This is a genomic window from Maribacter dokdonensis DSW-8 (genome assembly GCF_001447995.1).
In the GTDB taxonomy this organism is placed as follows: Bacteria; Bacteroidota; Bacteroidia; order Flavobacteriales; family Flavobacteriaceae; genus Maribacter; species Maribacter dokdonensis.
The window spans coordinates 692,058-807,400 of sequence record NZ_LDPE01000001.1; the positions used below are offsets into that span (position 1 = coordinate 692,058).

The following is a 115,343-nucleotide window of genomic DNA, read 5'->3' on the forward strand; positions in this document are numbered from 1 at the left end:
ACGCTCCCTGAAAAGCAAAAATTGGTGTTCAATATGAAATATTTTCAAGAATTGAAATATGAAGAAATTTCAGAAATTTTAAACACCTCCGTTGGCGGATTAAAAGCATCGTATCACCTAGCAGTAAAAAAATTAGAACAGTATTTAAAAGAAGATTAAACCTTTTATACAATTGATTGTCAAACGTATATCATGAACAAAAAAAATAACATTCCGTTTAAAACTCCCAAAGGCTACTTTGATAGCTTTGAAGAAAGATTGATGGATAAATTGTCTCAACCAGAAAGTACTTTTCCAGAAAAAAGTGCATTCAAGGTGCCCGATAATTATTTTGAAACGTTCAATGACAGGTTACAAAACAAGCTTGAGACAGAGACGAAGGTAATTCCTCTTTTCCCATACAAGAAAATTTTTGCCATAGCAGCATCTATAGCCGCAATTGCCATTATAGCTTTAGGATACGATTGGGACAGTAGCCAAGAACTAAGTTTCAATGATTTGGCAAATACCGATATTGAAGCCTATTTTGAAAATAATGATTTTGAATTATCTCCTTATGAGATAGCTGAAGTACTACCGGTAACCGATACCGAGTTTTCAGATTTTTTAAGCTCTCCTATTGAGAGTGATAACCTTCTAGATTACTTAAATGAAAATGTAAGTGATTTTGACGAATTAAATTTTTACGAAAATGAATAGACTTGTACTTATTATATTTCTGTTTATCACCACGCTTTCTTTTGGACAAAGAAACCAAAATTGGGAAAAAATAAACACGCTTAAAGTTGCCTTTATTACCGAAAAACTCTCTTTAAGCAGTAAGGAAGCACAAGATTTCTGGCCCGTTTACAACGAGTACCAAGAGAAAAGAAATGCCTTAAGGAAAAAGAATCACGACCAAATAAGAGGTAAAATAAAGGATGCCGATGCGCTTACCGAAAAAGAGGCGGAAAGTCTTTTAGCACTTCACATTAAAATTGAAGAAGAAGAGGAAGCATTAGACACTAAATTCTTAAAAGATGTCAGTAAGGTAATTACGGCAAAAAAAACACTGTTATTACTACGATCAGAAGAAGAATTCAAACGTCAATTAATGAAGCAGTATCGTCAAAACAAAGGTGGCAGATAACTACTTGAACACTAGTTTTGCTATGCGATTTTTACCCGCTGCATAAGCAACCGAATCGTTTTGAAAGCGCACGGTATAGAAAGATTCATTGGATAATTTTTTCCAACTTTCTCCCATATCAGAAGAGTAAGATATGCCCGTAAAACCTACGGCAACGATTTCTTTACCTTCCCTTCCCGGCACAAACTGTACACAACTTTTGTATCCTGGCTGTTTACCATCTGCCAGTAATTTCCAAGTTTTGCCCCCATCTTTTGTGATTGCTTTGTTCGCAGTTGAATTTTCTGGCTTGGTGTAATCACCCCCAAAGGCTATTCCTAAATTTTTGTCATAAAAATCTATAGAATATATACCGTGTGTTGGTTCTGTATGTTGTATGGGTGTCTGATAAACTTCCCAAGATTTTCCTTTATCCGAAGAAAATAGAACCCTACCAGTTGTCGTCGCCATCCAAACCTTATCTCCAATTGATTTAATATTGGTATTGCTTGCCGCAAAGGCACCCTCACCAATAATTCCTTCGGGCAATTGACTACAAGGAACTTTAGTCCAGGTATTACCACCATCTTTAGTTACAATAACACTTAAGCAATCACCAACTATATCACCTATTGCAATACCATCCATATCATTTAAAAAAGTCATGGCATCATAAAAAACATCCTCACCTTCCTCTTTATAAACTAATTCCATTCGTCCGTTATCACCTGTTTTATAAAGTAAGGCAGGAGATTCAACTGACAACATGAAAAAATCTGTTGACGTATGGGCCACAGACCTAAAAGCAGGTATTCCCGTATGATATTTTTGAACGTTTGCCCTGATTTTACCAGAGATTAAATCTACTGTACCAAAGGTGCCCTTATTAGCAGCAAAAGCCACATTATCCCCCATAAGCTCAATTGCCCTGATACTTATAGAATCTGAATAAATAGTCTCAATTTTAACAGAATTAAAAGGCTCATGTTCCACACTTTCTGAACATGAAACCATTAAAATTACCAGAAGAATGACATAACGCATGTAAATAGGGTATAAAGTTTATCAAAAATAAATGGAATCGCTTCTAAAACAATACCTTTGCAGCCATAATTTTTTGGAGGACAAAAGCCTATATCAATAACATTGAATTCATTAACGGCTTCAAATCTTCTGACTTGTAACAATAACACTTCTAATGAAATTACACAGAAATTTGGTGTTTGCCGTAATAGACGCCTTAAACCTAATATTTAACGAAAACGAATATGCCGACAAGGTTGTTCAAAAAGTACTAAAGTTTGATAAACGCTGGGGTTCTCGTGACCGTGGTTTTATTGCTGAAACAACTTATGAAATGGTTCGTTACAAACGTCTTTATACTGAAATAGCTGAAGTTAAAGCACCTTTCAGCAGACCAGACCTATTTCGCATGTGGGCAGTTTGGGCCGTATTAAAAGGTATAAAGTTGCCAGATTGGAAACAAATAGAACCTACACCGGAAAGAAGGATTAAAGGAAAATTCGATGAACTTTCTCAAATAAGAAAATTTAGAGAGGCTGTTCCAGATTGGATTGACGAACTTGGAGAAAAAGCTCTTGGTGATAAATTATGGACAGAAGAACTTGCTAAACTAAACGAGCCGGCAGAAGTAATTTTGCGCACCAATACGCTGAAAACTGACAAAGAGACTTTACGAAAAGCGTTATTAGATGAAAATATAGTTGCAGAACCAATAAAAGGTTACCCTTCTGCGCTAAAATTAGTAGAAAGAGCTAATGTTTTTGTGACCCAAGCTTTTAAGAACGGAATGTTCGAAGTACAAGACGCATCTTCTCAACTGGTATCTGACTTTTTAGATATTGAACCAGGACAACGCGTGGTAGATACTTGTGCGGGTGCAGGTGGAAAATCATTACACTTAGCCGCTTTAATGGAAAACAAAGGGCAGCTAATATCTATGGATATTTACGGAAGTAAATTGAAAGAACTTAAAAGAAGAGCAAGAAGAAACGGCGCGCACAATATTGAAGTACGTGAAATAGATTCTACAAAGGTTTACAAGAAACTTCACGGAAGTGCAGATAGGGTTTTGATCGACGCACCTTGTACAGGATTGGGAGTGCTTAGAAGAAACCCAGATTCAAAATGGAAAATGCAACCAGAGTTTTTAGACAAGATTGTTAAAACTCAACACGAAATTATTAGAAACTACAGTAAAATTGTAAAACCCGGTGGTAAAATGGTGTATGCAACTTGCTCTATTTTACCGCAAGAAAACAGTCACCAAGTCCAGTCTTTCTTAAAATCTGAAGAAGGGAAAGATTTTACTTTGGTAAAGGACAAGAAAATCTATGCCTCTAAAAGTGGCTATGATGGTTTTTACATGGCTTTATTGGAGAAAAGCATATAAATCAATTATTAAAAAAGGCTTTCTATTTAAGAATAGAAAGCCTTTTTTTTTAATTAGACATTTGATAACCTATTCCTTTAACGTTGGGTATTCAACACCTAGCTGTTCCAAATATGTATCGTATTTGGTTTCGTCGTAATAATATTTTTCCAAAGCCGGTCTAAATTGGTCCTGCTTGTCTTTATTTAAGTAAATAGGCGGCATATCACTTTCTGATATCATCGGCTGATATTTGGTTTCTTTTTGCTGTTCATTATTAAAATAATCCCATGCGCCTTTCATAAGTTCCGGCTTCAGTAAAAAGTCGATAATGGTCATAGCCTCTACCTTGGCTCCAGCAACCACTCCCTTATGTGCAATTGGCGTAGCCATGGCAATAGCATTACTCCAATGATGCCCCTGCAATCCGGGTATATTTGAAGGATACCTTAAAGTTACCGTTGGTACTTTCCATGAGATATCCCCAATATCATCAGAACCTCCGCTTATTGGATCAACTACCGGCAACCCTAAATCATCCAATTTAGTGGGCAATCCCTCTATTTTTTCAGAGTTCACTTCTGTCTGCACCGCTTTAGCCAATTTTTGGTCAGCTGCAGACCATTGCGGCAGACCAACTTCTTTTATATTATCATACATGGTTTCGGCAATTACCTTATTATAATGCCTTGGCCATGCCGTACCCAACACTTTAGACGTCATGGTCGTACCTGTCATCAACGCCGCACCCTTGGCCATATCATTGGCCATAGCATACATTTCCATGATTCCTTCATACTTAATATCCCTAAAATAAAACCATATAGAAGCTTTTGATGGCACAACGTTTGGCTGATCTCCCGAATCCGTAAATATAGAGTGAGAACGTTTTAGTGGATGCAAATGCTCTCTCTTATAATTCCAGGCAATGTTCATAAGCTCCGCAGCATCTAAAGCACTTTTCCCTCTCCATGGTGAACCGGCTGAATGTGCTGCTTCCCCATCAAAACTATATTCAACAGAAATTAAACCTGTACCTCTAGTAGGACCGTAAGAAACTCCTAGATTGTTACCCACATGGGTGAAAATACACATATCAATATCATCAAAAAGACCGTCTCTTACGTACCATGCTTTAGCGGCGACCAATTCCTCTGCAATTCCCGGCCATACCAATAATGTTCCGCCAATATTTTCACGCTCCATAATTTTCTTGACCGCCAGGGCAGATGATATATTCATGGGTATTCCAGAATTGTGACCCTCCCCATGCCCAGGAGCTCCTTCTACTATAGGTTTATGATATGCCACACCAGGATATTGAGACGCTTTTGGTATACAATCTACATCACTGCCCAAAGCAATTACCGGTCCGTCTCCATTGCTCCACGTTGCAAACCAAGCCGTAGGTATACCTGAAATGGAATGCTCAATTTCAAATCCGTTCTCAGCGAGTATTCCCGTTAAATATTTAGAAGATTCAACTTCTTGAAACCCGAGCTCAGAAAAACTAAAAATTTTATCGACCATAACTTGCGATAATTTTTTGTTCTCCTCCACTAATACTGCAGCTTCAGATTTTAACTTTTCAATCTGTTTATTAGATCTTTTCTTTTGTGCATATGTCCCCATTAAAGTAAACAAACAGCACATAAATGTACATAAGGTAGTTTTTTGTTTCATTTTAGTTTGAATTAGTTACTAAAAGGTACACAAATTCATTGGCACAAAATGCACTAGCCTTTATTTTTATCTAATTGAAAACTTATTTACCTTATTTTGAAGAAATAGGAATTTTACCCCAATTGAAATGATGTTATCAGAAAGTAGTGTAAAATTGGCTAAAAAAGGGGTAGTTGTTGATTTTGTGGCACTTCAACCACCTCAACTTTCTCTTTTGTTTGTTTTTGCCCCCATTTGGTCATTGCTTGAACTACAGGCAAAAGTGATTTTCCCAAAGGTGTTAACGTATACTCTACACGAGGAGGAATTTCCCCGTAAAGTGTACGATCAAGAATACCAGACCTTTCCAATGATTTTAATTGCTTACTTAGCATTTGTCTATTTATACCCTCAATTTCATTAAAAAGTTTATTAAAACGATTGGTTCCTTTAGAAACATGATATAGAATAATAGGCTTCCACTTTCCACCTAACATATCCATACAATATTCAAGAGCCTTCGTTTCTATATTTTCTTTTGCCATGCTTTTTACTATAACTTCTACTTAATACAACGCTAAATCAGAATATTCTACATGAGTCTAAAAATCAAACTTAAATATATTTAAAAACGTTAATCTAAATTTTAGACTTAAAAGTAATACTTGAATAGGTGTTTTATTTTGATGGATAAAGATAAAACAATATCTCATTATTTTCATTAACAATCAGTGTTTAAAAGTGTTTTAAATTCCCGTAAATAGTAGCGGGTAAAACCTTAATTTTGTACTTTAAAAATCAATACCAGACACACGAAAATGATTCACTTTTTTGGGGAACCTACGAACAAGGTTTTTGCGGTACAGGCCGCTAAGGAGCTTTCATCAGAAGAAACAAATAAATTGATATGGTTGTTTGGCAACCAACCTAAAATAAATGCGGCGTCTCTAGACGCCTTTTTTGTTGGTCCTAGAGCCGCTATGATTACTCCTTGGAGTACCAATGCTACTGAAATTACCCAAAATATGGGTATTAGTGGTATTATCCGCATTGAGGAATTCAATAGTGTAAAGGAAGATTTTATAGGATTTGACCCTATGATTTCTCAAAAATATAAGGTACTTGACCAAGAAATCTTTACTATAAATGTTGAGCCAAAACCTATATTGAACATAGAGGACATTAGCGCCTTTAACCAACAGGAAGGATTGGCTCTTAATGATGAAGAAGTTGCTTACTTAGACCATCTTAGTAAAAAACTAGGTAGAAAATTAACTGATTCTGAAGTATTCGGTTTTAGCCAAGTGAACTCTGAACACTGTAGACACAAAATTTTCAACGGTACTTTTGTTATTGATGGTCAAGAGATGCCTACTTCTTTATTCAAATTAATTAAGAAGACATCACAGGAATTTCCTAACGATATCGTTTCGGCATACAAGGACAACGTGGCATTCGTTAAGGGACCTAAAGTGGTACAATTTGCCCCTAAAAGTGCAGATAAACCCGATTTTTACCAAGAAAAAGAGTTCGACTCCGTTATTTCCCTGAAAGCGGAAACACATAACTTCCCTACTACGGTAGAGCCATTTAATGGTGCCGCTACAGGTGCCGGTGGCGAAATTAGGGATAGATTGGCCGGTGGTAAAGGTTCATTGCCATTAGCTGGTACTGCAGTGTACATGACCGCATATAGCCGACTGGAAAAAAATCGTACTTGGGAGCAAGGCATGACAGAAAGAGATTGGCTGTACCAAACCCCAATGGACATATTGATAAAAGCCTCTAACGGTGCATCCGATTTTGGAAATAAATTTGGTCAGCCATTAATTTCCGGTTCGGTGCTCACTTTTGAGTATGATGAAAATTCCACTCCTTTTAATTCATCCGAAGAAAACAACACATCAGCTTCAACAAGTAAACGAAGATTAGGCTTTGATAAAGTAATAATGCAAGCCGGTGGTATTGGTTATGGCAAAGTGGAACAAGCTATTAAGGCTGAGCCTGAAACCGGTAATAAAATTGTAATTCTAGGTGGTGACAACTACCGTATTGGTATGGGCGGTGCCGCAGTATCTAGTGCAGATACGGGAGAATTTAGTTCTGCCATAGAATTGAACGCCGTTCAACGTTCTAACCCAGAAATGCAAAAAAGAGCAGCAAATGCTATTCGTGGTATGGTGGAAAGCGATGAAAATACCATTGTCTCCATTCATGATCACGGAGCTGGTGGCCACCTTAACTGTCTTTCTGAACTTGTTGAGGAAACAGGTGGAAAAATAGATTTGGATAAATTACCAGTGGGAGACCCTACCCTATCTGCCAAAGAAATTATTGGTAACGAATCCCAAGAACGTATGGGTCTTGTCATCGGTAAAAAAGATATCGATTTACTAAAACGTATTGCGGATCGCGAGCGCTCACCAATGTATGAAGTAGGTGATGTAACCGGTGATGACCGTTTTACTTTTGAATCGAACACCAATGGTGCCAAACCTATGGATTTGGAATTATCGGATATGTTCGGTAGCTCCCCTAAAACCGTAATGACAGATCATACGGTTGAACGCAATTACGCCAATGCCAATTATTCATTAGAGTTTTTTCATGATTACCTTGACGCCGTTCTACAACTAGAAGCCGTTGCCAGCAAAGATTGGCTAACGAACAAGGTTGACCGTTGTGTAGGTGGCCGTGTGGCAAAACAGCAATGTGTAGGTCCATTACAATTACCTTTGAACAATTGTGGTGTAATGGCTTTGGATTTTAAAGGTAAAGAAGGGATAGCCACTAGTATTGGCCACTCCCCCATTTCTGCACTGATAGACCCGTCTGCGGGTAGTAAAAATAGTATCGCGGAATCTTTGACCAATCTTATTTGGGCTCCTTTAAAGGACGGATTGGCTTCTGTTTCTTTATCTGCCAATTGGATGTGGCCATGTAAAAATGAAGGGGAAGATGCCCGTTTATATAAGGCGGTACAAGCGGTTTCTGATTTTGCTATTGAACTAGGTATTAACGTACCTACCGGAAAGGATTCGCTGTCCATGAAACAAAAATATAAGGATGGTGATGTCATTTCCCCAGGTACCGTTGTCATTTCCGCTGCCGGAAATTGTAATGATATTACCAAAGTAATAGAACCGGTATTACAAAAAGATGCAGGATCTATCTACTACATCAACCTTTCTAAAGATGCTTTTAAATTAGGTGGATCTTCGTTCTCACAAACCCGAAATAGTATTGGTAACGAAACGCCTACTATTACAGACTCCGCTTACTTTAAAACTGTGTTCAATACGGTTCAATCTTTAATTAAAGATGATAAAATTGTTGCTGGACATGATGTTGCCTCTGGCGGATTGATCACCACCTTACTTGAACTGTGCTTTGCAGATACCAATTTAGGAGCAAACCTTGACCTTACCGCTTTGGGTGAGACCGATACTATAAAAGTATTGTTCTCAGAAAATGCAGGTATTGTGCTACAAGCAAAAGATGATAGCATTGAATCTGTTTTTGAATCGAATGCGATAGATGCCGTTAAACTAGGAACCGTTTCTAATGAAGCCATCCTTACTATTAAAAATAACGGGATGGAAATGGGACTTAACATTGAGACTTTACGCGATACATGGTTTAAAACATCTTATCTATTGGACAATCAGCAAACCGCAAATGGTTTAGCAAAAGATAGATTTGAAAATTATAAAGTACAACCGTTACAATATACTTTTCCGACTTCAACTCCATTAACCCTTCCTAGCCGTGCGCTTAACACTGGCGAAAGTAGACCAAAAGCAGCTATTCTGCGTGAAAAAGGAAGTAACTCTGAACGTGAAATGGCAAACGCCATGTATTTAGCCGGTTTTGAAGTTAAAGATGTTCACATGACCGACCTTATCTCTGGTCGTGAAAATCTAGAGGATATTCAATTCTTAGGAGCCGTTGGGGGTTTCTCCAACTCAGACGTTTTAGGTAGCGCAAAAGGATGGGCAGGCGCCATTAAATACAACGAAAAGGCAAATACGGTTATAAAGAACTTCTTTGCTAGACCAGATACCTTATCAGTTGGAATTTGTAATGGATGTCAATTGTTCATGGAATTGGATCTGATTAATCCGGAGCATGAAACCCATGGCAAAATGACGTACAATGATTCTCACAAACATGAGAGCAACTTTACATCAGTAGAAATACAAAAGAACAACTCCGTTATGCTTTCATCATTAGAAGGCAGTAAACTTGGGGTATGGATTTCTCATGGCGAAGGTAAATTCTCTTTACCACTCTCTGAGGACAATTATGATATCGTTGCTAAATACGGTTATGAAGGTTACCCGGCAAACCCTAATGGTAGTGATTTTAACACAGCAATGCTTTGTGATAAAACCGGTAGACACCTTGTAACCATGCCACATATAGAACGTTCTATTTTCCCTTGGAACTGGGCACATTACCCTGAAGACAGAAATGATGAAGTTTCACCCTGGGTCAGTGCTTTTGTAAATGCCAAGGAATGGATCATAAATCAGAAATAATTACAACCTTATAAAACCACAAAAGCTGTGTACTACCAATAGATGGGTACACAGCTTTTTTTTACAACCAAAACATATTATCTCACCAACAACCTTCCGCTCCATGTTTTTTCTTTGGAGTTTTGAAGTTTGTATAGGTACAGGCCTGGGCCCAAATCTTTTCTTTCTACAATAATTTCATTTTGCCCGGCAATACTTTCACCTTCCATATGATGGCTGCCAATAAGCTTACCACTTAAAGAATATATATCCAACTCATAAGTATCTGCATTTTCCTCATAAAAATAAAGGCTGGCACTTTCGATCATAGGATTAGGATACACTACCGATTTATTTAAATCTGTGTCTACAAATTCTTGTCCTGGCTCTCTATTGTGGAAATCAACATTTTGCAACTCTAAAGATTTTTCTTCAGCATAACCATTCTCTGCAACCAAATTAAAGGACAACACTTTTATATCGGAAAAATCAGTTTCTTCACCTGCATCATTCTTAAAATCAGTTTCAGACAAGGTGTACACTTTAAGTTCATTCTCTAAACCAACGTTGGTCTTATAGATGGTACCGTCACCTTTTATCAATTGCACATCCATATTGGCAGTACCCTTTGCTTCAAAACTAATTTTGGAATAATCACTTAAATCTACCGCCGTAAACCTTGGATTCAGAGCCCTGTACACTCCAACGTAATTACTAGTTGTTCCTGATAATTTAATATTACGTTCTATAGGGTAACCATCACCAACATATGGACCTTCTGCCGGCAACACCTCATAGGTAGATACCGTAGTTGCATCTGCAGAATCATCTAAGCCCCATGGAGCATCTGCCACAAATAAATCATCTGGCGTTGCACCTGATCCAGAACTAATTCTAAAACCTAGATCAAATAAAGTACCTGTTTTTAAGGCAACAGAATCTAAATACCCATCTATTTCCGCAGATACGCCCAAAACTTCAGTAACACTGGTTTCCGTAAGTTTTAAACCGCCTTCAAGGTCAATGCTTTCAGAATTATTATTGTTTACGATATTCAACAATACTTCTCCATTCTTATAACTGGCCGATTTTACAAAAACAGGCGGTGGTGTAGACCCGGTATATTCAGATATTTCTGAATTGACTTCCAACAAATCAAGAATCTCGTCTGCCAACAACAATAGGTCATCTACTGAATTAGACCAGATTTGAAAATTATAGTAAGCGGTATCACTGGTATAAGCATCTATATTCCAATGCGATTCTATTATAAAGTTACCTTCTGCGTTTACTCTGGCAGAAAATGTCAAGGCGAATTCCAAACTACCATCTGGCTGCTTAATAATAGACTTTATAAAATCTTTTTCTCTTAACTGAATATTACTTACCGATAGCAATTGTGCTCCTAGAAAACGGTCACAAATAAATTTACTATGCTCATAAACGGTGTTATCTGTTTTGATCACCATTAAAGAACCTAAGTTTGTTGAACCATTTAAATAATCTACGGAATAAATATCCGATGCATTGGTCAAATCCAACAAATCACTTGGTGAAGATTCAATGGTACTGGTTTCTCCAACTACACCCAAAGGAACAAGAGAATTTAAAGGAATGTTATTTACGTCGTTCTTTGAACTTAATCCGTACAGCGCACTTTTAACCAACTTTTTTGCTTTGGTTTTATCAAAGATATAGTTGGATTTAGCTCGGTTAAAATTTCTTTTGCTGATTAAGTTAGCCAATCTATCATTGCTTTCCAACCCTCCCTTATTTGCACTAGACGTAGTAACTATCACAGGACAGGAAGCAACACCTGAACAAGATGGGTCATCGCAATCCACAAGACCATCACCATCGTCATCAATACCATTTAAACAATCTTCTTGAGGCACAGGTGCCGTGGGGCAACGTGCACCGTCATTACTAGAAGCTGCAGGACCAAATGCAAATATGTTAGACTGTATTATACCTAAGGTAATATCTTGAACATTATCAATTTTATAAACAGAACCGGTTTGGTTGGCAGAAATGTAGAAATTACCATCTACATCAAAATAAACGGCGCCAAAAGTATACTTTAAACCATCAAGAATTGGAACGGCTCCCAAGTTATAGACCGTACCTGTAGCAGGGTCTATTTTATATAACAATCTTGTACTTCCCTCTACAGTATACAACATACCATCGGCAGCATTAAAAGCCCAGTCTGCAATATTTAAACTCTGACTTAGTTCAAAAGCACCTAAATATTGTAGATATGTATCTGAATCTGGATTAATATCGACTTTATAATATGAAGAGCCACCTGCCTTAAAGTAGTAAATACCATCGGGCGAAATATCACCTACATATTTATTTCCGGTAGGTAATTCCGGAATGGTATATTGATCAACAGAATAATCTTTACCTATTCTTACAATGGTGCTTGAAGGTGTTTTTAAATAGCCCCATAAATAACCATCCGTAGGGTTATAACCTACACCATTTACATTACCGGGAGTAATATTTTCAGCAACTAAATAAGAACTACCAGAAGCTAGGTCCAATGCATAAATATCATTATATTGAAATAAATAGGCATTGTAATCACAATTGAAAGGTTCTGATTGCGCTATAGCCTTCGCTCCTATTAATAATGCAAAGACGGTTATAAATTTGAAAAAATAAGCTGTTATGTAGTTTTTTTTCATGTTTTCTACGATTTGGGTAACATTTATTGAAACAAACTTAACTATATTTGATAAGGAAAATTCCTACAAAAAGTTAGGTTGATTACATAACACGCTCAAATACAATTTATTGTAGACAAATGGTTAAAATCGATATATTCCCACATAAAAGGCTAGAATTAAGAATATTGTAATGAGAAGCTGATTTATTTAATAATACAATTTTAAAATATGGAGTTCTTTCACTATTTTGCAATTCTTATTAGAAATTAAGTATGCAAAAAGTTACCCGTCTTTTTGACTTCCCATATTATCAGCTAGAAAAGCATGCCTTAGATAAGGCCTTGGTGTCAAAAAAAAATGGAAAGTGGATTAGTACATCTACGCAAGAGTATATCAACAAAGCAAATGCCATTAGTCGTGGGTTATTACGATTAGGCGTGCAGCCCAACGATAAAATCGCCGTTATTTCACTTACCAATAGAACCGAATGGAATATTATGGATATTGGCATTCTTCAACTTGGTGCACAGAACGTACCGGTGTACCCCACCATATCCGAAGAAGATTATGCCTATGTGCTAAACCATTCTGAGGCAAAATATTGTTTTGTTTCCTGTGGTGAAGTATATGAAAAAGTAGCAGCGATCAAAGATCAGGTGCCTAGTTTAAAAAATATCTATTCATTTGATGACCTATCGGATTGTGAAAGTTGGGAAAAAGTATTGGAACTAGGTGAAGACACCACTAACCAAAAGGAAGTCGATAAACTAAAAGATGAGGTTTCTCCAGATAATCTGGCAACGTTAATTTATACTTCTGGTACTACGGGAAGACCTAAAGGTGTAATGCTTTCACACAACAATTTGGTTAGTAATGCCATTGAAAGCTCTAAACGTTTTCCTATTGTTGATGGTGAAACTAAGGCGTTAAGCTTTTTACCTCTGTGCCATGTTTACGAGCGCATGCTAATTTACCTATACCAATTTAGAGGCGTAACCATTTATTATGCTGAATCATTGGATAAAATAAGTGACAACCTAAAAGAAACCAGTCCGCATGTTATGACAGCGGTACCACGACTTTTAGAAAAAGTATATGATAAAATTTACGCCAAGGGTACAGAACTTACCGGCATAAAAAAGAAATTGTTCTTCTGGGCCGTGGAGCTCGGATTAAAATATGAACCATACGGTAAAAATGGTTGGTGGTATGAAACACAACTTTCTATAGCTAGAAAACTAATTTTTAGTAAATGGAAAGAAGGACTGGGAGGCAATCTTAGTTTGATCGCCTCGGGTAGCGCAGCCCTACAACCAAGATTATCTCGAATTTTCAACGCTGCCGAATTTGGATTAATGGAGGGCTATGGTTTATCTGAAACTTCTCCGGTGATTTCAGTGAACGATATGCGTGTTGGTGGTTTTAAAATTGGAACTGTTGGTAAACCTATAGACCGTACAGAAGTAAAGATTGCAGCAGACGGTGAAATTTGCATAAAAGGTCCTCAGGTAATGATGGGGTATTACAAAGACCCTGAAAAAACCAAAGAGGTTATTGTTGATGGCTATTTCTTAACCGGTGATATAGGTGAGCTTGATAGCGAGGGGTTCCTAAAAATAACCGATCGTAAAAAGGAAATGTTCAAAACCTCTGGAGGTAAATATGTAGCACCGCAATTATTGGAGAACCGCTTTAAGCAGTCTAGATTCATTGAGCAAATAATGGTAGTAGGCGAAGGCGAAAAAATGCCGGCTGCACTTATTCAGCCAGATTTTGAATTTTTAAAAGAATGGGCGGCAATACACAAAATTGATATTAACACGAATTCAGATATTATTAAGAACGAGCAAGTATTAGCAAGGTATCAGCAAGAAATTGACGAGGCCAACGAAAAGTTCGCAAAATGGGAAAAGGTAAAACAGTTTAGACTTACCCCGGATATTTGGAGCATTGACGGTGGACACTTAACTCCCACCATGAAGTTGAAGAGAAAAGTTATAAAGGAAAAATACATTTCTCTGTATAATGATATTTATGAGCATTAACAGATAAGAAACCATTTTACATTATAACAATGACACCCAACTGAATCAACATAATTTTTTTAGTTGGGTGTCTTGCTTTTAATTTATTAGCCCGCATACCTGATAAGAATACGCACAACTTTAACTAACTATATAGCAACAGTTAAATTATACTAGCTTAAATAACTTTGGTAACGCCCAATTAAATAAAATATAATAAAATTTATTATGCATGCATAATAAATTTTATTATATTTGGGAACCAACTAAAGGAGTATGAAAGAAGCAACGATAGATTATGCGTTGAGAGCTACATGGCAAGCTGTAGCAAGAATGTATAATGAGGAAGCAAAGAAATTTGATTCTACTATGGCCGTTGGCTTTACTTTATTGAGCATTGACCCAAAAGCAGGTACACCTTCAACTTCCCTAGGACCAAAAATGGGAATGGAAGCTACCAGCCTCTCCAGAATTTTAAAAAGTATGGAGCAAAAAGGTCTAATTATAAGAAAACCAAATCCTAAAGATGGTAGAGGTGTTCTTATTTATTTGACAGAATTTGGATTGGAAAAAAGAAACGATTCAAAAAACACTGTCATTAGATTTAATGAAGTAGTTAAAGATGAAGTTACCGATGAAAAGCTTGCCCATTTTTTTGAAGTTACAGAAGCCATAAACAAGCTTATCGCAGACAAAAAATTATTTTAATTCAACTTATCAATTAATACAGCATAAAGTACATGAACAAGCACATTAAAAAAGTAGCAGTAATTGGCTCAGGGATAATGGGTAGTGGTATTGCCTGCCATTTTGCAAATATTGGCGTAGAGGTTTTATTGCTAGATATTGTTCCTCGTGAACTAAATGATAAAGAAAAAGCCAAAGGCTTAACATTAGAAGACAAAGTAGTACGCAATAGAATGGTGAACGATTCTTTGACGGCAGCGTTGAAATCAAAACCATCTCCTATTTATCATCAGAAATTTGCAAATCGTATTACAACTGGAAACTTAGAAGATGATATCGCAAAAGTATCTAAGGTAGATTGGATCATTGAAGTAGTTGTTGAACGCTTAGATATTAAAAAACAAGTATTTGAAAATTTAGAAAAGTACCGTACACCTGGTACGCTAATTACTTCCAACACTTCTGGTATTCCGATCAAGTTTATGTCGGAAGGTAGAAGTGAAGATTTCCAAAAGCACTTTTGTGGCACTCACTTTTTTAACCCAGCACGTTACCTAAAGCTTTTTGAAATTATTCCAGGTCCCAAAACTTCGCCTGAGGTATTAGAGTTTTTAAACGGTTACGGAGAAAAATTCTTAGGAAAAACTTCAGTTGTTGCTAAAGATACTCCTGCATTTATAGGTAATAGAATAGGAATATTCAGCATCCAGAGCCTTTTCCATATGGTTAAGGAAATGGACATGACCGTTGAAGAAGTAGACAAACTTACAGGTCCGGTTATTGGTAGACCAAAATCGGCCACCTTTAGAACAGTTGATGTAGTTGGCTTAGACACCCTTGTTCATGTTGCTAATGGTATATACGATAACTGTACCGATGATGAGCGCCACGACCTGTTTAAATTACCTGATTTCATCAGCACCATGATGGAGAATAAATGGTTGGGCAGTAAAACCGGACAAGGATTCTATAAAAAGTCTAAAGATGATAAGGGCAAGACCGAAATTTTGACCCTTGATTTGGATTCGATGGAGTATCGCTCTAAAAAGAGCGCAAAATTCGGCACATTAGAGTTGACCAAAACTATTGATAAAGTTGTTGATCGTTTTGCTGTACTCGTTGGTGGAAAAGACAAGGCAGGAGAATTTTACAGAAAAAGTTTTGGACAATTATTTGCCTATGTATCGCACAGAATTCCTGAAATTACCGATGAGCTTTATAAGATTGACGATGCAATGAAAGCTGGTTTTGGTTGGGAACATGGTCCTTTCCAAATTTGGGATGCCGTTGGCGTTGACAAAGGATTGGAGTTCATCAAAGCAGAAGGTCTAGAAGCTGCTGCTTGGGTACATGAAATGAAAGCTTCTGGTAATAATTCTTTCTATGCAGTTAAAGATGGGGCTACCTATTACTATGATATCCCTAAAAAATCCGTAGAAAAAATACCGGGACAAGATTCCTTTATTATTCTTGATAATATTAGAAAATCCAAAGAAGTTTTCAAAAACAGCGGTGTTGTTGTTGAAGACTTAGGAGACGGAATCCTAAATGTGGAGTTCCAATCTAAAATGAATACCATTGGTGGTGATGTTTTAGCCGGACTAAATAAAGCCATTGATATGGCCGAAAAAGATTTTCAAGGTTTAGTCGTTGGTAACCAAGCTGCAAACTTCTCTGTTGGAGCCAATATTGGTATGATTTTTATGATGGCGGTGGAGCAAGAATATGATGAGCTGAATATGGCCATTAAAATGTTCCAAGACACCATGATGCGTATGCGCTATTCCGCTATTCCAACAATATCCGCCCCTCATGGTATGACCTTAGGTGGTGGTTGCGAGCTTTCTTTACATGCAGACATGGTAGTCGCAGCAGCTGAAACCTATATAGGACTTGTTGAGTTTGGTGTTGGGGTTATTCCTGGCGGTGGTGGCTCTAAAGAATTTGCTGTTAGAGCACAAGACACTTTTAAAAAGAACGATGTAGAATTAAATGTTCTTCAAGAATACTTTTTAACTATTGGTATGGCAAAGGTTTCCACTTCTGCATATGAAGCTTACGACCTAGGAATACTGCAACATGGCAAAGATATAATTGTAGTAAATAAGGACAGGCAAATTGCAACTGCTAAGGCATATGCAAAACTAATGGCGGAGCAAGGTTATACGCAACCTGTAAAACGTTCAGATATCAAAGTCTTAGGAAAACAGGCATTAGGTATGTTCTTAGTAGGAACAGATTCTATGGAGGCTAGCCATTATATCAGTGAACATGATAAGAAAATTGCGAATAAGCTTGCGTATGTAATGGCAGGTGGCGATTTATCTGAACCTACTTTGGTAAACGAGCAGTACCTGTTAGATTTAGAAAGAGAAGCTTTCCTTTCACTGTGTACCGAAAGAAAAACGTTAGAGAGAATTCAGCACATGTTGAAAACCGGAAAACCGTTACGTAATTAATTTACGCAGCTATATGCCATTAGCTTATGGTTATTGGCAATCTTATTTAACAACAAATAATGCTATGAGTGTAAAACTGATAGCTAAAAGCAAGAGTAAAAAATGAAAACAGCATATATAGTTAAAGGTTATAGAACAGCGGTAGGTAAAGCACCTAAGGGAGTTTTTCGCTTTAAACGTACCGATGAATTGGCAGCGGAAACCATCGAGTATATGATGAAAGAATTGCCAAATTTAGATAAAAAACGAATTGATGACGTCATCGTTGGTAATGCTATGCCAGAAGGTTCCCAAGGTTTAAACATGGCACGTTTAATCTCACTTATGGGATTGGACATTGTTGATGTTCCTGGAGTTACCGTCAACAGATTTTGTTCATCTGGTATTGAAACTATTGGTATAGCAACTGCAAAAATTCAATCTGGAATGGCAGATTGCATTATTGCAGGTGGTGCTGAAAGTATGAGTTCAGTACCTATGACCGGTTACAAAACAGAATTAAATTATGACGTTGTAAAAGCAGGTCATGAGGATTACTACTGGGGAATGGGAAATACCGCTGAGGCAGTTGCCAACGAGTATAAAGTATCTCGTGAGGATCAAGATGAATTTGCCTATAATTCTCATATGAAAGCCCTTCGTGCTCAAGCGGAAGACCGCTTTCAAGACCAAATAGTGCCTATTGAGGTAGAAGAAACCTATGTAGGTGCCGATGGTAAAAAAGCGACCAAAAAATATACCGTAACAAAAGATGAAGGGCCAAGAGCGGGTACATCAACTGCCGTATTGAATAAGCTTAGACCAGTATTTGCAGCCGGTGGTAGTGTTACAGCTGGTAACTCTTCTCAAATGAGTGATGGTGCTGCTTTTGTAATGGTGATGAGCGAAGAAATGGTAAAAGAATTAAATCTTGAGCCTATTGCCCGTCTTGTTAATTATGCCGCTGCTGGTGTACCACCAAGAATTATGGGTATTGGTCCTGTAGCCGCGGTGCCAAAAGCACTTAAACAAGCCGGTCTAAAACAAGATGATATAAAACTGATTGAATTGAATGAAGCTTTTGCATCTCAATCCCTTGCAGTTATTAGAGAACTAGGCTTAAATCAAGATATTGTAAATGTTAATGGTGGCGCAATTGCTTTAGGCCATCCGTTAGGTTGTACAGGAGCTAAATTATCGGTTCAGCTTTTTGATGAAATGCGTAAAAGAAATATGCAAGGACAGTACGGTATGGTTACTATGTGCGTAGGTACTGGACAAGGTGCCGCAGGCATATTCGAATTTTTAAAATAACAAACTTATTTTTTGGAATAGGGTATTCACTTAATACTTATTACCAAATACTTTATACTAAATACAATTAACAACATGAGTACAGAAACAACGGATAAAGACATTCTTAGAGGAGGACAATTCCTTGTCAAAGAAACCAACTGTGATGATATTTTCACTTTAGAGGATTTGAACGAAGAACAAAAAATGATGCGTGAAAGCACCAAAGAATTCGTTGATAGAGAATTATGGGCACACTGGGAACGTTTTGAGAAAAAAGATTACGCATATACCGAAGAAACCATGCGTAAAGCCGGTGAACTAGGTTTACTGAGCGTAGCAGTACCAGAATCATACGGTGGTATGGGTATGGGGTTTGTTTCTACAATGCTAGTCTGTGATTATATTTCTGGTGCAACCGGATCCTTTAGTACTGCATTCGGAGCGCATACTGGTATTGGTACTATGCCAATAACTTTATACGGTACTGAGGAACAAAAACAAAAGTATGTACCTAAACTAGCCTCAGGCGAGTGGTTTGGAGCGTATTGCCTTACCGAACCAGGTGCTGGATCAGATGCAAATTCGGGTAAAACAAAGGCCGTTTTATCAGAAGATGGTAAAACTTATAGTATTACCGGTCAAAAAATGTGGATCTCAAATGCTGGTTTCTGTAACTTGTTTATCGTATTCGCACGTATTGAAGATGACAAAAATATTACCGGGTTTATCGTAGAAAATGACCCTAGTAATGGTATTACCTTAGGTGATGAGGAAAAGAAATTAGGTATTCACTCCTCTTCTACTCGCCAAGTATTCTTTAATGAAACAAAAGTTGCTGTTGAAAATATGCTTTCCACCAGAGGAAACGGTTTTAAAATTGCAATGAATGCCCTAAACGTTGGTCGTATTAAATTAGCCGCTGCTTGTTTAGAGGCACAAAGAAGGGTGATCAACGAGGCTGTTAATTATGCGAACGAAAGAATTCAGTTCAAAACTCCAATCGTTAACTTTGGTGCCATAAAAGCAAAATTAGCCGATATGACCACAAATGCTTATGTTGGTGAATCTGCTTGTTACCGTGCTGCAAAGAACATTGAAGATAGAATTGCAATACGTGAAAGCGAAGGCAATACTCACCAAGAAGCTGAATTAAAAGGTGTTGAAGAGTATGCTATAGAATGTTCTATTTTAAAAGTGGCGGTTTCGGAAGATGTACAGCATACAGCAGATGAAGGTGTGCAGATTTTTGGAGGTATGGGCTTCAGCGCAGATACACCAATGGAATCCGCTTGGAGAGATGCAAGAATTGCACGTATATACGAAGGAACCAATGAAATCAACAGAATGTTAGCTGTAGGTATGCTTGTTAAAAAGGCTATGAAAGGTCATGTAGACCTTTTAGGACCTGCAACCGCAGTTGGCGAAGAGCTCATGGGAATTCCTTCTTTTGATACTCCTGATTTTTCTGAACTGTTTGCAGAAGAAAAGGATATTTTAAAAAGACTAAAGAAAGTGTTCTTAATGGTCGCTGGATCTGCAGTTCAAAAATTTGGTCCAGAATTGGAAAAGCACCAACAATTGATGTTAGCTGCTTCTGACATTCTTATTGAAGTTTATATGGCAGAATCTGCATTATTACGTACAGAGAAAAACGCAAAACGTTTTGGAGAAGAGGCGCAGGCCACCCAAATTGCGATGTCTAAGTTATATTTGTACAATGCAACCGAAACTATCATTAAAAAAGGTAAGGAAGCCATTATATCTTTCGCTGAAGGTGATGAACAAAGAATGATGTTAATGGGACTTAAACGTTTTACAAAATATACAAATTACCCTAATGTAGTAGCTTTACGCACACAAATTGCCGATAAGGTAGCTGCAGATAACGGGTATACCTTTGACTAATTCAGATTACTTTTGTTGTTTGGTAACTTGAATGTTAAACCGTCCCAATTGGGGCGGTTTTTTTGTTTGGTATAAATCGTTATTGCGACTACTTTTGAGCCATGCATAAAAAATTACTCCAACAAGTGTATTCATCCTCTGACTTTAACACCAACGGGCACGCACTTATAGACCAGTTGACCGCTCATTTAGAGGATAAATTAAATGGAAAATCCCCAAATGCCATTCATTGGAACGACCCTGAGGATGAACTCCAGTTTTGGAAGGATTTTCTATATCACGGAAATAGCAAGAATTTGTTCCAGGAAATCAACAAACGTACCACGCACATTCACCATCCACATTACCTTGGTCATCAGGTGAGTCCTCCAGCCCCAATTACCGCACTCACAGGATTATTGAGTTCGCTATTAAATAACGGTACTGCGGTATATGAAATGGGCATGTCTTCCAATGCTATTGAACGCATTATCATTGAAGTGATTTGTAATAAAATTGGCTTTAATAATAATGCTGGAGGTTTTTTAACATCTGGTGGTACACTTGCCAATCTTACCGCATTATTAAGTGCTAGAAAAGCGATTACCAAAAAGGATATTTGGAATGATGGCAATCAAAATCAACTAGGTATAATGGTCAGTGAAGAAGCGCATTACTGTGTAGACCGTGCGGCAAGAATTATGGGTTTAGGGGATCAAGGCATAATTAAAGTACCCGTTACCAAAGATTTTGCAATGGACATCCATGTTTTAGAAGCTAAATATAAGGAAGCGCAAGAAAGCGAAATTGAGGTCTTTGCCATAATCGGTAGTGCTCCATCTACTGCTACAGGTATTTTTGATAATCTTGAGTGCATTTCTGAATTTGCCCAAGAACATAATATATGGTTTCATGTTGATGGTGCACATGGTGGTGCCGGTATTTTTTCTGAAAAATACAAGCATACGCTAAAAGGCATTGCTCAAGCAGATTCAGTAGTTATTGATGGTCACAAAATGATGATGATGCCAGCATTGACCACCGCCCTACTCTTTAAGGATGAAAAAAATGCCAAGGCTACATTTAGTCAAAAAGCGGATTACTTATTGACCGACTCAGAACATGAAGATTGGTACAATTCCGGCAAGCGTACCTTTGAATGCACAAAAAATATGATGGCCATACATTGGTTTACACTTCTAAAACTCTATGGTGAAGAAGTTTTTGATGCCAATGTTACCCTATTATATGATTTGGGTTCCTTATTTGCCGACATTATAGAGGCTGAACCTAATTTTGAACTGGCATTACGCCCAATGTCAAATATTGTATGTTTTAGATATGTAAACCCTAATTTCAATTTTGAAGAGCAAAACAATTTAAACATAAAAATTCGCCAGTATCTTTTAGAAGATGGCGAATTTTATATTGTACAGACCAAATTAAAAAATGTTCATTTCTTACGAGTAACCGTTATGAATCCGTTTTCAACGGAAGAACACTTTAAAGCCCTAATCCATAAAATTAAGGCTTATGTTATGAGGTAATTATTCTCTCAAAGTTTCTAACATTTGATCCTCACTTTCTTTCTTAGAAAAGTTGATGGCACATTCTATCAACGCTAAATGTGAATATGCCTGAGGGAAGTTTCCTAGTAACCTTTTAGTCTTAAAGTCAATATCTTCACTAAATAGACCTAAATGATTACTATAACCTAATAATCTCTCAAAATACTCCAACGCCTTCTTCTCTTCCCCTATTTTAAATAAACTATTAATGTACCAGAATGTACAAACCGTAAATGAAGAAGATGGCAAACCAAAATCATCTTCATTCTTATATCTATACAACAATCCATCATTACTTAATTCGTCTCCAATGGCATTAACGGTTTTAATATATCTTTCATCTTTTGCATCAACACATCCGTAAGATTCCATTAATAAGACAGAAGCATCCAAATCTTTGGAACCATAAGATTGGGTATAAGCCCCAACTTCATCGTTCCAGGCATTATCATAGATATCTTGCCAAATTTCCGCCCTTATTGGTTCCCATTTATCAATTTTATGCTGCTTGCCCAGCATTTCAGCAACTTTTATGGCACGATCCAAGGCTGTCCAGCATAATACTTTAGAAAATGTAAAATGTCTATCCTCTGTACGGAACTCCCAAATTCCTTTATCGGCATCCTTCCAATTATTGCTTACGATCCAAACAATACCTTTGGTAATGGCCCATAAGTCCTCACCATTTTCTATGTCTATGCTGAATTTCACCATTTGTTCATAAATCACATCCATCAGAATACCATAAATATCATTCTGCTTTTGGTGATATGCCGCATTACCAATACGCACCGGTTTAGAACCTTTGTAACCAGCCAAGTGCTCCAAGGTTTCTTCGGTCAGTTTTTTCTCTTTATTGATCCCGTACATGATCTGTAACTTCTCTGCCTTATCGGGTATCAAATCTATAATGAACTGTAAATATCGTCTTGCCACGTTCTTATGTCCCAATTCAGATACTACTTTAATCACCATTGATGCATCCCTTATCCAACAGAAACGATAATCCCAATTACGTACTTCACCAATGGTTTCTGGTAAAGAGGTGGTAGCTGCAGCCAAAACAGCTCCGGTCTTATCATAGCTCAATAATTTTAATGTCAAGGCACTTCTTGAAATTTCATCGTTAAATTTCTTGTAAGTTGGGGTTAAATCTGTCCAGTTTAACCAGTAAACCTTGGTGTTCTGTAAATCAAGATAAGCCCTTTCTGTGGTTGGCAACAACAATTTTTCATTGTAGCCCATAAGCATGTACTCATCTTGAAGAAGTTCTACTTCAACACTATTGACTATAGATTCTTGATCAAAGGAAGTGTATAGAAATACGGTATCGAACTTAACATCGTAAGTGAGACTGGCTATAAAATCCTTTTTAATAAAAGTTTCGGTTTTCCCCATGGCATATTCCAATCTTGGATCATACAAAACAGAAAAACTTGGCTTACCTGAAATTAATTTAAAATACCTGATCAACTCTGGTGGCGCATGGTGACTACCATCCAACTTACGATATCTGGGCATGAAGTCATGAATTTCAAAGTGATCTTCGCCAGATTTAAAAGAGGTAATCAATATATTGGTGTACCTCTCATATTTCTGAGTAATCTCATAGCTGTCATCAACCCTTATTTCAAAACTTCCACCTATATTTTCATCCAGTAATTTGGCAAATACAGACGGACTATCAAATTCTGGCAAACAGCACCAATCTATGCTTCCTGTCTTTGAAATTAATGCTGCACTTCTGCAATTCCCTATTATTCCGTAGTCTAAATTATCCATTCAATAAAATTCTTGATTCATTTGAGGTTTCAATTGGTATTGCCCTCCTTTTTCCCGAAATTTAGAGAAATAATTATCAAGAAGAAGCAAAAAATTCTCTTTTATGGCGAAAACTATCATTATCTCAAATAGACTACCTGTACAATTACAAATTAGCAATGGCGACATTACTGCGGTACCAAGTGTAGGTGGACTGGCCACAGGAATGAAATCTGTACACTCCGGCGGTGATAGCCTTTGGATTGGTTGGAGCGGATTAACGGATGAAGAAATTCCCGAAGAATTGGTTCCTAAAATTGATAGCGCCTTAGCGGAGCATGGATCTTCAAAAGTTAATTTAACGGAGAAAGAGGTAGATGGTTTTTACTATGGATTTAGTAATAGAACCATATGGCCTTTATTTCATTACTTCTTAGAATATTCTGAATTTGAGCTGGATAGCTGGGAAACATACAAAGCGGTAAACCAAAAATTTGCCGATGCCATCCTTGAAAAAGCAAACAATGAAGACACTATTTGGATACATGACTATCAATTAATGTTGGTGCCCCAAATGGTAAGAGCAGAAAGACCGGATATTTCTATAGGCTTCTTTCTACATATTCCCTTTCCATCGTATGAGATTTTTAGAACCCTACCTTGGCGACGTGAAGTATTACAAGGGCTGCTGGGGTCTGATCTGATCGGTTTTCATACCTATGACTACGAACGCCACTTTTTAAGCTCTGTTAGAAGGCTACTAGGTTTAGAGGTAAGCTTTAACGATATCTATTTAGATGATAGGGTTATAAAAGTAGACTCTTTCCCTATGGGTATCGATTATAAGAAGTTTAGCGATGCAGCAAAAGAACACTCTCAACGTACCGAGGATCAAAAATCCGAATTGCAGAAACGACTGGATACTCATAAAAAATCTGCTCCCGATGCCAAATTTTTCCTTTCTATAGATCGTTTAGATTATACCAAGGGTATTGCAAAACGTTTAAATGCCTTTGAGTATTTTTTAAAGAAATATCCGCAGTATAAAGAGAAAGTAAGACTTATTATTCTAGCGGTTCCGTCTAGATCTAACGTACCTCAATACCAATTATTAAAACGGGAAGTTGATGAACTTGTAGGACGCATTAACGGGGAGTTGTCCACTGTTAGCTGGACGCCAATATGGTATTTCTATAGATCTATGCCATTTGAAAACCTTATTGACCTTTACACCTCTTCTGATATTGCTTGGCTAACGCCCATAAGAGATGGTATGAATTTGGTAGCTAAAGAATACATTGCCACTAGAACAGATAAGACAGGAGTGCTTATACTAAGTGAAATGGCAGGTTCTGCAAATGAAATGAACGAGTCATTATTAATTAATCCTAATAATTTTGAGCAAATTGCCGACTCTCTTTATGAAGCTATCAATATGCCCGAAGAAGAGCAGGTATCAAGAAATACATTGCTACAAAAAAGACTGGAACGCTATAATGTAGAAAAATGGGCCAACGATTTTATGAACTCCCTGGTGAGCCAGAAAGAAAAAGATCAGACTTACCGATCTAAAAAATTATCGGTTGACCTTATGAATACCGTAATGAGCAAATATAAAAACGCCAAAAGAAGATTGGTTTTTTTAGATTATGATGGTACATTGGCCGGTTTTCACAACGACCCGCAAAAAGCGTCACCAGATGAAGAGCTTTACGCATTATTGGATCAAATTTCATCTCAACCCAATACAGATATGTATTTAATTAGCGGAAGGGATAAAGAGACCTTTACCAAATGGTTTCTTCCTAAGAAATACAATATGATCGTTGAGCATGGTGTTTGGATCTCTCAAGGTGGTGAGGAATTTAGAATGCTAGAAACGGTGAAAAAAGATTGGATGGAGAAAATATTACCAGTTCTTGAATCTTTTGTAGATCGTACGCCAGGTAGTTTCGTGGAAGAGAAAAACTATTCATTGGCTTGGCATTACCGAAATACAGATCCAGATTTTGGTCAGAAGAGATCGGTTGAATTGAATACGGTATTAACCAGTCTTATTGCTAACGATGACCTCAGCGTACTCAATGGTAATAAGGTAATGGAAATCAAGAGCAGCAACGTAAATAAAGGAAGAGCGTCTATGCGTGTGTATACCGAGCATGACTACGATTTTGTTTTTGCTATAGGTGATGATTGGACAGATGAATTTATGTTCCAGGAACTGCCAGAAGATGCTGTTACCGTAAAGGTGGGCAGACAAAAAACCCAAGCAAGATACTTTGTTGACAATACTAAAAATGTACGTGCCATCTTAAAGAGGTTTGCAGAAAAACACTAATCTAAATCTCTTTTTATGTTCTCGAAATTGAAGTGCTTTATCCTTTTGCTAAGTGCTATATCTTGCATACAGCTACATGCACAACAGAGCACAGAAGTATATTTGACCAATTTAGGGTTGGAAAAAGATTCGATCAGTATTAATGGTGCAATAAATATATCTGAAAATGAAGGCTATGACAATCAGCCTTCATTTTTGGATAATGACAGGGTCCTATATGCTGCAACAAGAAATGGACAAACAGATATTGTGCTGTTTCATATAAAAGATAAAACCCTTTCATGGATTACAGATACCCCAAATGGCAGCGAATATTCACCATTAAAAATACCCGGAAAAAATGCTGTATCGGCAATTAGATTAGATGAGGATGGATTGCAAAGACTTTATGAATATAACTTAGATACCAATGAACAAAAACTTCTTCTAGAAGATTTAAAAGTTGGTTATCATGTTTGGTATACTGAAGATATTATAATCTGTACAGTTCTTCGCGAAAATAAAATGGACCTCGTAATAGCTAACTTAAAAGATCATACCAATATAACGGTTCAACAGAATGTTGGCAGATCGCTACATAACATACCAAATAGCGACCTGGTAAGCTACATTTCCAAATCGGATAATGGAAATATGGTAAAATCACTGCATCCAATATCATTAAAAACCGAGGATATAATTTCATTACCTAAAATCACCGATGACATTTCCTGGATGAACAATGGTCAATTAATTACTGCCATTGAATCAACCATTCTTTCCTTTGACCCCAAAGTAGATACAGAATGGAAAATAGCTCATGAAATTAATAACCCAGATGTCAATGGAATCTCTAGATTAGCAATTAGTCCAGATGGAAATTATCTAAGTTTCGTATCTAAAGATTCGCAAAAAAATATTGTGGACAAACAAGTAGAAACGTTTAACGCACGAGAATTACAAGCATTTGCTAACTGTTTTTCAAAAAATGTTGTGGTAAAAAACTACCCAAAAGACACCCTGTACATTGGGCGGGAAATTTTAAAGGAAAAATATCAGAGCTTTTATGACCGTACGCCAAATATTGATGTAAAAGTATCCTCTAGAATTCATTTGGGAAAGACCGTTATTGATCAAGAACAGATAGCCATTGGCGATAAACAATTTCAACAAGTTGCCATTTATGAGGTTGACGGACTTATAAATAGCATGACTTTCATAAAAGATAAGTCCATCAATGAAGATCCAGAAATACCTGTACAACAACAACTTGAAGGTTATAATGCTAAAGACATCAATGCCTTTTTAGGTCCATACGCCAAAAACGTGAAAGTTTATGGTGCTAACGGCGAACTAAGAACCGAGGGTATTAAAAATATGCGAAATGGCTATGATCGCTTTTTTAGTACTACCCCAAACCTTCATTGTGAAATCAAGAATAGGATTGTAATCGGTAATATAGTTATTGATGAAGAATTCATTACCGTCAACGGTGAATCTTATACTGCAATAGGTATTTATGAAATAGAAAATAATAAAATAGCCAAGGTTACTTTTTTACATTGATCTATTGAAGCAAAAGCTACATATTCTCCCCATAATAATTATTTCTCAGTTTGCCTGTACCTCTACATGGTTTGCAGGCAATGCCATCATAGAATCATTGACCAAAAAATTAGATTTTGGCGCAGATATTGTTAGTTACGTCATCTCTTCGGTACAATTCGGGTTCATCATAGGCACATTGATTTTTGGAATTCTAATGATTGCCGATAGGTTTTCACCTTCTAAAGTCTTTATGGTCTGTGCATGTTTAGCGGCCTTATCCAATTTAACCCTAATTGTTCCACAATTAAATGTGACCGGCTTGTTGATAGCTAGATTCGGGACCGGCTTTTTCCTCGCAGGGATCTATCCTGTAGGTATGAAAATAGCAGCAGATTATTATGAAAAAGGGTTAGGCAAAGCATTGGGCTTTTTGGTTGGCGCATTGGTTTTAGGCACTGCTTTTCCGTTTTTAATTAAAGGAACCTCATGGGCAAATGATTCAGATAGTGTTATTAAACTAACTTCTGGCATTACCGTTATGGGTGGTTTACTGTTGCTAGGACTTGTGCCTAACGGTCCCTATCGGGTAGCAAGCACGTCATTACAGTTCAACGCGGGACCACGACTTTTTAAGAATTATAATTTTAAGAAAGCAGCTTTTGGGTATTTTGGTCACATGTGGGAACTTTATGCCTTTTGGGCCTTTACCCCTATTGCCATACAATGGTTTGCCATTGAAACCGGTAGTGATATATCGGTATTTTTATGGACTGGGATCGTGATCGCATTTGGCGGATTGTCTTGTGCGCTAGGCGGTATTATTGCTCATAGCTTAGGAAGCAAAAAAGTAGCATTAACTGCCTTAATTATTTCTGGTGTGTTCTGTTTTATTTCTCCTGTTTTGTTCCTATTGCCCCAATATCTCTTTTTGGCAAGCTGGTGCCTATGGGGAATAGCCGTTACCGCAGATTCTCCTCAATTTTCCAATTTGGTGGCATCATCGGTAGCTCCGCAATTAAAAGGTACAGCATTAACCATTGTAAATTGTTTAGGTTATGCCATTACTATAATTAGCATTCAACTTCTAGGATTACTTCAAAATAGTATCCCGATAAATTTTTTATACATTCCACTAGGTCTAGGACCATTGCTGGGCGTTTATCACCTCATAAAAAAGAAAACGAAATAACCTGTATTAAACAATGCTACAAAACTTTTTAAATACAATCTGGTCAGCTATAGATTTGCACATCAAATTATGGTCGCCCCTATATTTTACTTAATTTTAGAAACCGATTACCCAAACTAACTTTACTCACTCAAAAAAATTGAAATGAAAAAATTTTTACTTCTCGCTTTATTCATCTCGGCTATTCACCTTTCAGCACAAACGGACCAACGTATTTATGATATTATTGATGCGGTTTCTGCCGAACGTATAGAAAACGACGTTACCAAACTCGCAAATTTTGGAACAAGACATACGTTAAGCGATACAGTTTCCAATACTAGGGGAATTGGTGCAGCAAGAAGATGGATCAAAAGTGAATTTGAAAAAACCTCTGCAGCTTGTAACAGTTGTCTTACTGTTTTTTTTCAAAAAGACTTAGTCAAAAAAGGTGCTAACAACCGTATTGTAAAAGATGTTGAAGTGGTAAATGTGCTTGCTATTCAAAAGGGAACAAAATACCCTAATCGTTACATTATTATGAGCGGTGATATTGACTCTCGCGTTAGTGACCCAACCAACTACACTGATGATTCGCCTGGTGCAAATGATAATGCAAGTGGCATGGCAGGTACGTTGGAAGCCGCTCGTGTACTTTCTAAATACACTTTTGAAAATAGTATTATCTACATGGGTCTTTCAGGTGAAGAACAAGGTCTTTTTGGCGGTGGCGGTATAGCACAATATGCCAAAGACCAAGGCTGGGAGGTTATTGGAATATTCAATAATGATATGATCGGTAATATAAAGGGAGTTGACGGCACTATCAGTAACGTTGATTTTAGAATATTCTCTGAACCCGTACCTCCTACAGAAACAGAGGAACAACGCAAAGCCAGAAGGTTTTACGGCGGTGAGGTGGATGGTGTTTCAAGACAACTGGCACGATACGTACACAAAAACGTAAAGCAATACATGCCAGAAATGAACCCAATGATGATCTATCGCTTAGATCGTTTTGGTCGTGGAGGTCATCATAGACCTTTTAATGATGCTGGTTTTCCTGGCATACGTATTATGGAAGCTCACGAAAACTATACGCAACAACACCAAGATATTCGTGTAGAGGATGGTATTGCCTATGGTGATGTGTTAGAGCATGTGAATTTTGAGTACGCCGCCAAATTGACCGCGGTAAACGCAATTAACCTGGCATCAATAGCATGGGCCCCACCTGCACCAAAAACAGTTAAAATTGGTGGTATTGTTGAACCTGCAGCTAAATTTCAATGGAGTAAGGTTGATGGTGCAAAAGGCTATAAAATTTACTGGAGAGACACCACATCCCCTACTTGGGATTATAGCAGATACGTTGGTGATGTAACCGAATTTGTTTTAGACGGCATCGTTATTGACAACTATTTTTTCGGAGTTTCAGCGGTTAGTGAAGACGGATTTGAGAGTCCGGTCGTTTTTCCAAACGGAGTATTCAGATAAAATCTATTCAAACCTTACATGAACAAATTCATACTTTTTCTTGCTTTGGGAACTTTGAGTTTCTCACAGGCACAGACTTTTACCAAACAAGATACGTTAAGAGGTAGTATTACCCCAGAACGTGAATGGTGGGATCTAAATTACTATCATTTGGATATTGCCGTTGACCCAGATGAGAAATTCATAAGTGGGAGCAACACAATTCGCTATAAGGTGCTAAAATCCCATCAAGTGCTACAAGTAGACCTTCAATCTCCTTTAAGCATTGAAAAGGTTACTCAAGACGGAAAAGAACTTACCGTAACCCATAATGTAAATGCACATTTTGTACAGTTGACCAAACCCCAAGTAAAAGGAGAGTTCAATGAAATTGTTGTTACCTATTCAGGACACCCAAAAGAAGCAGTCAATGCACCATGGGATGGCGGATTTTCTTGGAAAAAGGATAATAATGGTAAAGATTTTGTGGCAACCTCTTGTCAAGGCTTAGGGGCCAGTGTCTGGTGGCCCAACAAAGATCATATGTATGACGAGGTAGATAGTATGCTGATCAGTGTAAAGGCTCCAAAAGGACTTATGAATATTTCTAATGGTAGGTTACGAAGTGTACATAAAGAAACCAATACTTATAACTGGTTCGTGGGCAACCCAATCAATAATTATGGTGTAAATGTCAATATTGGTGATTACGTTCATTTTGATGAAGTATACCAAGGAGAGAAGGGTGCCTTGGATATGGATTATTATGTTTTAAAGGATAATCTAGAAAAGGCTAAGGAACATTTTAAAGATGCCCCAAAAATGATGAAGGCGTTTGAGCATTGGTTTGGTCCGTATCCATTTTATGAAGATTCGTTTAAACTGGTTGAAGTCCCTTATCTGGGCATGGAACATCAAAGTTCGGTCACTTATGGTAATCAATATTTAAAGGGTTATTTGGGTAGAGATCTTTCACAAACCGGCTGGGGCTTAAAGTTCGATTTTATCATTATCCATGAAGCTGGCCATGAATGGTTTGCAAACAATATCACCTATAAAGATGCTGCAGATATGTGGGTGCACGAAGGTTTTACGTGCTATTCTGAAAGTTTGTTTCTAGATTACCACTATGGTACAGAAGCTGCCAATGCCTACGTTCAAGGTATTAGAAACAATATTAGAAACGACAGACCCATTATTGGCATCTATAATGTAAATTATGAAGGCAGTGGAGATATGTATTATAAAGGTTCCAATATACTACATACGCTACGCCAAATAGTAAATGATGATAAAGAATGGAGAACAATTTTACGTGGACTTAATTCCGAATTCTATCATAAAACGGTTACTACCGCACAGATTGAAGAGTATATCGCAACTAAAATGAAACGTGATCTTGATCCTTTTTTTGACCAGTATTTACGAACTGTCAAAATACCCGTATTTGAATATACGATCAAGGGTAAAAAAATATCTTATCGTTTTACTAATACGGTCAAAGACTTTACAATTCCATTAAAAGTTTTTGTTGATGACCAACCTGTGTGGTTGAACCCGTCTACAACATGGCAAAGCAAAAAGATGAACGGCAACTTAGAATCCTTACGTGTAGATCCTAACTTTTACGTTGAAACAAAGAGTTGATATAACCACTTTGTCTACGTGAACTTTTAACGTTCATCAATTGTTATTTACGGTCAATTGTAGTGCTTTTAAACACCTATTTTTGCTCAGCACCTAGACCAACATGAAAAAGACCCTTGCCAGATATAGAAATAGCGCTTTTAGAAGCTTTATTAGAAAGCACACTAAGTATGCCCCTATTCTTTTCTTTATTGGTGGTTTTATTTTTGACACCCTAACCTTAGGTCGTATTGACCGTACCTATGATTTAACGGTTTTATGTTTGCATATGACATCGTTATCCATCACACTATACTTATATAATTTGGTAGACGATGGCAAATGGCAGGGCACCTTACTAGAACGATATGAAGAATATCTACCGCTGGCCATTCAGTTCTTTTTTGGGGGATTATCAAGTGCCTATGTCATCTATTTTTCAAGAAGTGTGTCTTTATCCAAAACGGCATCATTCTTTATTATACTTGTTTTATTACTAATTGCCAATGAGTTTCTAAAAAAACGAATCTCCAACAAATATTTACAATTTGGGGTGTACTACTTTATTAGCTTCACTTTTTTTACGTTCATGATTCCCGTATTTCTAAAAGAGCTCAATTCTACGATATTTTTAATATCCGGTGCAGTTAGCTTAGTAAGCACTTTAGTGTTGCTTACGTTCATTTATGGCAAAAGCCCAAGTACGCGTAAAGAAATAAAGCTAGGCAAAATGATCTTCATTATCATTGCCATATACGGTTTGATCAATCTTTTCTATTTTTTAAGATTGATACCACCGGTTCCCTTGGCGTTGGATAAAGGAATAGTAGCCCACAACGTTGTTCAAAAAAATGGCAACTATGAAGTAACCTATGAGTCTGAAGAATCACACATATTTTGGCGCAAACACAAACTAGATTTTAGTTATTCTTCAGACCAACGTGTGTATATATTTTCTTCCATTTTTGCTCCTACAGATTTAAAGAAGTCAATATTTCATCGATGGAGAAAATACAATGAACTTACCAATGAATGGGTAACGGTAGAAGATATTGGCTATGATATTACGGGTGGTAGAGATGGTGGTTTTAGAGGCTATACGTATAAATCAAATATTACTCCCGGTGAATGGGAAGTACAAGTACTGACCGAAGAAGAACAAGTGTTAGGCGTTATTGGTTTCAATATAGTCTTGAACACCCATCCAAAACCATTAAAACTTAAGACTTCAAAATTTTAATTATTTATTTATCAGCAATTTACATTCTTAAAATTACCATCTAACAATAGTTTATTTTTATGATTTTTGTATGAAAACTTAGACTACCTTCGCGCAACTTTTTAAACTACTTGTGAGTATATACCATAAAGTTCGAGCGGTAGACCGTATGTTCTACCAATTGGAAAAGGAGTTGGGCTCCTTTCAAAAATCCACAGGTTTAGGCTGCGTAGCCAATTGCGGAAATTGCTGCTTAAAACCGGATATTAATGCCACAGTGCTAGAATTTTTACCCCTAGCCTATCATCTTTTTAAACAAGGTGTAGCAGAAACTTGGTTGCAAGATCTTGAACAAAATACCTCAACCAAACTATGTCCCGTTTTAAACAAACTAATTGCCCCTGGTGCAAAAGGATTTTGTTCAGAATATGCCCATCGGGGTCTAATTTGCAGACTATTTGGTTTTTCTGCCATGTTGCATAAAAACAATACCCCTACTTTAGTAACCTGTAAACCTATAAAGGAACAAAAGCCGCAAGCCGTTGTAATGGCAGAAATTCATATTTCGTCCAAAAAGAACTATCCGCTTATTAGCAATTACTATATGCAATTACGTTCAATTGACGAATCATTGGGCGCCGAATTGTTTCCTATACGAATTGCCATAGCAAAAGCATTGCAAGTTGTTTTAGGTTACTACGCATACCGCAGACCACCGAGATATAGAAAAGTGGCTTAAAACAACATGTTATCTATATAGAAAAATGTACCTTTATAATGATAGTTTACTACTTCTTAATTTGAAGCAGTAATTTGTGCTATAAAAATCTATTTTTTGAAAGTATACGGTATTAGTGGTTTGGGTGCCGACAAAAGGGTTTTTGATTACTTAAATCTTAATTTTGAACTTATTACAATTGATTGGATAATACCCTTACCCAGTGAACCCATAGAATCTTACGCAAAAAGGCTTAGTTCTATTATTGATGATAGTACTGATTTTTGTATAATCGGGGTTAGTTTTGGAGGATTAATTGCCACTGAAATCAATAAGGTATTATCACCTAAAAAAGTAATTCTCATTTCATCTGTCCATACAAAAAATGAATTAAGATCTATCTACAGAAGAATTGGACAATTAAAAATCATAAGATCCATTCCTGTTAATTTGTTCAACCCCCCTAGGTTTATTGCTAAGTATATTATGGGAGCCAATAATGCAAAATTATTATATAAAATATTAGATGATACCGATTTATATTTTGTAAAATGGGCATTACATGAATTAACTACTTGGAAAAATATTGCTTATAAAAACAATGTGATTAAAATAAACGGGACAAGTGATAAATTGATTCCTCCGCGAGGAATTACAAAAATGCACTTGATTGAAAATGGTGAACATTTTATGATTGTTGATAGGGCTCAAGAGATAAGTGAATTGATTAATTTAGAGCTTCAATAAAAATTGAAAAAGTAAAATGGATAATTCAAAAGAAATTAAATCAACCATACAATCAGAACTCGAAAAAGACGCTCCTAATTGGGAGCTTCTACTTAAGGCAATCTTGAATCATTTTGATTGTTCTACGGGTACCTTACATTTTTTGGATGAAAACAAACTATTACAACTTCAATCTCAAGTTGGTATTCCTGAATTCTTAATACCTAAATTATCTACCATTCCTATTGGTAAAGGCATGGCCGGTATTGCTGCTGAAAGAAGAAAACCTGTTGAAATGTGTAACCTACAAACAGATGATTCCGGTGTTGCCAGACCGTCTGCAAAAGACACCAAAGTTGAAGGTTCCTTAGCCGCTCCACTAATTTATAATGAAACACTTTATGGCACTATAGGTATCGCAAAGCCGATTCCCTATGATTTTACACAAGATGAATCAGATTTGATTATGGAGATAGGAGAACTATTGGGCAAAAGATTGGTTTAGCTTGTGCTCTCCTAATATTATAACTAAAAAAAGCCCGCTATACAGCGGGCTTTTCATTTCAATTAAGTCATTTCTATTTAAATACTGCTCCGGTAAGTGCTACTTGTGCCAACTCTTTACCTTCTTCGCCATTAAAGGTTATATAGTATGGACCATCACCCGATACTTTACCTGTTATTGGTATTGTAATCATAGTACCTTGTGACCCTTGTTGTTGTGATGGCATTTGACCTTTGCCCAACAACGGACCATCAGGAGTGTTTTCATGTATTTCAAAATCAAAATACATGTTTGGTGCTTCTTGCCATCCGGCAGTTAAACTAACGGACTTTACTCCTTTTAATGACATGTTCTCCAACATGAACCAACCGGCAGCCTTATTGATCAACAATAGGTCCATTCCACCAAACTGCATTGCTTGCATACCGTCCAATTTCATTTGATCATTGAACTTTACCGTGCTGCTAGGTATTGCAATGGTCTTAGAACCGGTCAACGGAATAGTACCTTCTGCCCCAGCATCGGTATAACTAGCCGTTATCACTAACATGTTACCTGGTGCAGATGATTCTGCCGTAATTGTACCTTTTGCCGGTAACGACTTTTCTTTCTTTTCATCTCCGTTTAAGGATAGAATGTAAAGAGCAATTTGTCTAGATTCATCGGTTGTAATATTTGGGTGTGCCGGCATGGTCACTTCTCCCCAAACACCATTTCCACCAGTTTTGATTTTGCCTTGAATATACTTTAACGCATCTCTACGTTCTTTATATTTTGCGGCAACATCTTTGTAGTTTGGTCCAATGGATGCTTCTGCTTCTTTATGACATGTTTTACAATCCATCGCTTGGGTTAAGGCTTTACCAGTTACCGCTGCCGATACTTGTTGGTGTCCCATACTCATAGCAACCTTATCCATGCCTTCCAAATAATCCACACTTACAAAAATATTGTTTGGATCTATAGCTGTGCCATCTGGATCGGTAACCGAAACGTCGTATGAAATTTTCTGTCCCGGTAGATAAAAAGCTGGTGCGCCACCGTCTATAGCTATAGCAACTTCCGGTCTAGAATTACCCGCAATAATACCAGTGCTTTCACTTATAACTTCGGTTCCTTTATCGTCCGCAACAGTTACCTTTAGCTTGTAGGCTCCGGCATCCGTATAACTATAACTTACTTTTGGCTCGGTAGTTTCTTTGGTATCTCCGTTTCCAAAATCCCAGATGTACTTTATAGCGTCATTTTCACGATCACTTGCTTCAACAGTGGCATTTACCGTTAACGGCGTTTTACCAGCCGTTTCACTTACGGTAATATTATCTATTAACGGAGGTCTATTTCCGCCGTTAAATTGAATATAGCCTAAAGCCGAGTTCGCGTTTTGTGAAAACCAACCGCTACCATATTCCAAAAGGTAAATTTTACCATTTGGACCTACTTCCATATCAATTAAGTTGTTGACCTTAATATTTGGAGCAAACGGTTCCATTTTACTGAAATCCCCATTTTCATCTAAATGAACAGCGAACATCCAACCACGCATCCAATCGTAAATAATAACTTTTCCATCGTAATAGCTTGGCAGTTTTTCATCGCCTTGAAACATATCTGAATAATAGGTAGGTCCGGCCATGGCATTTCTACCTCCTGTTGCCGTTTGTGGAAAAGCTTGTGAATCATCATAAGGATAATAAACATAGGCTGGCATTGCCGGTGGCAATTCCGTTAATCCCGTATTGTTGCGTGAGGTATTCATTGGTTTGGCTGGATCATACTCCGGTCCGCTCTCACCTGTTTCGTAATTGTATTCATTATAGGCATAGTTATCGCCAATGAACATGGGCCAACCAAAATTCCCTGCCTTTTTGGCCTGGTTCATTTCGTCATATCCTCTAGGACCTCTTGTGCCTAAACTATCCGCTCTTGCATCTGGACCAACATCTCCCCAGTATACATAACCCCTTTTCATATCTACCGAAATTCTGTACGGGTTTCTATGTCCCATAGTATAGATTTCCGGTCTGGTCTTTTCCGTACCTACAGGAAACAAGTTTCCTTCTGGAATATCATAAGAACCATCTTCTTTTACTTTAATTCTTAAAATCTTACCACGTAGGTCATTGGTGTTACCTGATGAACGGCGAGCATCATACTGTTCATGACCTGGTATATCATTCATTGGTCCAAAACCACTATGAACATATTTAGCCCCTTTTTCGTTAAATGGCGTTGTATTATCACCTGTAGACAAATAAAGTAAACCATCTGGTCCAAACGCTATAGAACCACCTGTATGGCAGCAAATTTCTCTTTGACTATCTACATCTAAAATTACTTGCTCAGAGTCCGTATCAAACTTACCATCTACAAATTTAAAACGTGATAAACGGTTGACCCACTGATCACCTGTTGGTGCATAGTATAAATAGATCCAGTGATTGTTTGCATAATCCGGATCTTTCTGCAAGCCCATTAAGCCTTCTTCGGCATTTACACCGGGCGTATTCAATGTTTTACTGTACACATCTAACTTTAGAACCTCTGTAAGCTCTTGCGTTTGATCATTATACAGCATTACCTCTCCCCTACGTTGAGCCACTAAGACATCTCCGTTGGGCAATACTGCCATTTCGGTAGGTTCAAAAAACATACCTTCACTTAAAGTTACCTTAGTAAAACGATCTGCATCTGGTGGTATTTGCGAAGTAGTTTTTCCATAATCCAATACCAAGTTCTCACCAATGGCATACTGAATACCACCTAATAAATGTTTTAAGAACAGGTCTTCTGAATAACTGGCATCGGCATGTCCGCCACCCGTGTAAAATGCTCGTCCACCATCATAATCATGATACCAGGCTATGGGATGAAAATCTCCGTTTTGCCCACCTTCATAAGAAGATTCGTCCAAAGTCATTAATACGTTTACATCTGGATTGATGTTCTTGTAATTATACAATTCATCCGTTCTGTTCCACACAGAGTCGGTAAAAAACTGTGTAGCGACAAAATTCTTGTCCTTGATAATAAAATCCGCATTTGGCATTCCTCTTGGGTGACTCAAAAATTGAGCTCCTGCTAAGTCATTGTACCAACCCCAGTCATATTCAGTATCTGCCGCAGCATGCACACCTACATAACCGCCACCGGCTTGAATGTAGCGCTCAAAAGCCGCTTCTTGGTATTGGTCCAAGACATTACCCGTTGTACTTAAAAAGATAACAGCTGAATATTGCTTTAAATTTTCATCAGTAAACAGTTCTGCATTTTTGGTAGTATCTACGGCAAATCCATTTTCTAATCCTAGCTTTTGGATTGCTGCAACCCCCGCTGGTATAGATGCATGCTTAAAAGCCATTGTTTTAGAGAACACCAATACCTTTGGTTCTCCTTCTCGTTTATTGCCACCACATGAGACAATAATAAGCGCAAAGCCCAAAAGCAGCGCATTGAAGATTTTTTTCATACGTTATTCGTTGTTGTTTAGTTGATTTTAGAATGCATAAAAATAGGGCGTGCAGTTGTATTAACCAATAGTTTCTATATTAAACATTGTACATTTATGATAAATTAATACCCTTTTAATAGAATTATGTTAGAAATACCCGAACTATACTTTAAAAATGACACTGAATTCAAAAATTGGTTACATAATAATCATTTCGACTATAAAGGTATTCACCTGATCTTCTACTCCGTTGCCCACGAAAACGAAAGTATGCGCTGGGAAGAAGCTGTTAGGGTAGCACTTTGCTATGGATGGATTGACAGTACGGTAAAAAGTTTAGGTGACGGTAAGCGAAAACAATACTTCTGCCCAAGAAAACCCAAAAGCGTTTGGAGCAAGGTCAATAAAAATCATATTAAAGATTTAAAATCCAATGGCTTAATGCATGAAGCAGGATTAGCTTCGATTAAAATTGCAAAAGAAAATGGATCATGGACTTCTTTAGATGATGTTGAAAACGGAGTCATACCCGAAGCATTACAAATTGCTTTCGAAAAAAATAGCCAGGCACATACCAACTTCAAGAACTTTACCCATAGCCAACGCAAAAGCTACCTATATTGGTTAAACCAAGCTAAGCGAGAAGAAACCAAGGCGAAACGTATAAAGGAAATTATACAACATGCCCATGAGAATATCAAATATAGAAATGGCGGTGGTTGGCAGGCTATTAAAAAATGAAATTAACCAGAGTTTTTTAATCACTTTGGTAATAAATAATACATTCATTACCAATGTCTAAAATGCCATAGGATATAAGGCTTAAACTATAATGTACCGCATATTCTTTTTACCTTACCCTTGCAAAACCGCATATATATGATGAGCGTATTGAAAATGATGAAAGCTATTGCCTTGTGTTTACTCATAGCAATTGTAAGCTGTAATAAGGAGAAAGAGGTTACTTATGACACTTTGATCAAAAATGGTGCTGTCATCAATCTAGAAGACGGATCGGTCTCAACGGCACATATTTTAATTTCCAATAATAGGATTACCAAAATTACTAAAGACATTGATGCTGATCATCTAAAGGCCAATACGGTTATAGATGCCACAAATAAATTTATAATACCCGGTTTTTGGGATAATCACACCCATTTCAGGGGTGGAGATTCTTTAATTGATACCAATAAGAACTTTCTTAAGCTTTTTATGGCCAACGGAATTACCACGGTGCGTGATGCTGGCGGAGACCTAACCTCATCGGTTTTAAAATGGCGTAAGGCTATTGAAAACAAAGAACTTATTGGACCACGCATTTTTACATCTGGACCTAAAATTGACGGTCCAAAAGGTACATGGGCAGGTTCATTGGAAGTTGAAACCGAAGAAGATATTATCACTGCCTTAGATTCTTTACAAGCTATACCGTCTGACTTTGTAAAAATCTACGATAGCCGAATTTCTGGTGAAAATTATTTGAAGGTGATTCAGGAAAGCGAAAAACGTGGCTTAATTACTTCTGGACATATGCCCTTTACCGTTGAACTAGATGCTACCATTAATGCAGGTATAGATGCTGTAGAGCATTTATATTATATCATGAAAGGATGCTCAAGCAATGAAAAGGAAATCACCCAAAAACTGATAGACAAAGAAATCGGATTTTGGGATGCTATGCCCCTACTCCAGTCTTCATATGCCGACTCCACCGCTTTAACAACATTCGGCAAATTGAAAAGAGACAATGTATTTGTTGTTCCTACACTACACATTGGTAGGGTTCTTAGTTATTTGGATGAAGTTGACCATGCTGATGATGACTACTTAAAATATATGGGTCTTGGAATACAACAAACTTATAAAGGCAGAATTGACCGGGTAAAAAATGCTTCTGCAAAACAGGTTGCCGACCGAAAAGCACTAGATCAATTCTTTGGCGAACTGGCTTTTAACTTGAATAAAAACGGAGTATCACTTTTGGCGGGATCAGATAGTGGGGCTTACAATAGCTTTACCTACCCAGGCATATCATTACATAAAGAAATGGAAGCTATGGTTGCTACAGGAATTTCTCCGCTAGATGCCCTGAAATCATCAGCCTATAACGGAGCATTATTTTTAAAACAAGATGCGGACTATGGTTCTATTACCGAAGGTAAAATTGCCGATATTGTTTTACTCAACAGCAATCCGTTAGAAAATATTACAAACACACAAGATATTTATATGGTGCTATCCAACGGAAACCACCATTCCAAATCAGACCTGGACAGCCTTTTAACATCTGCTATTGTTCACTAAACCCACTATTGTTATGAAATCCTTTTTTATTGTCCTACTATTCTCTTGTTATCTTGGTTTTTCACAAACACTCTTAAAACCAGACCGAGTATTTGATGGTACGGAAATGCATGAAAATTGGGTGGTTTTAGTAGAGGAAAATCTAATAACATATGCCGGTAAATTATCTGGCATAGATCTACCTGACCATACAACTGAAATTGAATTAAAGGGAACTACTTTAATGCCCGGTATTATTGAAGGGCATTCCCATATTTTACTACACCCATACAACGAAACCGATTGGAACGACCAAGTTCTCAAAGAGTCTCCGGTTGAACGTGCCGTTAGGGCTACGGTACATGTAAAAAATTCTTTAATGGCAGGTGTAACCACCATGAGAGACCTTGGGGCCGAAGGTGCAGGTTATACAGATGTATACGTAAAGAAAACCATTGAAAACGGTATTATTGACGGACCGCGATTATTGGTTGCGGGACCTGCTATTGTAGCTACGGGCGCATACGGTCCAAAAGGTTTCCATGATGGCGTAACGGTACCCTTAGGTGCAGAAGCTACAAGTGGTGTTGACAATTGTATTACCACCGTTCGTAGGCAAATGGGTAACGGTGCAGATTTGATAAAAATTTATGCCGATTACCGATGGACACCGGGTGCCGATTCCAAACCTACATTTCTTCAGGAAGAAATAAATGCAATGGTGGCTACAGCTACTACTGCGGGCAAATATGTGGTTGCCCACGCCAGTACCCCAGAAGGCATGAAAAGAGCCATTCTTGGTGGTGTGGAAACCATTGAGCATGGCGACGGTGGTACAGCTGAAATTTTTGAATTGATGAAAGAAAAAGGTGTTGGCCTATGCCCTACCCTTGCCGCAGGTGATGCCATTACACAATATAGAGGTTGGAACAAAAGCACCGATCCTGAGCCGGAACGAATTCAACAGAAACGAAAATCATTTAAAATGGCGCTCGATTCTGGCGTGCAAATTGTTTTTGGTGGCGATGTAGGTGTTTTTCCTCATGGAGAAAATTATCGAGAGATGGAATTAATGGTAGATTATGGTATGAAACCCTTAGACGTTTTAATTTCCGCCACTTCTAACAATGCCAAAATGTTTCACTTAAATCAATTAGGAAACTTAAAAAAAGGCTTTCTAGCCGATATCATTGCCGTTGAAGGAAATCCTACCAAGGATATCTCCGTAATGAAGAATGTATCTTTTGTAATGAAAGATGGGGTGGTTTATAAGGAATAGTTGTCCGCTGCCCGTTCACTTCGGCTCCGCTCAGTGACCAAAAATCGTTTTTCGTTTTTCGTTGTTGGTTGTTCGCCATAACGAGCGCAACGCAGCTATTTCGAGACTATTAATCGTTGTACTTAATACTAATTACTTTGAACTTGATACTTTGTACTAAGTACTTAATACTATTTTCCCGCATCCTTGGTAATTCTCAACGCACTAGAAACTATAAATATGATGAAACAGGTTTCTATTATACGTTGTAAAATACCTCTATAGTCAGATTCCGGATTTGAGAATAGCGCGAATATGAAAATACCGCTGATGATTCCCGTAACAATCGCTATTTGAGATAAGCGATCGTAGTTCTCAGATTTCTTTAAACCCAACCCTATTCCCATCAAACAAATAGGAAAAAATATATACGTTAAAGATGCTACTGCATTATGTATAAGTTGAGCTAGGCTGGAGTCCATTACATCTGTTGGGCACCCGGCATCACATGGAAATAATCCTACCAAAGTAGTTCCCAATCCGTAGAAAAGTGCCAAACCAAAAAATCCCGCTACCACTAACTTTGAGCTTGGAAATTTTTTGGGAGCACTAAAACAATACATAGTTAGGAGAATTCCGCTTGGTACATAGCCGAAGTATTGCAAATACAATCCATATTCAGTATTAGATGCAAAAGATTCACTTATGTACTGACTTACTACGCTGTAATCTTCAATTAATAACGGACCAACAATAGCGGCAATCGCAAATAAACTAACTCCTAAAATACCTATATACGCTATTAGCTTATTGCTCATATTGAAAATTGAATTGGTTGGTTGTTTATATGACGATAATCATTCAGTATTGTTACAGCAATTACAATTCCGCATTCTTACTTTCTTCCCAATCCCTCCGCAAATCTGTAGAAAGAATACTAGTGCCATCATGTTTCCAGCCCGGTGGTTTTGTCAAGTATTTGAACCTATTTACCAATGAGGTTTTTGAAGTAAAGAAATCGGTCAACATTTTGTACCACTCTCCAAAAGCAATTTTTATAGGATTATACGTGTTTATGTTCGTTACCAAACCGTATACCGGTTTTTCTACCTCGGGCTCAAAGGTGCCGAACAATCTATCCCAAATAATAAAAATACCGGCATGGTTTCTATCTAAATATTGCGGATTGGTGGCATGGTGTACCCTGTGGTGACTGGGCGTATTAAAAACAGCTTCAAACCATTTGGGCAGTTTGGTAATATACTCGGTATGAATCCAATATTGATAAATAAGACTGACGGACATCTGTACCAAAACCATCACCGGATGAAAACCGATGAGTATGAGCGGAGTCCAAAAAATAAAGGTGTAAAATCCGCCTGACCAAGATTGTCTTAAAGCCGTGCTTAGATTGTAATTTTTAGAGGAATGATGTACCACATGGCTAGCCCAGAAAAACCGACTTACATGACTGGTCCTATGAAACCAATAATAGCAAAGGTCTTCGGCAAATAAAAGTATTAACCAAGACCACCACGCAAACGGAATTTCAAAAATATGATAGAAATTATACAGCAAATAAAAGAACCCTAATGCAATGCCCTTGGTTACCAAGCCAATGGCCACATTACCCAACCCCATTACAATTGAAGTACCCGCATCTTTAAACTCATAATCATGTAGCTTGATTTTTACCGACAGTATTACTTCTAAAATTACCGTGACCGTAAAAAACGGAATGGCATAGTGAATTAAATTAGGTATTTCGGGTATTTGCATGGCGGTTAATTATCTGTTTTAACCTTTCTAATTTACGAATCTATTTGGTCAACTACAATTGCTTAAAAAGACAACTTTTATCACTCATAAAAAATGATAGCAGTATAAGAAAATCATATGGGTTATGTAACATTTGTCACCCATAAACAGGGGCTTTATTCGTAATTTTACATCAAGAAATTAAAACAACATACTTATGGAATCTTTACATAAAAACGTGGGAATAGACCAAGATTACAAAATAGAGATCGGTGATAAATTAAACCTTCTTTTAGCTAATTATCAAGTTCATTATATGAATTTGAGAGGTATGCATTGGAATGTAAAAGGAAGCAATTTCTTTCTTCTACATGAAAAATTTGAAGAGTTATACACCGAAGCTACTGAAACCGTTGATGAGATCGCTGAACGTATTTTGACCCTAGATCAACAACCTTTACATACGTTTGAAGATTACTTGGACAACAAGACTATTAGAATCATCAAAGAAGTGTCTGACGGTGCTACAGGTATATCTTTATTGATAGATAACTTGAACGAGTTATTGATTCAAGAGCGAGAAATTTTGGAATTTTCATCTGACAACAATGATGAAGGTACCGCTACGTTGATTAGCGATTTAATATCCGGACAAGAAAAACTAATCTGGATGCTTAAGTCTACCTTACAATAGCACATAGTTTTACCTAAATAAAATGGCAAAAGTCTACTTAGAATTTTGCCATTTTTTATACTCCTTATTTACTTTAAAGATAGTACGATTACTTTGTATTTGTTGGGGAACGTTTTTCAATTTCCAAAGCGCGACTATAAAAGTTACGAAATTGGACTTTATTATATTTTGCGCGCATGGCGCTCAAAACATCAGATAAGCTTAGACTACACCAATCCCAAAGCATGGTATCAAAATTATAGACATACATTTGTTTTTTCACTTCGGCTCTTATGGCATCGATTTCAGTGGCGGTAAATCCGTTTTCCAGAAGTCTCTCCAACACCCGTTGCTCGTTCTCTTTGGTAAATTCCGTATCCAAGTATGGTTCTAGAAGCCAATCCCAATTCCAACTATAGGGTATCAATTTTAAATTATGAACTTTAGCGAAATGCGCTAGCTCCTTCTTCTTTTCAGCGGACACAAAAACAATATCATCTTTTACATATACTTTACACAAACCAAACTCTAAGGAAATAGCATCAATTTCATGGGCTTCTATGCTTGCTGAAGGATAGACGACCGAAGGTTCAAAAGGGTAATCCGAAATTTCAATACTGCTTTCTCCTATGCTAGATGTTCCAATACCACAGAGTAGCCTTTTAGCGGTTATGGCATTTCTAGAAATGGTAAAACCGGTGAGCCCGTTTAACTTGAACATGTTTTTTAAAAACTTCAGCACTATCTTCTTTGGTTTAAAATGGACCTATAATTAAGAAGCAGGTTCCAATAAATCCCATAGGTTGCCATATAGGTCTTTGAATACGGCTACCATACCATACGGCATCTTTTCTGGCTCTCTAACAAACTTTACACCTCTTTCTACCATGGCATAGTAATCTCGCCAAAAATCATCTGTATACAAAAATAGAAATACCCGTCCGCCTGTTTGGTTTCCTATCCTTGATTCCTGCGCTTCATTGTCCGCTTTTGCCAAAACCAAAGTGCATTGCCCATCACCTGGTGGTGTAACTGTGACCCAACGTTTTTCCCCTTCTAACGGGGTATCTTCCACCAGTAGGAAGTCTAATTTTTTAGTATAAAATTCAATGGCTTTATCGTAATCATCAACGACCAATGCTATACGTGCTATGGATTGCTTCAATATATTGTTTATTTTATCTGTTAGTTTCCTAAAATATGGGTTTCAAAACCATCTATACTTTTGGTATTCTTATTTTTCCAATATTCTTTGATCTTTTCCTCACCTTGCTTTTTAGACCAATCGTTTAAGGTAGTTCGTTCTTCTCTAAAATCCATGAACGGAACGGCGAATCCGCACGAGGTCTGAACCAAGTCCACTTGCATTTCTATAATTTGCCGGGACCCTGTATTTTCAGGAAAAAGGTTAATGTACTTTGAAAATTCTTGATCTCTTCTATGGTATATTTTAGCTACACCGTACAATCTCAAAATTATAGGTTTACCCTCAAAGGCACAGAACATTATGGTCATTCTATTATTTTTGATCAGGTGTGCAGCGGTTTCATTACCACTACCGGTTAGATTTAACCAAACAATTTTATTCTTGTTAATGACCCGAAAGGAGTCCGTTCCCTTTGGCGAGACATTTACATTGCCCTCTTCAGCCGCAGTACCCACAAAAAATATGTTCTGATGTTCTATGAATTCCTGTAATTGAGGTGTAATGGATTCCAATTTCTTTCCCATGGTTATTTGTTTGGTGGGTTTAGATTATATTTTATTTGACCAAAGTCAAACTATAATATTCTAAAACAATATTAGAGATAATTCAAATCTATAAACATCCAAGCATATAATAGCAACTTCAAGGTCATTACTACAGCGAAAGAAGCTAGTAAACTATATAAAAACTTCTTCCTGTGATTTTTAAATTTACGGTTTATATAGTACACTTGAACAGGAATGAACAGTAACAAAGCAACAATAGCCAAGCCTATAGCTGTATATAAATAGAACACCATAACCATGCCTTCAAGGATGTTAAATACTACATTGAGCGCTTCTAAAACATCGTCTACGGATTCAAATCCGCTACCGCCTGTAAAACCATCATTCGTAGTGAACAACACACTTACTTCAATAAAAAATAGCACTGCATTGAATAGTAGATAAAAAATGAACCAGGATAGCTTTTTTAGTATTTTTCTTATCATTGATTTTATCTAAAACCGACTAATATTTAAAGGAGGTTGTAGTACGATTTCGCCTTTAGATTTTATGAAACTAGAATAGTTCAATAAAAACTACATGTTATTCGTTTAACAACTTCTCTTCAATCATCATTTTCCTAGCCTTTTCAGTCTCATTCTGCCCATTACCCATTATACCTGGCAACATAATTATACGCTTTTTAATAGCCCCATCCTCTTCAAAAACAACTTCAAATCTAGACCGGGTAATTGCCAAAATCGCTTTCTTAAATTTTACACTTTTAATTTTATCTCTTTGGATAATTGGTGTGGCTGAATTATTTAGACTTTTAAAAATACCATATACCAAAAACAGACCAACTATGCTATACACCACGGCAATAGGTATCTCTCCTTTTTGAAAACTTTGAAATGCCGAAAACAATAAAAATGCAGCTATACCACCGTAAATAATTAAAACTCCCGTGATACTTTTACCAATAGTAGCATTTGCAACATTACCTTTAACCCCATCCCTAGTAAGCAAAATTCTGTCCGGTAAAATATGGCAAAATCCAGTTTTGGTTCTAAATACTTTTTCGTTTTCCATTAATTCTAACTAACGCTTATGATGACAAAATACATTTCATTGCTACTATTTTGCAATGAAGTTTATTGATGATTTAATGCGGTACTCCCTGTTCCCTCTTATTTGTAAAAAACAGAATGGTGATCAAGGTTGAAATCCCTATACCAATCCAATTGGATATTTGAATATCCAAACCCAACCCAACATTTGGGTCATAAAATATGTAAGAACCCACAACACTAGTAATAAAAAATGCGGGCACTAAGGCTATTAAATAATACGTCTTCTTTTGATATAAATAAACTGCTCCGATCCACAGGGCAATAGCAGCCGTAACTTGGTTTGCCCATGAAAAATACCTCCACAATAGCTGAAAGTCCATGTTGGTTAAAATGAACGAAATGATAAACAACGGAATTGCCACCATAAACCGATTCTTCAATACTTTTTGGTCTATCTTCAAATAATCGGCAATAATCATACGTGCAGCCCTGAACGAGGTATCTCCCGATGTTATGGGTAGCACTATAACGCCCAATACAGCTATGGTACCGCCAATGCTTCCTAATGAAATAATGGCAATTTTGTTTACCACGGCTGTAGGTCCTCCGTTTTGTAACAGCTCATTTAACTGGTCTCCATCTAAAATACTCATGGATGCCGCTGCCCACACCATTGCAATGGCTGCCTCAAGAATCATCATGCCATAAAATACTTTTCTACCGTCTTTCTCATTATTGATGGTGCGCGAAATAATGGGCGATTGCGTGGCATGGAAACCCGATAAAGCCCCACAGGATATCGTTAAAAAAATAACCGGAAAATAAGGAATGTTCTGGGGATGCATATTTTGAAACGTAAGCTCCGGAATAGGATTTCCAATAACGAACATACCTATGCAAATACCAATGGCACTTAATATGAGCAACAAACCCAGCACGGGATAAATTTTACCTATGATCTTATCTATGGGCAATAAGGTTGCGACTATGTAATAAAAAAATATAGCAAAAAGAACTATGGTCAAATAATTGGTTTCCGAACCAATAACATCATTGATCATATTTGCGGGTGCGGTAACAAAAACAGTGCCCACCAATATTAAAAGTAATAGAGCAAAGAAATTAACCACGTGACTAAATGATTTCCCTAAAAACCGCGATGCCAATGCCGGCAAGTGTGCACCGCCAAAACGTAAGGAAATCATACCGGTAAGGTAATCATGAACGGCACCTGCAAAGATGGATCCAAGCACAATCCAAATAAAGGCTATGGGACCGTACAAAGCACCCAATATGGGACCAAAAATAGGACCTACCCCTGCAATATTCAAAATTTGAATAAATGCATTTCTATTACTGTTCATGGGCACAAAGTCTACCCCGTCTTCCATAGTGTGTGCAGGAGTATCTTTGGTTTCATTGGGCTGAAAGGTTTTATCCACGAACTTGCCGTAGAACATATACCCCAATACCAATAAAATCATTGCCGTAATAAATGTAATCATGAGGTTGTTTTAGACTTGGTATAAAATGAATTGAATGTTTGCTTTAACTAGTGACCGGTATAGGAGTAAGAAGAATTTTCTAGCCTTAAGTCGAAGCAAATTTAATCCTATTTTTTTACCCTATCAATCCCAAACATTATAACCACAGACAAAATGGCCACAACAATTGCTTTTACCCAGTCAATTTCATCTTTTGCAAAGGCATCATAAATAATAAATCCGGTTGCGAAACCTAATACGAATTTTAAATTATGAAGGGTGAATAGTTTTTTCATTTTGTGTGGAATAGTTAAAACAATGATGTCAACAATTACAAGTGGATTGATATAAAATCGAATCCGCAATAGTTGCGTAATTACACTGTTATAGGTAGTTTTTTATTTCTTTAAATGCTTATACATAATATAGGTATCTACCAATCCTAATTTAGGGTGTCTAAATCCCTTAGGCGTAGTTCCAATGATTTCAAATCCATATTTTTTCCATAATTCAACTGCTCCTTTATTCGTACTTACTACGATATTGAATTGAATTCCTATAAATTGATTTTCCTTTGCTATTTCGAGAGAATGTTCACAAAGTTTTTTTCCAATGCCCTTTCCGTGAGAATTGGGATTTACCATATAACTGCAATTTGCAATATGGTTTCCTAAATCAATTTGATTGGGTTTAATAATATATGTACCAAGTATTTGTCCGTTCTCTTCAATAACATAAGTTTCCATATAATTAGCAAACCAATGCTTTTTCAAATCCTTTTTCGGTGTATTTGGATTGAAAACATAGGTATCTCCAGTTTCAATCACTTTTGAGAATATTTCCCATACTTGGGCAATATCAGTTTCTGTTGCTTTTCTAATTTTCAATTCAAGTGGTCGTTAAATTATTCAAAACGGTTAAGAACTAAGGTTTGCAAATCCGAGCGGATACCATCGTAGTCCAATTTGCTCTAGTTGCGTAATACGTTATTGGCAATAGTATTTTTTACTATTATCTCATTCAGTTTTTGAGTATCAGTTTCCTTAATTTCATTCAGGTCAAACGTAACTGTATCTCCATTGTTCTTTGTAATTATTAATGTATTCTGAATTAATTCGGTCTTATTAATTTGGTCAAAATTCAATGATTTTGAAATCCAAGAGTTTACTCGAACAACAGCTCCTTTTTTGTTCCATTGAACATAATTCTTATACCAAAACATTTTACTGAAATAAACCAGTTGTAGAAAAAATCCAATAGCACTTATTCTTTTGTTCAGTTTTGGATTTTCAAATTCAAATAATTCAAAAAGACCCACCAAAATAAAAATTAGAGAAAGAAATAGAATGAATATCCAAATCCAGCTTTTCATATGGTCAAAATGTATCTTTTTCTTTTCCATTTGCGTTCAAATGCTATTATTGCTAACGGCTTCGTAAGAAAAGCAAGGCAATTGTGAGTGTTACTTTTCTAATGAAACACAAGACAAATTACTACATTTTATTAGTTGTTCTGTTATTCAAGTCCAACAATTTTAATGCTTTGTGGTAGTTTTCTATTCTTGACAGTGCATTTCCGTCAATGAATAAAATGACCATTAACATGGAAAGAGTTGTAATACAGATTGCTCTCCAAGTTGGGGTATTCACATATAGTATTAATAATGCCGCAATGATGATTACTATTGGAACAATTTTAAATACCGCCACAAATTGCTTAATAGTGGATTCAGATCGTTTAATTTCGGACTGATAAAAGGCAATTTCATCGGAATTAAAATCCTTTTCAAATTGTTTAATTCTTTTATTATTGGCGTAGTTAGTGCCGCTACCAATTATTAAGAGTAAGATACCTACTACTAGCGTTGGAATGATATATGCCTTTGCTAAATCTGTTTTTCCCAATTGCCAAAATCCTACACTTGCGATAAAAAAGCCAATTGCAAAGAAAATAAAGAAACGTGTTGAGAATACTTCGGCTTTTGCCCATTCTATTGCTAGTTTTAATACGTCCATAATTTCATTTTTTAAATACAGATAATAGCTTGGCTAAACATTATATGAAGGTAAACAAACCTATTGTTTCCGTCTTCGTACAAATTATTTTTTCAATATTTCGTTGATGTATATGGAACGATATTTTTCTGGATATTCTACCTGTACTCCGTGTGTGCCATTCTCAAATAAAAACCATTTTTTTGAAGGCGCCCTAATGGAATCAAAATACATCTTTGCAACAGAGGTTTCGGTAAAATGGTCATTATCTCCTTGCAAAATATACACAGGTACTTTAAATTCTGGAATATCACGCATTAAATTCATATCTATTGCAGTGGGTTGTAAAATCTTAGCTGCAGGATAGTAAGTTTCTGGACTATTGATCATATCCGTAAATTTTTCACTAAACGTTAATCCATTATCCAAAAACATCCTTTTAATAAAATTGAAATCGGTTTCTAATTTTATCGGTGCATACTTCATAACAATTTGTCTTTCTATTTCAAAGGCTTCAGTTACTGAATTTTTTGAGTTTTCAATATACGGTGGCCTTCCAATTTGTTTTAATAGATTGACTGAAATAGTATCATTGTGCTTTTGTGATTCCGATAGTGCAAATTCATAGGACAATTCTTCCGAGAGTGATAGATTCGCCATTAGACCACTACCAATATAAGCGTGATATAATTCAGGCTGTTTTTGTACCATATAAGCTGCTACCGCTGTTCCCCATGATAAGCCTTCAATGTAAATCCTATCCTTTTTAAAAGTCTCTTTTAGATGTTCTGATAGTTGCAAACCATCTTCCACTATTTGGTTTAAGGTAATTGCTGAATCAGGTATGCTATCATTATAAGCTAGTCCAGACCCTCTTTGATCCCAATAACAAACCGTGAATATATCTTCTAAATCAATCCCAGTGAGTTTATAAATAACCGGTAAAATTGGTGCACCCGGTCCGCCGTGAACTATTAGTAGCACGGGATTATTTTTGTCTTTCCCCCTAATCGTAATTCGTTGTGGCACTCCGTTTATCGTCATGTCCTCGTGCATGGCAATACTATTTGGAAGCACATTACCTTGTTCATCTAAAAAAGGTTCTTCTTCTCCGGAACTATTGATTCGGATAACTAATAAAACAACTAAAATAAATGCAACTAGCGCTCCCAGTAAAACCAAAAACCACTTTCCTATTTTCTTTATTATTTTCATATGACCCTAATTCTTTTTATGGTTGTTCTTGCTATTTTAGCATTATATATCAGATAATTACGGATTAAATTAGCGATTATTCTCGGTTTATCAAGGGCGTAAGCAATTCCGAGTGGATTAGGACGAAGTCAAATCTGCCGTAATTGTGGTTATACATTTTTGTGGGTAGCTTTATTATATAATTTCAAATTAATATCTAAACCAATCTTCTAAGTCTAATCGATTTATCACTGTTAAACAGTTTTTTCATAAAGGAAAATTCGTTTTTTAATGAAATTCCGATTATAGAACTATAGTGATATTTTGTATAGTCTTAGTCTTTGGTTGATTTCAATCTTACTAACGATTAAAATAGCATGATTTTAAAAAGAATAATTGAAATATCTTTTTAAGCTAAATAATCAGTATTAGAATTAGGCATTATGAAATTTAAAATAGTATAAATTATAAGTCCTGAAGCTCCTAATAATGTTGCGATTAAGAAAATTGTTCTTACGTGGTAGGTTTTCCAATCAACATACTCAGCGATTCCAGAGCAAATTCCAGCTATCATTTTATCATTAGATTTTTTAAGTCTTTTGTTATTCATATTCTTATTTTAGGTTAGGTCATTTAGTTGCACACAACGGTCTCGCATAACCGTTAGTTACGGATTAAATTAGCGATTATTTTCGATTTATCAAGGGCATAAGCAATTCCGAGTGGATTAGCACAGCCTGTCCCAATCTTGTTTCGAGATAGTTGAATCTGTCTAAATTTCAATTACCTTGTTCTGTTGTCGTACTTTTTATTCCGATTTATGCACTTCGAGTTCTATTTCAACCATAAATTCAGGAAGTGCCAATCCTTTTACTTCTAGCCAAGAGCCAGTTGGAAATCCATTTTTATAAATTTCAGCACGATATGCTGATTTTTCCAACATTTGCGCCATATCAGTAGTAAAAACATCTTCTTTTACAACATCGTCAAATGTGCAACCAAAGTGTTTCAATATTTTTTCCAGATCAGCATAACAATTCTTCATCTGCTGTTCCATATCGCCAATAGCAGTTGGATTTCCCTCATCATCCATACTTACAGCACCAGAAATTTTAATGCTATTCCCAATTTTCACAGCGTGAGAATATCCATAAGCTTTTTCTACTTCTGGTCGCAATAGAAAATATTCAGGTTTCTCGGGTTCAACAATTACCCCTTCTTCCACTTCTCTAGTTTCCTCCTTTTGTTTTTGTTCACAACTTTGGAATACAAAAACCATTGCAAAAAGTGTTGCCATTAATGCTAATCGGTTAGTTCGTATTTTCATAATTCTGATTGTTTAGTGCCTACATTGGTCGGTTTTCGGCTTTCCCGTTTATATTATCCGTTTCGTTTTTCAGTATGAAGCACGTGGCCTGTGCTATGCGTAGTGGGGAAGTAAGGAAACTTTTCGTTTCCGCCTGCCTTCCGGCAGGTCTATGCATGGATGCTAAATGTTATTGTTTTGCTTTATTTTTTTTCTTATCTAAAGCTAAATCTATTCCCAATAGCTATCGGGATAGCGACTTTATAAATATACGCAGACTTTTGGATTTAGCCCTAAAGTCCGTATTACGTTTAGGTTCTGTTGGCGGTAGTTTTTTTATTTTTCCAAATCTTGATTTTCGATACCCATTTTGGATTGCTTTAATTCGTTTGAACAAATATTAAAGTCTAGAATCAAATGATTAGGTCGAAATCGGATTGAGCAAGAGTCAAGTTTTTTTCCCGTTCCTATATTCAGTCCATTTTTATAGATATAATAGGTTGTATATCTAGGTCCAGCAAAACCAATACAACTTTTATCTTGTACTTCATATTCGTTAATTTTGGCAATTATTTTGACGTCACATTCTTCTCCCGCAGCTTTTAGAAATTTGGTCAAAAGAAAATAGCCTCCTGCAACTATTAATGCAAAAACAGAAACAACAATAATTAAAATTCTTTTGAGTTTCATAATTCACTTTTTCCATTTAAAAGCAACCGTAAGTTTTTAGAAATTACCGCCAACTATTGTATATGAACACAATTGTACATATCCCTAAATATAAAAATATATGTACAATTGTAATTTACTCTTATGTACTAAATTCAGCGCTACTCCACCTCTTTCAGTAACACCTCAATTGACTTCTCTAGTTGCTGATCAATGCCGTTTGCAATAACACTGGGTTGGTTTTTAACAATGAATTCTGGATCGGTCTCGTTGTTTTCCATCCACTCGCCTGCTTTGTTTTTGGCACTTACGGGTACTACGCCCCAAACACCTCCATTGGGTAAACGTTCCCAACCGGCAAAGCTACAGGTACCCGGTACGGGCATTCCCACGGTCTTACCGATCTTTAGATCCACATAACCGCTCGCAAAGCAAGAACCATCACTATACATAGATTCATTGAACATGGCCAAGGTTGGTTTTGTCCACCTAGAGGTTGGCTCGCCACCTACTACCCTATCTTCAGTTTCGTAAGATAAAAATGGTATACCGGTAAAAAACATGGCCAGGTCTGCTACTAAATCGCCACCACCATTAAAACGGGTATCTATAATGACCGCTTTTTTATCATTGAACTTGCCCAACATTTCTTCATAAATGGTACGGTAAGGTCCGTCTGCCATGCCCGGTATATGCACATAGCCCAAGGTTCCGTTGCTTTTTTTCAATACTTCTTTTTCATTGGTTTTCACCCAACGATCATACAACAGACCTCCTTCTTCCCTTAGCGAAATAGGCTTTACGGTCAGCTGTTTCTTTTTGCCTTTTTCATCCACAATATCCAGCAGGGTAAAATCTCCGGCAATGCGGTTTAAATAGCGCGCCACATCCGTGCCTGCATCAATAGTTTCACCGTTTATTTTCTGTATGATCATGCCGGGTAAAATGTCAAAACCAGCCTTATCCAACGGACCACCCTTTATGACTTCGGTAATTTTTATTCCGTCGCCTTTATAATCATAATCCATAAAAATACCCAACGATGCGGTTTCATCACCATTTTCAATAGCACCGTAGAAGCGTCCGCCAGCGTGACTCACGTTCAGCTCTCCCAACATTTCCGATACCATTTCCATAAACTCAAAGTCATTGCCAATATGCGGCAGGTATTTTTCATATTCGGAGCGCATAGCTTGCCAATCAATTCCATGAAAGGTAGATGTATAAAATATGCCATTGGTCTTTAGCCAAATGTGATCGAACATAAATTTGCGTTCGGCATCGGCATCCAATACCATTTCGGCTTTCAGTTTTACCGGTTCTTTTTTACCGCCCGCAACATCTACTTTAGAAATGCTACCATCTGATAATAGAAATAAGTTTTCCTTCTTGGCATCCCACTGTAAACTTGCCGATTTTGCTCCTAGTGCCACCAACATTTTGGTGCTTTTGGTACGTATTTCGGTTTCCCAAAGATTATAGTCCTTTTCAAATTTGGTCAGGTAGTACAGTTTTTCCCCATCTTTAGAGAGTACGGCATCAGACAATTTAGAGGAGTGTATGGTTAATCGGGCTTTTCTTCGGTCTACATCCTCCAAATCGAATTTTAAGGTATTTATTTTAGGTTTCTCTTCCTTCTTACCCTTCTTCTTTTTATCGTCTTTATCCTCGCCTTCTTTTTCTTTTTTAGTCTCTTCTATCATTTTCAACAGATCATACTCTTCTTTGGTATTGTTGAATTTGTCCCAAGACTCTTGGGTCAAGAACATGGTATATACATCGGTCTCAAAAGAACCACTGGTGGCATAACTTTTTAGACCGTTACGGTTAGTGAAATACATGATCTGACTACCATCATTCACCCATTTTGGATAGTACTCATAGTAGCCACTTTGGGTCAGGTTTTTACGCTTTTTCCCATCCTTGGATATCAAAAGCACCTCCGTGTTGTTCAGTGAAACACTCCAGTCTACCAATAGCCATTTGCTATCCGGACTCCACTGATAATACTGGTCTCCGTCCCTCATATGTATGATTTCATCTGGAGTCAATAATGTGCTTACCTCTTTTGTTTTTAGATTCTTGACCTTTAAGGTCTTTCTATCTTCTATATATGCCACATAGGTACTATCCGGAGAAAACTCAGGCAAGTAAATATCATTTTTAGACGTTACCAAAGTATCTTCTTTGATCAGGGTAGCCGCAAAGAAATAAGGCTCTTCCGATCGCACCTTTGAAGATTTAAAAATGCTCCACTTGCCATTGCGTTCACTGCTGTACGCTACAGATGTGCCATCTGGCATAAACTTTACAAAGCGTTCCTGTTCCGGGGTGTTGGTGATACGCTTGGTCAAAGAACCATCTACAGAGGTCACAAATACTTCTCCCCTGCTTATGAAAGCAATTTCCTTGCCGTTAGGGGCTACATCCATTTCTTGCACACCACCGTTGACCGATTTATAGGTGATAGCATTACTATCTTCTTGCGTTCTTACTATTATTTCTACCTTCTTAGCACCTTCTCCGGCTTTTAGCGTATAAATTTCGCCATCATAACCAAATGCCAAGGTATTGTCCCCAATACTTAATGAGCGTACCGGGTGAGTCTTAAAACCGGTATGTGCAGTAATTTCAGATGCTCCCGTCAACGACATGGAATAGACATTAAAAGAGCCTTCTTGCTCGCTTAAATAGTAAATGGCACTACCGTCTTTTGAAAATACCGGATTACGGTCTTCCCCTTTAAAATTGGTTAATTTAGTATGTTTTCCCGTTGCTGGTTCATACGACCAAATATCTCTGGTAATAGCAGATGTGTGATGCTTTCTAAAGGCATCTTCATAGCCTTTTTTATCATGGTACACCATTTTAGAGCCATCGGCATTTACTTGTACATCTTCTGCTGGAACGGTCAACACCTGAACTACCCTGCCCCCATTTGCGGGAACACTGTACAGTTCTGGTTGCGATGCTGTTGGGTATTGCCGATGCTCGGCATCATCCAATCGCATGGCGCCAAATAAAACTGCGGTATCGTCAGCAGAAAAACTGAATGCCTTTTCATCGTTACTATGATAGGTCAATCTAGTTGACGGTCCGCCTTTGGCATCCATGACATACACATCAAAATTGCCGTATCTGTCCGAGGAGAAAGCAATTTTTTCTCCGTTCTTGCTCCAAACCGGGGCATAATCATTAGCAACATGGTATGTTAGTTGTTTGGCCACGCCACCATCTACAGGCACTGTAAAGAGGTTTCCTTTGTACGTAAACGCTATAGTTTCACCGTTGGGAGAAATGGCCGGGTAACGTGCCCATTGTGGATTTGTCTGTGCTGAACATACGTACGTTAAGCAAATTGCCATTACCGATAAAAAAGAGTATTTCATGTATTTAAGTAGTTGGTATTTAGTAGATACGAAAGATAGGTATTTGATTTATCTACGGCAATGAAACTATGATCAATGGTATTCAATTCTACATAGATGGTAGAAATTGGCTAATTCTGATTAAATTTACTGTACCGACAAATACTATATTATCTTGATAGAAGAAGAGCATTATTGGACAGAAAGGTATATGAACAAAGATATGGGTTGGGACATTGGCTACCCTTCTACGCCCATTAAAGAATATGCCGATCAATTAACCGATACATCGATTCAGATTTTAATTCCGGGTGCCGGAAATGCTTACGAAGCCGAATACCTTTGGAAACAAGGATTTACCAATGTCCATATTCTAGATATTTCCGAAATCCCATTAAAAGAATTTAAAAAAAGAAACCCCGATTTCCCGGATAAAAACATGCACCAATCTGATTTTTTTGAGTTCAAAGGCCAATACGATCTAATTTTAGAGCAAACCTTTTTCTGCTCCTTTGTACCTACCGATGCCAATAGAAATGCCTATGCCAAACAAATGGCAAGCCTATTGAAACCTAATGGGAAATTAGTGGGACTCTGGTTCACTTTTCCCCTTACCGGTGATATGGAAAAGCGCCCATTTGGCGGAAACAAAGATCTGTACATCAATTATTTATCACCCTATTTTAAAACGATCACTTTCGATCCTTGCTATAACTCCATTAAACCAAGACAGGGGAACGAGTTGTTCGGGATTTTTCAAGTTCTTTGATTGGTTGTTGGTTACTCGTGCTCGTTGCTCGTTGCTCGTTGCTCGTTGCTCGTTGCTCGTTGCTCGGTCACTTCGGCTACGCTCAGTGACCTTGGTTTAGGAGAAACGCATGGCTCAACTATTGGTGGAGACTGAAAACTGATACTGCCAACTGAACAAACTATCACTTCGGCTACGCTCAGTGACCTTATTTACAATGTGATAAAACAAGAATGAAAAACTCATAGCGAAACTGGTTTTTGAAAACTGATACTGTTAACTGAAAACTGATACTGCCTACTGAACAAACTATCACTTCGGCTACGCACAGTGACCTTAATCACTATTTGTCAGTTCGAGTGAATTTCGAGGAACGAGAAATTTGCTTGCCCGCCGAGAAGGAGGGTATCGAGAACCTTTACGTGTTCCAAAAATTCTAGATACCTGCCCGTCGTCAGGCAGGCAACTTTTCAGTTTCCGCTATGCTACAACTAAAAAGCCCCTCGAACTGACCATTCAGCAACGTAAACTACACTGTAACCACTGACTGAAAACTGATACTGCCTACTGAACACTGGACTGCAAAACTGTTAAAGGATTACGGATTCTTCAAAACTACATACTGTTAACATCCTTTTAAGAATACTTCCTTTTCTTTTCCGCTATTTTTAGAAACATAACTAACAAACCACTCAAATGACAAGAAGATTACTCTCCCTGTTGATGCTTTTCGCATCTATTTTCGTTTCTGCACAAGATTTTAAAATGGACCTGGTTCAAGACTTAAAGCCCCGTAATATTGGTCCCGGTGGTATGAGCGGTCGTGTAACCGCCATTGATGTTGTCAATGACAATCCGGATATTATGTATGTAGGTACCGCTTCTGGCGGATTATGGAAATCTACGTCCGGCGGCGTAAAATGGGAACCTATTTTTGATAAAGAAGTGACCGCATCTATTGGTGCGCTTGCTATTCAACAAAGTAATCCGTCCGTAATTTGGGCTGGTACTGGTGAAGGTAACCCAAGAAATAGCTTAAACGGTGGTTACGGAGTATACAAATCCCTTGATGGTGGAAAGACCTGGAAATCTATGGGTCTTGAAAAAACCAGACATATTCATAGAATCAAAATAGACCCCATGAACCCTAACACCGTTTATGTAGGTGCTATTGGATCTCCTTGGGGAGAACACCCAGAACGCGGCGTTTTTAAAACTACCGATGGTGGCGAGACTTGGGAAAAGGTGTTGTTCGTAAATAACAAAACAGGGGTTGCAGATCTTATTATGGATCCTACCAATCCTAATAAGCTGATCGCTGCCATGTGGGAACACAAGCGCGAACCTTGGTTCTTTAACTCCGGTGGTGCAGGTAGCGGACTTTACATGACCCACGATGGTGGTAAAAATTGGAAAAAATTAAGCGAGGAAGATGGCTTACCAGCTGGTGACCTGGGTAGAATTGGTGTAGCCATTGCTCCGGGAAAACCTGAGGTTATCTATGCCTTGGTTGAAGCTAAAAAGAACGCGTTGTACAAATCTGAAGATGGCGGCTTTAAATGGAAGAAAGTAAATGATAAGAGCGATATAGGCAACAGACCTTTCTATTACTCTGAAATTTATGTTGATCCTGAAAATGAAAACAGGGTATTCTCCGTATTCACCTATGTGAACGTTTCGCAAGATGGCGGTAAAAACTTTACGCAATTGATGCCTGCATACCGGGCGGATAATGGGGTACACCCCGATCATCACGCCTTTTGGATCCACCCAGAAAACGGACAGTTTATGATGGACGGTAATGATGGCGGACTTAATATTTCTAAAGATGGCGGAAAAACATGGCGATTTGTGGGCAACCTTCCCGTGGCGCAATTCTACCACATTGCAGTAGATAATGAATATCCATATAATGTCTACGGTGGTATGCAAGATAACGGTTCTTGGAGAGGACCTGCCTATGTTTGGAAATCACAGGGAATTCGTAATAGCTACTGGCAAGAAATTAGTTTTGGTGATGGTTTTGATGTTGTTCCCGATCCTGTAGATTCCAGATATGGGTATACCATGAGCCAACAAGGTAACGTACAACGTTTTGATCATGTAACCGGTGATAACTACATTGTACGCCCTACTCCACCAGATGCGGATACCGAATTACGTTTCAATTGGAACTCGGCCATTAGTCAAGATCCTTTTGATACCAGTACCGTTTATTTTGGTAGTCAGTTTGTACATAAGAGTACGGATAAAGCATTGACTTGGAAAGTGATTTCACCTGATTTGACAACGAACGATCCAGAAAAACAAAAGCAAAGTGAAAGCGGCGGTTTATCTATGGATGCGACTGGTGCCGAAAACCATACCACAATTTTGGTTATTGAACCCTCTGCAGTTGAAAGGGATATGCTTTGGGTAGGTTCTGATGACGGTCGAGTGCACTATACCCAAAACGGAGGTGGAACCTGGACAGAAGTAACCGCAAACATCAAAGGCTTACCTAAAGGAAGTTGGATTCCGCAAATAAAGGCATCTACCCGTAATAAGGGTGAAGCATTGTTGATCGCCAACGACTATAGAAGATTCAATTATACGCCATATGCGTACCGCACCAAAGACTATGGTAAAACTTGGACAAGAATTGTTGATGCCACAGATGTAGAAAGCTATACCCTATCTATTATTGAAGACCCTGAAAATCCTAATTTATTGTTCCTAGGTACCGATGACGGATTGTATGTTTCTTTCAATGCCGGAGAAAAATGGCAGAAATGGACCGAAGGTTTCCCAACGGTTTCTACCAAAGATTTAGCCATTCACCCAAGAGAGCAAGATTTGGTGATCGGTACATTTGGTCGTGCTGCGTGGGTATTAGATGATATTCGTCCGTTACGAGCTCTAGCCGCAGATGCTACCATTTTAAACAAGGAAATAGAATTATTTACTCCGCCAACGGCATATCAGGCATCCTACCAACAACCTACAGGCAGTCGTTTTGGTGCCGATGGTCTTTACCAAGGTGAAAACAGAAAGTCCGGTGCTATGATTACCTTTTATTTAAAGGAAGGTAAAAAATCTGCCAAAAAAGGCAAGGGCATGAAGGGTAGAAAAGAGGATTCATCCGAAGAAAAAACAGAAGAAGAAACAGATAGCGTTGCGTTGACCGGAGTTCAAAAGAAGGATTCCGTTCAGTTCGATTTTTACGATGGCGATAGACTGATTCGAACTTTAAAATACAAGACTCCAGAAAAAGCAGGATTTCACAGAATTTACTGGGGAATGGATGAAAAAGGCGCGGATAGACCTTCTAGAAAAGTACAGACCAAAAAGAAAGAGTCTGGCGGTTTAGACGTAAAACCAGGCACCTATACCATAAAAATGTTATACGGTGATCTGGAAGAAGAAACTACGATTACGGTAAAATCAGACCCACGTTTAGAAGTATCTCAAACAGGAATCAATGAAGCCTATGCAAACGGAAAAGAATTGGAATCATACATGCAGACAGCAGCAGATGCGGTACTGCAATTGGCAAAAAGTAAAGAGGTTGCAGAGAAGTTTCAAAAAGATCTGAAAAAAGAGGACGATAAAAAGTACAAAGAACAAATAGACGCCTCTAAAGATATCATTAAACAAATAGATTCTATCACCGCTATATATTTAGGTAAGGTCGATAAAAGACAAGGAATAACCCGTAGTAAAGAAATGACGGTAATGCAACGTATTCAAATTGCAAGGCGCTACGTAGGATCTAGAAAAACCGGTATGACGGCAACGGAAAAACAATTAATGCAATTTGCCAAAGATGATCTGCAGAGCGCGCTACAAAAAACAAATGCTTTCTTCGCCAAAGAATGGGTAGAATACCAAACTAATATGAAAAGCTTAGATATATCACCTTTTAAAGAAACAGAAGTTTTTAATTTGAATTAATATGTAAAAGTCTAACATTCTAAAAACCAATACTATGAAGTACCTAATGGCTTGCTTTGTGTTTACGCTTATGTTAAGCTGTAAAGAAGAACCTAAAAAACCTTCTATTGCAGAAACGATGAAGACCTATACCATCAAACAAATGATGGATAACGAAGCCATTGGTGGCGGTAGTTTTTCCCCTGATAATTCTAAATTACTTATCTCAAGTAATAGATCTGGTATTTACAACATGTACACAGTGCCTACAAGCGGCGGTGAATTGACTCCCGTTACTATGTCTGACAGTGCATCTGTATTCGCCATATCCTATTTTCCAAAAGATGAACGTATGTTGTTTAGAATGGATGGAAATGGTGATGAGATATTTCATATTTACGTCAGAGATCTAGACGGTACGCAGACCGACCTTACACCGGCAGAAGGTGCCCGTGCATCGTTCTACGGGTGGGCAGAAGATGATATGAGTTTTTACTATACTTCTAACGAGAGAAACCCTAGAAATGATGATATCTATGAAATGGACTTAGAAACTCTTGAGCCTACCCTGATCTATGAAAATACGGAAGGTTATAGCATTGACGGAATTTCCGAGGACAAGAAATATATAACCTTGGGCAAGCCCATCAATACCAATGATTCCGATTTGTTTATTTACACTTTATCGGATAAAAAGCTGACCAAAATCAATGAAAATCAAAGCGCCAACAGTAGCTCTGGATTTTCCAATGATGGTTCTTCTTTGTATTATACCACAGATGATGGAGAGGAATTCTCTTATTTAATGAAGTACGATATTGCCACTGGCAACAGAGAAAAGGTAATGCAAAAAAATTGGGATATATGGGGTACCTATTTTACGGAAAACGGTACCTATCAGGTAACCTATATTAACGAAGACGCCAAGAATGTCATTGAAATAAATAATGTTAGCACCGGTGAAAATGTTGCTCTTCCTTCTTTGGATGGTTTGGACGTAACCAGTGTAGATTTCTCAGATGATGAAAAACTAATGCGTTTTTATGCTGGTGGGTCACACACCCCTTCTAATTTGTTCGTTTATAATTTAGAAACCAAAGAACAGACCCAGTTAACCAATGTTTTAAATAACGAAATAAATGGTGAAGACTTGGTGAACGCAGAAGTAATACGTTACAAGTCTTTTGATGGGGTTGAAATTCCTGCCATTTATTACAAGCCCCACCAGGCAAGTGCGGACACCAAAGTACCTGCATTGGTTTGGGTTCATGGCGGACCGGGCGGACAAAGTAGACAGAACTTTAGCTCATTTATTCAATATTTGACCAATCATGGCTATGCCGTACTAGCCGTTAACAACAGAGGTAGTAGCGGCTATGGCAAAACTTTTTATCAAATGGATGATTTAAACCATGGCGATAAGGATTTAAAAGACTGTGTAGAAGGCAAAAATTGGCTTGCCCAACAGCCAGAAATAGATGCTAATAAAATTGGAATCATTGGCGGCTCTTACGGTGGTTATATGACTATGGCGGCATTGACCTATACCCCAGAAGAGTTTGCCGTTGGGGTAAATTTGTTTGGCGTAACCAATTGGGTACGAACATTAAAAAGTATACCGCCATGGTGGGAGTCTTTTAAAGATGCCTTATATAAAGAATTAGGAGACCCATACAGTGCAGATTCCGTTCGGTTAAAAGAGATTTCCCCTTTGTTTCATACCGATAAGGTGACCAAACCTTTAATTGTTTTACAAGGTTCGCAAGACCCTAGAGTATTACAAGTAGAATCTGACGAAATTGTTGCAGGTGTAAAAAAGAACGGTGTTCCCGTAGAATACGTGCTCTTTGAAGATGAAGGTCATGGTTTTGTAAAAAAAGAAAATCAGATTGAAGCGTATAGTAGGGTTTTAGATTTTTTAGATTTGTATTTGAAGAAGGATAAAGCAACACCCATTGAAGAAGGCGATAAGTAAAGCCAAAATTTTAAGTTTCATATTAAATTAAAGAATGAAGAAAGTTTTTACGTTACTAGTATTATTAGCAACTATTAATCAAATAAATGCTCAAAGTGATGGTACAGGAGAAGACGATTTTGGTAGTTGGTTCATGTATTTTGGAACCAATAAAATTGCCGATAAATGGAGTATACATACCGAAGCTCAATTTAGATATTATGAAATGGCATCGAACTTTAACCAGTTGCTTCTAAGAACTGGGGTGAATTATCATATTAACCCTGATGCTATCGCTACTTTAGGCTACGGGTTTATTGAAACCGACCCTACTTTTACGGAGTTTGATGAACTTGGTGTAAATACTTTAGTTGAAAACAATTCAATTTCCGAGCATCGTATATTTGAGCAGTTCATTCTTAAAAATAAAGTGTGGGAATTTAATTTTGAACATCGTTACCGCCTAGAGCAGCGCTTTGTACAAAACAATTTTACCGGTGAAAGCAACACATTGCACAGAGCTCGTTATAGAATTCAAATGACCTTACCCCTAACCGATATCTTTTTCTTGAATTTCTATGATGAGATTTTCATAAATCTACAAGACAGTGCATTCGGTCAAAACCGTGCCTATGCCGCACTTGGGGTTAATGTTACCGAAGATTTAAGCATGCAATTTGGCTACTTAAAAAATCACTTTACAGGGGCTAATTACGATCGTCTACAAATTGGTGTTTTTTATAACACCGATCTGCGTGGCATTTTTAAAAAGAAGAAGTAAATTTATACCATAAACAAACTACATTATTATGAAAAAAATAGCATTGACTTTCGCGAGTGCATTATTGATCATTTTCGCAAGTTGCAAGGACGCTAAAAAAAGTGAAGATTCTAAAAATGTTGAAGCCACAGCAGAAACTACTGATATGTACAGCTTGGTTCAAGACTCTACCAAGGTAAGTTTCACCGCATACAAAACAACTGATAAAGTGCCAGTTGGCGGTATGTTCAAAAAGATAAACTTTACCAACACAACAAGTGGAGCAACTGCCATGGAAGCTTTAAACGGAACTGAATTTAGTATTCCCGTAAGCAGTTTGTTTACCAATGACCCTACCGGTACTAGAGACCCAAAGCTTTTAGAATTCTTTTTTGGAGTATTAAAAGATACCGAGCTTATTTCTGGTGTGGTTAAGGTAGAAGGTGAAAATAGCTCTATAGACGTTACCTTAAATGGTGAAACCCAAAATATACCCCTTACCTACGAAATGGATGGCGACAACAAAATTACTTTTAGTGGTGTAATGGATTTGGAAAACTGGAACGCTTTAGATGCCGTTGCCTCTATAAACAAAGCTTGTGAAATTTTACATACCGGTAAAGATGGTGTGAGCAAAACTTGGAGCGAAGTTGCCGTTAAAGCCGAAGTGCTTTTGGATAAAAAATAATAACTATTATATATGTATAGATAAGGAGGAGCGTTAACGCTCCTCTTTTTTTATCACTAAAGATTAAAAGTATTGCTCTATGCACTTAACTACTTGATATTACATTATTTATTGGCTAATTTGTTGCTTCACACTAAAATAGATTAACATGAAAATATTAAAAGTTGAATTAGCACTGTTGGCACTATTGGCTGTCTTCAGTTGCAAAGAAGTAAAAAAAGAAGCATCAGAGGCTAAAGAGGAAATGGAAGAATTAATGGATGAGGCAGAAAATGAAATGACAGAACAAGATACTGTTGTAAAGTTTATGCTTGAACCAAAAAGTGATAGCAATGTTAAAGGTGAAGTCATTTTTACCGAAGATGATGGCGAAGTTGATATGGTGGCCATGTTATCTGGCTTGAGCGAAGGCGAACATGCCATACACATTCACCAAACGGCAGACTGTACTGCAGCCGATGGTTCTTCTGCTGGAGGACACTGGAACCCAACAAATGAGCCACATGGTAAATGGGGAGCAAGTGAAGGATATCATAAAGGTGATATAGGTAACTTTAACGCAGATGCCGAGGGTAACGCCAAAGTTGAGTTTTCAACAGACGAATGGTGTATTGGCTGTGATGATGAAAATAAGAACATTTTAGGAAAAGGGGTTATTGTACACCAAGGTGTTGATGATTACACTTCTCAACCTAGTGGTGATGCAGGTGCACGTGTTAGTTGTGCCGGTATTATTGAATAGGGTTAATAATATTTCGGATAAAAGCTGTTCTTAGAACAGCTTTTTCTATTTTTAACCGTTACAAAATATTTAATATGCAATTAGACCTATTGGTTGATCAATTTAAAAAGAAAGACCCTTTGGCTTTCGAAAAGCTATATGGCATGTATAGTGAAAATATCTGTGGTGTTATCAATACCATAGTAAAAAACGATGCCTTGGCCCAAGAAATCTGTCAAGACGTATTTATAAAGATTTGGAATAACTGTGAAAGTTATAATTCTTCTAAAGGTAGATTTTTCACATGGATCCTTAACATAGCCAGAAATGCAGCTATCGATGAAATACGCAGTAGGTCGTATAAAAATGATAAAAAGAATCTTTCCGCAGATTACTTCGTAGGTATTTTACAGCACAGGGAAGAAGAAGAAAGTTCATCTGTAGATACTAAAGGTCTAAGAAAACTTGTTAATAATTTAAAGGAAAAATGTGTTCAGATCATTGAACTGTTATACTTTAGGGGTTATACACAAAAAGATGCTGCAGAAGAATTGGAAATTCCCTTAGGCACTGTAAAAACAAGAAATAGAAGTTGCATTTCCCAATTAAGGGAGAATATGGAGGTAAGATAGTATGGATGTAGAAAAATACATAGCATCGGGAATTTTGGAGCTTTACGTAGCCGGTACACTCTCAGAGAAAGAAAATCTTGAGATTGCCAACTATGCCAAGGAGTATCCAGAAATAAAAAAGGAGATCGAGGAAATTGAGGCTTCAATATTAGAATTGTCCAGAAAAGCTTCACCAGGATATCATTATTCATTTAAAGCATTGATGAATAGAATTAATGGTGAGGTCAAGGTAGTTGATATGAATGAAAAACGTAGTACTCCATTCTTATCTTATATGGGTTGGGCTGCATCTATTTTATTGGCAGTAGGACTATTCTGGATGTATCAGCAAAATCAAGATTTGAAATCTAACATTGAAGTAGTAGAAAAGCAGAATTTAGATTTGGAGCAGCAAATTGCCGATACCGATTCTTCTTTACAACAGACCCAAGAATTATTGAATACACTTAGAGATAAGAATATTAGTGTTATCCCTTTAGGAGGGCAAGACGTTTCACCTACTTCATACGCCAAGGCGTATTGGAACAAACAAGAAGAAAAAGTATTTATAGATGCCAAAGGGCTGCCAGAACCGCCAGATGGTTTTGTTTACCAGGTTTGGTCTCTTAAACTTTCGCCGCTTACACCAACCAGTATGGGTCTTCTTGAAGATTTTGCAACAGATGAAAACAAAGTCTTTGCATTAAATAATCCTAATGAGTCAGAGGCATTTGGTATTACCTTAGAACCTGCTGGTGGTAGCGAATCACCAACCCTTGAACAATTGTATACCCTTGGGGTCGTCAATGCTTCATAAGAAGTAAAACACCTCCGGGCAAGCCCATGAGGCATATAAAGGAAACATACTTTTAAATTAGAGGCAAGCCTAGGGGTGTTATACCCTTTGGCGGTGCCAATAAAAAATCATGTATTAATGGGCAGTTTATAAAAACTGCCCATTTTTTTTATTATTTTTCCAACATGGATTTAAAGAAAATTTTTGGAACGGTGCTTACCTTATTAGGAATCGGTGGGCTGGTTTATACTGCAATATTATTCGCTAATAGCAGCGGAACAACAAAACAACTTATTGTCTATGGTGTCTTAGGTGCCATTTTCTTCTTTTCGGGTATAGGACTCATTAGAAATACCAGCCAAAATTAGCCCATAGAATCATCGGTCTGTATTAACCCTGTGTAGGGCAAGGCTCTTTACTAGCCATTTAGGTAAGGTCTTATTTGGATTTCTTTTCTTTAGGTTTAGATACAAACCTAGCGCTTTTAAGATAGGTACCTTATGGGTCTCTACCAATTCTATCAACGTGCCATCTGGATCTTCCATATAACTAAAATGACCGGCGGCATCGCCCATATCAAAACTGTTGGCACTGTCTACCGTAAAAGGAGAGTTGTTCTTGATCGCCTTTTCCCTTATCACAGCCATACCAGATACATCAAAACATAGGTGAATGTAACCCAAATCGCCCCATAGCCTATTTTTAAATATCTTGTTTGGCCTTTCATCTAGCAGCTGAACAAGTTCTAGTTGCGTAGGTCCCAAAAGGTCTCCAAAACCACCAACAGACGTACGTTCTTGCTGTAACACCACCCTTCTACACTTTTTCTTATCGGTGGATAAAACCGAATCTATTGCATCGTACACTACTTTAGTATACCCCAGCATAGTGGAGTAAAACCCCATAGATTTCGTAATATCACTAACCCCTATAACAGCACCTAGCACTCCCCCATTTAATGAAGACTGCTTAGAGAAGGAATACATATCTTCTACCAGCTGAACACGGTTTCCAAAGGGGTCGTTAAAATAGAAATTTGGCTTATGGGTATGGCTTATCTCCGATAAATTAAGCACCCCTAATTCTTTTAAGTACGTGTGCATTTTCATAAGATTACCACATCTTATCTTCATAGCGTATATACCTAAATCGCCGAATTTTATAGGATTTTCAGATGCTACGGGAATTCGGTCTTTAAATTGCCAAATTTCCAAACCACCACCACCGGTCATATTGAGCGATAGGTATGCTTCCCTTTTCTCAACCTTATTATTGGTATATTGAGACATCAATGACGCAACTGCCTCATCTTCAAATAATAAAATATCAAAACCTAAATGGTTTCTATACCAATTAAATACTTTTTTGACATCTGATACTCCAATGCCTATTTGTTGAATACCGTTAATTATTTCAACCATTATATGGGGTGCGTATCAATTTATTATGAAGCGATTTTAATTTATTTCCTGGATATCCCAACTTAAATAGTACCACTAAGATGAAATTGGACAAATTGACCCGTAAATACGAATTAGATTCATATTTACGTGCCGAAACTACCAAATCGTTCTTTATTATGGTGTAAGATATCCGCTCTTTCTTCATCCTTGCAAAAAATTCAAAATCTTCCATAAGCACCTGTTGCTCATTAAAACGGCCTAGCTGTTCAAATGCTTCTTTCCTAATGAATAGGCATTGATCACCGCCACCCGTAAACAAGCCGTCTTTAGCCGTAAAGGCTGCATTTATTCGTAGATACCATTTATCCTTATCAAATCGGTAAGAGAAAAATCCTGCATCATAGCCGTCTTCCAAACTTTGCAATATGTTATCTATAAATTCAGCAGGCGGTACTACATCTGCATGTAAAAAAACCAGTGTATGGCCTAATGCCAAACTAGCCGCTTCATTCATTTGAGAAGCCCTACCCTTATTCTTGCAACGCAGTATTTTTACCTTGCTACTACATTCCAGTAATTCAATATCATCAGAATTACCGGGTGATAAGGCTACAATTACTTCTACTAATTTATTATGCTCTAAAAAACATGCAATACCAAAAAGTCGCTGTAGATTATCATATTCATTATGGGCAGGTATAATTATACTGATCATATAACTGGTTGATTCGTAGAAATTTGGTTAATTACTATTGTTTTGATTGACACCAACTTTTGTTTATTTACGTAAGTTGGTCAAAATAGTTTTAATACTGGCTTTATAATTATAAAAAAGTTAACGTAATCAATTAAACATATACTCGACCAAGGTGAAACAAACCTTTCAAATACATTTACGTAAGTAAGGTGACCTAAAACTACATTATGAAATTAAGACTATATTTTTTAGCTGCTCTATTAGCATTATCATGTACGGCTAAAACCAATTTACAGGCACAAACGGAAGCTGGTGACAATAGCGTTGACTTCAATGAGCTATCAGAATCTTTCTTGCATAAAATAAAAGCCGAAGAAGATACTCAGGAAATACAAAATATTTTAGCAAATACCACCATTAAGGAATTGGATGCCGCTCTTGACACCAATGATAAACGTTTGGCGTTTTGGTTGAATATTTACAATGCTTATATACAGGTTATTTTGCAGAATAATCCTGAATTGTATGATGACCGTGGCAGTTTTTTTAAATTGGAGCAAATTAAGATTGCCGGTGAAATGGTTTCGTTTGCAAAAATTGAACATGGTCTTATTAGAAAATCTCAATGGGAATACGGATTGGGCTATATACGCAAATGGTTCCCTAACAAATTTGAACGAAAACTAAGAGTTGACAAACCTGTGTACAATATACATTTTGCGTTGAACTGTGGCGCCAAAGATTGTCCACCAGTAGCCATATATGAATGGGAACGCCTACCAGAACAGTTAGAAATAGGCACAAAAAAACATCTAGAAAAAACAAGTGAGTTCAATACAGAAACCAATGTAGTTAAGGTTACATCATTATTCAATTGGTTTAGGGGAGATTTTGGCGGAAAAAACGGTGTTAAAAAAATCTTGAAAGAAAACGATATCATACCTTCTACAAAAGATGTAGATATTGAATACACAAACTATGACTGGACCCTTTATTTGGACAATTTTATAGAATTGTAACCATAGTATGGTGTTTTGGGTTCTTTAGTTATTAATTACCCCAACATAAGAAATATTCTTATTTGGTTCTTAGTGCGTTGATTAGCTTATAGAGTGTTAAATTTGCACCCGAAATAGATTTATACTTTTCTATGAAGGTTGACTTTGGTTTCCTTAAAAAGTTTTTTGTTGTACTGTTCATACTACTAGGCGTATTGGCGGTCTCTAAATTGGATGAGCTCCAATTTTCATTCGATTTTAGTCAGTTTTTTCCTGAAGAAGATCCTGATTTGGCTTTTTATGATAAGTATGTTGAAGAATTTGGTACTGATGACAATTTTTTACTTATTGCCGTAAAGAACCCTACAGATGTATTTCAAGAAGACTTTCTAAAAAAGTTCCAGGCAATTTCCAAAGAAAGCAAGGATTTTGAATTTGTATTGGAAAGCAGCTCTATTACCTCGTTATCCTACCCTCTAAAGACATCTTTTGGTTATACCACGTTGCCCATTATCCATATCAACGACCCCAGTTTATATGAACAAGACTGGGACAAAATAAAATCTGATTCCTTATTTATTAATACGCTTATTGCTAAGGACAGAAAATCAATGGTACTGGCCTTACAAACCGTAGACAACCTCAATTACCAGCAGTCTAAACAACTTTTAAATCAAATTAGGGCATCTTTAAAAGCGAATAATCTGCCCAATTACCATATTCTTGGCAGGGCCTTCTTTTATGAAGCTATTGTAGAAATGCAAAAGAGCGAAGTATTGACAACCACTATAGTAGCTTCTATTTTGGTGTTTATTATTCTTCTATTGGTGTACAGAAGTATGCCCGTAGTTTTAATTTCGGTTTTCTCGATAGCCATGTCACTCTTATTGTTTATGGGGCTTTTGGGCTGGCTAGGCAAAGAACTGAACGCTATGGCAGCATTTTACCCTGTATTAATGCTCATTGTAGGTACTTCTGATGTTATACACCTAACCGATAGTTATATACGAAAACTACAAAGTAGTATTCCACGATATGCGGCCATAACCTCATCTTTAAAAGAAGTGGGTATGACTACCTTACTTACCTCTGTAACTACTGCCGTTGGTTTTGTGACGCTTTTATCATCTAGATTAGTGAGCATCCAAGAATTTGGAATCAATGCCGCCATTGGTGTTTTGGTAGCTTATATTACGGTAATATTCCTAACAGGATCATTGCTAATAAGTTTACCGGAAAAATCGTTGGTGGGGCGTAAAAGCATCTCAGAAAATTGGGTCAATTACTTATTAAAGATCAATACGTTCACCAAAAAATTTCCTAAAACCATTATTGCCGGTACTGTACTTTTTACCGCACTCTGTATTTTAGGTATATATATGGTGCAGACCAACCAAGAACTTAAACAGACCTTACCTTCTGAAAGTAAAATTGCCTTAGATTTTGAATATTTTCAGGACAATTATGCAGGATTTAGACCCTTGGAAATTGCTGTAATGGGTGTTAATGACCATAAGGTAACCGAATATGAAGTGGCTTTGGAAATTGAAAAATTGCTTACGTACCTTAAAACAATTGAAAGTATAGGGAGCTTACAATCTTCTAACCTTGCCTATAAAATATTGAACAAGGCCAATAACCTAAACAACTCGGCTTTCTTTAAGCTTCCACAAGACAAAAAAACGTTCTTAAAATATCAAAAAGATACGCGTAAACTTGCACGTAAACAGCTTGCAAAATTTGTAAATGCAGATGAATCTATTGCACGTATCAATGGCCGATTACAAGATATTGGAACAGACAACCTAAAAGTGGTTTATGAAAACATTGATGCTTTTGCCAATACCCAATTAGACACCTCTCTGGTTAAAATAAAAGTAACGGGTAAGAGTATTTTGTTGGATAAAAATTCCGAATACATAAGAAGTAGTCTTCTTGAAGGATTACTCTATGGTTTATTATTGATCGGGGTCATTATGGCTTTTGTTTTCAAGGATATTAAAATATTCTTGATTTCATTGGTGCCCAATATCCTACCTATTTTATTTGCAGGTGGCATGTTGGGTTTTCTGGGTATTCCGTTAGAAGCATCGTTATCTGTGGTATTCGCCATAGTATTTGGAATTGCGGTAGACGACACCATTCACTTTTTAGGAAAATACAAGTTAGGTATTACCCAAGGGCTGGAAAAAGAGGCGGCCATTGAAAAAACCTTTGCACAAACAGGTAGAGCCCTGGTCATTACAACCATTATATTGTTCTTCGGATTTATGGTAATGCTGTTTTCAATTCATCAGCCCAGTGTTACCATTGGGTTGATCATTAGTGTAACCTTGGTAACAGCGTTGATATTGGATTTACTATTATTACCGGTACTGCTAAGAAAATTGATTTAGATAGAGCTATTGGTACGATTTAATGTCTTTTGCAAAGACCTGTAGGCAACTATAGTTTTGCCGACCAATAAAATCATTAAGCTGATCCATAATGTAAAGAGTAGGTATTCCATAACACTAATTGGTTTACTTGGTTACTTTTAGTTCACATTTTAAAGTCGTGGGGCGCACATTAAAATGTATTTGGTCGATAAATATATGTATTTCATCTATGCGCCTGTTAAAAAAAACCAAAAATTCGACGAAATGCATAATAATAACAACGCCACGACTTTACATCGTGGCGTTGAAAAAAAAACAATCCAACCTAAAACAAACATGAAATGAAAATAATTGGGCTATCAATTACAGATCATGGACTTGCTTTTCCATACCAGGACCCAGTTCATAAATGGCTCCTATTAATTCTCCTTTAATTTTCTTAACTCTGTCTTCTTTTCCGTTTGCCTTGTATACCTCGGCAGCTTGGTAAAGCAGCGCAGGTTCAAATGTTTTTCCGTATACGTAGGTATCCATAATTTTCATAGCCTGTTCTTTGTCCCCATTTTTAAGGTGACTATAGCCCAGCCAACTATAAGATTCTGGTGTAGGCCTATTATCTACCTCCCTTTGTGCCAAAATCAAGGCACTGTCATATTGTTTGGTTTCACCAATGTACAAGCCCAGATTATAGGCATTATACATATCACCATATGCTTTATCTTTTACGCGGGTAAAGTACTCGTCCAAATTCTTTGTACGAATTAAGTCATCACCTGAATAGTCGGCAATTTCTGCTTTTAACAGAAAATAATCTGGTGCATCATAGGTTTTGGTAACGGAGTCCAAAATGCGAATGGCCTCTTTAGAGTTCTTATCATTGGAAAATACGATCCATGCAATACCTTTTTTAGCGTATGCATTGTTGTTGTCAATTTCCAGCGCTTTTAAATAATGATTGTATGAATCCTCAATTCTACCGGCATGCCCGTAGTAATCGCCCAAATTGGTGTAGCTCCATAACATTAAATCATTATTTTTAGACAATTCGGCCTTCGTTCTGGCCTTTTCCATAAAATTTATGGTCGTATCTAAATCTCCCTTGTAATCGTTCCATTTTGCCACACGGATCATGTATCCAAAATCTGACATGTTCTTTAAACTATCTAAATAGCTTTCTGCTACATCATAGTTTCCTAGTTCCATATGAACATCAAAGTACAAACTTTGGGTTTCTGTTTTATCACCACCTATTGCCGCTGCAGAATCTGCTAACTGAAGGGCTTCTTTAAAACGATGCTGGGAAATGTAATTTCTGGCCAGCGACCTGTAAAAACCGGGTTTACCTATATTGGCAATATCAACGGCTCTTTTTAAACTTTTTTCAGCCTTCTTTAAAAACGCTATATCACCAGTTTGTTGAAAATACCTGCTGTACTCCCCGCCTACTACACCAAAACTGGTTAGCTGCATACTGTCTGATCTAATTTTAGAATTCCAAAGATCAAAATATTTTGATGTGGTCTTGACCTCATTAGCTACTAAATATTTATCGTAATCTTTTTTGTTTGCAATTGCATCATGATTCTTAGTATTACAAGATGATACCAGTAACACTACTATTAAAAGCTTTATTAATTTCATAAGGTTGTTTTTTTGTGGATCGTTTAAAATAGGGAGGGCCTTTCAACCCTCCCTTCCCTTCTCTTTCATAAACAATTTAGGGATGTGCCAATCTTACCTACCGTTAACAATAAGTAAGGTTAAGGCAACTTCTTATTCTGGTGCTCCCAAATATGGGAACGTAGTACCTACAGTGGCCGTTAGCCCAACGCCATCTGAGGTTAATCTTGGTAAATCTGCCATACCATCATCATCGGTATCTTGACCACTAAATCTAATGCCATCAGATCCACCAAATAATAATATCAATGACACATCAATAACATCATCTTGAGGAGTTCTTCCTGTTAGACCAATTACTGCAGGGTCATTTAAAACATTACCATCCATATCAGCATCTTCTCCTGGTAAAAAGTATGTGGTAGGCAAGTTAGGAGCAACCTCTAAAACATCGGCAGCCAAGTAACCTGTTAATGTAGGTGCATCTAAACCTAATATGTTGTTTTCATAGTTTACATCTGCAGGATCAGCTCCTAAAATGTTAGCATACACATCATGATATGCCTCTAACCTTGCTTCAAAATCTGCTTGAAATGTTGCAGCCATTTCTGAAGGAATAGACATGTTATGAGCATCTTTAATATCACCATCTGCACTTAATACCGTATTGATACCTGGTCTACCCATAAAATCTACTTGGGCATAAGTACCTGTAAAGTCTGGCTCCATTGGCTCCATTGGTTCCATAGCTTCTTCACATGGGGTACATGTACCACCACAATCTACTCCGGTTTCATCACCGTTCATAATACCATCATCACATGTTGGTGTAACCACTACTGGTGTATTGTCATCATCATCACTACAAGAAGCTAATGCGGCTACTGCCAAAAGAGACAAAAACGTATATTTTATATTTTTAAATTTCATCTTACTATTTTTTTAAAAAGTTATTATTGCTTAACATTTGTAGTTACCCAAGTCTTATATACTTCTAGACCCAAAGCATTTTGACCCGTTGTAGTTCCTAAAAGACTATTAGGAATTTCAACAACTATGGCCATTGTATTGGCGCCATCAAAAGTATCGACTGCAGTTTCATCGTCATCATCTGTAGAATCTGGATCACCCGCTGGTTTAAAACCTAATGGGGCCGTACCACCAATTACTTCATTGAACTGAAAGAAGTCAAAGAAAAAAGCATCTTGTCTAGGACCTGCAAATAAAGAAACTCCACTATCCGTAGTTTCTACAATAGCAGTTTCAGCAGAAATGTCAACTGAACCTAATGGCGCATCTACCATTACTGAACCGTTCAAACCTGTTTCGCTTGGTGCAACCGGACCAAAAAAGTACATTTTACCATCTCTTGGTATAGCTTGTATTACCAAATCTTCTACCAAATCATTATCGGTATCAATATTTATTTCCAGTAATACATTTTCATCGAACGTACCATAAGCCAAATCTGGCAGTACATTAGATTGAAGATCTACCGCAAAAACGGTATTGTCTGAACCTTCTGTTGGTTCAAAAGCATAAAAATCGGCAATATCTGCCGTGGTTCCCATAGAGCTAGGCGCATCAATATGATCTGCCGCCACTAAAAGACCTCCTACTAGGGCCAAAGCCCCAAGTCCCATAAATAATTTTGATTTTTTCATTATCTCTTTTTTTAGATTAGAATCACCCTTACTTACGCAGTAAAAAAGAGAAGGTTCATTTTTTCTTAAAAAAAATTTAATTTTATTATAAATCCTTAAAATTCATATCATCAAAAAAACCATTTATAGTGTAGAAGTACTTATTTATAAAAAGGTTTGAATTAATAATTAGCTAACTTTGCTGTGTTAAATTATTAAGATTATGAACCCGTCTTCCTCTGGTTGGATCGAGAAATATGGTTCGTTGGTGCAAAAACACCAAGATGCATTCCCCACTTTTGAAGCGCTATACACTACCCTAAAGAAAAGCGGTTTTGTATACGGGCTAAATGCCAGCATACCAGATTTTATTGTATTGGAGCATACCCTTTCTGAAGATGAGAAGGCTAAAATCAACCTACTACATGCCTTGTATTTTACCTACCGTATTGAAGGTGGCGAAGATTATTCCATATTTATAGAACAGGTATTCAAATTTTATGAAATTTTAAAAATCAACAACGAGAGCTTTTTTGATAAGTGGTTTACCGGTAATAAAACTTCTGCCAAACTAGAAAAGTTGATGACCTCTAGAATATATATTGAGGATAATATTATCAGTAAAACTTTTAATAGTCTTATTACCAATTCATTACTGTTTATAGATGTACTACTTTTTAAGCATTTTTTAAACGACTACCCCGCTTTAAAGGAAAAGGCGGAAGAAATTGAATATTTGGCCATAAATATTAGCTACCATGCTTTAAGTTCTAAGGAACTGGACAGAAAAGACAATAAGCTTTCGCAATTATTGGCATCATCATTAACCTATATTAACTGTGCCGAAAATAATTTTGATGGTTCTTACAGGGAAAGGCTATTGAACAATAAGGATAATTGGGAAAACAGGTATTTACTTGATATGGCCTGTTTAACCGTTTGGGAAGACCATTCTTTAGATTATACGGAGTCCGATTTTATTTTTGGCATTGGTAAAGACCTTGGTTTTGACAATACTATTATCTCAACCTCCATTACCGACGTTACCGAATTTTTTAAACTTAATTTTGATACCATTCCTTATTTAAAGGAAAAGAATTTAGCCAAGCAATTTTACGACAGCATGGGTAAAATTGTCAAGAAACTTATTTTACGCAATAGCAAAAGATTACATAAAGAGCTTTCTCAAAGTGCAGAATTGGTAGCCCTTTTATCTAAATCTACCGTAAGAGATCTAAGTGATGAGGAAAAGAGGAAGGTTCAAAATCAACTGTTGGATATCTTTAAGAGCATACCTTCTTTAGCGATTTTTATATTACCGGGCGGGGCAATTCTGCTTCCTATATTTATTAAGTTAATCCCAAAGCTGTTACCATCGGCATTCGATGAAAACAGAATTGACGAAGAAGAAGACCTTTATCGCAAATAGTTCACTTTCAAATAATTGAAATTTCTATTCTAACCAAAGCTTAAAGTCCTTTACTTTTTCCCTGCTCACAATAATCTCATGGTCGTTATTGTTCTTTAGCTTGATCTGTAACCTAGAGTTCGTATAGGATACTATATCCTTAATATGGTCAATATTCACAAAGAACTTTCTACTTACCCTAAAGAATACCTGCGGTTTAAGTTCATCTTCCAACTGCTCTAAAGTGGTATCCAATAAATAATTACGACCATCTTTTGTTGCCGCATAAGTGCCTTTGTTCTCACTATAAAAACACTCTACATCTTCTGAATTTATAATCTTTAAATGCTGTCCTACCTTAGCCGTAAAACGTTTTTTATACTCGCGCTCTAGCGGATTTACCAATAACTTTTTAATATCCTCAAAATCTAAGGCAATTTTATTAGGCTCACTTTCTACCTTAAAGCGTTTTCTATATTTCTTGACCGCCTGCTCCAAATCTTCATCATCTATTGGTTTTAGCAAGTAGTCAATACTATTCAATTTAAAGGCCTTAAGCGCATACTCATCAAAAGCAGTGGTAAATATAATGGCACTGTGCACCTCAATAACATCAAAAATCTCAAATGAGAGTCCGTCAGATAGTTGAATGTCCAAGAATATCAAATCTGGATGTTCATTTTCTTGAAACCATTGTATAGCCTCATCAACAGAATGTAACATTGTAGAAACCTCAAGATCTAAACTTTCTAACATTCTGCCCAATCTACGCGCTGCAGGCTTTTCATCTTCTATTATAATGGTTCTCATAGGTAATTTGGTTTGGTGGGTATATGTAAGATAATTATAAATTATAATTCTTGGTTAATGGTCATTGCGCTTTAAAATTTCATTGATTCTTTCTTGCTCCCAATTTTTTAAAAATTTGGGTTTGAACACAGACCAATCTTTATACTTTAATACAAAAACATAAAGTGCATGAAAGGCTACAACAACACCCCAAATAATGGGTATACTGTAAATGTTCCACTCTAACCAGTACACAAACTTGGCGTCTAGATCCATATCACCTATAAATCTATCGAACACTTGAATTTTGAATAATAGCACTAGAAAATTCAACTTTAAAAATGTACCTAGGTGCTTATAAAAATTCTTGATTTCAAGAACTCTTTGCTTGGCATAAGCCAGATTATGGTTGTTTTCAATTCCTGTAGTTTCCATATTACCTGTATTTATCCGCTTCTTTTTCATCTTTTTCCATCAATTTCTTGATCTGTCTTTCTTCCCAATCCCTACTGAACAACATATTTTTGTTGTAAACCTTGGCGGCATGGAATGCCAAACCTATTCCCCAGAAGAATGGCGTGGAAAACGTGGCAAAATGAAAGAACGCTTCTGAAAAAGACTCTCCACCGGACATTCTTGCCGAAACCGTAATTATAATAATAAATATGTTGACCAATACGTACACCGTAGCATGTCTATAAAATGCCTTTATATCATTGACCTTTTTACGGGCCCTTGCCAATTTGTCCGCGTATTCAAATTCGTTGAGTTCCATTATTTCCATTTTTTTGCGTTTTCTTCTTCCCGTAGAAATTCTTCCATCTTTCTCTCTTCCCAATCGCGATCCATAAACGGATTCAAGTTAAAGATTTTATTTGCTTTAAAAAACAAGCTTATGCTTAAACCTAATACCACCCAAAGAAACCAGGCATACTCCCATTCGTTCAAATAATAATTAATGCTTGCTACTATGATAATTGTTCCTATGGCAGAGAGTACTTTATTGTAAAATTCCTTGATTTCCTCTACCCTATTTTTTGCTCTATTATATTTTGCGTTTTCCATGATCTTCAATTTGTTAGGTTACGATTTTTGCATAAACTCTTTGATCTTTCTCTCTTCCCAATCTTTGCTGAAAAGTGGGTTGTAGCCATAGGCATAAAGTCCGTTCATAACCAAGCCGAAACCCCAACCCAATGCTGGAAAAATTGCCCATGGGAAACTGGTGGTTGAATAATTGATATAGACCAAAATTGGAATGACAATACAGTATGCCATTAAATTTCCGTAAAAGCCCTTGATCGCTTGTACTTTCTCTTTAGCCTTTTGGTATTTGTAATTTTGGTCGTTTGTTATATTTGATTCCATCTTTAAAGGTTTTAGGTTAATCCTGTTTTAATTTCTATACTTCAAATTTCGGCAGATAACCCAGGTTTTTAAAAAATGAAATACCCAGTTGTAATTTTTGATGACTGAATTGTAGTTTAAGAAGATTTAAGATTGGACTAGGACTTTAAGCCGTACGATTTCCTGGCACTTTCTACTTGCTCTTGCTCCGTAGTTTCAGGATATAGCAAATATTTTGGGGCTATAATAGGCTTGGCACTATGAACATTAATTTTGGTAATGGTTGCAAACGGAAAGTTTACTTTGGTAAGTTCTAAAAGCACTTCTTCCATTTTAGCAAAAACTGGGTGGTCTCTCTGAATAATTTCAGCAGTTCCTTTAAGCTGAAAACCTTTCTGCTTTAAAATATCTATAAAACTGATACAAACATTCTTGTTCTGCCTAATATTCTTTACCGTTTGCGGAGATGCTATATTGGCAACGATGATAACATCATCTTTAAAAAAACTAAAAATCTCTTTTGGGGATACATTGGGTACCAGATCAATAGATGTTGTTGCCAACCAACATAAAACACTTTCATTCATAGAATCTTTTATGTGATCTGTAATCTTCATGATATGTTACTTTTGGTTGTATTAGAACCTATCATCTTCCATATACTGTTTAATTTTCCTTTCTTCCCAATCTTTACCCAGTATAGGGTTAATACCATAAGCCTTAAGCCCATGTACCAGTAGACCAATACCCCAACCTATGGCAGGAAAAATAAACCAGGTAAAACTGGTGGTCCTATAATTTATAAAGGCCAAGATCGGAATTACAATACAATACGAAGTAAGATTACCATAGAAGCCTTTAATTTCTTCTACCTGACGTTTAGCCTTCTCATATCGTTTTGCGCTTATATGCTCATCTTGTGTCTCTTTAAAAGATATGGTATTGGTCAACATAGGTAAACGTACCTTAAACTCGGTGCCCGACTTAAAGATCTGCATTTCTTTTTTGGTAAGAATAGCATACCGTTGGCGAATGTTCTGCAAGCCCACACCACTACTCTTTTTAACCACTTGCTTTTCTTGCAGGTTATTGGTAACGTACAAATAACCATCTTCCTCATAAATCTTAATATGCAATGGTTTGGCCGAAGTAACCACATTATGCTTTACCGCATTTTCTAACAACAGCTGAAGTGACAGCGGTACTATTTTAGCCTCTGGGTTTGTTGCCTCATCTGGAATTTCAAAAACGATACTATCTTCAAAACGCATTTTCAATAGACGTACATAGGTTCTGGCGAACTTAAGCTCTTCATCTACAGAAATTAAATTTTTGCTCTTTTGCTCCAGCACATAACGGTACACTTTTGATAACGAAGTAGTAAACTTTTGGGCCTGCATAGGGTCTTCTTCTATGAGACTGGTAAGTACGTTAAGACTATTAAAAAGAAAATGTGGATCTAGTTGATTCTTTAAAGCGTCGAACTTTGCCGATGCCGAGCCTGCAATAATTTTCTGCTCTTTTACTTTGGTATCCTGTAGCGCTTTGTAGAAGTAAAAAGCATGTAAGAATAAGGAAACCACAAGGGTAATGATCAACGCATAGATGTAATATTCTATTTTTTCACCACTTACAAACTGATCAAAGGTTTCCCCAAAAATGACCATTTCTGTGAAACACCTAACAACCCCAAATGCCAAGACCGTTAATACAATAGACCCAATAGCTCCATACCATAGTCGCTTTTTGGTCTGTTTTTCCCAACTGTAAATTTTTGATATAAAATCATTATAATATGCATTTACACAGGTAAGCACAAATGAATACAAAAAACTAATACCGGCAAACTGCAACTCTCTATATACCGTTATATTTTGCCAGTCTGAAAAAAGCAACCGTATTAGCACCATTACCATGGTTATAATAATACTTGCCCTTAGCACCTTAAAAAAATCGCCCATGCACCTTCGCTTTAATTTTCTTCAATTCTTTAAAATTAGGAATTTCTATGTAGAAGTCATTAGCATGCTATAGTTACCCTAATAGTGTACAAACATGAAACCTTTTCTACCCAATTAAAAGAAATAAGGATCCAATTGTAGATTTTTGGTACTGAACTGTTATGAAAACCAGTTATACATTTTGTATTAAACTATAATACAATATTATAAACAGTTATTTTTTGATAGATTTTTCTTTCCTTAATTGTTAAAATCTCCTAGATTTAGGCAATGATATATATGATATATGTGCAATTGTGCACATATACAATTGTTGGGTGTCATTAGGACAATACCTCAATAAAATTTAAACAAACAAAAATGAAAAAAATAATCCTTTTAACTTTTCTAGCTCTAACCTCATTACAAAATCTAATAGCTCAAGAAAAAAGCGAATTTGAATTAATAACATCTGGAAAATGGCATTTAGAATATGTTGAAATGGCTGGACAAAAAATGGAAATACCAGCTGAAATGCAGAAAATGAATTGGGTAATATTTCACGCGGACGGAAAACAAGAGGGAATGGAAGAAGGACAAAAATATGTTGGGAAATGGGAGTTTGATAAATCCAATAAAATTATACGAACTGACGATTTGGATGGAAAAGTTGACCAAAAACTAATTTCGGTGACCGAAAATAAACTGATTGTTTCTGTAAAAGAACAAGGAACCGAAATGATAATGGGAATGAAAAAATAACGCCACCCAACAATGTATCCTATGAAAAGCCCTAGTCCAGTTCTCTAAAGTTAATATTTTATTTTTTATTGGTCCATAATGTTGATTTTGGGGTGTTGGATTGTTGGCAACCCTTTCCAGCATAATGCTTGGTTGTCAATATTTCAACACCATATATAACTTGCTCCGCATCCTATATGTGGTCCGTGCTTTTGGGCATGGCCACCGGCATCTGTATGATCATAAGTTATAATAAGCCCGGTCACTTGCTAACCGATGTGGTTCCCGCCAGCGGCGGGACCACCTACATTGTTCTGTGATCCGGACTTTTCTACTTCTATTGTGAGCTCGGTTATCCTATTGTTTTACTTTCTCTATATTCTATTCCAATACCCCTATCTCATAAGGGGTCTCCGTCTTTATCACCGCCAATGTCCTGCTCAGTAGTTTCCTGGCCACCTTTACGATGACACTCTTCACATTTTTTCCGTGATGCTTGCGGTAATAGCCCTGCATCACGGGATCCGTTCGAATGGCCTGCCAAGAGGCCTCGATGAAATAACTGCGTATCAACCGGTGGGCACGCATGCTCACCCCCGTATGTCGGATGGTATCGCCACTTTGGTAAATGCCCGGTGCCAGACCTACATATCCGGCCAAATGTTTGATATTACCGAAACGGCGCAGGTCGCCCAATTCGCTCAAAATACCACTGGCCACTATGGGACCTATACCGGGAATGCTCCGTAAAAGCATATAATCTTTCTTAAAGTGTTTCTTGGTATACCGGCGCAATAAGGTAGAAACTTCCCGGAATTCCCGGTCGATGAACCGAAAACTGCGCATACGGCTACGCAGGACCTCATTGCCCGTATCGTACCCGAAATCCAGTTCATCGAGCCAATCCCTGAACTTATGGCTCCAATGGTCGTTATCGAATTCTTGGGGTATCCTTATACCGTAATACAGCAACTGCATCTTGATATAGCTCTTGATCTGGCGCATATCCTTGACCAGATCGTTCCTGCGACGGAAAAGGCTCCGCAGTTGTTCCCTGCACTTGTCCGGCACACAAATACCGCTCAACCTGCCGTCCTTGAGCTCCCGTGCTATGAGTTGGGCATCGATCCTGTCCGTCTTGGTATGGCGCTCCTTGCCCCGCCTGAATATATCGGCCGGATTGACCACCAAGCTGCGCCAGCCATAACCTACAAAGCACCGGTGTGCACGGTATCCGCAACAGCCCGCCTCATAAGCGGTGGACACTTCATAACCTGTATAATGCTTGGCTACATATTCATTGAGCAGTTCGGCATCGGGCGGCATGCTAAAAGTCTTTCCGGATGACAGATCCGTCGCACAGTGTACCTTCCAACTGCGTTTGTGTATGTCGATACCAATGAATAACTTAGGTGTAGCAGTAATTTGAGTGTTCATATCTTTGATTTTTAGTTCATCTTAAAGATACTCGACTTACTGCTTTTACATAGATGCTAAACGTAATGCGCGCTTAGGGCTAATTCTAAAGGTCTGTGTATATTTATGAAGTCGCTAAATCATATGGATTTAGCTTTGGACAAGAAAAAATAAAACTAAACAATAAGCTTTAGCTTCGTGCGCAGAAGGAAACGAAAAGTTTCCTTGCCTGCCCTACTTGCCATAGCCGAACGGTTGTACAACAATTAAAAGAATATTGAGTGAATAAATTAATCTTCATATTTCTAATTTCAATTTCGTCTTGTAATGAAAGGAAAAAGACAAATGAAACTATAATAAAGGAAGAAACTCAATCGGAATTTAATTTAACAATATCTGATTTTGTAATTCTGACTTACCAATCTGAATGGTATTATATTTTCAAAAATGTTAAACCGACTGAACTTACTCAATCGGAATTAATTGAAATAGAAAACATTTTAAAAATTGTAGTTAAGGAAAATAATGAAATTCAAAAAACTAAATTAATTCAACACAACAAAACTTATCCTGAATATCAACGGACAAAAACAGGTTTTGAATTAAAATTAGATGGATTCAAAAGACAATACGTTCCAGTAATCAATGACAAAGGACAAAAAGAAGTGTGGATTAATTTCTTTTGTGATGACTTTGGGATAGAATATTGGAAAACCGATTTAGTACAAGTTGATGATGGTGGAAATTGTTTTTTCAATTTAAAAATCAACTTGGAAACAAAAGAATATTATGAATTAAGTATAAACGGATATGCCTAAAAACCGTTGTACAACACAGTGTAAAAATAATTGCTTGGTTCTAGCCTACTGGGAAAATCCTACGGATTTTCCTCTGGTTCGTTCAATTTTTGCTAAGTTAGTTGCTTAATCACGTAACTATCCTTACACAAACCGTTGTAACTAATTTGAGAAACCGAATGGCAATTAACCAATTTATGACATACATTCTGCCGAAAAAGGCGATTGAAATGAAATTTGGAGAATTACCAAATCAATTGGAAATTAAACATTCTGAATGGGAAAAGTTTTGGGAAAAATTTACTGAAACTGACAACGAAGATTTAGAGCCTGAATTTGAAGATGCAAGAACAACAAATTGGTGGAAGGAGATAGAAGTTAATGTAGCGGAATTAGAAAAACAAATTGACAAAATAATTACTCGTGCAAGTTGGACTGACGATACAATTTGGAAAAATGAAAAAGCGGAATTTGACCACGATGTTAGTCTTGGTTTAAATAAAACTAATGAATTAATCGATGAATTTATGTTTCGGACTGACTTAACAGATACTACTCTGAATTTCCTTAATTCAATGCTTGATATTTGTAAAGAAAATGATTGGATTTTAATGGACAGAAACGGAAATTTATGCAAACCGAATATTTCGGATTTAGTACATTTAATAAAAGGTTCAGATGCTGACCGATTTTTAAGAAATCCGAGCAATTTTTTTGACGAATTTAGTAATGAAACATAAAAACTGGTTACAACACCGTACATAAAAAATCGCTGGTGTTGTGCTAAAACAAAGGTCGTTGCAAGTTTATTAAGTCTGAATTTCCTTCAGAAATTCCTCGCGCGCAAACACGCAACTTAACATATACAAAACCGTTGGCAACAATATTACAAAACTTTGGAATTGGTTCGTTTTTGATGTAAATTAGCATCAAATTATATTTCTTATGGCTAGACAGAGCATATCTTTCACAGGACCAAATGATGAATGGTTAAAGACACAAGTTGATAATCAAGAATACTCAAGTAAAAGCGAACTTGTTAATGACCTAATTCGTCAGGCTAGAAACCAACAAATTGAAATTGATTGGATTAGAGTTAAATTGGAAAAGTCTGAAAAAAGTGGATTTACCAATGATAGCAAAGAACAAATCTTAGCACAATCCAAGTCTAAACTTAATGAATAAATATAGATTAAGTAATGACGCAAAAGATGACCTGATACGCATTCGTCGCTACGGAATCAAAAAATTTGGGGAGCAACAAGCGGACATATATTTCGAAACGTTTTTCGAATACTTTGACATTATAGCAAAAAGACCTTATTCATTTGAATCTGTGGAATACATAAAAAAAGGGTATCGGAGATGTGTTTGCGGTTCGGATAGTATTTACTTCAAAATCAATAATGATACGGTGGATATAATGGCGATTGTCGGAAAACAGGATTTGAAAAATATACTCTAAACTGCACGCAAAAATACTATTGCCAATAAAACCTATAAACATTACGCCCGAAGCTCGTAATGTTTATAGGTTTTTGTATTTTTATAAGGACCGCAAAATCTTTTGGATTTTGCTTTAGACGAAAAAAGAAAAAACAAAACAAAAAGATTTCGCTACATGCATGGCGGAAAGCAAATGATAGTTTGCTTCCGTATTGTTCATAGCTAAACCGTTGTGCAATAGTAGTATGACAACATATCACCACAATCAATTAAGTAAAAGACTAATACAAGATGCAGCTAAGTATGGCATATCCGAAAACTTAATTCAGAAAAACATATCTAAAGGAAAACTATTAAGCGTAAAAAGAAATGAGATACTTTTAAATATTGGAGAACGAAACAATTATATTTATTTTATTATTGAGGGTGGGTTTATAAGTCAATATTATAATGAGGATAGTTCAAAGTACAGAACCATTGCTTTTTATATTGATAATTATCAACCCTATATGACAGAGCCCGAAAGTTTTTTTACCAAATCTATTTCCAGTTGTCAGCTAACAGCGTATAAAAATTCAAAATTAATAGCTTTTCATCGTGACAGTATCAATAGTTTAAATAATGAGTACAAAGCTTTTAATAGATATTATAATGCCAAAATTTTACAAGCACTTATAATTGAAGGTCAAATGAAAACAAAACTCATAAGTCTTTCTAAAAAGAAGTTATATCACTATTTGATAACCGAACATAATCCGGTTACAAGAAATGTTCCTTCAAAGTATATAGCAGAATTTATTGGTGTAACTCCACAATGGTTAAGTAAGATTAAAAAAGGTATTTGAAAGATGAAATTAGTTTCATAAATGTCATTTAATTTTCTCATTAATTTGTCTGAAAGGAAAAATTTAATGAGGAAATATTATGAAAAAAATGAGTTCATCTGCAAAATTCAGCTATTATTTAGGTTGGGGATTAATACTACTATATTTTATTAGCAACCTTATTTTTGTTCATGACCCAAGGCCAGCAACAGGAATTCTTGCTCTGGCAGGGTGCATATTTCTCGTAATTCACGGCATAGCTAGATATGGTTGGAAAGGTACCGGACTATTCGTTATTATAGCTTATACCGTTAGTACATTTTTAGAAGATTTAAGCATACATACGGGCTTCCCTTTTGGAAATTATCATTATGATTTATCTAGTGCTCCTTTTGCAGTTCCTTTTATAGACCAAGTGCCTGTAGTTGTAGGTCCAATTTATATTTCTGTTGGCTATTTGTCTTGGACAATTGGCTCTATTATACTGAACCATGCCGATCGCCATTTAGATAAAAAAAATAATATTTTCTTATTACCAATGGTAAGCGCATTTATAATGGTTCAATTTGATTTGGTTCAAGACCCATCAACATCTACCTATCAAGGATTATGGGTTTGGGAAAATGGTGGTGGTTTTGTAGGTGTCCCTTTGGTCAATTTTCTTGGCTGGTATTTCACATGCTACCTTTTTATGCAACTATTTACACTAGTTCTTGCCAAAAATCAAAAAATGATTAAAACTTCAGGCTTGGTTGATAAGAAATCTTATTGGGTGCAACCAATAGTTCTATATTTAACCATTGCTTTTTCTTATGTTACCCAATACATTTATCACATAGACAACAAAACAGAAATACAGGATTTGGCAGGAAATACATGGACGGTAGCAAACCTTTATGAAACAGCTGTAACTGTCATGGTGTTTACAATGTTATACTCTTCTGTATTAGCAATTGTAAATTTATATAAGAATGGAAATAGTGACCTGAAAGCATCGTAATTATTTGCTTATTTAATTTTACTTAAAGCTAGAATAAGTGAACAAGCATATTTCTAAATGAACCAGAGTACATTTAAACTCCAATCAATTAAATAGATTTTTAGTAATGCTTCATCAATACCAGTCATGGTATTTTCGAGTTAATCAAACGAGGCTTAAATAACAAAGTTTCGGACTTGAAAGAGAAAATAATATTATGCTTTTATTCCATTTTATAGGTTTGAATTACATTCCTTTTAATAGATTAAGAATTTATAATAGAGCCGACGGAACAAACTTTGTAGGTATTAATTTATTCCATAACCATTGTCTTAGGTGTTTGGATTTTTAAAACTTCCGGGAATGGACTTTGAGAATAAAACAGTGTATAACAAAACCAAAAACGCTGTGCGTATTTTTTTCATTAAAACAAAAAGGTCTTAGTATTTATTGTCCCTATAGCTATCGGGAATGAATTTAGCTTTGGACAAAAAAAGTAAAACAATAATCCCTCAGTTAAAGCATTGTAGAAATTTCTAAGCTTTAATATATGATTTGTATCTTTTTTTTTGAGATTAGCATATTAATCTGAACTGCTTATTTTATTATAGTTTAAGACGAATATCAAAACAGGTTTTTACTATATTTCCATTATTAATATAGACAATCAATTATCCACCTGTACAAAATCACCATTTAATGAAGTACAATTACATTAAAAACCTTCTTACGGTTATAAGTTCCTTATTCATTCTTTCAAGCTGCAGTGAGCCTGAAAAGAAAGTTAAAAAACCTAATGTACTATTTATTTCTATAGATGACCTTAGACCAAATTTAGGCGTATACGGTGACAGTATTGCCATAACCCCTAACATAGATAAATTAGCAATGTTAGGAACAACATTTATGGACGCTTATTGCCAAGCCGCTGTTTGTGCGCCATCTAGAGCTAGCTTAATGACTGGCATTAGACCGGATTCCACTAGAGTATGGCATCTTGGAGATAAGTTTCGCGATATAAACCCAGATGCTGTTACAATGCCCCAATATTTTTCCAAATTTGGCTATCATACCGTTAATATTGGTAAAATATTTCATAATTACATGCCCGATTCTATCTCTTGGGACGAGCCAGACCTTAGACCCAAACGTTATTTACAAAAAGATTGGATAGGTAGAGATGGTGAAACTTTTTACATCAGTAAAGAAGTAAACGAATCTCAAGCATTAAAAAGAGATTCGTTATTAAAATTAAAATCTGTTAGATATGCTGATGGGTGGAATACCGGTCCTGCATGGGAGGCAGCAGATGTTCACGACACCATGTATTACGACGGTGCCCAAACAAAATTGGCGAAGCAAACATTATCTCGTCTTTCAAAAATGGACAAACCGTTTTATCTTGGACTAGGTTATTTTCGCCCTCACCTACCCTTTACAGCTCCCAAGAAATATTGGGACATGTATGACCCCGAAAAAATACCATTGGCAAATAATCCTAATATACCCAATGGGGCTCCGCTACACAGCATGAATTCCATGTATGAATTAAGACATTATGATGGCTTTTCACATATAGGCCACCCAACTACCGAAAACAATATTAGTATTGATACCGTACGTACTTTAAAGCAAGGGTATTATGCAAGTGTAACTTATGTAGATGCATTGCTTGGAGATTTATTTTCTCATTTAAAAGAATTGAACATATACGATAATACTATTATCGTACTGTTTGGAGATCACGGTTGGAAATTGGGCGATCATAATAGTTGGGGAAAAATGACCAACTACAATATCGATTTAAAAGTTCCATTAATTGTGAGCTATCCGGGTCGAAAAAACCCAGGTGCAAAAACAGATGCCATGGTAGAATTGGTAGATATTTTTCCTTCATTATGTGAACTAGCAGGAATAGATATACCTAATTATTCGCAGGGAAAAAGCTTTGCCCCCTTAACGGAGAACCCCCAATTACCATGGAAAACTGCTGCATTTAGTCAATTTCATCGTAGACCTAAGGTTTCCGCCGATGGTAATCGATATATGGGTTATTCGCTAAACACAAAAAAATACCATTATATAGAATGGTATGGTTGGGACCCAAATACAGGAACTAGAGGAGAATACAAAAATGCAGAATTGTACGACAAAGAAAAAGACCCTTTTGAAACTCTGAATTTAGCTGATATGGATAATATGAATACTATTATACCAGAATTATCCAAACAGCTTGAAGATGGATGGCAAAAAGCATTGCCTTAATAATTAGTACATACTAGGAAAAGAAGAATTCACAAGTAAAATTTAATGTGTCAATTAAAACCTACAGCTAAATTTTAGTTGAAGTTATCATGCTAATGAAAGGGATACTAATTCTTTTCATCAACCAACACCCTTTATCATCTATTATGAATAAACTTATATTATTAATACTACTTGCAGCATTTCAAATTACCACAGCTCAAGAAAGAGGATTTTTTTCTAGAAATGATATGAATGAACAAGAACCAAGATTAAGCTTTGGCACAGAAAAAAAAAGAAGTGCCTCAATTAGTCTAGGTGATATTAACAATGACCAAAAATTAGATGCTGTTATCGCCAATGGGCGTCACTGGCCCGAAAATAATTACATATTCTATAATTACGGCAAAGGGTTTAACACCGTAGGGACATTAGGAACAAAAGGTTCAACCAGCTATACTGCTGAATTGGTCGATTTAGATAATGATAATGACTTAGATATTGTAGAAATCAATGATAACGCACCACATAAAATTTATCTAAATAATGGAAAAGGAGATTTTGAATTTTATTCAGAAGTTGCTCATATTTCAAATGCCAGAAACATCTCAATCGGTGACCTAGACAATAATGGCTTTACAGATTTTATCATTACCAATAGAGGACAAAAAAATACAATATGCTATAACCAAGGGGAATTGCAATTTACGTGTACCACATTAGAAACCGAGCAAAACTCTACAATTGATATTGCTATAAACGATTTAAACAATGATGGATTAGTAGATTTAGTACTTGCCAATAGAGACAATATTGCCAATGAAATATTTATAAACATGGGCAATAGAAAGTTTAAAAAGCAGCTAGATTTTGGCACAGGAAGTTTTGAAACGCGTTCTGTTTCGGTAGCAGATATAAATAACGATGGCTACCCAGATTTAATAACCGGAAATATTAATAGTTCCAATACCATATATTTTGGTGATAAAAATTTCAGTTACAAAAACACCACTTCTTATGGTGCTAACAAAATAGACACATATGCCGTAGCCGTAGCAGACTTTAATAAAGATGGCTTTGTTGATATTGCAACAGCCAACTACCTTGCCCCTAATATTGTTTACATGAATATAGATGGAAAAACCTTTGAAGAAATTAAGCTAACAGACATGGCGGCCAGAACGTATGATATTACGGTAGGTGATATAAATTCTGACGGTTGGGTAGATATTGCCATTGCAAATTCAGATGAATTTAATTTATATTATTTAAACATTTTTAAAGACGAATAGTAAAAAATAGTATCAACCCCTCAAGGTCCCACAGAAATAACCAAGATAGTTTATTACTACTATCTGCAAGAAAAATAGGATGGAATTATATTGATCTTTTGAGCAACATCCTGAACCAAAAATGGAACACGTTATCTATAGATAAGTAAACGACAAGTACTTCAAATGAAAAGTCACAAATACGAAATAAAAGTTGAGTGGACAGGTAACGAGGGAAACGGAACTTTAAACTATACCTCTTACAACCGTAATCACGAAATTAAATCCGTTGGTAAATATGATGCAATTCATGGGTCTTCTGATCCATCATTTTTGGGCGACAAATCAAAATATAACCCAGAAGATCTTTTTCTGTCTTCAATAACAGCATGTCATATGCTATGGTATTTACATTTATGTTCCGTACATAAAATTATAGTAACTGCATATGAGGATAATGCTACGGGTATAATGGCGGAAGATAATAACGGTAGCGGAAGGTTTACAGAAGTTACCCTTAACCCTACCGTTAGAATTTCGGATAAAAACAGAATTCAAGAAGCTAAAGAATTACATGAAGAAGCTAATAAAATGTGTTTTATTGCCAATTCTTGCAACTTTGAAATTAAACATAAACCTAATATTATTTCAGATTAAGACTCATAGAAAAATGTATGTACACCGTATTATACATATTATAAAATATAGGCTATAAAACTAAAGATAAGGCTATTACACCAGAACACTACTACCCCATCATACCAATTTACAATACCACCTTTCCTTTTTGCATCCTATGTTTTCAACAGAAAATCAAAAATCTTAATTTTATATTAAATATTTTACCAATCGTTCGGTAATTAAAAAATAATATTACATTTGTACCATGAGACCACAAAAGGTATTGGACATAGAAATATTAACAGGGTTAACAAAAGTCTTTAGATCAAGAGGCTATGAAGGTGCTAGCTTAAAAGAATTATCAGAAGCTACCGGTCTTAAAAAAGCTAGTTTATATCATAGGTTTCCTAACGGCAAGCAAGAAATGGCAGATGCTGTATTGCAACACTTAGAAGATTGGGTTACCAACAATGTTTTTAATACACTATTGGACACCAACCTTGAACCATCTACTAGATTAAAAGAAGGCTTATCCGCAATTAGAACTTTATATGATGGTGGTAAAAACATCTGCATTTTTCGTGCACTTTCTATGCAAGCCGGCATTGAACTATTTGAAGAGCAGATCAACCAAGGAATGACCGCATACCTTTCTGCCTTTAAAGAAATAGGCATTGCCTTAAAATTAACTCCAGAAGCAGCAGAAGAAAAGGCCTTGCAAGTATTGATAGAAATACAAGGAAGCTTAATTGTAACCAAGGGCTTAGGAGATATCAGCATTTTTGACAAAACCCTACAGAACATTGAACACAAGTATTTAAACCCATAAAAAAATTTAACACAATATTTTACCGAATGTTCGGTAATTAATTTTTGAACTATGAAAAAGTACCCATTACCCCCTTTTACAGAAGAAACAGCAAAACAAAAAGTACAATTGGCAGAGGATGCCTGGAACAGCAAAGACCCTATAAAGGTTTCCATGGCTTATACCGTTGACACCGAGTGGCGCAATAGAAGCCAGTTCATTAATGGTAGAAATGAAGTGCAACAATTTTTAGAACACAAATGGACCAATGAACAAAACTACAAGCTAAAAAAAGAGCTATGGAGCTATCATGGTAACCGAATAGCCGTAAGATTTGAATATGAATATCAAAATCAAGAAGGACAATGGTATCGTGCTTACGGTAATGAAAACTGGGAATTTGACGAAAATGGATTAATGCAAAAAAGATATGCAAGTATTAATGATTTAACAATTAAAGAAAACGAAAGAACATTATAAATGAGAACAATTAACCTTATATGCATCTTGGCATTGACACTAACAACATCATGTCAACAACAAAACACCACACAAAAAAACAAAGAATCCTTAATAATAAAAAACACAAAAACAATGAACACAATACAGTATAAAAAAGAAAATGTAAAGGGAGTAAACATTGCCTATAGAGAGGCTGGTGATCCAAGTAACCCCACTATTGTATTATTACATGGTTTTCCTTCTTCATCGCACCAATACAGAAAAGTCTTAAATCAACTTTCTAATGAGTTTCATTTAATAGCACCGGATTATCCTGGTTTTGGAAACAGTGATTTTCCTTCTCAGAATGATTATCAATATACATTTGACCATATAGCTGAAACAATCAATTCTTTTTTAGAATCTAAAGCTATAGATAAATATGCTATTATGATTCAAGACTATGGTGCCCCAATTGGATTTAGAATAGCAACCGCACATCCGGATAGAATAACTGCAATAGTCAATCAAAACGGAAATGCCTACGAAGAAGGTCTAGGACAAGCCTGGAAAACTACTAAGGAATTTTGGTCCAATAGAAATAAGGAAACCGAAAAGGCCTTATTACCATCTTTTTCTTTGGAAGGGTTAGAATGGCAGTACACGCACGGCACTAGAAACCCAGAAAACGTGAATCCGGACACCTGGCATTTAGATTTCTTAAGACTGTCTAGACCAAATGCACATGCCGTAAACCTAGATCTGTTTTATGATTATCAAAATAATGTAAAACTATACCCTAAATGGCAACAGTATTTACGCGATAACCAACCTCCACTATTGATCGTATGGGGTAAAAATGATGCTTTCTTTCCTGAAAGTGGTGCCCAAGCCTTTAAAAAAGATGTAAAAAATATAGACTACAACATTTATGATACCGGACACTTTGCACTGGAAGAAGACGGCAATGACATCATAGAGAAAATGAGGTCATTCTTAAATAAAAACGTACGATAAATAATATCGGTTTACAAAACAAAGCGGCTATGGGTTATACCCTAGTCGCTTTGTTTTTAGTATATCTTAACGAAATGTATTTTTTCTTTAAAAATTAAGCCATTAAATTAACCTACAATATTATGGGACAAGAAAGAAAACATCCCCTTAAGTTATTAACTTAACCTTACAAAAGTCATTTGCATTTAGCTTGCATCTTTCTTAGATCAGTAGTAACCTTTAAATAAAACAACATGAAAATTTTAATAATAGGAGGCAACGGAACCATTGGTAAAACCGTAGTTTCTCACTTTAAAAATGATAATGAAGTTATTATTGCTGGCCGTACAACCGGTGATGTCACAGTAGATATTGCAGACAGCAGGTCTATTTCATCCATGTTTGAAAAAACAGGAAAATTAGATGCCATCATCTGTATTGCTGGAGAGGCAAAATGGGACAATTTCAACAACCTAACGGAAGAAGATTATTATATAGGTTTAAGAAGCAAACTAATGGGGCAAGTAAATTTGGTTCGCATAGGACAACATTATTTAAACAAAAAAGGCTCCATCACGTTAACTACCGGTATTTTAGCCGATGATCCCGTAGTAAAAACCACTAGTGCAGCTATGGTAAACGGTGGTATTCATAGCTTTGTACAAGCGGTTGCCCTGGAATTGGAAAATGAGATTAGAGTAAATGTGGTATCGTCTGGTATGGTAGAAAATGCCTATGAGAAGTATAAAGACTATTTTCCGGGGCACAACCCCATTCCTATGCCTAAAGTAGTAAATGGTTATGTACGTAGTGTAAAAGGAAGAGGAAACGGAGAAGTTATACGTTTGTATGATTAATAATGACTTCTTAAAACAAATTATCAACTGTTTTTCTATTTTTAATTGTGAAGAATAAAATTGATTTTATCCAAAAGTGGGAATACCCACAAGTTGTAGAGGTTTGGGAAGCTTCCGTCAGAGCTACACATCATTTTTTAAATGAAGAGGATATCCAGTATTTTAAACCTTTGATCTTAAACACCTATTTAGATGCCGTAAACCTTCGTGCCTATAGAAACCATGAAAAGGAAATCATTGCTTTTCTAGGTGTTGACCAAAGTAATCTTGAAATGTTGTTCGTACATCCAGATTATAGAGGCCAAGGTATTGGGGCATTGTTATTACAATATGCCATTAAAAACTTGAAAATAGACAAAGTAGATGTAAATGAACAGAATGAACAAGCTGTAGGTTTTTACGAATATTATCAATTTAAAACACAAAGCAGGTCAGAGTTAGATGCTACCGGTAAACCCTACCCTATTTTACATATGCAGTTAGAAAAATTTGGTACATAATTTAAAAGCTTTTGACGTTCAGAAGGTTAATAAAATAACTAACTTTAGAAAAGAACTTTCTTAAGTATCAAAAAGAACAAAAACCTTTAAATCATGAACAAACTTCTAGCTACATTACTACTTGGCGGTCTTGTAATATCTTGTAATACTTCAAATAAAAACAAAGAGACTTCTAATGACAATTCAACCGAGACTACCGAAGAAATTGCGGATAAAAAATCAAATTTAAAATCTATTGAAAGCGATCAAGATTTAATTGCTACGGCATTAATGGCAGCACCAAAAGATAGTAGGGAAAATACTAAAGTTATCGGTTACAATATGGCAGGTGAATTTGTTACGCTAAAGGAAGGTGACAGCGAGTATATTGTACTTGCAGACGACCCAAAGAAAAACGGTTTCAATGCCGCATGTTATCATAAAGACCTAGAACCTTTTATGGCACGGGGAAGAACCTTACGTAACGAAGGCAAATCTTCAGACGAAATTTTTGCCATACGCGAAGCAGAAGTAAAATCTGGTAAAATAAAAATAACTCCCGGTTCTACTTTGCACATTTATTATGGTCCAAATACAACCTTTGACCCTGAAACATCACAAGTTGAAGGTGCTAAACTACGTTACGTTATTTATACTCCTTTTGCCACATCTAAATCGATCGGTTTACCGGAGACACCCTCAGCTCCCAATCACCCTTGGATCATGGACCCTGGCACTCACAGGGCACATATTATGATTTCTCCGTTAGAAAATAAAGTAGAATGATACCATTGCACGTCTAGTAGCGTTTAAGTGATATGACCAAACGAATACTAAGTTACCTTGGTTGGCTTATTGTTGCTATACTTTTAGGGTTATTCCATATGCGCATAGTTTTAGGACCGGCACCAGAATCAGACCATACTAAATTCTCGTTGTCAAGTATGGTATATGAATGGGCATTGGTACAGGTTGGCACAATCATTGGCTGTATTATTGCCGTTATATTTATTTTGCTCGATGTTGTATTTCTAAACAACAAACTTAAAGCTAATAGTAATTCAGTACTTTTTAAATTTCTGATTATTTCTATAATTGCTGTTATTGTTGGGGTTACCCATTATGTCTTAGAAGAAGTTTTCAATGTTATTTAGATAAGCAGAGGTATAGATATTACTACAAACTATATCTTAGCAATATGAATACAATTGATATTAGGACAGTAGATGTTGTTCAATATTTGCAACCCTTACGGGAAGGAGGCTCTATGCCGGCCATTGTAAAAGCAAATGATGATTTTTTATATGTACTGAAATTTAGAGGGTCAGGCCAAGGAAAAAAATCGCTCATTGCAGAATTTATTGGCGGAGAATTGGCACGTGCCATAGGTTTAAAAGTACCTGAACTGGTATTTATGAATTTAGAGGACTCCTTTAGACAAACAGAGCCGGATGAAGAAATTCAAGATTTATTAAAGTTTAGTGTTGGGTTAAATCTTGGGTTGCATTTTTTATCCGGCGCCATTACTTTTGATCCATTAATTTCTAAGGCAGATACATTAACAGCATCTAAGGTAGTAGTATTGGATAGCTTGATCAGCAATATAGATCGAACGGCAAAAAATGCAAATCTCTTATTTTGGCACAATGAGTTATGGGTCATAGACAATGGTGCCAGTTTCTATTTTCATCATAATTGGGAAACCTGGGAAAACCATTTATCAAGAACCTTCCCGTTCATAAAAGATCATGTACTATTACAACAGGCCACTGCCCTCTCTGAAGCAGCAGCAGAAATTAAAAAGTACATTACCTTAGAAAAAGTAACTGAAATAGTTTTAAATATACCAGAAGATTGGCTATCAAGCGAGTCTGACGTTTTGAATGCGGATGAAAAAAGAGCTGCCTATATACAATTTATAAACACTAAACTATCAATGATAGATGTATTAGTAAAAGAAGCCGAAGATGCAAGATAGACATACATTTAAGTTTGCCATAGTTAGAATAGTGCCCAAGGTAGAACGAGAAGAGTTCTTTAATGTAGGTGTGATTTTATTCTGTAAACGAACAAAATTTTTAGATATTAAATATCATATCGACGAGAAAAAATTAAAAGCTTTTTCTCCAGAAATAGAATACGAGATATTAAACGAATATTTAAAGGCATGGAAGCTGATATGTGAGGGTAAAGAAGCAGGCGGACCCATAGGTAAATTAAACCTACCAGATCGATTTGGATGGTTAACAGCTTGCAGAAGCACCGTTATACAAAGCTCTACCACGCGATCAGGACTAAGTATAGATCCTGAAAAAGAACTTGAAGATATTTTTAATACCTATGTTCTTTAAGCAATCTGTTTATCTTATTACATCAAAGTGCCAACCTAAATTAATGCCTGATCTATTTGAAAACAATAGCTATAGCAACCAACAAAAATAAATATCAAGTTTTAAAAGTAAGTTTATTACATTAAATGGACTTACATATCTTAAAAAAGGAAATCAAAACTACTACGCTATGGAATCATCTAAACTTAAAACTATTATTCAAGGAATTCCAAAAGCGGAACTCCATCTACATTTAGAAGGTAGTTTTGAGCCAGAATTGATGTTCGAGATTGCAAAGAGAAACAACATCAACTTACCTTACGATTCCATTGAGTCCGTAAAGGAAGCTTATAAATTTAACAACTTACAAGAGTTTTTAGACATCTACTATGCAGGCGCACAAGTATTGTTGCACGAGCAAGATTTCTTTGATCTTACATGGGCATATTTAACCAAAGTTCACAGTGAAAATGTAAAACATGCAGAAGTATTTTTTGACCCCCAGACCCATACAGAACGTGGAGTAGCCTTTGATGTGGTCATCAATGGAATTCATCGAGCCTTAGAAAAGGGAAAAAACGAACTAAATATTTCTTACAAACTCATAATGAGCTATTTGCGTCATTTAACTGAAGATGCTGCCTTTAACACGCTAGAATCTTCTATTCCTTTTAAAGAAATTATAGATGGTGTTGGTTTAGATTCTTCGGAAATGGGAAATCCGCCAAGTAAGTTTAAAAAAGTGTTTAAAGCATCTGCAGAACATGGATACAAACTCGTGGCACATGCAGGTGAAGAAGGTCCTGCAGAATACATTTGGGAAGCTTTGGATATTTTAAATGTTGAGCGCATTGACCATGGTAATCGTTGTCTAACGGACGAAGCTTTGATAAAAAGACTGGTGAATGAGAAAATTGCATTGACCCTTTGTCCTACCAGTAACGTTGCCTTAAAAGTAATTCAGAAGATGGATGAGCATCCAGTTGCCAAAATGTTGGACAAGGGGATTCTTGCGACCATCCACTCAGATGATCCTGCGTATTTTGGTGGATATATGAACGAGAACTACTACCAGACCGCAAAAGCGCTGAATTTGAGTTTGGAACAAATAGAACAATTGGCCATTAATGCATTTGAAGCCAGTTGGCTAAGTAAGGCATCTAAGGAAAGACATATTACTGAGGTAAAAGAGTATTTTAAATCTCTTTAATCCGCAAGGGGAATAAATATATCAAAAACAGCACCGTTACCAAGAGAGCTCTCTACCCTTATCTGTCCGCTATGGGTAGTCACAATTCTCTTTACAATTGCCAGCCCAATACCGGTACCTTGATATTCTTCATCACTATGTAAGCGTTGAAAGATTTCAAAGACCTTGTTTTCATATTTTTGATCGAACCCAATACCATTATCAGATATTAAAATACGAGAATATTGTCGGTCTTCGTTTAAATTAAGTTCCGGGTAATCCGTTCCGTTAACCACCGAGCCATGTACTTTTATAGTTGGCTTGATTTCATTTTTTGAAAACTTTATGGCATTGGTAAACAAATTAAAAAGCAATTGTTTAAACTGTACAGGTCTCACTGTAATTGGACAGTCTTTTTGAACTCTGAGCAAAGTTTTATGTTCTTTTAATTCTTCACTCAAAATATCCTTTACATCTAAGACCAAGTTTTTTAATGAAACAGTGGTCAAGCTATTATCAATAGATTCCGTTGCTCCATATGCCATTAAATCTTGAATTAGATTACGCATACGACCGGCGGACAAGTCTATTCTTTCTAATTTATGCTTTCCCGCTTCCGATAAATTGTTGAATTCGGTATCACTGATCTGAGAAATGAACATTTGAATTTTGCGCAACGGTTCTTGAAGGTCATGGCTACAAATATGATTAAACGACTCTAGATCATTGATCATCAACTCAAGCTTAATCGTTTTTATTTCAAGTTGATTGGTTCGTTGAAACACCTTACGCTCTAGTTTTTTAGAGAATTTTTTCAGCTTTTTATGAGCACGTTCCAATTCTAACTTATTCTTTCTAAGCTCCAACAAATTAATAACCTGCTCAGATAAAATGTTGAGAGATTCTTTTTGGCTTTGCGTAAGATTTCTAGGTTTATTATCAATAACACATAAAGTACCTAGAGGTAATCCGTTAGCATTCTTTAATGGAATACCTGCATAGAAAACAATATTAGGATCACCTGTAACCAAAGGATTATTTTGAAAACGGCTATCTTCTCTTGCATCTTCCGTAGTAAATATTGGTTCATCACTAGTTATAGCATGAGCACAAAATGCATCTTCAATTGGTGTTTCAGAGGTTTCTAAACCATAGTGAGATTTAAACCATTGCCGCTTATCATCAAGTAAAGTGATCAAAGATATTGGGGTCTGACAAATTTCTGCTGCAAGTTGGGTTAGGTTATCATAATCTTTTTCAGGCAAGGTGTCTAAAATTGAATATGAATCAAGAAGAGCTAATCTTTCTTTTTCCTTAGGATGGATCTTGGCTTTCGTCATTGTTTTTATAAGAGCGGTAGTTTTTAAGGCAACAAATATAAGGAGCCCATTACCTTAAAAACCTAAATATAATATAATCTTACGAAAATCCACTAGGTAAAAATCCATCAAAGAGATGAATGTCCCCTTTTAGTTTACTGAAATTTTATGGCAAATAAATGGCATGTTTAATGAGGGTTAAAAATATATCTTTTTGATTTTGATGTATCATAATGGTAATGAGAAAAGTAATCTCCAAGACCTATAAAGCAGTCCTACAAATAATCTATTGCTTTACAAATAGAATTATTTTAAAAGAATCTTGGAGTGAGAATATTTTTGTAATTAGTCAAAAATTCAAACCTTAAAAAAATCTCAAAAGATCCGTCGTTGAATGAAGTACTCCCTAGTTCTGTAATTTCACGGTCATAGGCAAGTCCGAGCATTAGTTTTTCATTTAATTGAAAACCAACTAGTGCACTTAGTGCGGCATTCCATCTGTAAGCTGCCCCTAACGAAAATGTATCGTTCAACAATACTGTAGCAGAGAGATCTGCTTGTAGAGGTGCGCCTTCTACAGCTTTAAAAAGTAATGCTGGTTTTAATTTTAAATCTGGGTTTACCTCAAAAACGTAACCTGTAATTAGGTACCAGTTCATACGTTCTTGTGCTATATAGGAATTACTGTTCCCAGAAGAATCAAAGTGTTCTGTTTCCAGAAAATTAGGTATTGAAAGACCAGCATAAAATTGTTCCGTATGGTAATACACCCCCGCACCAAAATTTGGTGAAAACTTCTTGTCTATGTTCGTTTGACCTAACGCTGCGGTAGACGGGTCATAATTTCTTAACTTATTAAAATCAATATTTAAAAAATGCCCACCAGCTTTTAATCCAAAAGACAATTTTCCATTTTCAGAAGTAGGTATGGTATAGGAAAAAACGGCATCAAAATAAGTATCTTGGTTGGTACCATTACCTATTTCATCGTTTACGATGGAAAGACCCAGCCCTACCCTTTCAGAAATAGGACTATGTACATTGAGTGTTTGGGTTGTTGGGGCTCCATCTAAACCCACCCATTGTGAACGGTGCAAAGCAGCAATACTAAGAACACCTCTTGAACCAGCATAGCCAGGGTTCACCGCTACCGTATTATACATATACTGGGTATACTGCGCATCTTGTTGAGCATTAATAGTACAAAAAGAAGCGAGAAAAATTAAGAAAATTATAAGTTGATTCTTCATAATTAATTTTACTGTTTCAATAGTTCTTTTTTATCTATTAATATACAGGTAACCGTTCATTGATTTGTTCTGTTGATCATTTGCATAATCAATTATGTAGAAGTAAACACCTACTGGTAACTCATCATTCTTTTTTATGGTCACCCTACCGTTTGACAACCCTTTAAAAGCATTACCATTATTGTCGTATCCGCTCGTTTCAAATACTAGAACTCCCCATCTGTTATAAATTTTGACGGTATTGTTAGGGAAAGATTCAATATTTGTAATTGTAAATACTCCTTCGTTTACATTTGGATTTAGTAAATCGCTTTCTATACTAATGTCGCAAATAGCACCAATAGGTGGTGTTCCTCCATTAGAACTACAACCATCTAATGGATCTGTATTGTCACTAATTTCTTGACCATCAGAAATACCATCACCGTCTGTATCTGCATTTTCTGGATCTGTGCCTAATGTGTTTTCTTCTTCTGTAGATAAACCATCATTATCACAGTCGCTAGTAGTTAAAGGTGTTCCATTAACTGAGTCACAGTCATCCAATGGGCTTGTAGCATCTATTACTTCTTCACCATCATTAATACCATCACCGTCTGTGTCTGGATCAATTGGATTTGTGCCCAGATCAACCTCTTCACCATCTGTTAATCCATCATTATCAGTATCAGCATTGTTCGGGTCAGTACCTAATGAAGCTTCCTCATCTGTGGTAAGATTATCTAAGTCGCAATCACTGGTACCTAACGGAGTGCCTGCAATAGAATCACAATCGTCTAAAGGATTAGTTGAATTTAATACTTCTTGACCATCATTAATGCCATCTCCATCCGAATCAGGGTTATTAGGATCTGTTCCTAAATTATTTTCCTCATCATTGGTTAATCCGTCATTATCTGGATCATTATCCACTACATCAACCATATAAGATTTGGTTTCGCTTACTGTAGTGCTATTACCTGCGTTATCTAAAACTGTAAGGCTTACTTCAATTGAAGTGTCATTATCCGCTACCAAATCACTTCCAGGAACATCAATACTAAAGTTACCTAGAGCATCTACCGTGCCTGAATAAATGTTACCATTTACGACTATGGTTACTGGATCATTCTCATTAAAATCTCCATTTACCGTTCCTGTAATTGAAATTGTAGAACCAGCTTCAGTTGCATTGATGCTATTATCACTTGTAATATCATCAACAGTTACCGTTACCCCAGGTACTGTTACATCTACGTTATATGCTTTTATTTCTGTGGATGTGCCTGTATTTCCGTTGATGTCTGTCGTAGAAATACTTCCATCTACAGCGGCATCCACATCTGCTGCCAAGGCACTTCCAGGAATGTTGATACTATAGTCACCGGCTGCATCAACAGTTCCCGTATAATTTGTTCCGTTAACAGTTAAGGTTACCGTATCCCCAGCATTGAAGTCACCTGAAACGGTTCCTGTCACCGCTACGTTAGCTCCTGCTTCCGTAGCGTTCAGGATGTTGTCCGCCGTAATATTGTCAATCACTAATACCGGAGCTGGGTTTACCAAATCTACAGTATATGTTTTTGTTTCAGTAACGGTAGAACTATTTCCCGCTCCATCAGTTGTGGTTATACTACCGTCCAATGTTGTATCTGGGTCCGCAGCTAATTTACTGCCAGGTACATCAATACTATAATCACCAGCTGCATCGACAATTCCTGTATAATCCGTTCCGTCCACAGTCAAGGTAACGGAGTCACCAGTATTGAAATCACCTGTAACATTACCCGTTACCGCAACATCGGCGGCAGCTTCCGTAGCGTTCAGGATGTTATCTGCAGTGATATCGTCTATTGCCAATACTGGGACTGGTAGTGTAGTGATATGCTGAATATCCCTTTTTGCTTGCGTTGCGGAGTTTCCGGCAACATCGTTTACATCCGCAGTGATTGTTTCATTAGCATCCAAAGCTTGTGCTTCAAGAGCCGTAATATCAAAAGTCCACGTATTTCCTGTAACTACAGGAGAATAGGTTGTACCATTTAAGACCACAGTAGCTACTTGATTATCTTCTACATTGGTCGTTGTACCAGAGATAGTCACAGGACTATCATCTTCCGTTGCGTTGATGATATCATCAAGAGCTACTACATTTATTGCGATAGCTGGTGATGTGGTATCCACACTGTACACTTGCGTATCGGTAGCTGTTGCAGAGTTTCCTGCAGTATCGGTCGTAGTTACACTACCGTCCACTGTTGTATCCGGGTCCGCAGCTAATTTACTACCAGGAACATCAATGCTATAATCACCAGCTGCATCGACAGTTCCGGTATAATCTGTACCGTCCACAGTTAAAGTAACGGTGTCCCCGGTATTGAAATCCCCAGAAACCGTTCCTGTTACCGCAACATCCGCACTAGCTTCCGAAGCGTTCAGGATGTTATCCGCGGTAATATCGTCTATTGCCAATACTGGGACTGGTAGTGTAGCGTCATATTGAATATCACGAGTTGCTTGCGAAGCAGCATTACCTCCGAGGTCGCTTACATCTGCAGTTATTGTTTCCGTAGGGTCCAAGGCTTGTATATCTACTACAGGTACATCTAATGTCCAAGTATTTCCTGAAACAGTTGCCGTATAGTTTTCTCCATTTAAGGTCACCGTTACTACTTGTCCATCTTCGACATTAGTGGTGGTTCCAGAGATAGTTACCGGACTGTCATCTTCCGTTGCGTTGATGATATCATCAACGGCAACTGTATTGATTGTAATAACAGGAGCAGCAGTATCTACGCTATACACTTGCGTGTCGGTAGCACTTGCGGAATTTCCAGCGGTATCGGTTGTGGTAACACTACCATCCACAGTAGTATCCGCATCCGCAGCCAACTTACTTCCAGGAACATCAATGCTATAATCACCAGCTGCATCGACAGTTCCGGTATAATCTGTACCGTCCACAGTCAAGGTAACGGTGTCCCCGGTATTGAAATCCCCAGAAACCGTTCCTGTTACCGCAACATCCGCACTAGCTTCCGCAGCGTTCAGGATGTTATCCGCGGTAATATCGTCTATTGCTAAAACTGGAACAGGTACTGTAGCGTCATATTGAATATCACGAGTTGCTTGCGAAGCAGCATTACCTCCGAGGTCGCTTACATCTGCAGTTATTGTTTCCGTAGGGTCCAAGGCTTGTATATCTACTACAGGTACATCTAATGTCCAAGTATTTCCTGAAACAGTTGCCGTATAGTTTTCTCCATTTAAGGTCACCGTTACTACTTGTCCATCTTCGACATTAGTGGTGGTTCCAGAGATAGTTACCGGACTGTCATCTTCCGTTGCGTTGATGATATCATCAACGGCAACTGTATTGATTGTAATAACAGGAGCAGCAGTATCTACGCTATACACTTGCGTGTCGGTAGCACTTGCGGAATTTCCAGCGGTATCGGTTGTGGTAACACTACCATCCACAGTAGTATCCGCATCCGCAGCCAACTTACTTCCAGGTATATCGATACTGTATGCGCCAAGCGCATCCACAGTTCCTGTATAATCGGTACCATCCACAGTCAAGGTAACGGTGTCCCCGGTATTGAAATCACCCGAAACCGTTCCCGTTACCGCTACATCGGCAGCAGCCTCCGTAGCGTTCAGGATGTTGTCAGCGGTGATGTCGTCTATTGCCAATACTGGGACTGGTAGTGTAGTGATATGTTGAATATCACGAGTTGCTTGTGTTGCAGAATTCCCAGCAACATCACTTACATCTGCAGTGATTGTTTCCGTAGCATCCAAAGCTTGCGCTTCAAGAGCAGTGATATCGAATGTCCATGTATTTCCTGTAACTAAAGGAGAATAGGTTGTACCATTTAATACTACAGTAGCTGCTTGATTATCTTCCACATTGGTTGTTGTACCAGAGATAGTCACAGGACTATCGTCTTCGGTAGCATTGATAATATCATCAAGAGCAACAACATTAATAGCAATAGTTGGTGTCGTAACATCATGTTGAATATCCCTAGTTGCTTGTGTTGCCGAGTTTCCGGCAACATCATCTACATCCGCAGTAATAGTTTCATTGGCATCTAAAGCTTGCGCTTCTAGAGCAGTGATATCGAATGTCCACGTATTTCCCGTAACCACAGGAGAATAGGTTGTTCCATTTAAGACCACAGTAACGGTCTGACCATCTTCTACATTGGTAGTTGTTCCGTTAATGGTTACCGGACTGTCATCTTCCGTAGCGTTGATAATGTCATCCCCGGCTACTACATTGATAGCGATAGTAGGCGAAGTAACATCATGTTGGATATCCCTAGTTGCTTGTGTTGCCGAGTTTCCAGCAACATCACTTACATCCGCAGTGATGGTTGCATTGGCAGGAAGTGCCTGTGCATCCAGAGCAGGAATATCCAAGGTCCATATATTACCGGAAACGATGGTAGTATAAGTTTCCCCGTTCAAGGTAACTGTAACGGTCTGACCATCTTCGACGTTAGTCGTTGTTCCGTTAATGGTTACCGGACTGTCATCTTCCGTAGCATTGATGATATCATCCCCGGCTACGACATTTACTGTAATAGCAGGCGATGTGGTATCCACACTATACACTTGCGTATCGATAGCTGTTGCAGAATTACCTGCAGTGTCCGTTGTAGTTACACTACCATCCACTGTTGTGTCAGGGTCTGCAGCTAATTTACTGCCAGGAACATCTATACTATAATCACCGGCCGCATCAACGGTTCCAGTATAATCGGTTCCGTCAACCGTCAAGGTTACCGTGTCACCATCGTTAAAGTCACCCGTAACGTTACCCGTTACCGCAACATCTGCAGCAGCTTCCGTTGCGTTCAGGATGTTGTCAGCTGTGATATCGTCTATGTTCAAGGTTATTGCAGGTGCAACAGTATCCACACTATACACTTGTGTATCCGTTGCCGTTGCAGAATTTCCTGCAGTATCGGTCGTAGTTACACTACCGTCCACTGTTGTATCTGGGTCCGCAGCTAATTTACTGCCAGGTACATCGATGCTGTATGCACCCAATGCATCAACAGTTCCCGTATAATTTGTTCCGTCAACAATCAAGGTAACCGTATCCCCAGCGTTGAAGTCACCTGAAACGGTTCCTGTTACCGCTACGTCCGCTCCTGCTTCCGTAGCGTTCAGGATATTGTCCGCCGTAATATTGTCAATCACTAATACCGGAGCTGGGTTTACCAAATCTACAGTATATGTTTTTGTTTCAGTAACGGTAGAACTATTACCCGCTCCATCAGTTGTGGTTACACTACCGTCCACGGTAGAATCGCCATCCGCGGCAAGTGCCGAACCAGGAACATCGATACTATAATCACCAGCTGCATCGACAGTTCCTGTGTAATCCGTTCCGTCCACAGTTAAAGTTACGGTGTCTCCAGTATTGAAATCACCAGATACGGTTCCAGTAACTGTTACATCTGCAGCAGCTTCCGTAGCGTTCAGGATGTTGTCCGCAGTGATATCGTCTATATTTAGTGTGATGTTTGGAAGCGTAGCATCATGCTGAATATCACGCGTTGCCTGTGTTGCGGAGTTTCCGGCAAAGTCGTTTACATCCGCGGTGATGGCTGCATTGGCAGGAAGTGCCTGTGCATCCAGAGCGGGAATATCCAAGGTCCACGTATTACCGGAAACGGTAGCGTTATAGGTTTCCCCGTTCAAGGTAACCGTAACCGTTTGTCCATCTTCCACATTGGTAGTTGTTCCGTTAATCGTTACCGGACTGTCATCTTCCTTGGCATTGATGATATCATCCCCGGCTACAATATTTACAGTAATAGCAGGTGATGTGGTATCAATACTGTACACTTGCGTATCGGTAGCTGTTGCAGAGTTTCCTGCAGTATCGGTTGTGGTTACACTACCGTCCACGGTTGTATCTGGATCTACAGCTAATTTACTGCCAGGAACATCGATACTATAATCACCAGCTGCATCGACAGTTCCTGTGTAATCAGTTCCGTCCACAGTTAAAGTAACGGTATCACCATTGTTAAAGTCACCCGTAACGTTACCCGTTACCGCAACATCGGCAGCAGCTTCCGTAGCGTTTAGGATGTTGTCCGCAGTTATCTCATCAATAACAATAACAGGAATAGGAAGAACAGCATCATGCTGAATATCTCTAGTTTCTTGCGTTGCAGAGTTTCCGGCAAAGTCGTTTACATCCGCGGTGATGGTTGCATTGGCAGGAAGTGCTTGTGCATCCAGAGCGGGAATATCCAAGGTCCATGTATCACCGGAAACAGTAGCGTTATAGGTTTCCCCGTTCAAGGTAACCGTAACGGTCTGACCATCTTCTACATTGGTAGTTGTTCCGTTAATCGTTACCGGACTGTCATCTTCCTTGGCATTGATGATATCATCCCCGGCTACAATATTTACTGTAATAGCAGGTGATGTGGTATCCACACTATACACTTGCCTATCGGTAGCTGTTGCAGAATTTCCAGCAGTATCGGTTGTAGTTAAACTACCGTCCACTGTTGTATCTGGGTCTGCAACTAATTTACTGCCAGGTACATCGATGCTATAATCACCGGCTGCATTAACGATTCCCGAATAATCGGTTCCATCAACGGTCAAGGTTACCGTATCACCTGTATTGAAATCACCCGTAACATTACCCGATACCGCAACATCGGCGGCAGCTTCCGTAGCGTTCAAGATATTATCCGCAGTGATATCGTCTATATTTAGTGTGATGTTTGGAAGCGTAGCATCATGCTGAATATCACGCGTTACCTGTGTTGCAGGATTACCGCCAAGGTCGCTTACATCCGCGGTGATGGTTGCATTGTCAGGAAGTGCCTGTGCATCCAGAGCAGGAATATCCAAAGTCCATGTATTACCGGAAACGGTGGTAGTATAAGTTTCCCCGTTCAAGGTAACCGTAATGGTCTGACCATCTTCTACATTGGTAGTTGTTCCGTTAATCGTTACCGGACTGTCATCTTCCGTTGCGTTGATGATATCATCCCCGGCTACTACATTGATTGCGATAGCTGGTGATGTGGTATCCACACTATACACTTGTGTATCGGTAGCTGTTGCAGAGTTTCCTGCAGTATCGGTCGTAGTTACACTACCATCAACTGTGGTATCTGGGTCTGCAGCTAATTTACTGCCAGGAACATCGATACTATAATCACCGGCTGCATCAACGGTTCCAGTATAATCGGTTCCGTCCACAGTCAAAATAACGGTGTCTCCAGTATTGAAATCACCTGTAACGTTGCCCGTTACCGCAACATCGGCGGCAGCCTCCGTAGCGTTCAGGATATTGTCCGCAGTGATATCGTCTATATTTAGTGCGATGCTTGGAGGTGTAGCATCATGCTGAATGGCACGGCTAGCCTGTGTTGCAGGATTACCACCAAGATCACTTACATCCGCGGTGATGGTTGCATTGGCAGGAAGTGCCTGTGCATCCAGAACAGGAATATCCAAGGTCCATGTATTACCGGAAACGATGGTAGAATAAGTTTCCCCGTTCAAGGTAACCGTAACGGTCTGACCATCTTCTACATTGGTCGTTGTTCCGTTAATGGTTACCGGACTGTCATCTTCAGTTGCATTGATGATATCATCCCCGGCTACTACATTTATTGCGATAGCTGGTGATGTGGTATCCACACTGTACACTTGCGTATCGGTAGCTGTTGCAGAGTTTCCAGCAGTATCGGTTGTGGTTACACTACCGTCCACTGTTGTATCCGGGTCTGCAGTTAATTTACTGCCAGGTACATCGATGCTATAATCACCAGCTGCATCGACAGTTCCTGTGTAATCTGTTCCGTCCACTGTTAAAGTTACCGTATCACCTGTATTGAAATCACCCGTAACGTTACCCGTTACCGTAACATCGGCGGCAGCTTCCGTAGCGTTCAGGATGTTGTCAGCTGTGATATCGTCTATTGCCAATACTGGGACTGGTAGTGTTGTGATATGTTGAATATCTCTAGTTGCCCGTGTTGCGGAGTTTCCGGCAACATCATCTACATCTGCAGTGATAGTTTCATTGGCATCTAAAGCCTGTGCTTCCAGAGCAGAAATATCGAATGTCCAAGTATTTCCTGTAACTACAGGGGAATAGGTTGTTCCGTTTAGGACCACAGTTGCTACTTGGTTATCTTCTACATTGGTAGTTGTACCGGAGATAGTCACTGGACTATCGTCTTCCGTGGCATTGATAATGTCATCTCCAGCTACAACATTAATTGTAATAGTAGGAGCAGTAGTATCCACACTATACACTTGTGTATCGGTAGCTGTTGCAGAGTTTCCAGCAGTATCGGTCGTAGTTACACTACCATCCACTGTGGTATCCGGGTCTGCAGCTAATTTACTGCCAGGAACATCGATACTATAATCACCGGCCGCATCGACAGTTCCTGTGTAATCTGTACCGTCTACAGTCAAGGTAACGGTGTCACCATTGTTAAAGTCACCCGTAACGTTACCCGTTACTGCAACATCGGCAGCAGCTTCCGTAGCGTTCAAGATATTGTCCGCAGTGATATCGTCTATGTTCAAGTTTATCGCAGGAAGAACATCATCATGCTGAATATCCCTAGTTGCCTGTGTTGCAGGATTACCACCAAGGTCGCTTACATCCGCGGTGATGGTTGCATTGTCAGGAAGTGCCTGTGCTTCCAGAGCGGGAATATCCAAGGTCCATGTATTACCGGAAACGGTTGTAGTATAAGTTTCCCCGTTCAAGGTAACCGTAACGGTCTGACCATCTTCTACATTGGTTGTTGTACCGGAAATAGTCACTGGACTGTCATCTTCTGTTGCATTGATAATATCATCCACCGCTACAACATTTATGGTGATAGTAGGTGTCGTAACATCATGCTGAATATCTCTAGTTGCTTGTGTTGCAGAGTTTCCAGCAACATCACTTACATCCGCAGTGATTGTTTCATTGGCATCCAAAGCTTGCGCTTCAAGAGCAGTAATATCAAAAGTCCAAGTATTTCCTGTAACTACAGGGGAATAGGTTGTTCCGTTTAGGACCACAGTTGCTACTTGGTTATCTTCTACATTGGTAGTTGTACCGGAGATAGTCACTGGACTATCGTCTTCCGTGGCATTGATAATGTCATCTCCAGCTACAACATTAATTGTAATAGTAGGAGCAGTAGTATCCACACTATACACTTGTGTATCGGTAGCTGTTGCAGAATTTCCAGCAGTATCGGTCGTAGTTACACTACCGTCCACTGTGGTATCCGGGTCTGCAGCTAATTTACTGCCAGGTACATCGATGCTATAATCACCAGCTGCATCCACAGTCCCCGTATAATCTGTTCCGTCCACAGTTAAAGTAACAGTGTCTCCAGTATTGAAATCACCAGATACGGTTCCAGTAACTGTTACATCGGCGGCAGCTTCCGTAGCGTTCAAGATATTGTCCGCAGTGATATCGTCTATGTTCAAGGTTATTACAGGTGCAACAGTATCCACACTATACGCTTGCGTATCGGTAGCTGTTGCAGAATTGCCAGCAGTATCCGTAGTGGTTACACTACCGTCCACTGTGGTATCCGGGTCTGCAGCTAATTTACTGCCAGGTACATCGATACTATAATCACCAGCTGCGTTGACAGTTCCCGTATAATCGGTTCCGTCCACAGTTAAAGTAACAGTGTCTCCAGTATTGAAATCACCCGTAACGTTACCAGTTACCGCAACATCTGCAGCAGCTTCTGTAGCGTTCAAGATATTGTCCGCTGTGATATCGTCTATTGTCAATACTGGGACTGGTGGTGTAGTGATATGCTGAATATCACGAGTTGCTTGTGTTGCCGAGTTTCCGGCAACATCACTTACATCTGCAGTTATTGTTTCATTGGCATCTAAAGCTTGCGCTTCAAGAGCAGTGATATCAAAAGTCCACGTATTTCCTGTAACCACAGGAGAATAAGTTGTTCCATTTAAGACCACAGTAACGGTCTGACCATCTTCTACATTGGTAGTTGTTCCGTTAATCGTTACCGGACTATCGTCTTCCGTGGCGTTGATGATATCATCCACCGCTACTACATTTATTGCGATAGTTGGTGAAGTTGCATCTACCGAATAGACTTGTGTATCCGTTGCCGTTGCAGAATTTCCTGCAGTATCGGTCGTAGTTACACTACCGTCCACTATTGTATCCGGGTCCGCAGCTAATTTACTGCCAGGAACAAGAATACTATAATCACCGGCCGCATCGACGGTTCCTGTATAATCTGTACCGTCCACAGTCAAGGTAACGGTGTCTCCAGTGTTGAAATCACCCGTAACGTTACCCGTTACCGTAACATCGGCAGCAGCTTCCGTGGCGTTCAGGATGTTGTCCGCTGTGATATCGTCTATGTTCAAGGTTATCGCAGGTGCAACAGTATCCACACTGTACGCTTGTGTATCGGTAGCTGTTGCAGAATTTCCAGCAGTATCGGTTGTAGTTACACTACCGTCCACTGTGGTATCCGGGTCTGCAGCTAATTTACTGCCAGGTACATCGATGCTATAATCACCAGCTGCATCCACAGTCCCCGTATAATCTGTTCCGTCCACAGTTAAAGTAACAGTGTCTCCAGTATTGAAATCACCCGTAACGTTACCAGTAACTGTTACATCTGCAGCAGCTTCCGTAGCGTTCAAGATATTGTCCGCAGTGATATCGTCTATGTTCAAGGTTATTACAGGTGCAACAGTATCCACACTATACGCTTGCGTATCGGTAGCTGTTGCAGAATTGCCAGCAGTATCCGTAGTGGTTACACTACCGTCCACTGTGGTATCCGGGTCTGCAGCTAATTTACTGCCAGGTACATCGATACTATAATCACCAGCTGCGTTGACAGTTCCCGTATAATCGGTTCCGTCCACAGTTAAATTAACAGTGTCTCCAGTATTGAAATCACCCGTAACGTTACCAGTTACCGCAACATCTGCAGCAGCTTCCGTTGCGTTCAAGATATTGTCCGCTGTGATATCGTCTATTGTCAATACTGGGACTGGTGGTGTAGTGATATGCTGAATATCACGAGTTGCTTGTGTTGCCGAGTTTCCGGCAACATCACTTACATCTGCAGTTATTGTTTCATTGGCATCTAAAGCTTGCGCTTCAAGAGCAGTGATATCAAAAGTCCACGTATTTCCTGTAACCACAGGAGAATAAGTTGTTCCATTTAAGACCACAGTTGCCACTTGGTTATCTTCTACATTTGTAGTTGTACCGGATATAGTCACTGGACTATCATCTTCGGTAGCGTTGATAATATCATCCACCGCTACTACATTGATAGCGATAGTTGGTGCAGTTGCATCTACACTATACATATGTGTATCCGTTGCTGTTGCAGAATTGCCAGCAGTATCCGTAGTAGTTACACTACCGTCCACTGTTGTATCACCATCCGCAGCTAATTTACTGCCAGGTACATCGATACTATAGTCACCGGCCGAATCGACAGTTCCTGTATAATCCGTTCCGTCAACCGTCAAGGTTACCGTGTCACCATCGTTAAAGTCACCCGTAACGTTACCCGTTACCGCAACATCTGCGGCAGCTTCCGTAGCGTTCAAGATATTGTCCGCAGTGATATCGTCTATGTTCAAGGTCATTGCAGGTGCAACAGTATCCACACTATACACATGTGTATCCGTTGCTGTGGCAGAATTGCCAGCAGTATCCGTAGTGGTTACACTACCGTCCACTGTTGTATCTGGGTCTGCTGATAATTTACTGCCAGGTACATCGATGCTATAATCACCGGCTGCATCAACGGTTCCTGTATAATCAGTTCCGTCCACGGTTAAAGTTACGGTGTCTCCTGTATTGAAATCACCCGTAACGTTACCCGTTACCGCAACATCGGCGGCAGCTTCCGTAGCGTTCAAGATGTTGTCCGCAGTGATATCGTCTATGTTCAAGGTTATCGCAGGTGCTACGGTATCCACACTATACACTTGTGTATCGGTAGCTGTTGCAGAGTTTCCAGCAGTATCGGTTGTGGTTACACTACCGTCCACTGTTGTATCTGGGTCCGCAGCTAATTTACTGCCAGGTACATCGATGCTATATGCACCCAATGCATCGACAGTTCCTGTGTAATCAGTTCCGTCCACAGTTAAAGTTACGGTGTCTCCTGTATTGAAATCACCCGTAACGTTACCCGTTACCGCAACATCGGCGGCAGCTTCCGTAGCGTTCAAGATGTTGTCAGCTGTGATATCGTCTATGTTCAAGGTTATTGCAGGTGCAACAGTATCCACACTATACACTTGTGTATCGGTAGCTGTTGCAGAGTTTCCAGCAGTATCGGTCGTAGTTACACTACCATCAACTGTTGTATCTGGATCTACAGCTAATTTACTACCTGGCACATCAATACTATAATTCCCGGATGCATCGACAGTTCCTGTGTAATCTGTACCGTCTACAGTCAAGGTAACGGTGTCACCATTGTTAAAGTCACCCGTAACGTTACCCGTTACCGCAACATCGGCGGCAGCTTCCGTTGCGTTCAGGATGTTGTCAGCTGTGATATCGTCTATATTTAGTGTGATGCTTGGGGGAGTAGCATCATGTTGAATATCACGTGTTGCCTGTACGGCCGAAGTACCTAAACTATTATCAACATCTGCAGTAATAGTTTCTGTAGCATCTAAAGCCTGTGCATTAGTTGCAGAAATATCTAAAGTCCATGTATTAGCAGAAACAGTTGTGGTATATGTTTGTCCGTTTAAAGTAACCGTTACTGTTTGTCCATTTTCTACATTGGTTGTTGTACCAGAAATAGTCACTGGACTATCGTCTTCCATGGCATTGATGATATCATCTCCAGCCACTACATTAATTGCGATTGTTGGTGTTGGCACTACTGTAACATTTACTGTTGCCGTATCCGAATCATTGTTGGCATCCGTAATTGTATAGGTAAAGGAATCCGATCCGCTATACCCCGCAGCGGGTGTATACAATACCGTATCATCTGTTGGGTCTAATGGCGTACTATTATCATCTACAGAAACCGTTCCTCCATTTGTTGTTGAAGTACTCGGAAGTGTAATTGCACCAGCATTTGGTCCATCACCACCAAAATCATCTGGACCATTTCCATTATTAGCCAGTACATCTATAGCATTATTGCTTGAATCTTGTGCTATTGAAATATCATCATCCTGTGCTGTTGGCAAACTATTAACACCAACGTTTACGGTTACCGTAGCAATGTCACAGTTTGTAGGATTAGTGGCATCACAAATTTGATAGTTAACCGTGTATGAACCAGAACCAGTGTTACTAGCTACATCTACGGAACCATCACCATTTACCGTTAATGGTCCGTTTGAAGTTGGAGTTAT

The 115,343-nt window shown here is 37.5% G+C and carries 95 protein-coding genes (2 of these 95 cut by a window edge); 56 read left to right on the forward strand and 39 right to left on the reverse strand.

The features are described 5' to 3' along the window. The 3 genes in view from I600_RS03260 to I600_RS03270 are tightly spaced (at most 33 nt apart) and all read left to right on the forward strand, a layout consistent with a single transcriptional unit that may run on beyond the window. Positions 1 to 159, forward strand: the final stretch of a protein-coding gene (locus I600_RS03260) for an RNA polymerase sigma factor (RefSeq protein WP_058103063.1). It extends 384 nt beyond the left edge of the window; 159 of the gene's 543 nt are visible here — the last part of the coding sequence; its start codon lies beyond the left edge, outside the window; its stop codon occupies positions 157 to 159. 33 nt (positions 160 to 192) lie between these two features. Continuing rightward, positions 193 to 699, forward strand: coding sequence for a hypothetical protein (locus tag I600_RS03265; RefSeq protein ID WP_058103064.1), 507 nt, complete (start codon positions 193 to 195; stop codon positions 697 to 699). Then, complete coding sequence (locus I600_RS03270) at positions 692 to 1,129, forward strand: hypothetical protein (RefSeq protein ID WP_058103065.1); 438 nt, start codon at positions 692 to 694, stop codon at positions 1,127 to 1,129. Before I600_RS03265 ends, I600_RS03270 begins: the two co-directional genes overlap by 8 nt. Here the strand turns inward: I600_RS03270 and I600_RS03275 are convergent, their stop codons facing one another. Further along, on the reverse strand, positions 1,130 to 2,152 hold the full coding sequence (locus tag I600_RS03275; RefSeq protein ID WP_058103066.1) for a VPS10 domain-containing protein: 1,023 nt from the start codon (positions 2,150 to 2,152) through the stop codon (positions 1,130 to 1,132). A gap of 154 nt (positions 2,153 to 2,306) precedes the next feature. Between I600_RS03275 and I600_RS03280 the strand changes: the two genes are divergently transcribed. After that, on the forward strand, positions 2,307 to 3,521 hold the full coding sequence (locus tag I600_RS03280) for an RsmB/NOP family class I SAM-dependent RNA methyltransferase (RefSeq protein ID WP_058103067.1): 1,215 nt from the start codon (positions 2,307 to 2,309) through the stop codon (positions 3,519 to 3,521). Between the two features lie 69 nt (positions 3,522 to 3,590). Here I600_RS03280 and I600_RS03285 read toward each other — a convergent pair whose 3' ends face one another. Both I600_RS03285 and I600_RS03290 read right to left on the reverse strand, forming a co-directional pair. Continuing rightward, a complete protein-coding gene (locus I600_RS03285; RefSeq protein WP_058103068.1) occupies positions 3,591 to 5,183 on the reverse strand; it encodes a zinc-binding metallopeptidase family protein in 1,593 nt (530 codons plus the stop codon). Between the two features lie 158 nt (positions 5,184 to 5,341). Continuing rightward, positions 5,342 to 5,707 (reverse strand): winged helix-turn-helix transcriptional regulator, encoded by a 366-nt coding sequence (locus I600_RS03290; RefSeq protein ID WP_074674233.1) that lies wholly within the window; start codon positions 5,705 to 5,707, stop codon positions 5,342 to 5,344. Positions 5,708 to 5,980: 273 nt separating this feature from the next. Between I600_RS03290 and purL the strand changes: the two genes are divergently transcribed. After that, positions 5,981 to 9,703, forward strand: a complete 3,723-nt coding sequence (gene purL / locus I600_RS03295; protein ID WP_058103069.1) for a phosphoribosylformylglycinamidine synthase — start codon at positions 5,981 to 5,983, stop codon at positions 9,701 to 9,703. A gap of 77 nt (positions 9,704 to 9,780) precedes the next feature. On the opposite strand, the gene I600_RS03300 is transcribed toward purL, so the two are convergent. After that, positions 9,781 to 12,375 carry a DUF6923 family protein gene (locus I600_RS03300; RefSeq protein WP_058103070.1) on the reverse strand — a complete coding sequence of 865 codons (2,595 nt, stop codon included), beginning with the start codon at positions 12,373 to 12,375 and terminating at the stop codon, positions 9,781 to 9,783. Positions 12,376 to 12,629: 254 nt separating this feature from the next. On the opposite strand from I600_RS03300, the gene I600_RS03305 reads away from it, so the two are divergent. From I600_RS03305 to I600_RS03330, 6 genes are all read left to right on the forward strand, one after another. Then, complete coding sequence (locus I600_RS03305; RefSeq protein WP_058103071.1) at positions 12,630 to 14,402, forward strand: AMP-dependent synthetase/ligase; 1,773 nt, start codon at positions 12,630 to 12,632, stop codon at positions 14,400 to 14,402. Between the two features lie 255 nt (positions 14,403 to 14,657). After that, a complete protein-coding gene (locus I600_RS03310) occupies positions 14,658 to 15,089 on the forward strand; it encodes a MarR family winged helix-turn-helix transcriptional regulator (RefSeq protein WP_058103072.1) in 432 nt (143 codons plus the stop codon). Positions 15,090 to 15,121: 32 nt separating this feature from the next. Then, positions 15,122 to 17,527: a 3-hydroxyacyl-CoA dehydrogenase/enoyl-CoA hydratase family protein gene (locus I600_RS03315; RefSeq protein ID WP_058103073.1), complete on the forward strand. Its 2,406-nt coding sequence runs from the start codon at positions 15,122 to 15,124 to the stop codon at positions 17,525 to 17,527. 102 nt (positions 17,528 to 17,629) lie between these two features. Further along, positions 17,630 to 18,820, forward strand: coding sequence for an acetyl-CoA C-acyltransferase (locus I600_RS03320; RefSeq protein WP_058103074.1), 1,191 nt, complete (start codon positions 17,630 to 17,632; stop codon positions 18,818 to 18,820). Between the two features lie 75 nt (positions 18,821 to 18,895). Next, positions 18,896 to 20,707, forward strand: coding sequence for an acyl-CoA dehydrogenase family protein (locus I600_RS03325; protein WP_058103075.1), 1,812 nt, complete (start codon positions 18,896 to 18,898; stop codon positions 20,705 to 20,707). Positions 20,708 to 20,808: 101 nt separating this feature from the next. Beyond that, positions 20,809 to 22,233, forward strand: coding sequence for a pyridoxal phosphate-dependent decarboxylase family protein (locus I600_RS03330; protein WP_058103076.1), 1,425 nt, complete (start codon positions 20,809 to 20,811; stop codon positions 22,231 to 22,233). Here I600_RS03330 and I600_RS03335 read toward each other — a convergent pair whose 3' ends face one another. Further along, complete coding sequence (locus tag I600_RS03335; RefSeq protein WP_058103077.1) at positions 22,234 to 24,036, reverse strand: glycoside hydrolase family 15 protein; 1,803 nt, start codon at positions 24,034 to 24,036, stop codon at positions 22,234 to 22,236. It abuts the gene before it with no gap. Between the two features lie 103 nt (positions 24,037 to 24,139). Between I600_RS03335 and I600_RS03340 the strand changes: the two genes are divergently transcribed. The 9 genes from I600_RS03340 (at position 24,140) to I600_RS03380 (ending at position 35,318) form a co-directional block, all read left to right on the forward strand. Then, on the forward strand, positions 24,140 to 26,353 hold the full coding sequence (locus I600_RS03340; RefSeq protein ID WP_058103078.1) for a bifunctional alpha,alpha-trehalose-phosphate synthase (UDP-forming)/trehalose-phosphatase: 2,214 nt from the start codon (positions 24,140 to 24,142) through the stop codon (positions 26,351 to 26,353). A 15-nt stretch (positions 26,354 to 26,368) separates the two neighbouring features. After that, the gene (locus I600_RS03345; RefSeq protein WP_058103079.1) at positions 26,369 to 27,898 is read left to right on the forward strand and encodes a nuclear transport factor 2 family protein; all 1,530 of its coding nucleotides are present in this window, start codon (positions 26,369 to 26,371) and stop codon (positions 27,896 to 27,898) included. Between the two features lie 4 nt (positions 27,899 to 27,902). Beyond that, on the forward strand, positions 27,903 to 29,069 hold the full coding sequence (locus tag I600_RS03350) for an MFS transporter (protein ID WP_058103080.1): 1,167 nt from the start codon (positions 27,903 to 27,905) through the stop codon (positions 29,067 to 29,069). Between the two features lie 144 nt (positions 29,070 to 29,213). Continuing rightward, the gene (locus I600_RS03355) at positions 29,214 to 30,545 is read left to right on the forward strand and encodes a M28 family metallopeptidase (protein WP_058103081.1); all 1,332 of its coding nucleotides are present in this window, start codon (positions 29,214 to 29,216) and stop codon (positions 30,543 to 30,545) included. An 18-nt stretch (positions 30,546 to 30,563) separates the two neighbouring features. After that, positions 30,564 to 32,171 (forward strand): M1 family metallopeptidase, encoded by a 1,608-nt coding sequence (locus I600_RS03360; protein WP_058103082.1) that lies wholly within the window; start codon positions 30,564 to 30,566, stop codon positions 32,169 to 32,171. Positions 32,172 to 32,274: 103 nt separating this feature from the next. After that, entirely contained in the window at positions 32,275 to 33,390 is a 1,116-nt protein-coding gene (locus I600_RS03365) for a DUF2914 domain-containing protein (RefSeq protein ID WP_058103083.1), read from the forward strand. A 112-nt stretch (positions 33,391 to 33,502) separates the two neighbouring features. Next, positions 33,503 to 34,108 (forward strand): YkgJ family cysteine cluster protein, encoded by a 606-nt coding sequence (locus tag I600_RS03370; protein WP_157490836.1) that lies wholly within the window; start codon positions 33,503 to 33,505, stop codon positions 34,106 to 34,108. Positions 34,109 to 34,204: 96 nt separating this feature from the next. Beyond that, entirely contained in the window at positions 34,205 to 34,834 is a 630-nt protein-coding gene (locus I600_RS03375; RefSeq protein WP_058103085.1) for an alpha/beta fold hydrolase, read from the forward strand. A gap of 16 nt (positions 34,835 to 34,850) precedes the next feature. Next, positions 34,851 to 35,318 (forward strand): GAF domain-containing protein, encoded by a 468-nt coding sequence (locus tag I600_RS03380; RefSeq protein WP_058103086.1) that lies wholly within the window; start codon positions 34,851 to 34,853, stop codon positions 35,316 to 35,318. 73 nt (positions 35,319 to 35,391) lie between these two features. Here the strand turns inward: I600_RS03380 and I600_RS03385 are convergent, their stop codons facing one another. Next, positions 35,392 to 38,787, reverse strand: coding sequence for a ThuA domain-containing protein (locus I600_RS03385; protein WP_058103087.1), 3,396 nt, complete (start codon positions 38,785 to 38,787; stop codon positions 35,392 to 35,394). Positions 38,788 to 38,913: 126 nt separating this feature from the next. Between I600_RS03385 and I600_RS03390 the strand changes: the two genes are divergently transcribed. The 3 genes from I600_RS03390 (at position 38,914) to I600_RS03400 (ending at position 42,334) form a co-directional block, all read left to right on the forward strand. Continuing rightward, a complete protein-coding gene (locus I600_RS03390; protein WP_058103088.1) occupies positions 38,914 to 39,510 on the forward strand; it encodes a YdeI/OmpD-associated family protein in 597 nt (198 codons plus the stop codon). Positions 39,511 to 39,648: 138 nt separating this feature from the next. Beyond that, positions 39,649 to 41,076: an amidohydrolase family protein gene (locus tag I600_RS03395; protein WP_245188836.1), complete on the forward strand. Its 1,428-nt coding sequence runs from the start codon at positions 39,649 to 39,651 to the stop codon at positions 41,074 to 41,076. A gap of 13 nt (positions 41,077 to 41,089) precedes the next feature. Further along, the gene (locus I600_RS03400) at positions 41,090 to 42,334 is read left to right on the forward strand and encodes a metal-dependent hydrolase family protein (RefSeq protein ID WP_058103089.1); all 1,245 of its coding nucleotides are present in this window, start codon (positions 41,090 to 41,092) and stop codon (positions 42,332 to 42,334) included. 170 nt (positions 42,335 to 42,504) lie between these two features. On the opposite strand, the gene I600_RS03405 is transcribed toward I600_RS03400, so the two are convergent. Together I600_RS03405 and I600_RS03410 are read right to left on the reverse strand one after the other, a co-directional pair. After that, positions 42,505 to 43,131 carry a DUF998 domain-containing protein gene (locus tag I600_RS03405; protein WP_058103090.1) on the reverse strand — a complete coding sequence of 209 codons (627 nt, stop codon included), beginning with the start codon at positions 43,129 to 43,131 and terminating at the stop codon, positions 42,505 to 42,507. 61 nt (positions 43,132 to 43,192) lie between these two features. Next, positions 43,193 to 44,092, reverse strand: coding sequence for a sterol desaturase family protein (locus I600_RS03410; RefSeq protein WP_058103091.1), 900 nt, complete (start codon positions 44,090 to 44,092; stop codon positions 43,193 to 43,195). 196 nt (positions 44,093 to 44,288) lie between these two features. On the opposite strand from I600_RS03410, the gene I600_RS03415 reads away from it, so the two are divergent. Then, the gene (locus I600_RS03415; RefSeq protein WP_058103092.1) at positions 44,289 to 44,765 is read left to right on the forward strand and encodes a Dps family protein; all 477 of its coding nucleotides are present in this window, start codon (positions 44,289 to 44,291) and stop codon (positions 44,763 to 44,765) included. A gap of 88 nt (positions 44,766 to 44,853) precedes the next feature. On the opposite strand, the gene I600_RS03420 is transcribed toward I600_RS03415, so the two are convergent. The 15 genes from I600_RS03420 to I600_RS03485 form a co-directional block, all read right to left on the reverse strand. Next, positions 44,854 to 45,465, reverse strand: a complete 612-nt coding sequence (locus tag I600_RS03420; RefSeq protein WP_058103093.1) for a hypothetical protein — start codon at positions 45,463 to 45,465, stop codon at positions 44,854 to 44,856. A gap of 51 nt (positions 45,466 to 45,516) precedes the next feature. Continuing rightward, on the reverse strand, positions 45,517 to 45,909 hold the full coding sequence (locus tag I600_RS03425) for a VOC family protein (RefSeq protein ID WP_058103094.1): 393 nt from the start codon (positions 45,907 to 45,909) through the stop codon (positions 45,517 to 45,519). A 20-nt stretch (positions 45,910 to 45,929) separates the two neighbouring features. Continuing rightward, entirely contained in the window at positions 45,930 to 46,475 is a 546-nt protein-coding gene (locus tag I600_RS03430) for a pyridoxamine 5'-phosphate oxidase family protein (RefSeq protein ID WP_058103095.1), read from the reverse strand. Between the two features lie 71 nt (positions 46,476 to 46,546). Further along, a complete protein-coding gene (locus I600_RS03435; RefSeq protein WP_058103096.1) occupies positions 46,547 to 46,942 on the reverse strand; it encodes a hypothetical protein in 396 nt (131 codons plus the stop codon). 97 nt (positions 46,943 to 47,039) lie between these two features. Continuing rightward, entirely contained in the window at positions 47,040 to 47,528 is a 489-nt protein-coding gene (locus I600_RS03440) for a hypothetical protein (protein ID WP_058103097.1), read from the reverse strand. Between the two features lie 73 nt (positions 47,529 to 47,601). After that, on the reverse strand, positions 47,602 to 49,014 hold the full coding sequence (locus I600_RS03445; protein WP_058103098.1) for a carbon starvation CstA family protein: 1,413 nt from the start codon (positions 49,012 to 49,014) through the stop codon (positions 47,602 to 47,604). Positions 49,015 to 49,121: 107 nt separating this feature from the next. Then, positions 49,122 to 49,289, reverse strand: a complete 168-nt coding sequence (locus tag I600_RS19150; RefSeq protein ID WP_157490837.1) for a hypothetical protein — start codon at positions 49,287 to 49,289, stop codon at positions 49,122 to 49,124. Between the two features lie 102 nt (positions 49,290 to 49,391). After that, complete coding sequence (locus I600_RS03450) at positions 49,392 to 49,880, reverse strand: GNAT family N-acetyltransferase (protein WP_058103099.1); 489 nt, start codon at positions 49,878 to 49,880, stop codon at positions 49,392 to 49,394. A gap of 83 nt (positions 49,881 to 49,963) precedes the next feature. Then, entirely contained in the window at positions 49,964 to 50,395 is a 432-nt protein-coding gene (locus tag I600_RS03455) for a hypothetical protein (RefSeq protein WP_058103100.1), read from the reverse strand. Positions 50,396 to 50,486: 91 nt separating this feature from the next. Continuing rightward, positions 50,487 to 51,008: a hypothetical protein gene (locus I600_RS03460; RefSeq protein WP_058103101.1), complete on the reverse strand. Its 522-nt coding sequence runs from the start codon at positions 51,006 to 51,008 to the stop codon at positions 50,487 to 50,489. Positions 51,009 to 51,092: 84 nt separating this feature from the next. Further along, entirely contained in the window at positions 51,093 to 52,202 is a 1,110-nt protein-coding gene (locus tag I600_RS03465) for an alpha/beta fold hydrolase (RefSeq protein WP_058103102.1), read from the reverse strand. Positions 52,203 to 52,590: 388 nt separating this feature from the next. Continuing rightward, entirely contained in the window at positions 52,591 to 52,791 is a 201-nt protein-coding gene (locus I600_RS03470) for a PspC domain-containing protein (protein WP_058103103.1), read from the reverse strand. A gap of 198 nt (positions 52,792 to 52,989) precedes the next feature. Further along, positions 52,990 to 53,508 carry a RidA family protein gene (locus I600_RS03475; protein ID WP_058103104.1) on the reverse strand — a complete coding sequence of 173 codons (519 nt, stop codon included), beginning with the start codon at positions 53,506 to 53,508 and terminating at the stop codon, positions 52,990 to 52,992. A gap of 315 nt (positions 53,509 to 53,823) precedes the next feature. Then, entirely contained in the window at positions 53,824 to 54,177 is a 354-nt protein-coding gene (locus I600_RS03480; protein WP_058103105.1) for a hypothetical protein, read from the reverse strand. 140 nt (positions 54,178 to 54,317) lie between these two features. Continuing rightward, positions 54,318 to 57,545, reverse strand: a complete 3,228-nt coding sequence (locus I600_RS03485) for a S41 family peptidase (RefSeq protein WP_058103106.1) — start codon at positions 57,543 to 57,545, stop codon at positions 54,318 to 54,320. A gap of 154 nt (positions 57,546 to 57,699) precedes the next feature. On the opposite strand from I600_RS03485, the gene I600_RS03490 reads away from it, so the two are divergent. The 9 genes from I600_RS03490 to I600_RS03530 all read left to right on the forward strand — a co-directional run bounded on the left by I600_RS03490 (position 57,700) and on the right by I600_RS03530 (position 68,082). Further along, positions 57,700 to 58,293 carry a methyltransferase gene (locus tag I600_RS03490; RefSeq protein ID WP_082642877.1) on the forward strand — a complete coding sequence of 198 codons (594 nt, stop codon included), beginning with the start codon at positions 57,700 to 57,702 and terminating at the stop codon, positions 58,291 to 58,293. 675 nt (positions 58,294 to 58,968) lie between these two features. Further along, positions 58,969 to 62,205, forward strand: a complete 3,237-nt coding sequence (locus I600_RS03495; RefSeq protein ID WP_058103107.1) for a VPS10 domain-containing protein — start codon at positions 58,969 to 58,971, stop codon at positions 62,203 to 62,205. Positions 62,206 to 62,239: 34 nt separating this feature from the next. After that, positions 62,240 to 64,159, forward strand: coding sequence for a S9 family peptidase (locus I600_RS03500; protein WP_058103108.1), 1,920 nt, complete (start codon positions 62,240 to 62,242; stop codon positions 64,157 to 64,159). Between the two features lie 34 nt (positions 64,160 to 64,193). Continuing rightward, positions 64,194 to 64,919: a DUF2490 domain-containing protein gene (locus I600_RS03505; protein ID WP_058103109.1), complete on the forward strand. Its 726-nt coding sequence runs from the start codon at positions 64,194 to 64,196 to the stop codon at positions 64,917 to 64,919. A gap of 28 nt (positions 64,920 to 64,947) precedes the next feature. Further along, on the forward strand, positions 64,948 to 65,586 hold the full coding sequence (locus tag I600_RS03510) for a YceI family protein (protein WP_058103110.1): 639 nt from the start codon (positions 64,948 to 64,950) through the stop codon (positions 65,584 to 65,586). A gap of 148 nt (positions 65,587 to 65,734) precedes the next feature. Beyond that, complete coding sequence (locus I600_RS03515) at positions 65,735 to 66,328, forward strand: superoxide dismutase family protein (RefSeq protein ID WP_058103111.1); 594 nt, start codon at positions 65,735 to 65,737, stop codon at positions 66,326 to 66,328. Between the two features lie 74 nt (positions 66,329 to 66,402). Continuing rightward, a complete protein-coding gene (locus tag I600_RS03520) occupies positions 66,403 to 66,939 on the forward strand; it encodes an RNA polymerase sigma factor (protein ID WP_058103112.1) in 537 nt (178 codons plus the stop codon). A 1-nt stretch (position 66,940) separates the two neighbouring features. Then, on the forward strand, positions 66,941 to 67,735 hold the full coding sequence (locus tag I600_RS03525; RefSeq protein WP_058103113.1) for an anti-sigma factor: 795 nt from the start codon (positions 66,941 to 66,943) through the stop codon (positions 67,733 to 67,735). Positions 67,736 to 67,899: 164 nt separating this feature from the next. Then, positions 67,900 to 68,082 (forward strand): hypothetical protein, encoded by a 183-nt coding sequence (locus I600_RS03530; RefSeq protein WP_058103114.1) that lies wholly within the window; start codon positions 67,900 to 67,902, stop codon positions 68,080 to 68,082. Between the two features lie 9 nt (positions 68,083 to 68,091). On the opposite strand, the gene I600_RS03535 is transcribed toward I600_RS03530, so the two are convergent. Together I600_RS03535 and I600_RS03540 are read right to left on the reverse strand one after the other, a co-directional pair. Next, positions 68,092 to 69,135 carry a VOC family protein gene (locus tag I600_RS03535; RefSeq protein WP_058103115.1) on the reverse strand — a complete coding sequence of 348 codons (1,044 nt, stop codon included), beginning with the start codon at positions 69,133 to 69,135 and terminating at the stop codon, positions 68,092 to 68,094. Next, entirely contained in the window at positions 69,128 to 69,832 is a 705-nt protein-coding gene (locus I600_RS03540) for a glycosyltransferase (protein WP_058103116.1), read from the reverse strand. Before I600_RS03540 ends, I600_RS03535 begins: the two co-directional genes overlap by 8 nt. A 209-nt stretch (positions 69,833 to 70,041) precedes the next feature. Between I600_RS03540 and I600_RS03545 the strand changes: the two genes are divergently transcribed. Beyond that, positions 70,042 to 70,833 (forward strand): DUF547 domain-containing protein, encoded by a 792-nt coding sequence (locus tag I600_RS03545; RefSeq protein WP_058103117.1) that lies wholly within the window; start codon positions 70,042 to 70,044, stop codon positions 70,831 to 70,833. A gap of 131 nt (positions 70,834 to 70,964) precedes the next feature. Further along, the gene (locus I600_RS03550; RefSeq protein ID WP_058103118.1) at positions 70,965 to 73,208 is read left to right on the forward strand and encodes an efflux RND transporter permease subunit; all 2,244 of its coding nucleotides are present in this window, start codon (positions 70,965 to 70,967) and stop codon (positions 73,206 to 73,208) included. A gap of 345 nt (positions 73,209 to 73,553) precedes the next feature. Here the strand turns inward: I600_RS03550 and I600_RS03555 are convergent, their stop codons facing one another. From I600_RS03555 to I600_RS03565, 3 genes are all read right to left on the reverse strand, one after another. Next, complete coding sequence (locus tag I600_RS03555; RefSeq protein WP_058103119.1) at positions 73,554 to 74,831, reverse strand: tetratricopeptide repeat protein; 1,278 nt, start codon at positions 74,829 to 74,831, stop codon at positions 73,554 to 73,556. 132 nt (positions 74,832 to 74,963) lie between these two features. Further along, positions 74,964 to 75,740 (reverse strand): DUF4331 family protein, encoded by a 777-nt coding sequence (locus I600_RS03560; protein ID WP_058103120.1) that lies wholly within the window; start codon positions 75,738 to 75,740, stop codon positions 74,964 to 74,966. Between the two features lie 23 nt (positions 75,741 to 75,763). Then, entirely contained in the window at positions 75,764 to 76,474 is a 711-nt protein-coding gene (locus I600_RS03565) for a DUF4331 family protein (protein ID WP_058103121.1), read from the reverse strand. 202 nt (positions 76,475 to 76,676) lie between these two features. Between I600_RS03565 and I600_RS03570 the strand changes: the two genes are divergently transcribed. After that, complete coding sequence (locus I600_RS03570; RefSeq protein WP_058103122.1) at positions 76,677 to 77,882, forward strand: LETM1-related biofilm-associated protein; 1,206 nt, start codon at positions 76,677 to 76,679, stop codon at positions 77,880 to 77,882. A gap of 24 nt (positions 77,883 to 77,906) precedes the next feature. On the opposite strand, the gene I600_RS03575 is transcribed toward I600_RS03570, so the two are convergent. The 7 genes from I600_RS03575 to I600_RS03605 form a co-directional block, all read right to left on the reverse strand. Next, positions 77,907 to 78,671, reverse strand: coding sequence for a LytR/AlgR family response regulator transcription factor (locus I600_RS03575; protein ID WP_058103123.1), 765 nt, complete (start codon positions 78,669 to 78,671; stop codon positions 77,907 to 77,909). Between the two features lie 54 nt (positions 78,672 to 78,725). Continuing rightward, on the reverse strand, positions 78,726 to 79,115 hold the full coding sequence (locus tag I600_RS03580; protein ID WP_058103124.1) for a 2TM domain-containing protein: 390 nt from the start codon (positions 79,113 to 79,115) through the stop codon (positions 78,726 to 78,728). Further along, positions 79,087 to 79,434 carry a 2TM domain-containing protein gene (locus I600_RS03585; RefSeq protein WP_082642878.1) on the reverse strand — a complete coding sequence of 116 codons (348 nt, stop codon included), beginning with the start codon at positions 79,432 to 79,434 and terminating at the stop codon, positions 79,087 to 79,089. Before I600_RS03585 ends, I600_RS03580 begins: the two co-directional genes overlap by 29 nt. Continuing rightward, positions 79,425 to 79,715 (reverse strand): 2TM domain-containing protein, encoded by a 291-nt coding sequence (locus tag I600_RS03590; protein WP_058103125.1) that lies wholly within the window; start codon positions 79,713 to 79,715, stop codon positions 79,425 to 79,427. Before I600_RS03590 ends, I600_RS03585 begins: the two co-directional genes overlap by 10 nt. Before the next feature lie 18 nt (positions 79,716 to 79,733). Further along, positions 79,734 to 80,018: a 2TM domain-containing protein gene (locus I600_RS03595; protein ID WP_058103126.1), complete on the reverse strand. Its 285-nt coding sequence runs from the start codon at positions 80,016 to 80,018 to the stop codon at positions 79,734 to 79,736. A 137-nt stretch (positions 80,019 to 80,155) separates the two neighbouring features. Then, on the reverse strand, positions 80,156 to 80,614 hold the full coding sequence (locus tag I600_RS03600) for a pyridoxamine 5'-phosphate oxidase family protein (RefSeq protein ID WP_058103127.1): 459 nt from the start codon (positions 80,612 to 80,614) through the stop codon (positions 80,156 to 80,158). 21 nt (positions 80,615 to 80,635) lie between these two features. Then, positions 80,636 to 81,958 (reverse strand): 2TM domain-containing protein, encoded by a 1,323-nt coding sequence (locus I600_RS03605; protein ID WP_058103128.1) that lies wholly within the window; start codon positions 81,956 to 81,958, stop codon positions 80,636 to 80,638. A 360-nt stretch (positions 81,959 to 82,318) separates the two neighbouring features. Between I600_RS03605 and I600_RS03610 the strand changes: the two genes are divergently transcribed. Continuing rightward, positions 82,319 to 82,699 (forward strand): hypothetical protein, encoded by a 381-nt coding sequence (locus I600_RS03610; protein WP_058103129.1) that lies wholly within the window; start codon positions 82,319 to 82,321, stop codon positions 82,697 to 82,699. Between the two features lie 360 nt (positions 82,700 to 83,059). Here the strand turns inward: I600_RS03610 and I600_RS03615 are convergent, their stop codons facing one another. Then, positions 83,060 to 84,115, reverse strand: a complete 1,056-nt coding sequence (locus tag I600_RS03615) for an IS110 family RNA-guided transposase (RefSeq protein ID WP_058103130.1) — start codon at positions 84,113 to 84,115, stop codon at positions 83,060 to 83,062. Between the two features lie 260 nt (positions 84,116 to 84,375). Between I600_RS03615 and I600_RS03620 the strand changes: the two genes are divergently transcribed. The 19 genes from I600_RS03620 to I600_RS03710 all read left to right on the forward strand — a co-directional run bounded on the left by I600_RS03620 (position 84,376) and on the right by I600_RS03710 (position 99,397). Continuing rightward, complete coding sequence (locus tag I600_RS03620) at positions 84,376 to 84,912, forward strand: hypothetical protein (RefSeq protein ID WP_058103131.1); 537 nt, start codon at positions 84,376 to 84,378, stop codon at positions 84,910 to 84,912. A gap of 158 nt (positions 84,913 to 85,070) precedes the next feature. Next, positions 85,071 to 85,631, forward strand: coding sequence for a hypothetical protein (locus I600_RS03625; RefSeq protein WP_058103132.1), 561 nt, complete (start codon positions 85,071 to 85,073; stop codon positions 85,629 to 85,631). A 205-nt stretch (positions 85,632 to 85,836) separates the two neighbouring features. Next, entirely contained in the window at positions 85,837 to 86,076 is a 240-nt protein-coding gene (locus tag I600_RS03630) for a ribbon-helix-helix domain-containing protein (protein ID WP_058103133.1), read from the forward strand. Beyond that, a complete protein-coding gene (locus tag I600_RS03635; protein ID WP_058103134.1) occupies positions 86,069 to 86,356 on the forward strand; it encodes a type II toxin-antitoxin system RelE/ParE family toxin in 288 nt (95 codons plus the stop codon). The genes I600_RS03630 and I600_RS03635 overlap by 8 nt, the downstream gene beginning before the upstream one ends. Positions 86,357 to 86,582: 226 nt before the next feature. Continuing rightward, positions 86,583 to 87,182, forward strand: coding sequence for a Crp/Fnr family transcriptional regulator (locus I600_RS03640; protein ID WP_058103135.1), 600 nt, complete (start codon positions 86,583 to 86,585; stop codon positions 87,180 to 87,182). Positions 87,183 to 87,261: 79 nt separating this feature from the next. Then, complete coding sequence (locus I600_RS03645) at positions 87,262 to 88,161, forward strand: carotenoid biosynthesis protein (protein ID WP_058103136.1); 900 nt, start codon at positions 87,262 to 87,264, stop codon at positions 88,159 to 88,161. 678 nt (positions 88,162 to 88,839) lie between these two features. Continuing rightward, positions 88,840 to 90,405, forward strand: coding sequence for a sulfatase (locus tag I600_RS03650; RefSeq protein ID WP_058103137.1), 1,566 nt, complete (start codon positions 88,840 to 88,842; stop codon positions 90,403 to 90,405). A gap of 146 nt (positions 90,406 to 90,551) precedes the next feature. Further along, on the forward strand, positions 90,552 to 91,676 hold the full coding sequence (locus tag I600_RS03655) for an FG-GAP repeat domain-containing protein (RefSeq protein ID WP_058103138.1): 1,125 nt from the start codon (positions 90,552 to 90,554) through the stop codon (positions 91,674 to 91,676). A 165-nt stretch (positions 91,677 to 91,841) separates the two neighbouring features. Further along, complete coding sequence (locus tag I600_RS03660; protein ID WP_058103139.1) at positions 91,842 to 92,312, forward strand: OsmC family protein; 471 nt, start codon at positions 91,842 to 91,844, stop codon at positions 92,310 to 92,312. A gap of 229 nt (positions 92,313 to 92,541) precedes the next feature. Continuing rightward, complete coding sequence (locus I600_RS03665; protein WP_058103140.1) at positions 92,542 to 93,105, forward strand: TetR/AcrR family transcriptional regulator; 564 nt, start codon at positions 92,542 to 92,544, stop codon at positions 93,103 to 93,105. Positions 93,106 to 93,156: 51 nt separating this feature from the next. Continuing rightward, entirely contained in the window at positions 93,157 to 93,564 is a 408-nt protein-coding gene (locus tag I600_RS03670; protein WP_058103141.1) for a nuclear transport factor 2 family protein, read from the forward strand. Between the two features lie 114 nt (positions 93,565 to 93,678). After that, the gene (locus I600_RS03675) at positions 93,679 to 94,542 is read left to right on the forward strand and encodes an alpha/beta fold hydrolase (protein ID WP_058104266.1); all 864 of its coding nucleotides are present in this window, start codon (positions 93,679 to 93,681) and stop codon (positions 94,540 to 94,542) included. A 233-nt stretch (positions 94,543 to 94,775) separates the two neighbouring features. Next, complete coding sequence (locus I600_RS03680) at positions 94,776 to 95,378, forward strand: short chain dehydrogenase (protein ID WP_058103142.1); 603 nt, start codon at positions 94,776 to 94,778, stop codon at positions 95,376 to 95,378. 47 nt (positions 95,379 to 95,425) lie between these two features. Then, the gene (locus I600_RS03685) at positions 95,426 to 95,878 is read left to right on the forward strand and encodes a GNAT family N-acetyltransferase (protein ID WP_058103143.1); all 453 of its coding nucleotides are present in this window, start codon (positions 95,426 to 95,428) and stop codon (positions 95,876 to 95,878) included. Positions 95,879 to 95,971: 93 nt separating this feature from the next. Next, positions 95,972 to 96,643: a hypothetical protein gene (locus I600_RS03690; protein ID WP_058103144.1), complete on the forward strand. Its 672-nt coding sequence runs from the start codon at positions 95,972 to 95,974 to the stop codon at positions 96,641 to 96,643. A 32-nt stretch (positions 96,644 to 96,675) separates the two neighbouring features. Continuing rightward, positions 96,676 to 97,011, forward strand: a complete 336-nt coding sequence (locus I600_RS03695; RefSeq protein ID WP_058103145.1) for a hypothetical protein — start codon at positions 96,676 to 96,678, stop codon at positions 97,009 to 97,011. 44 nt (positions 97,012 to 97,055) lie between these two features. Beyond that, the gene (locus tag I600_RS03700; protein WP_058103146.1) at positions 97,056 to 97,835 is read left to right on the forward strand and encodes a HipA family kinase; all 780 of its coding nucleotides are present in this window, start codon (positions 97,056 to 97,058) and stop codon (positions 97,833 to 97,835) included. Further along, positions 97,825 to 98,208 (forward strand): DUF3037 domain-containing protein, encoded by a 384-nt coding sequence (locus I600_RS03705; RefSeq protein WP_058103147.1) that lies wholly within the window; start codon positions 97,825 to 97,827, stop codon positions 98,206 to 98,208. The genes I600_RS03700 and I600_RS03705 overlap by 11 nt, the downstream gene beginning before the upstream one ends. A gap of 169 nt (positions 98,209 to 98,377) precedes the next feature. Then, positions 98,378 to 99,397 carry an adenosine deaminase gene (locus tag I600_RS03710; protein ID WP_058103148.1) on the forward strand — a complete coding sequence of 340 codons (1,020 nt, stop codon included), beginning with the start codon at positions 98,378 to 98,380 and terminating at the stop codon, positions 99,395 to 99,397. Here I600_RS03710 and I600_RS03715 read toward each other — a convergent pair. The 3 genes from I600_RS03715 to I600_RS19155 form a co-directional block, all read right to left on the reverse strand. Beyond that, a complete protein-coding gene (locus I600_RS03715) occupies positions 99,394 to 100,716 on the reverse strand; it encodes a GAF domain-containing sensor histidine kinase (RefSeq protein WP_058103149.1) in 1,323 nt (440 codons plus the stop codon). The two genes, I600_RS03710 and I600_RS03715, sit on opposite strands and share 4 nt — an antisense overlap. A 290-nt stretch (positions 100,717 to 101,006) precedes the next feature. Continuing rightward, positions 101,007 to 101,945: a PorP/SprF family type IX secretion system membrane protein gene (locus I600_RS03720; protein WP_058103150.1), complete on the reverse strand. Its 939-nt coding sequence runs from the start codon at positions 101,943 to 101,945 to the stop codon at positions 101,007 to 101,009. 30 nt (positions 101,946 to 101,975) lie between these two features. Continuing rightward, on the reverse strand, positions 101,976 to 115,343 hold the 3' portion of the coding sequence (locus I600_RS19155; protein ID WP_058103151.1) for an Ig-like domain-containing protein. It continues 7,071 nt past the right edge of the window; the window shows 13,368 of its 20,439 coding nt (coding positions 7,072–20,439); its start codon lies off the right edge, out of view; its stop codon occupies positions 101,976 to 101,978.

Coding starts and splice junctions, on each gene's coding strand:
- I600_RS03365 (WP_058103083.1), top strand. CDS start 32,275: ATGAAAAAGACCCTTGCCAGATATAGAAATAGCGCTTTTAGAAGCTTT.
- I600_RS03360 (WP_058103082.1), top strand. CDS start 30,564: ATGAACAAATTCATACTTTTTCTTGCTTTGGGAACTTTGAGTTTCTCA.
- I600_RS03440 (WP_058103097.1), bottom strand. CDS start 47,528: ATGGAAAACGAAAAAGTATTTAGAACCAAAACTGGATTTTGCCATATT.
- I600_RS03270 (WP_058103065.1), top strand. CDS start 692: ATGAATAGACTTGTACTTATTATATTTCTGTTTATCACCACGCTTTCT.
- I600_RS03380 (WP_058103086.1), top strand. CDS start 34,851: ATGGATAATTCAAAAGAAATTAAATCAACCATACAATCAGAACTCGAA.
- I600_RS03325 (WP_058103075.1), top strand. CDS start 18,896: ATGAGTACAGAAACAACGGATAAAGACATTCTTAGAGGAGGACAATTC.
- I600_RS03550 (WP_058103118.1), top strand. CDS start 70,965: ATGAAGGTTGACTTTGGTTTCCTTAAAAAGTTTTTTGTTGTACTGTTC.
- I600_RS03545 (WP_058103117.1), top strand. CDS start 70,042: ATGAAATTAAGACTATATTTTTTAGCTGCTCTATTAGCATTATCATGT.
- I600_RS03520 (WP_058103112.1), top strand. CDS start 66,403: ATGCAATTAGACCTATTGGTTGATCAATTTAAAAAGAAAGACCCTTTG.
- I600_RS03445 (WP_058103098.1), bottom strand. CDS start 49,014: ATGATTACATTTATTACGGCAATGATTTTATTGGTATTGGGGTATATG.
- I600_RS03580 (WP_058103124.1), bottom strand. CDS start 79,115: ATGAAAAAGAAGCGGATAAATACAGGTAATATGGAAACTACAGGAATT.
- I600_RS03305 (WP_058103071.1), top strand. CDS start 12,630: ATGCAAAAAGTTACCCGTCTTTTTGACTTCCCATATTATCAGCTAGAA.
- I600_RS03585 (WP_082642878.1), bottom strand. CDS start 79,434: ATGGAAATAATGGAACTCAACGAATTTGAATACGCGGACAAATTGGCA.
- I600_RS03335 (WP_058103077.1), bottom strand. CDS start 24,036: ATGGATAATTTAGACTACGGAATAATAGGGAATTGCAGAAGTGCAGCA.
- I600_RS03570 (WP_058103122.1), top strand. CDS start 76,677: ATGAACCCGTCTTCCTCTGGTTGGATCGAGAAATATGGTTCGTTGGTG.
- I600_RS03455 (WP_058103100.1), bottom strand. CDS start 50,395: ATGGAAAAGAAAAAGATACATTTTGACCATATGAAAAGCTGGATTTGG.
- I600_RS03715 (WP_058103149.1), bottom strand. CDS start 100,716: ATGACGAAAGCCAAGATCCATCCTAAGGAAAAAGAAAGATTAGCTCTT.
- I600_RS03330 (WP_058103076.1), top strand. CDS start 20,809: ATGCATAAAAAATTACTCCAACAAGTGTATTCATCCTCTGACTTTAAC.
- I600_RS03290 (WP_074674233.1), bottom strand. CDS start 5,707: ATGGCAAAAGAAAATATAGAAACGAAGGCTCTTGAATATTGTATGGAT.
- I600_RS03275 (WP_058103066.1), bottom strand. CDS start 2,152: ATGCGTTATGTCATTCTTCTGGTAATTTTAATGGTTTCATGTTCAGAA.
- I600_RS03530 (WP_058103114.1), top strand. CDS start 67,900: ATGGATTTAAAGAAAATTTTTGGAACGGTGCTTACCTTATTAGGAATC.
- I600_RS03460 (WP_058103101.1), bottom strand. CDS start 51,008: ATGGACGTATTAAAACTAGCAATAGAATGGGCAAAAGCCGAAGTATTC.
- I600_RS03300 (WP_058103070.1), bottom strand. CDS start 12,375: ATGAAAAAAAACTACATAACAGCTTATTTTTTCAAATTTATAACCGTC.
- I600_RS03340 (WP_058103078.1), top strand. CDS start 24,140: ATGGCGAAAACTATCATTATCTCAAATAGACTACCTGTACAATTACAA.
- I600_RS03610 (WP_058103129.1), top strand. CDS start 82,319: ATGAAAAAAATAATCCTTTTAACTTTTCTAGCTCTAACCTCATTACAA.
- I600_RS03555 (WP_058103119.1), bottom strand. CDS start 74,831: ATGAAATTAATAAAGCTTTTAATAGTAGTGTTACTGGTATCATCTTGT.
- I600_RS03465 (WP_058103102.1), bottom strand. CDS start 52,202: ATGAAAATAATAAAGAAAATAGGAAAGTGGTTTTTGGTTTTACTGGGA.
- I600_RS03630 (WP_058103133.1), top strand. CDS start 85,837: ATGGCTAGACAGAGCATATCTTTCACAGGACCAAATGATGAATGGTTA.
- I600_RS03695 (WP_058103145.1), top strand. CDS start 96,676: ATGACCAAACGAATACTAAGTTACCTTGGTTGGCTTATTGTTGCTATA.
- I600_RS03320 (WP_058103074.1), top strand. CDS start 17,630: ATGAAAACAGCATATATAGTTAAAGGTTATAGAACAGCGGTAGGTAAA.
- I600_RS03265 (WP_058103064.1), top strand. CDS start 193: ATGAACAAAAAAAATAACATTCCGTTTAAAACTCCCAAAGGCTACTTT.
- I600_RS03400 (WP_058103089.1), top strand. CDS start 41,090: ATGAAATCCTTTTTTATTGTCCTACTATTCTCTTGTTATCTTGGTTTT.
- I600_RS03435 (WP_058103096.1), bottom strand. CDS start 46,942: ATGATAAGAAAAATACTAAAAAAGCTATCCTGGTTCATTTTTTATCTA.
- I600_RS03680 (WP_058103142.1), top strand. CDS start 94,776: ATGAAAATTTTAATAATAGGAGGCAACGGAACCATTGGTAAAACCGTA.
- I600_RS03385 (WP_058103087.1), bottom strand. CDS start 38,787: ATGAAAAAAATCTTCAATGCGCTGCTTTTGGGCTTTGCGCTTATTATT.
- I600_RS03315 (WP_058103073.1), top strand. CDS start 15,122: ATGAACAAGCACATTAAAAAAGTAGCAGTAATTGGCTCAGGGATAATG.
- I600_RS03560 (WP_058103120.1), bottom strand. CDS start 75,740: ATGAAATTTAAAAATATAAAATATACGTTTTTGTCTCTTTTGGCAGTA.
- I600_RS03430 (WP_058103095.1), bottom strand. CDS start 46,475: ATGGGAAAGAAATTGGAATCCATTACACCTCAATTACAGGAATTCATA.
- I600_RS03515 (WP_058103111.1), top strand. CDS start 65,735: ATGAAAATATTAAAAGTTGAATTAGCACTGTTGGCACTATTGGCTGTC.
- I600_RS03605 (WP_058103128.1), bottom strand. CDS start 81,958: ATGGGCGATTTTTTTAAGGTGCTAAGGGCAAGTATTATTATAACCATG.
- I600_RS03690 (WP_058103144.1), top strand. CDS start 95,972: ATGAACAAACTTCTAGCTACATTACTACTTGGCGGTCTTGTAATATCT.
- I600_RS03655 (WP_058103138.1), top strand. CDS start 90,552: ATGAATAAACTTATATTATTAATACTACTTGCAGCATTTCAAATTACC.
- I600_RS03510 (WP_058103110.1), top strand. CDS start 64,948: ATGAAAAAAATAGCATTGACTTTCGCGAGTGCATTATTGATCATTTTC.
- I600_RS03285 (WP_058103068.1), bottom strand. CDS start 5,183: ATGAAACAAAAAACTACCTTATGTACATTTATGTGCTGTTTGTTTACT.
- I600_RS03635 (WP_058103134.1), top strand. CDS start 86,069: ATGAATAAATATAGATTAAGTAATGACGCAAAAGATGACCTGATACGC.
- I600_RS03625 (WP_058103132.1), top strand. CDS start 85,071: ATGGCAATTAACCAATTTATGACATACATTCTGCCGAAAAAGGCGATT.
- I600_RS03575 (WP_058103123.1), bottom strand. CDS start 78,671: ATGAGAACCATTATAATAGAAGATGAAAAGCCTGCAGCGCGTAGATTG.
- purL (WP_058103069.1), top strand. CDS start 5,981: ATGATTCACTTTTTTGGGGAACCTACGAACAAGGTTTTTGCGGTACAG.
- I600_RS03500 (WP_058103108.1), top strand. CDS start 62,240: ATGAAGTACCTAATGGCTTGCTTTGTGTTTACGCTTATGTTAAGCTGT.
- I600_RS03640 (WP_058103135.1), top strand. CDS start 86,583: ATGACAACATATCACCACAATCAATTAAGTAAAAGACTAATACAAGAT.
- I600_RS03615 (WP_058103130.1), bottom strand. CDS start 84,115: ATGAACACTCAAATTACTGCTACACCTAAGTTATTCATTGGTATCGAC.
- I600_RS03485 (WP_058103106.1), bottom strand. CDS start 57,545: ATGAAATACTCTTTTTTATCGGTAATGGCAATTTGCTTAACGTACGTA.
- I600_RS03420 (WP_058103093.1), bottom strand. CDS start 45,465: ATGTTCAAGTTAAACGGGCTCACCGGTTTTACCATTTCTAGAAATGCC.
- I600_RS03415 (WP_058103092.1), top strand. CDS start 44,289: ATGGAATCTTTACATAAAAACGTGGGAATAGACCAAGATTACAAAATA.
- I600_RS03505 (WP_058103109.1), top strand. CDS start 64,194: ATGAAGAAAGTTTTTACGTTACTAGTATTATTAGCAACTATTAATCAA.
- I600_RS03405 (WP_058103090.1), bottom strand. CDS start 43,131: ATGAGCAATAAGCTAATAGCGTATATAGGTATTTTAGGAGTTAGTTTA.
- I600_RS03710 (WP_058103148.1), top strand. CDS start 98,378: ATGGAATCATCTAAACTTAAAACTATTATTCAAGGAATTCCAAAAGCG.
- I600_RS03395 (WP_245188836.1), top strand. CDS start 39,649: ATGATGAGCGTATTGAAAATGATGAAAGCTATTGCCTTGTGTTTACTC.
- I600_RS03650 (WP_058103137.1), top strand. CDS start 88,840: ATGAAGTACAATTACATTAAAAACCTTCTTACGGTTATAAGTTCCTTA.
- I600_RS03705 (WP_058103147.1), top strand. CDS start 97,825: ATGCAAGATAGACATACATTTAAGTTTGCCATAGTTAGAATAGTGCCC.
- I600_RS03720 (WP_058103150.1), bottom strand. CDS start 101,945: ATGAAGAATCAACTTATAATTTTCTTAATTTTTCTCGCTTCTTTTTGT.
- I600_RS03670 (WP_058103141.1), top strand. CDS start 93,157: ATGAAAAAGTACCCATTACCCCCTTTTACAGAAGAAACAGCAAAACAA.
- I600_RS03495 (WP_058103107.1), top strand. CDS start 58,969: ATGACAAGAAGATTACTCTCCCTGTTGATGCTTTTCGCATCTATTTTC.
- I600_RS03645 (WP_058103136.1), top strand. CDS start 87,262: ATGAAAAAAATGAGTTCATCTGCAAAATTCAGCTATTATTTAGGTTGG.
- I600_RS03410 (WP_058103091.1), bottom strand. CDS start 44,092: ATGCAAATACCCGAAATACCTAATTTAATTCACTATGCCATTCCGTTT.
- I600_RS19150 (WP_157490837.1), bottom strand. CDS start 49,289: ATGAAAAAACTATTCACCCTTCATAATTTAAAATTCGTATTAGGTTTC.
- I600_RS03345 (WP_058103079.1), top strand. CDS start 26,369: ATGTTCTCGAAATTGAAGTGCTTTATCCTTTTGCTAAGTGCTATATCT.
- I600_RS03535 (WP_058103115.1), bottom strand. CDS start 69,135: ATGGTTGAAATAATTAACGGTATTCAACAAATAGGCATTGGAGTATCA.
- I600_RS03700 (WP_058103146.1), top strand. CDS start 97,056: ATGAATACAATTGATATTAGGACAGTAGATGTTGTTCAATATTTGCAA.
- I600_RS03355 (WP_058103081.1), top strand. CDS start 29,214: ATGAAAAAATTTTTACTTCTCGCTTTATTCATCTCGGCTATTCACCTT.
- I600_RS03280 (WP_058103067.1), top strand. CDS start 2,307: ATGAAATTACACAGAAATTTGGTGTTTGCCGTAATAGACGCCTTAAAC.
- I600_RS03475 (WP_058103104.1), bottom strand. CDS start 53,508: ATGAAAATACGAACTAACCGATTAGCATTAATGGCAACACTTTTTGCA.
- I600_RS03480 (WP_058103105.1), bottom strand. CDS start 54,177: ATGAAACTCAAAAGAATTTTAATTATTGTTGTTTCTGTTTTTGCATTA.
- I600_RS03525 (WP_058103113.1), top strand. CDS start 66,941: ATGGATGTAGAAAAATACATAGCATCGGGAATTTTGGAGCTTTACGTA.
- I600_RS03565 (WP_058103121.1), bottom strand. CDS start 76,474: ATGAAAAAATCAAAATTATTTATGGGACTTGGGGCTTTGGCCCTAGTA.
- I600_RS03390 (WP_058103088.1), top strand. CDS start 38,914: ATGTTAGAAATACCCGAACTATACTTTAAAAATGACACTGAATTCAAA.
- I600_RS03660 (WP_058103139.1), top strand. CDS start 91,842: ATGAAAAGTCACAAATACGAAATAAAAGTTGAGTGGACAGGTAACGAG.
- I600_RS03665 (WP_058103140.1), top strand. CDS start 92,542: ATGAGACCACAAAAGGTATTGGACATAGAAATATTAACAGGGTTAACA.
- I600_RS03595 (WP_058103126.1), bottom strand. CDS start 80,018: ATGGAATCAAATATAACAAACGACCAAAATTACAAATACCAAAAGGCT.
- I600_RS03590 (WP_058103125.1), bottom strand. CDS start 79,715: ATGGAAAACGCAAAATATAATAGAGCAAAAAATAGGGTAGAGGAAATC.
- I600_RS03600 (WP_058103127.1), bottom strand. CDS start 80,614: ATGAAGATTACAGATCACATAAAAGATTCTATGAATGAAAGTGTTTTA.
- I600_RS03310 (WP_058103072.1), top strand. CDS start 14,658: ATGAAAGAAGCAACGATAGATTATGCGTTGAGAGCTACATGGCAAGCT.
- I600_RS03540 (WP_058103116.1), bottom strand. CDS start 69,832: ATGATCAGTATAATTATACCTGCCCATAATGAATATGATAATCTACAG.
- I600_RS03470 (WP_058103103.1), bottom strand. CDS start 52,791: ATGAATAACAAAAGACTTAAAAAATCTAATGATAAAATGATAGCTGGA.
- I600_RS03675 (WP_058104266.1), top strand. CDS start 93,679: ATGAACACAATACAGTATAAAAAAGAAAATGTAAAGGGAGTAAACATT.